The sequence below is a fragment of the Streptomyces roseochromogenus subsp. oscitans DS 12.976 genome, from assembly GCF_000497445.1.
Taxonomy (GTDB): domain Bacteria; phylum Actinomycetota; class Actinomycetes; order Streptomycetales; family Streptomycetaceae; genus Streptomyces; species Streptomyces oscitans.
Genome location: NZ_CM002285.1, coordinates 9,268,961 through 9,382,915, shown reverse-complemented (window position 1 = coordinate 9,382,915; position 113,955 = coordinate 9,268,961). Strand labels below are relative to the sequence as shown.

100 protein-coding genes and 11 pseudogenes (1 of these 111 running past the window's edge) are annotated in these 113,955 nt (G+C 69.0%); 56 read left to right on the top strand and 55 right to left on the bottom strand.

Features of this window, described 5'->3' with window-relative positions:
* On the top strand, positions 1 to 378 hold the end of the coding sequence (locus M878_RS90240) for a trypsin-like serine peptidase (RefSeq protein WP_023553627.1). The gene continues 492 nt to the left of window position 1, outside the view; the window shows 378 of its 870 coding nt (coding positions 493–870); its start codon lies beyond the left edge, outside the window; the stop codon is at positions 376 to 378.
* Between the two features lie 146 nt (positions 379 to 524).
* Here the strand turns inward: M878_RS90240 and M878_RS000000100820 are convergent, their stop codons facing one another.
* From M878_RS000000100820 to M878_RS90225, 4 genes are all read right to left on the bottom strand, one after another.
* On the bottom strand, positions 525 to 689 hold the full coding sequence (locus tag M878_RS000000100820) for a hypothetical protein (RefSeq protein WP_023553626.1): 165 nt from the start codon (positions 687 to 689) through the stop codon (positions 525 to 527).
* A gap of 7 nt (positions 690 to 696) precedes the next feature.
* Entirely contained in the window at positions 697 to 1,086 is a 390-nt protein-coding gene (locus tag M878_RS98665; RefSeq protein ID WP_023553625.1) for a hypothetical protein, read from the bottom strand.
* 53 nt (positions 1,087 to 1,139) lie between these two features.
* Positions 1,140 to 1,532, bottom strand: a complete 393-nt coding sequence (locus M878_RS90230; RefSeq protein WP_023553624.1) for a hypothetical protein — start codon at positions 1,530 to 1,532, stop codon at positions 1,140 to 1,142.
* Positions 1,533 to 1,772: 240 nt separating this feature from the next.
* A complete protein-coding gene (locus M878_RS90225; RefSeq protein WP_023553623.1) occupies positions 1,773 to 2,495 on the bottom strand; it encodes a dienelactone hydrolase family protein in 723 nt (240 codons plus the stop codon).
* Positions 2,496 to 2,680: 185 nt separating this feature from the next.
* On the opposite strand from M878_RS90225, the gene M878_RS90220 reads away from it, so the two are divergent.
* Complete coding sequence (locus M878_RS90220; RefSeq protein ID WP_023553622.1) at positions 2,681 to 2,998, top strand: serine integrase family protein; 318 nt, start codon at positions 2,681 to 2,683, stop codon at positions 2,996 to 2,998.
* A pseudogene (locus tag M878_RS000000102055) lies at positions 2,973 to 3,110 on the top strand (DNA adenine methylase); the annotation flags it as partial. The gene M878_RS90220 and the pseudogene M878_RS000000102055, both read left to right, overlap by 26 nt.
* Before the next feature lie 326 nt (positions 3,111 to 3,436).
* On the opposite strand, the gene M878_RS90215 reads toward M878_RS000000102055, so the two are convergent.
* Positions 3,437 to 4,129, bottom strand: coding sequence for a TetR/AcrR family transcriptional regulator (locus M878_RS90215; RefSeq protein WP_037731298.1), 693 nt, complete (start codon positions 4,127 to 4,129; stop codon positions 3,437 to 3,439).
* Positions 4,130 to 4,182: 53 nt separating this feature from the next.
* Here M878_RS90215 and M878_RS90210 point away from each other — a divergent pair, with 53 nt between their 5' ends.
* Both M878_RS90210 and M878_RS99130 read left to right on the top strand, forming a co-directional pair.
* Positions 4,183 to 5,307: an FAD-dependent oxidoreductase gene (locus M878_RS90210; protein WP_031227296.1), complete on the top strand. Its 1,125-nt coding sequence runs from the start codon at positions 4,183 to 4,185 to the stop codon at positions 5,305 to 5,307.
* 186 nt (positions 5,308 to 5,493) lie between these two features.
* Positions 5,494 to 5,763 (top strand): hypothetical protein, encoded by a 270-nt coding sequence (locus M878_RS99130; RefSeq protein WP_078630529.1) that lies wholly within the window; start codon positions 5,494 to 5,496, stop codon positions 5,761 to 5,763.
* 123 nt (positions 5,764 to 5,886) lie between these two features.
* Here the strand turns inward: M878_RS99130 and M878_RS90200 are convergent, their stop codons facing one another.
* On the bottom strand, positions 5,887 to 6,906 hold the full coding sequence (locus M878_RS90200) for an alpha/beta hydrolase (protein WP_106962909.1): 1,020 nt from the start codon (positions 6,904 to 6,906) through the stop codon (positions 5,887 to 5,889).
* 469 nt (positions 6,907 to 7,375) lie between these two features.
* Between M878_RS90200 and M878_RS000000100815 the strand changes: the two are divergent.
* Positions 7,376 to 7,528: pseudogene (locus M878_RS000000100815) on the top strand (IS701 family transposase); the annotation flags it as partial.
* 145 nt (positions 7,529 to 7,673) lie between these two features.
* Here M878_RS000000100815 and M878_RS98010 read toward each other — a convergent pair.
* On the bottom strand, positions 7,674 to 7,826 hold the full coding sequence (locus M878_RS98010; RefSeq protein WP_023553616.1) for a hypothetical protein: 153 nt from the start codon (positions 7,824 to 7,826) through the stop codon (positions 7,674 to 7,676).
* A gap of 248 nt (positions 7,827 to 8,074) precedes the next feature.
* Here M878_RS98010 and M878_RS000000101230 point away from each other — a divergent pair, with 248 nt between their 5' ends.
* Genes M878_RS000000101230 through M878_RS98005 form a run of 3 tightly spaced genes read left to right on the top strand, consistent with a single transcriptional unit; the run spans position 8,075 to position 8,957 of the window.
* Positions 8,075 to 8,206, top strand: a complete 132-nt coding sequence (locus M878_RS000000101230; RefSeq protein ID WP_023553615.1) for a hypothetical protein — start codon at positions 8,075 to 8,077, stop codon at positions 8,204 to 8,206.
* A 23-nt stretch (positions 8,207 to 8,229) separates the two neighbouring features.
* Positions 8,230 to 8,574, top strand: a complete 345-nt coding sequence (locus M878_RS90195) for a WbqC family protein (protein WP_245238332.1) — start codon at positions 8,230 to 8,232, stop codon at positions 8,572 to 8,574.
* Positions 8,571 to 8,957: a hypothetical protein gene (locus M878_RS98005; protein WP_167345789.1), complete on the top strand. Its 387-nt coding sequence runs from the start codon at positions 8,571 to 8,573 to the stop codon at positions 8,955 to 8,957. Before M878_RS90195 ends, M878_RS98005 begins: the two co-directional genes overlap by 4 nt.
* 15 nt (positions 8,958 to 8,972) lie before the next feature.
* Here M878_RS98005 and M878_RS98000 read toward each other — a convergent pair whose 3' ends face one another.
* The 3 genes from M878_RS98000 to M878_RS90180 form a co-directional block, all read right to left on the bottom strand.
* Positions 8,973 to 9,311, bottom strand: a complete 339-nt coding sequence (locus M878_RS98000) for a hypothetical protein (protein ID WP_158692865.1) — start codon at positions 9,309 to 9,311, stop codon at positions 8,973 to 8,975.
* Between the two features lie 50 nt (positions 9,312 to 9,361).
* On the bottom strand, positions 9,362 to 9,628 hold the full coding sequence (locus M878_RS90185) for a hypothetical protein (RefSeq protein ID WP_158692864.1): 267 nt from the start codon (positions 9,626 to 9,628) through the stop codon (positions 9,362 to 9,364).
* 484 nt (positions 9,629 to 10,112) lie between these two features.
* Positions 10,113 to 10,721 (bottom strand): snapalysin family zinc-dependent metalloprotease, encoded by a 609-nt coding sequence (locus M878_RS90180; RefSeq protein WP_023553611.1) that lies wholly within the window; start codon positions 10,719 to 10,721, stop codon positions 10,113 to 10,115.
* Positions 10,722 to 11,646: 925 nt separating this feature from the next.
* Between M878_RS90180 and M878_RS90175 the strand changes: the two genes are divergently transcribed.
* Positions 11,647 to 12,240: a hypothetical protein gene (locus M878_RS90175; protein WP_023553610.1), complete on the top strand. Its 594-nt coding sequence runs from the start codon at positions 11,647 to 11,649 to the stop codon at positions 12,238 to 12,240.
* A gap of 1,095 nt (positions 12,241 to 13,335) precedes the next feature.
* Here M878_RS90175 and M878_RS90170 read toward each other — a convergent pair.
* From M878_RS90170 to M878_RS90150, 4 genes are all read right to left on the bottom strand, one after another.
* On the bottom strand, positions 13,336 to 14,325 hold the full coding sequence (locus M878_RS90170) for a L,D-transpeptidase (protein ID WP_031227293.1): 990 nt from the start codon (positions 14,323 to 14,325) through the stop codon (positions 13,336 to 13,338).
* A 351-nt stretch (positions 14,326 to 14,676) separates the two neighbouring features.
* Positions 14,677 to 15,273 (bottom strand): hypothetical protein, encoded by a 597-nt coding sequence (locus M878_RS90165; RefSeq protein ID WP_023553608.1) that lies wholly within the window; start codon positions 15,271 to 15,273, stop codon positions 14,677 to 14,679.
* Between the two features lie 758 nt (positions 15,274 to 16,031).
* Positions 16,032 to 16,736 (bottom strand): AAA family ATPase, encoded by a 705-nt coding sequence (locus M878_RS90155; RefSeq protein ID WP_023553606.1) that lies wholly within the window; start codon positions 16,734 to 16,736, stop codon positions 16,032 to 16,034.
* 316 nt (positions 16,737 to 17,052) lie between these two features.
* Positions 17,053 to 18,510: an MFS transporter gene (locus M878_RS90150; RefSeq protein WP_023553605.1), complete on the bottom strand. Its 1,458-nt coding sequence runs from the start codon at positions 18,508 to 18,510 to the stop codon at positions 17,053 to 17,055.
* 253 nt (positions 18,511 to 18,763) lie between these two features.
* Between M878_RS90150 and M878_RS90145 the strand changes: the two genes are divergently transcribed.
* The gene (locus tag M878_RS90145) at positions 18,764 to 19,702 is read left to right on the top strand and encodes a helix-turn-helix domain-containing protein (protein ID WP_031227291.1); all 939 of its coding nucleotides are present in this window, start codon (positions 18,764 to 18,766) and stop codon (positions 19,700 to 19,702) included.
* A gap of 92 nt (positions 19,703 to 19,794) precedes the next feature.
* Here M878_RS90145 and M878_RS90140 read toward each other — a convergent pair whose 3' ends face one another.
* Both M878_RS90140 and M878_RS90135 read right to left on the bottom strand, forming a co-directional pair.
* Entirely contained in the window at positions 19,795 to 20,271 is a 477-nt protein-coding gene (locus tag M878_RS90140; RefSeq protein WP_023553603.1) for a (2Fe-2S)-binding protein, read from the bottom strand.
* Positions 20,272 to 20,279: 8 nt separating this feature from the next.
* Complete coding sequence (locus tag M878_RS90135) at positions 20,280 to 22,619, bottom strand: molybdopterin cofactor-binding domain-containing protein (RefSeq protein WP_031227290.1); 2,340 nt, start codon at positions 22,617 to 22,619, stop codon at positions 20,280 to 20,282.
* Positions 22,620 to 22,890: 271 nt separating this feature from the next.
* Between M878_RS90135 and M878_RS000000102155 the strand changes: the two genes are divergently transcribed.
* On the top strand, positions 22,891 to 23,637 hold the full coding sequence (locus M878_RS000000102155; protein WP_483414724.1) for an RsbRD N-terminal domain-containing protein: 747 nt from the start codon (positions 22,891 to 22,893) through the stop codon (positions 23,635 to 23,637).
* On the opposite strand, the gene M878_RS90130 is transcribed toward M878_RS000000102155, so the two are convergent.
* Positions 23,534 to 24,220 carry a BRCT domain-containing protein gene (locus M878_RS90130; protein ID WP_158692863.1) on the bottom strand — a complete coding sequence of 229 codons (687 nt, stop codon included), beginning with the start codon at positions 24,218 to 24,220 and terminating at the stop codon, positions 23,534 to 23,536. The two genes, M878_RS000000102155 and M878_RS90130, sit on opposite strands and share 104 nt — an antisense overlap.
* Positions 24,221 to 24,351: 131 nt before the next feature.
* On the opposite strand from M878_RS90130, the gene M878_RS90125 reads away from it, so the two are divergent.
* The gene (locus M878_RS90125) at positions 24,352 to 25,041 is read left to right on the top strand and encodes a hypothetical protein (RefSeq protein ID WP_245238331.1); all 690 of its coding nucleotides are present in this window, start codon (positions 24,352 to 24,354) and stop codon (positions 25,039 to 25,041) included.
* 29 nt (positions 25,042 to 25,070) lie between these two features.
* Here the strand turns inward: M878_RS90125 and M878_RS98660 are convergent, their stop codons facing one another.
* Both M878_RS98660 and M878_RS90120 read right to left on the bottom strand, forming a co-directional pair.
* Positions 25,071 to 25,277, bottom strand: coding sequence for a hypothetical protein (locus M878_RS98660; RefSeq protein WP_023553598.1), 207 nt, complete (start codon positions 25,275 to 25,277; stop codon positions 25,071 to 25,073).
* A 48-nt stretch (positions 25,278 to 25,325) separates the two neighbouring features.
* Positions 25,326 to 26,208, bottom strand: a pseudogene (locus tag M878_RS90120) (transposase); the annotation flags it as partial.
* Positions 26,209 to 26,382: 174 nt separating this feature from the next.
* Here M878_RS90120 and M878_RS000000101225 point away from each other — a divergent pair.
* On the top strand, positions 26,383 to 28,200 hold the full coding sequence (locus M878_RS000000101225) for a hydroxysqualene dehydroxylase (RefSeq protein ID WP_023553596.1): 1,818 nt from the start codon (positions 26,383 to 26,385) through the stop codon (positions 28,198 to 28,200).
* Between the two features lie 273 nt (positions 28,201 to 28,473).
* Here the strand turns inward: M878_RS000000101225 and M878_RS90110 are convergent, their stop codons facing one another.
* Positions 28,474 to 29,670, bottom strand: coding sequence for an RICIN domain-containing protein (locus tag M878_RS90110; protein WP_209445603.1), 1,197 nt, complete (start codon positions 29,668 to 29,670; stop codon positions 28,474 to 28,476).
* Between the two features lie 613 nt (positions 29,671 to 30,283).
* Between M878_RS90110 and M878_RS90105 the strand changes: the two genes are divergently transcribed.
* On the top strand, positions 30,284 to 30,946 hold the full coding sequence (locus M878_RS90105; protein WP_023553594.1) for a TetR/AcrR family transcriptional regulator: 663 nt from the start codon (positions 30,284 to 30,286) through the stop codon (positions 30,944 to 30,946).
* Between the two features lie 294 nt (positions 30,947 to 31,240).
* Positions 31,241 to 31,903, top strand: coding sequence for a ScbR family autoregulator-binding transcription factor (locus M878_RS90100; RefSeq protein ID WP_031227286.1), 663 nt, complete (start codon positions 31,241 to 31,243; stop codon positions 31,901 to 31,903).
* A 278-nt stretch (positions 31,904 to 32,181) separates the two neighbouring features.
* Here M878_RS90100 and M878_RS90095 read toward each other — a convergent pair whose 3' ends face one another.
* Entirely contained in the window at positions 32,182 to 32,619 is a 438-nt protein-coding gene (locus M878_RS90095) for a PPOX class F420-dependent oxidoreductase (protein ID WP_023553592.1), read from the bottom strand.
* A gap of 330 nt (positions 32,620 to 32,949) precedes the next feature.
* On the opposite strand from M878_RS90095, the gene M878_RS90090 reads away from it, so the two are divergent.
* Positions 32,950 to 33,729: an SDR family NAD(P)-dependent oxidoreductase gene (locus tag M878_RS90090; protein ID WP_023553591.1), complete on the top strand. Its 780-nt coding sequence runs from the start codon at positions 32,950 to 32,952 to the stop codon at positions 33,727 to 33,729.
* Between the two features lie 592 nt (positions 33,730 to 34,321).
* Here the strand turns inward: M878_RS90090 and M878_RS90085 are convergent.
* Entirely contained in the window at positions 34,322 to 35,383 is a 1,062-nt protein-coding gene (locus M878_RS90085) for a LacI family DNA-binding transcriptional regulator (RefSeq protein WP_023553590.1), read from the bottom strand.
* Positions 35,384 to 35,712: 329 nt separating this feature from the next.
* On the opposite strand from M878_RS90085, the gene M878_RS90080 reads away from it, so the two are divergent.
* The 5 genes and pseudogenes from M878_RS90080 to M878_RS000000100795 form a co-directional block, all read left to right on the top strand.
* Positions 35,713 to 37,011 carry an ABC transporter substrate-binding protein gene (locus tag M878_RS90080; RefSeq protein ID WP_023553589.1) on the top strand — a complete coding sequence of 433 codons (1,299 nt, stop codon included), beginning with the start codon at positions 35,713 to 35,715 and terminating at the stop codon, positions 37,009 to 37,011.
* 10 nt (positions 37,012 to 37,021) lie between these two features.
* Complete coding sequence (locus M878_RS90075) at positions 37,022 to 38,083, top strand: carbohydrate ABC transporter permease (protein ID WP_023553588.1); 1,062 nt, start codon at positions 37,022 to 37,024, stop codon at positions 38,081 to 38,083.
* Positions 38,080 to 38,913, top strand: a complete 834-nt coding sequence (locus tag M878_RS90070) for a carbohydrate ABC transporter permease (RefSeq protein WP_023553587.1) — start codon at positions 38,080 to 38,082, stop codon at positions 38,911 to 38,913. The genes M878_RS90075 and M878_RS90070 overlap by 4 nt, the downstream gene beginning before the upstream one ends.
* Positions 38,914 to 38,955: 42 nt before the next feature.
* The gene (locus M878_RS90065) at positions 38,956 to 40,629 is read left to right on the top strand and encodes a glycoside hydrolase family 13 protein (RefSeq protein WP_023553586.1); all 1,674 of its coding nucleotides are present in this window, start codon (positions 38,956 to 38,958) and stop codon (positions 40,627 to 40,629) included.
* Positions 40,630 to 40,731: 102 nt separating this feature from the next.
* Positions 40,732 to 40,833 (top strand): annotated as a pseudogene (locus tag M878_RS000000100795) (IS5/IS1182 family transposase); the annotation flags it as partial.
* Between the two features lie 176 nt (positions 40,834 to 41,009).
* On the opposite strand, the gene M878_RS90060 reads toward M878_RS000000100795, so the two are convergent.
* Both M878_RS90060 and M878_RS50315 read right to left on the bottom strand, forming a co-directional pair.
* A complete protein-coding gene (locus tag M878_RS90060) occupies positions 41,010 to 41,564 on the bottom strand; it encodes a L,D-transpeptidase family protein (protein ID WP_023553585.1) in 555 nt (184 codons plus the stop codon).
* Positions 41,565 to 42,067: 503 nt separating this feature from the next.
* Positions 42,068 to 42,523 (bottom strand): annotated as a pseudogene (locus tag M878_RS50315) (TetR/AcrR family transcriptional regulator); the annotation flags it as partial.
* A gap of 412 nt (positions 42,524 to 42,935) precedes the next feature.
* Between M878_RS50315 and M878_RS92680 the strand changes: the two are divergent.
* A complete protein-coding gene (locus tag M878_RS92680) occupies positions 42,936 to 43,268 on the top strand; it encodes a helix-turn-helix domain-containing protein (protein ID WP_023553583.1) in 333 nt (110 codons plus the stop codon).
* A gap of 58 nt (positions 43,269 to 43,326) precedes the next feature.
* Here the strand turns inward: M878_RS92680 and M878_RS90050 are convergent, their stop codons facing one another.
* Both M878_RS90050 and M878_RS92675 read right to left on the bottom strand, forming a co-directional pair.
* Positions 43,327 to 44,091, bottom strand: coding sequence for a hypothetical protein (locus M878_RS90050; RefSeq protein WP_158692862.1), 765 nt, complete (start codon positions 44,089 to 44,091; stop codon positions 43,327 to 43,329).
* Between the two features lie 754 nt (positions 44,092 to 44,845).
* Positions 44,846 to 45,268 carry a thioesterase domain-containing protein gene (locus M878_RS92675; protein WP_078630525.1) on the bottom strand — a complete coding sequence of 141 codons (423 nt, stop codon included), beginning with the start codon at positions 45,266 to 45,268 and terminating at the stop codon, positions 44,846 to 44,848.
* Positions 45,269 to 45,779: 511 nt separating this feature from the next.
* Here M878_RS92675 and M878_RS90040 point away from each other — a divergent pair.
* On the top strand, positions 45,780 to 46,136 hold the full coding sequence (locus M878_RS90040) for a hypothetical protein (protein ID WP_037730280.1): 357 nt from the start codon (positions 45,780 to 45,782) through the stop codon (positions 46,134 to 46,136).
* Positions 46,137 to 46,372: 236 nt separating this feature from the next.
* Here M878_RS90040 and M878_RS97995 read toward each other — a convergent pair whose 3' ends face one another.
* Positions 46,373 to 46,597, bottom strand: coding sequence for a hypothetical protein (locus tag M878_RS97995; RefSeq protein ID WP_158692861.1), 225 nt, complete (start codon positions 46,595 to 46,597; stop codon positions 46,373 to 46,375).
* Positions 46,598 to 47,529: 932 nt separating this feature from the next.
* Here M878_RS97995 and M878_RS000000101580 point away from each other — a divergent pair.
* The 5 genes and pseudogenes from M878_RS000000101580 to M878_RS90010 all read left to right on the top strand — a co-directional run.
* Positions 47,530 to 48,240 (top strand): annotated as a pseudogene (locus M878_RS000000101580) (IS5 family transposase); the annotation flags it as partial.
* A 40-nt stretch (positions 48,241 to 48,280) separates the two neighbouring features.
* Positions 48,281 to 48,703: a hypothetical protein gene (locus M878_RS90025; protein WP_023553577.1), complete on the top strand. Its 423-nt coding sequence runs from the start codon at positions 48,281 to 48,283 to the stop codon at positions 48,701 to 48,703.
* 207 nt (positions 48,704 to 48,910) lie between these two features.
* Complete coding sequence (locus M878_RS90020) at positions 48,911 to 49,411, top strand: peptidylprolyl isomerase (RefSeq protein ID WP_031227280.1); 501 nt, start codon at positions 48,911 to 48,913, stop codon at positions 49,409 to 49,411.
* Between the two features lie 1,179 nt (positions 49,412 to 50,590).
* Positions 50,591 to 51,124 carry an inclusion body family protein gene (locus tag M878_RS90015; RefSeq protein ID WP_023553575.1) on the top strand — a complete coding sequence of 178 codons (534 nt, stop codon included), beginning with the start codon at positions 50,591 to 50,593 and terminating at the stop codon, positions 51,122 to 51,124.
* Between the two features lie 183 nt (positions 51,125 to 51,307).
* Positions 51,308 to 51,850: an inclusion body family protein gene (locus M878_RS90010; protein WP_245238328.1), complete on the top strand. Its 543-nt coding sequence runs from the start codon at positions 51,308 to 51,310 to the stop codon at positions 51,848 to 51,850.
* 232 nt (positions 51,851 to 52,082) lie between these two features.
* Here M878_RS90010 and M878_RS90005 read toward each other — a convergent pair whose 3' ends face one another.
* Positions 52,083 to 52,721 carry a TetR/AcrR family transcriptional regulator gene (locus tag M878_RS90005; RefSeq protein WP_023553573.1) on the bottom strand — a complete coding sequence of 213 codons (639 nt, stop codon included), beginning with the start codon at positions 52,719 to 52,721 and terminating at the stop codon, positions 52,083 to 52,085.
* A 68-nt stretch (positions 52,722 to 52,789) separates the two neighbouring features.
* On the opposite strand from M878_RS90005, the gene M878_RS90000 reads away from it, so the two are divergent.
* On the top strand, positions 52,790 to 53,725 hold the full coding sequence (locus tag M878_RS90000) for a zinc-binding dehydrogenase (RefSeq protein WP_023553572.1): 936 nt from the start codon (positions 52,790 to 52,792) through the stop codon (positions 53,723 to 53,725).
* 491 nt (positions 53,726 to 54,216) lie between these two features.
* Positions 54,217 to 54,603 carry a nuclear transport factor 2 family protein gene (locus M878_RS89995; RefSeq protein ID WP_023553571.1) on the top strand — a complete coding sequence of 129 codons (387 nt, stop codon included), beginning with the start codon at positions 54,217 to 54,219 and terminating at the stop codon, positions 54,601 to 54,603.
* 307 nt (positions 54,604 to 54,910) lie between these two features.
* Here the strand turns inward: M878_RS89995 and M878_RS97005 are convergent, their stop codons facing one another.
* The 3 genes from M878_RS97005 to M878_RS89980 form a co-directional block, all read right to left on the bottom strand.
* Positions 54,911 to 55,246 (bottom strand): ATP-binding protein, encoded by a 336-nt coding sequence (locus tag M878_RS97005; RefSeq protein WP_023553570.1) that lies wholly within the window; start codon positions 55,244 to 55,246, stop codon positions 54,911 to 54,913.
* Positions 55,247 to 55,510: 264 nt separating this feature from the next.
* Positions 55,511 to 56,305, bottom strand: a complete 795-nt coding sequence (locus M878_RS89985; RefSeq protein WP_031227276.1) for an anti-sigma factor family protein — start codon at positions 56,303 to 56,305, stop codon at positions 55,511 to 55,513.
* A 25-nt stretch (positions 56,306 to 56,330) separates the two neighbouring features.
* Positions 56,331 to 56,933 (bottom strand): sigma-70 family RNA polymerase sigma factor, encoded by a 603-nt coding sequence (locus tag M878_RS89980; RefSeq protein ID WP_023553568.1) that lies wholly within the window; start codon positions 56,931 to 56,933, stop codon positions 56,331 to 56,333.
* Between the two features lie 577 nt (positions 56,934 to 57,510).
* Between M878_RS89980 and M878_RS89975 the strand changes: the two genes are divergently transcribed.
* Together M878_RS89975 and M878_RS89970 are read left to right on the top strand one after the other, a co-directional pair.
* Positions 57,511 to 57,822: a plastocyanin/azurin family copper-binding protein gene (locus M878_RS89975; RefSeq protein WP_031227274.1), complete on the top strand. Its 312-nt coding sequence runs from the start codon at positions 57,511 to 57,513 to the stop codon at positions 57,820 to 57,822.
* Positions 57,823 to 57,890: 68 nt separating this feature from the next.
* Positions 57,891 to 58,808, top strand: a complete 918-nt coding sequence (locus tag M878_RS89970) for a metallophosphoesterase family protein (RefSeq protein WP_031227273.1) — start codon at positions 57,891 to 57,893, stop codon at positions 58,806 to 58,808.
* A gap of 17 nt (positions 58,809 to 58,825) precedes the next feature.
* On the opposite strand, the pseudogene M878_RS000000100785 reads toward M878_RS89970, so the two are convergent.
* Together M878_RS000000100785 and M878_RS89965 are read right to left on the bottom strand one after the other, a co-directional pair.
* Positions 58,826 to 59,437: pseudogene (locus M878_RS000000100785) on the bottom strand (IS5 family transposase); the annotation flags it as partial.
* A 74-nt stretch (positions 59,438 to 59,511) separates the two neighbouring features.
* Positions 59,512 to 60,648 carry an FAD-dependent oxidoreductase gene (locus M878_RS89965; protein WP_023553563.1) on the bottom strand — a complete coding sequence of 379 codons (1,137 nt, stop codon included), beginning with the start codon at positions 60,646 to 60,648 and terminating at the stop codon, positions 59,512 to 59,514.
* 1,254 nt (positions 60,649 to 61,902) lie between these two features.
* Between M878_RS89965 and M878_RS89960 the strand changes: the two genes are divergently transcribed.
* The 3 genes from M878_RS89960 to M878_RS89950 all read left to right on the top strand — a co-directional run bounded on the left by M878_RS89960 (position 61,903) and on the right by M878_RS89950 (position 65,052).
* On the top strand, positions 61,903 to 62,667 hold the full coding sequence (locus M878_RS89960) for an SDR family oxidoreductase (RefSeq protein WP_023553562.1): 765 nt from the start codon (positions 61,903 to 61,905) through the stop codon (positions 62,665 to 62,667).
* A 354-nt stretch (positions 62,668 to 63,021) separates the two neighbouring features.
* Complete coding sequence (locus M878_RS89955) at positions 63,022 to 63,780, top strand: IclR family transcriptional regulator (RefSeq protein ID WP_023553560.1); 759 nt, start codon at positions 63,022 to 63,024, stop codon at positions 63,778 to 63,780.
* A 99-nt stretch (positions 63,781 to 63,879) separates the two neighbouring features.
* The gene (locus tag M878_RS89950; protein ID WP_078630523.1) at positions 63,880 to 65,052 is read left to right on the top strand and encodes a PP2C family protein-serine/threonine phosphatase; all 1,173 of its coding nucleotides are present in this window, start codon (positions 63,880 to 63,882) and stop codon (positions 65,050 to 65,052) included.
* Here the strand turns inward: M878_RS89950 and M878_RS89945 are convergent.
* Entirely contained in the window at positions 65,049 to 65,474 is a 426-nt protein-coding gene (locus M878_RS89945; RefSeq protein WP_023553558.1) for an ATP-binding protein, read from the bottom strand. The two genes, M878_RS89950 and M878_RS89945, sit on opposite strands and share 4 nt — an antisense overlap.
* Before the next feature lie 208 nt (positions 65,475 to 65,682).
* Here M878_RS89945 and M878_RS89940 point away from each other — a divergent pair, with 208 nt between their 5' ends.
* Together M878_RS89940 and glpK are read left to right on the top strand one after the other, a co-directional pair.
* A complete protein-coding gene (locus tag M878_RS89940; protein ID WP_023553557.1) occupies positions 65,683 to 66,450 on the top strand; it encodes an IclR family transcriptional regulator in 768 nt (255 codons plus the stop codon).
* Between the two features lie 45 nt (positions 66,451 to 66,495).
* Complete coding sequence (glpK, locus tag M878_RS89935) at positions 66,496 to 68,025, top strand: glycerol kinase GlpK (protein ID WP_031227271.1); 1,530 nt, start codon at positions 66,496 to 66,498, stop codon at positions 68,023 to 68,025.
* 234 nt (positions 68,026 to 68,259) lie between these two features.
* On the opposite strand, the gene M878_RS89930 is transcribed toward glpK, so the two are convergent.
* The 4 genes from M878_RS89930 to M878_RS89915 form a co-directional block, all read right to left on the bottom strand.
* Complete coding sequence (locus tag M878_RS89930; RefSeq protein WP_023553555.1) at positions 68,260 to 69,336, bottom strand: ABC transporter ATP-binding protein; 1,077 nt, start codon at positions 69,334 to 69,336, stop codon at positions 68,260 to 68,262.
* A 1-nt stretch (position 69,337) separates the two neighbouring features.
* Complete coding sequence (locus tag M878_RS89925; RefSeq protein ID WP_037730278.1) at positions 69,338 to 70,879, bottom strand: ABC transporter permease; 1,542 nt, start codon at positions 70,877 to 70,879, stop codon at positions 69,338 to 69,340.
* Entirely contained in the window at positions 70,876 to 71,952 is a 1,077-nt protein-coding gene (locus tag M878_RS89920; RefSeq protein WP_023553553.1) for an extracellular solute-binding protein, read from the bottom strand. Before M878_RS89920 ends, M878_RS89925 begins: the two co-directional genes overlap by 4 nt.
* A gap of 328 nt (positions 71,953 to 72,280) precedes the next feature.
* A complete protein-coding gene (locus tag M878_RS89915; RefSeq protein ID WP_031227267.1) occupies positions 72,281 to 73,018 on the bottom strand; it encodes a flavodoxin family protein in 738 nt (245 codons plus the stop codon).
* A gap of 458 nt (positions 73,019 to 73,476) precedes the next feature.
* Here M878_RS89915 and M878_RS95590 point away from each other — a divergent pair.
* Positions 73,477 to 74,068 (top strand): annotated as a pseudogene (locus M878_RS95590) (sodium:solute symporter); the annotation flags it as partial.
* Between the two features lie 31 nt (positions 74,069 to 74,099).
* Here the strand turns inward: M878_RS95590 and M878_RS89905 are convergent.
* Positions 74,100 to 74,699, bottom strand: a complete 600-nt coding sequence (locus tag M878_RS89905; protein ID WP_023553549.1) for a TetR/AcrR family transcriptional regulator — start codon at positions 74,697 to 74,699, stop codon at positions 74,100 to 74,102.
* A gap of 273 nt (positions 74,700 to 74,972) precedes the next feature.
* Here M878_RS89905 and M878_RS89900 point away from each other — a divergent pair, with 273 nt between their 5' ends.
* Positions 74,973 to 75,623, top strand: a complete 651-nt coding sequence (locus M878_RS89900; protein WP_023553548.1) for a peroxiredoxin-like family protein — start codon at positions 74,973 to 74,975, stop codon at positions 75,621 to 75,623.
* A gap of 296 nt (positions 75,624 to 75,919) precedes the next feature.
* The gene (locus tag M878_RS000000101220; RefSeq protein ID WP_280923677.1) at positions 75,920 to 76,042 is read left to right on the top strand and encodes a hypothetical protein; all 123 of its coding nucleotides are present in this window, start codon (positions 75,920 to 75,922) and stop codon (positions 76,040 to 76,042) included.
* Between the two features lie 234 nt (positions 76,043 to 76,276).
* Here the strand turns inward: M878_RS000000101220 and M878_RS97990 are convergent, their stop codons facing one another.
* Positions 76,277 to 76,519 (bottom strand): hypothetical protein, encoded by a 243-nt coding sequence (locus tag M878_RS97990; protein ID WP_158692858.1) that lies wholly within the window; start codon positions 76,517 to 76,519, stop codon positions 76,277 to 76,279.
* Positions 76,520 to 76,789: 270 nt separating this feature from the next.
* Here M878_RS97990 and M878_RS98655 point away from each other — a divergent pair.
* Both M878_RS98655 and M878_RS000000102050 read left to right on the top strand, forming a co-directional pair.
* Positions 76,790 to 77,270 (top strand): annotated as a pseudogene (locus M878_RS98655) (transposase family protein); the annotation flags it as partial.
* Positions 77,271 to 77,593: 323 nt separating this feature from the next.
* Positions 77,594 to 77,800 carry a hypothetical protein gene (locus M878_RS000000102050; protein WP_425347943.1) on the top strand — a complete coding sequence of 69 codons (207 nt, stop codon included), beginning with the start codon at positions 77,594 to 77,596 and terminating at the stop codon, positions 77,798 to 77,800.
* On the opposite strand, the gene M878_RS95575 is transcribed toward M878_RS000000102050, so the two are convergent.
* On the bottom strand, positions 77,787 to 77,972 hold the full coding sequence (locus M878_RS95575; RefSeq protein ID WP_483414722.1) for a hypothetical protein: 186 nt from the start codon (positions 77,970 to 77,972) through the stop codon (positions 77,787 to 77,789). The two genes, M878_RS000000102050 and M878_RS95575, sit on opposite strands and share 14 nt — an antisense overlap.
* A gap of 40 nt (positions 77,973 to 78,012) precedes the next feature.
* Between M878_RS95575 and M878_RS89895 the strand changes: the two are divergent.
* Both M878_RS89895 and M878_RS89890 read left to right on the top strand, forming a co-directional pair.
* Positions 78,013 to 78,411: pseudogene (locus tag M878_RS89895) on the top strand (glycosyltransferase); the annotation flags it as partial.
* A gap of 86 nt (positions 78,412 to 78,497) precedes the next feature.
* Positions 78,498 to 79,400, top strand: coding sequence for an NADP-dependent oxidoreductase (locus M878_RS89890; RefSeq protein WP_023553544.1), 903 nt, complete (start codon positions 78,498 to 78,500; stop codon positions 79,398 to 79,400).
* A 107-nt stretch (positions 79,401 to 79,507) separates the two neighbouring features.
* Here the strand turns inward: M878_RS89890 and M878_RS89885 are convergent, their stop codons facing one another.
* The 3 genes from M878_RS89885 to M878_RS89875 form a co-directional block, all read right to left on the bottom strand.
* Entirely contained in the window at positions 79,508 to 80,362 is an 855-nt protein-coding gene (locus tag M878_RS89885) for an alpha/beta fold hydrolase (RefSeq protein WP_023553543.1), read from the bottom strand.
* 154 nt (positions 80,363 to 80,516) lie between these two features.
* Positions 80,517 to 83,627, bottom strand: coding sequence for an alpha-N-acetylglucosaminidase (locus M878_RS89880; protein WP_023553542.1), 3,111 nt, complete (start codon positions 83,625 to 83,627; stop codon positions 80,517 to 80,519).
* A gap of 244 nt (positions 83,628 to 83,871) precedes the next feature.
* The gene (locus tag M878_RS89875) at positions 83,872 to 85,980 is read right to left on the bottom strand and encodes a glycoside hydrolase family 31 protein (RefSeq protein ID WP_051430160.1); all 2,109 of its coding nucleotides are present in this window, start codon (positions 85,978 to 85,980) and stop codon (positions 83,872 to 83,874) included.
* Between the two features lie 643 nt (positions 85,981 to 86,623).
* On the opposite strand from M878_RS89875, the gene M878_RS92660 reads away from it, so the two are divergent.
* Positions 86,624 to 87,091 carry a DUF6294 family protein gene (locus M878_RS92660; protein WP_023553539.1) on the top strand — a complete coding sequence of 156 codons (468 nt, stop codon included), beginning with the start codon at positions 86,624 to 86,626 and terminating at the stop codon, positions 87,089 to 87,091.
* A gap of 180 nt (positions 87,092 to 87,271) precedes the next feature.
* On the opposite strand, the gene M878_RS99125 is transcribed toward M878_RS92660, so the two are convergent.
* From M878_RS99125 to M878_RS92655, 3 genes are read right to left on the bottom strand one after another with little or no spacing between them, the layout of a single operon-like run.
* A complete protein-coding gene (locus M878_RS99125) occupies positions 87,272 to 87,439 on the bottom strand; it encodes a hypothetical protein (RefSeq protein ID WP_209445602.1) in 168 nt (55 codons plus the stop codon).
* Between the two features lie 2 nt (positions 87,440 to 87,441).
* Positions 87,442 to 87,744, bottom strand: a complete 303-nt coding sequence (locus M878_RS99120; RefSeq protein WP_023553537.1) for a TetR/AcrR family transcriptional regulator — start codon at positions 87,742 to 87,744, stop codon at positions 87,442 to 87,444.
* Positions 87,745 to 87,787: 43 nt separating this feature from the next.
* A complete protein-coding gene (locus M878_RS92655) occupies positions 87,788 to 88,165 on the bottom strand; it encodes a hypothetical protein (RefSeq protein ID WP_023553536.1) in 378 nt (125 codons plus the stop codon).
* A 336-nt stretch (positions 88,166 to 88,501) separates the two neighbouring features.
* Between M878_RS92655 and M878_RS97985 the strand changes: the two genes are divergently transcribed.
* A complete protein-coding gene (locus tag M878_RS97985) occupies positions 88,502 to 88,747 on the top strand; it encodes a hypothetical protein (RefSeq protein WP_037730277.1) in 246 nt (81 codons plus the stop codon).
* A 78-nt stretch (positions 88,748 to 88,825) separates the two neighbouring features.
* Here M878_RS97985 and M878_RS89845 read toward each other — a convergent pair whose 3' ends face one another.
* Complete coding sequence (locus tag M878_RS89845; RefSeq protein WP_023553534.1) at positions 88,826 to 90,457, bottom strand: sigma-70 family RNA polymerase sigma factor; 1,632 nt, start codon at positions 90,455 to 90,457, stop codon at positions 88,826 to 88,828.
* Between the two features lie 571 nt (positions 90,458 to 91,028).
* Between M878_RS89845 and M878_RS89840 the strand changes: the two genes are divergently transcribed.
* The 5 genes from M878_RS89840 to M878_RS89820 are packed head-to-tail and all read left to right on the top strand — an operon-like array spanning position 91,029 to position 98,365.
* A complete protein-coding gene (locus M878_RS89840) occupies positions 91,029 to 92,291 on the top strand; it encodes a phenylacetate--CoA ligase family protein (RefSeq protein ID WP_031227262.1) in 1,263 nt (420 codons plus the stop codon).
* Complete coding sequence (locus tag M878_RS89835) at positions 92,288 to 93,559, top strand: MFS transporter (RefSeq protein WP_031227261.1); 1,272 nt, start codon at positions 92,288 to 92,290, stop codon at positions 93,557 to 93,559. Before M878_RS89840 ends, M878_RS89835 begins: the two co-directional genes overlap by 4 nt.
* Entirely contained in the window at positions 93,556 to 94,689 is a 1,134-nt protein-coding gene (locus tag M878_RS89830; RefSeq protein ID WP_023553531.1) for a GNAT family N-acetyltransferase, read from the top strand. Before M878_RS89835 ends, M878_RS89830 begins: the two co-directional genes overlap by 4 nt.
* Positions 94,686 to 95,852: a LuxE/PaaK family acyltransferase gene (locus tag M878_RS89825; RefSeq protein WP_023553530.1), complete on the top strand. Its 1,167-nt coding sequence runs from the start codon at positions 94,686 to 94,688 to the stop codon at positions 95,850 to 95,852. Before M878_RS89830 ends, M878_RS89825 begins: the two co-directional genes overlap by 4 nt.
* Positions 95,849 to 98,365, top strand: a complete 2,517-nt coding sequence (locus tag M878_RS89820; RefSeq protein ID WP_023553529.1) for an acyl-CoA reductase — start codon at positions 95,849 to 95,851, stop codon at positions 98,363 to 98,365. The genes M878_RS89825 and M878_RS89820 overlap by 4 nt, the downstream gene beginning before the upstream one ends.
* A 121-nt stretch (positions 98,366 to 98,486) precedes the next feature.
* Here the strand turns inward: M878_RS89820 and M878_RS97980 are convergent, their stop codons facing one another.
* Complete coding sequence (locus M878_RS97980) at positions 98,487 to 98,660, bottom strand: hypothetical protein (protein ID WP_023553528.1); 174 nt, start codon at positions 98,658 to 98,660, stop codon at positions 98,487 to 98,489.
* A gap of 83 nt (positions 98,661 to 98,743) precedes the next feature.
* Entirely contained in the window at positions 98,744 to 99,220 is a 477-nt protein-coding gene (locus M878_RS89815) for a MerR family transcriptional regulator (protein ID WP_023553527.1), read from the bottom strand.
* A gap of 24 nt (positions 99,221 to 99,244) precedes the next feature.
* Between M878_RS89815 and M878_RS89810 the strand changes: the two are divergent.
* A pseudogene (locus M878_RS89810) lies at positions 99,245 to 99,708 on the top strand (MFS transporter); the annotation flags it as partial.
* A gap of 276 nt (positions 99,709 to 99,984) precedes the next feature.
* Here the strand turns inward: M878_RS89810 and M878_RS89805 are convergent.
* From M878_RS89805 to M878_RS89790, 3 genes are all read right to left on the bottom strand, one after another.
* Positions 99,985 to 101,268, bottom strand: a complete 1,284-nt coding sequence (locus M878_RS89805) for a phosphatase PAP2 family protein (protein WP_023553525.1) — start codon at positions 101,266 to 101,268, stop codon at positions 99,985 to 99,987.
* 501 nt (positions 101,269 to 101,769) lie between these two features.
* The gene (locus tag M878_RS89795) at positions 101,770 to 102,342 is read right to left on the bottom strand and encodes an aldo/keto reductase (protein WP_245238326.1); all 573 of its coding nucleotides are present in this window, start codon (positions 102,340 to 102,342) and stop codon (positions 101,770 to 101,772) included.
* A gap of 713 nt (positions 102,343 to 103,055) precedes the next feature.
* Positions 103,056 to 104,138 carry a S1 family peptidase gene (locus M878_RS89790; protein WP_023553522.1) on the bottom strand — a complete coding sequence of 361 codons (1,083 nt, stop codon included), beginning with the start codon at positions 104,136 to 104,138 and terminating at the stop codon, positions 103,056 to 103,058.
* Between the two features lie 568 nt (positions 104,139 to 104,706).
* Between M878_RS89790 and M878_RS50270 the strand changes: the two genes are divergently transcribed.
* From M878_RS50270 to M878_RS50265, 3 genes are all read left to right on the top strand, one after another.
* Positions 104,707 to 106,449, top strand: coding sequence for a purple acid phosphatase family protein (locus M878_RS50270; protein ID WP_245238325.1), 1,743 nt, complete (start codon positions 104,707 to 104,709; stop codon positions 106,447 to 106,449).
* 99 nt (positions 106,450 to 106,548) lie between these two features.
* Positions 106,549 to 107,976, top strand: a complete 1,428-nt coding sequence (locus tag M878_RS89785; protein ID WP_023553520.1) for an alkaline phosphatase family protein — start codon at positions 106,549 to 106,551, stop codon at positions 107,974 to 107,976.
* Between the two features lie 606 nt (positions 107,977 to 108,582).
* A complete protein-coding gene (locus M878_RS50265) occupies positions 108,583 to 111,693 on the top strand; it encodes a phosphocholine-specific phospholipase C (RefSeq protein WP_158692857.1) in 3,111 nt (1,036 codons plus the stop codon).
* A 57-nt stretch (positions 111,694 to 111,750) separates the two neighbouring features.
* On the opposite strand, the gene M878_RS89780 is transcribed toward M878_RS50265, so the two are convergent.
* Both M878_RS89780 and M878_RS89775 read right to left on the bottom strand, forming a co-directional pair.
* On the bottom strand, positions 111,751 to 112,785 hold the full coding sequence (locus tag M878_RS89780; RefSeq protein ID WP_023553518.1) for a GNAT family N-acetyltransferase: 1,035 nt from the start codon (positions 112,783 to 112,785) through the stop codon (positions 111,751 to 111,753).
* Entirely contained in the window at positions 112,782 to 113,825 is a 1,044-nt protein-coding gene (locus M878_RS89775) for an MFS transporter (protein ID WP_280923697.1), read from the bottom strand. Before M878_RS89775 ends, M878_RS89780 begins: the two co-directional genes overlap by 4 nt.
* Between the last annotated feature and the right edge of the window lie 130 nt (positions 113,826 to 113,955).

Genomic DNA, 113,955 nt, shown 5'->3' with positions numbered 1-113,955 from the left:
GCCTTCCTCGTCCTCGACCAGAAGGACGGCAAGCACATCCAGGACGTCCTGGGCGGCAACACCCTCGGCATAGACCGCGGCTTCGACAACAAGGTCAAGATCACCGGCTATCCCACCAGCCGTGACACCCCGATCTCGTGCCAGAACCGCACCACGAAGTTCAGCGACACCCAGCTGCGCATCCAGTGCACCGACTTCGAGGGCGGGACCAGCGGCAGCCCCTGGCTCGCCGACTACGACCCCAAGAGCCACACCGGGACGGTCATCGGCGTCCTGGGCGGCCACGAGGGCGGCGGCGACCAGGACGATGTCTCCTACGCCGCGTACTTCGACGACGACATCGCCAAGCTCTACCGGCGCGCCCAGGACGAGGACTGACCCCAGTTCATCCGCACCCCGCTCACGGCGAAGGGCCTCCTGACTCAAAGGGACAGCGGGACAGGACCACTGTCGCAGCCCGAGCCCCGCCCAGGGCGCTTTTCACCGGCACCCGCACTTCCCGATGGCCGAGCCCGTGCGCTCGTTCAGCCGTCCTGCTGCTGGCCGAGGAGGATGGCGAGCTGGGCACGCTGCTGCTCTTCCTCGGCCATGACCCCGGCGAGGATCTCCCGGTCGACGTAGCCGCCGACGGCCTCCATCACGAGGCGCTTGAGTTCGGCCGGTTCCAGTGCCTCAACCTCCCGCTGCACGGGACGGTCAAGGTCGAAGCCGTAGCGGCGGGCAAACCCGGGCCAGCGCGGATCGTCCCTCTTCCCTTCCGCCGACGGCAGCTGGTACGCGCGCACCTGCCCATCCACTCCCGTTCGGCACCTTCCGTTCCGAACTCGATGTCCACTGCCGGACGTCGTCGACCAGGCTCTCGATCGTCTCGTCGAGCCGCTGCCGCTGCAGCCCGGGGCGGAGGGCTTCGACCTCGACGGCGGTGTGCGGATCGATGCCTTCGCGCAGGCACTCCTCGCGGTAGCGGGCAAAGTTGACGTCGTGGGTGGTGAGCCGGCCGGAGCGGACGTCGTCGGCGGTGATGGAGATCTGCCGGAACTCCGGGTCGAGTTCGCCGTTGCCGTAGCGCTCCATCCGCTCGACCACGCAACGAGGGACACATCTGCCGGTAGGAACCCAGTCGCCGCAGAAGACCACCGTCACTCCTTTGCCTGGTGCACGTACTGCTGCACCGCCTCGTGGACGAAGGCCTTGGAGGACTGGACGCGGCAGGAGTACAGGCGCACGCCCCAGGCCGAGGTGATCGGCAGGAGCACGCCACCGACCGAGTCGTTCTCGCACCAGACCGCAACGCGGCGGGACTGCGAGGCCCACAGATCGCGCCGATAGGTCTCCGTGTTGCGCTGCATGGCATCGTCGAGCGAGTCGTACCGGGTCTCCTGCCGGACCATGTGAGTTCCGTCGGTGATCCACTCCCAGGGCAGCCGCCCAGTCTCCCGCAGGTGGCCGACCTCGCGGACGTCAACCGAGTAGTTCCTGCGGGAGTGGCCCATGTGCTTGTCCCGCAGAAGCCCGATGCCGAGGCGGTACACATGGCGGACGCTGCACGGCCAGGCGGTGCCACCGTCACGGCCCTCCACTCGGGAAGCTGCGATGAGACCCCAAGTAGCCGCCGCCCCGACCGCCGGGTACCGCCGATGGCCGGTACCACCGCGATCGGGGCGGTTGTGCATCTGCTGGCCACCGCCATCGAGGAGGGCCGGGACCTGTCCTCGACGAGCGGCATCTGGCCGACACCGCCTACCGTCTGCTGCCTGCCTGGCGGACCGGCCTCACTTCAGGTGCCGGCCGAAGAACCGGTCCCCCTCCTCCATCTCGAACCACGGGGTGCCGGTGTGCCCGCCCAGATTGGCGTGCAGCGTCTTCTTTTCGGTGCCGAAGGCGTCGAACAGGTCCAGGGCCCGCTGCCGGGGGTTCCCTTCGTCGTCCCACTGCAGCAGGAACAGCAGCGGAATAGTGACCTGCCGGGCCTCCTCGCGCTGGGCGCGGGGCACGTAGCCCCCGGCGAAGAAACCGGCGGCCGCGATACGCGGCTCGACCGCCGCCAGCCGAATGCCCACGGCGGTCCACCCCGAGTACCCGACCGGGCCGCCGATCTCGGGCAGTGAAAGGAGGGCGTCCAGGGTGGTCCGCCATTCCGGAACCGCCTTTTCGACCAGCGGGCCGATGAAGGACTCGAAGATCTCGTCGACCGGCTCGCCGGTCTGCATCGCCCGGCGGAGGTCGGCGCGGGCCTGCTCGTCGGCGGCGGAACGGGGCCGGTCGCCGCACCCGGCGGCGTCGATGGTGGCCACCGCGTAGCCGTACGCCGCGGTCTGCCGGGCCCTGGCCACCAGCCGGGCTTCCCTCTTGGGCAGGGCGTTGTTGTGAGCCATCAGGATCAGCGGGGCCGGTGCGGCGGATTCAGGCGTCCACAGGGTGCCGGGGATCTCGCCGAGGGTGAATTCGCGTTCGAGGACGCCGCCGTCGAGGCGCTGTTCGGAAGTGAAGTGCATGGTCGTGCCTTTCGGGAGTGCTCTTGAACGGCACTCCCGGACGACCTATCGCCCGACCGTGACCCCGGAGGGGAGCACCCATGTCGATACTGCGTTCACGGGTACCACCTCCTCGTTCTCTCGCACGGCCTCCGGAAAAGTAGCAGCGGTCGCCGTGGTCCGCCAACGGGTTTTTGCGGAGGGCCTTGGCCGACCCGCTGCCCGTCAACCCCGCCGGCGAGGGCATGGCGCGCATCGCCTTCCTCCTCCTGGCCCTGTTCGCCGAGATGGAGCGGATCTTCACCGCCGAGCGCGCCGAGCACGCGCCCAGCGCGGCCAAGGCCAACGGACGACACGTCGGCCGGCCCGTGGCTCACCCCGCTGAGAAGATCGATTACGCGCGGCTGCTTCAGGAGCAGGGCGATTCGCTGGGCCGGATCGCCGCCAAGACCGGCATCCCCAAGGCCGCGCTCCACCACTACCTGTCCGCCGAGCGGCGTGACGGATCCCGACCGGGACGGTGACCATGCTTCCCCGATCATCCTCTACGGCGGCAAAGCCAAGCTCGCCGAGCAGATCGCCGCGATGCTGCCCGAGCACGCCTACTACGTCGAACCGTTCTGCGGGTCGCTCGCGGTGTTGACTGCCGAGCAGCCCTCCACGCTGGGCGGCGACCTGTCCTGTCTGGAGGATCTGGAGGGCGCCCGCCGGGTCTGGGTACGGCCCGCCCAGGGGCGGACCGGGACCTTGCGCCGTACCGGCTGGCGGTTCGACGCGGCCGACACCGCCAGGATCTCCTTGCCGGCGCGGCTGAACGGGGTACCTGGAGCGGATGTACGGCGTGGCCGACCGCCTGGCCCGGGTGTCGCTCGAGTGCCGCGACACGTTGGAGGTCATCGCCGCCCACGGCCGGTCTGGCGGCGTCATGCGGTGCCACGGACGTCACCTGGAAATCCTGAGCGTCACGCCGGCGGTCGGGTGAGTTTGGCGGCCACGGCGTCGAGGACCCAGTCCAGGCCGGTCGCGAAGGATGCCCCGGCGTCCACGTCCGTGGCGTCGTACACGGCCTTGGTCAGCGCCGGGAAGCGGCCCGTGGCCAACATTCTCGTCACATGCGGGCCGGAGGCGCGCTGCCAGTCGCGCTTGGACAGGCCCGTGGCGCGCTCGGCCCGCAGGTTCGCGATCTCGCGCCTGATCGCGCCAGTGAAGTAGGCGCTGACAGTCTCCACAGCACGCATGACGGTGTCCACGTCGGCGAGGCCGTCGAGGGCGGCCAGCGTGGCCTCGGTCACGGCGAGGCCGTTCGGGCCCAGGGTCGGGCGGCCGCCGAGCAGGTCGGCCAGCCATTCGTGACGAAGAGCGGCTTGCCTGGTGCGGTGGGCGAGGATGCGCAGCGCCTCCCGCCAGTCACCGGGCTGTTCCTCGGGGAGAATCTCGGCCTGGACCTCGTCCACCATGAGGTCGAACAGCTCCTCCTTGGTGGAGATGTATCCGTACAGCCGCATCGGGCCGGCGTTCAGCCGCGCGGCGACCTTGCGCAGCGACACTGCCTCCAGCCCGCCCGCGTCGGCCAGCGCGATGGCGGCGGCGACGATCCGCTCCCGGTCGAGCGGCACGGGGCGAGTCGGCGGCTCCGGCCGGTCCCACACAGTCATGGTCACACCGTTCTCTTGCGATGCATCGTATTGGAGAAATACAGTGTATCGACATGAGACATCGTATCGCAGTGGTGGGGAGCGGCCCGGCCGGCCTTACCTTCGCCCGCGTCCTGCACCGCCATGGCTACCCCGTCGCCGTTCTCGAACGCGATCCCGCCCCCGACGCCCGCCCCCCGGGCGGCACACTGGACCTGCACGAAGGGCTCGGCCAGCTCGCACTGGACAAGGCGGGGCTGCTGGCGGAGTTCCAGGCGCTGTCTCGCCCCGAGGGGCAGGCCATGCGCATCCTGGACGCGGACGGGACCGTCCTGCGCGACTGGCAACCCCGCCCCGGTGACCGGGCCAATCCCGAGATCGACCGCGGGCAACTCCGTGACCTGCTGCTCGGCCCTCTCGACGTCCAGTGGGGGCGGGCCGTGACGCAGGTGGTGCCGGGGACCCGGGATGGCGTACTGGTCCAATTCGCGGACGGACGACAGGAGACGTTCGACCTCGTGGTCGGCGCGGACGGCGCCTGGTCCCGGATCCGCCCGGCAGTCTCTTCGGTGACGCCGCACTACACCGGCGTCACCTCGGTCGAGACCTCCCTGGACGACGTCGACACCCGCCACCCTGACCTCGCCCGGTTGATCGGCGACGGTTCCGTGGCTGTGTACGGCGTGAACCGAGCTCTCGTCGCCCAGCGCAACAGCGGCGGCCACGTCAAGGTGCACGCCCAGTTCCGCGCACCGCTCGACTGGCACACCAACCTGGACCTGGCCGACGTCGAGGCCGTGCGATCAAGCCTGCTGGCCCTGTTCGACGGCTGGGCCGCTCCCGTCCTCGACCTCCTCCACCACGGCACCGCTTTCGTCCACCGCCCCCTCTACGTCCTGCCCGTGTCCCACACCTGGACCCACGTCCCCGGGGTGACGCTACTGGGCGACGCCGCCCATCTGATGCCCCCGTTGGGGGCGGGCGCGAACCTCGCGATGCTGGAAGGCGCCGAACTCGCCGAGTCCATCGCCGCCGCCCCCACCCCTGGCGATCTGGACGAGGCCGTCCGCGCCTTCGAGGAACACATGTGGGTACGGGCCAGCAGGTGGGCGAAGATCACGACGGCCGGTCTGGAACGCCTCGTGAGCCCGGACCCCGCCGAAGCCCTCGCCCTCTTCGACCAAGTCCAGCCATCCTGACCGCCAAGCGCGAGAGCACCACCACCAACAGCTCCCCACGGCTTCACAGCACGGCACCGCAGGCTCCGTGGCCGGGTGCCGCGAAGCCACTCGCCTGGGGTCTCATCGAAGCTTCTCGAGTGGAGAGCAGTCACGGCCTCGGGCGCCCGCATGTCTCAGCTGATCACGACTGCTTGATCAATCGGCGTGGCGGTTGAGCTGGGCCATCAGCTCGCGGTTCGCGGCACGGGCGGCGGCAAGGTCGTCGTCAGGCTCCTGGATCGCGAGTTCCAGGTCGATCACCTGCTGTTCGAGGGTGCTGATCCGGGCCTTGAGCTGTTCGGTGTGGCCCAGTTTTCCCGTAACCGGCCGAGGATCACGGTCGCTCAGATCGACACCGGTCACCGCATGGGCCTGCGAGCCCCCGAAGCAGTGGCGACGCTGATCACCAGGTTCGTGCGGGGCCTGCCGGGCTGAGCACGGAGCGGACCGGCCGAAGCCGGCGGTGTACTGCCCGGGCCGCTTCGGGTACGGCCCTGCTGTCGGCGGCAGAGGTTTTGGAACACCGTTGCGGAAACGCCGCAGCGCAGCACCCCGGGCTCAGGAGGATGGTGTGGGGCCCTCCACCTGCTCGCTGATCCACTGCGTGGGCCCCTCCATTTGCTTCAGGTAGGTGGCGCCGTTGTGGGTACCGCCGGGTATCTCCCACAGCCTGGTGTGGACGGGACCCTTGCCGTAGGTGGCCATGAAGTTCTTGACGGCGTTGATGGTCGCGGCGTTCTCCCTCGTGCCGACCTGGAACGCGATGTAGACGTCCGGTCCGTTGGCGGCCGCCAGTCGCTTGGCCAGCACCTTGGGATTGTTCTCCCGCATCTCCTTCTCGTGACCCCGCCACAGCGGGGAGTCGGGGACGATATCGGGGCCGTTGGCGATGGCGGTCTTGAACTTGTCGGGGTGCTTCAGGACGGCTTTCAGGCTCGCGAAGCCGCCGGTGGAGGAACCCATGTAGCTCCAGCCCGCACGGTCCTTGATGGTGCGGAAATTGGCCTTCATCAGGTCCGGGACGTCTTCTGTCAGCCATGTGCCCATCTTGGGCTGGTCGGGGATGTCACTGGCGTCCCAGTAGATGCCGTGTGTGTCCGGTCCCGGATTGAGGATCGGCATGGCCAGCAGGAAGGGCTTGCTCCTGCCCTCCTCGTACCACTTGGAGATGCTCTTCTCCAGAGAGAGCCTGTCCGGGCCGAACTCGCCCACCGACCAGTAGTTGCTGTCGTTGCCGGGACCGCCGGGCAGGGCGATCATCACGGGGAAGCCGCTCGAGGCGAACTTCGCCTCCTGGTACTCCTTGGGCGCCCAGACCCACACCTTGCCCTTGAACCCGGACTTCTGTCCGTCCAGGGTGACGACGCTGACGTGGGTGCCGTCGCTCAGGGTCTTGACGTTCCTGAACTCGGCCCTGGGGCCCGTGGGCATCAGCGTCCTGGAGTCGGCGGCCTTCGCGCTCTTCCCGTGCTGCGCGCTGCCAGCCTGGTCGTAGTTGACGGGGTCGCCCTTGTCTGTGAACGGCGGGATCGCGTAGTAGCTCATCACCTGCCAGGCGACCAGTCCGAGTGTGGCCACGGACACCGCCCCTACGATCCAACGACGGGCACGGGACACACGGCGCCGGCCACGGGACCGGTGGACCCCGGCGGATCGGTTTCTCATCTTGCGGCTCCGGCTGGTACTGCCCCAAAGGGGGCAAGAAGGTCAGTTCCGTTCCGTCTGATGGGCCTCCCAGGCCAGAGGTTGCTCCATCAAGCCGTCCAGCAGGTCATTGATACGAAACCACGACAATCGGACCACCACGGGCCGGCTTGCGGGGCCCGGCATCTCGATCAGGTGTCGGACGCAGGCAGCCGAGTCCGAGCAGCATGCACCTGTCAGACCCGGGCCACAAGCTGGAGGGCGTATCGAAGGACCTCGGTATCAGCAGGGAAACGCTGCGTAACCGGGTACGGGACGAGCGGCCCCGCCACAGCGAGGGTCGGTAGTCCAGCAGCGGCTCGTGACCTGAGGTGGCAGTTGGCGTTGTCCCGGTGTGGAGGGGATGACTGAAGTCGCGGGCCAGACTGCTGACTTGGAGGCGTTGTTCGCTCGGGTGGCGGGCAGGTTCGTCCGGGCGGATCTGCGGCGGCGGGTGCGGGACCCCGTCCGTGGTCTGCCGGGGCGGGCGAGGCGCAAGAACGGCTGGCAGCTCGCGGCGGTTACGGCCAGGTGCAGGTACCCGTGTCCGTCTCGCCACCTTTACCTGGAGTGGTTGCGGAAGCGGCCAAGTCGTCGCTCTCGTTGGCAGGGAAGTTTGTCGAGGCCCTCGTAGTGGCGGTGTCCGTTCTCGGTCTCCTCGATCACTCCGGCGAGGCGGCCGCTGAAGCGGCTGTGGACTGTGGTGAGGGTGGAGAGCGAGGGATCAGGAACCAGACGGTCTGCTCACCGCGGGCGAACCGGGCGGCGATCCTGGCGAAGTAGGCGTCCAGCCGGGCGCGTTCGAAGATTTCCACGGCAGTTCCCTCTCATCCGTCCATCCGGGGCCGTACGAGAAGATCCACGGTTCAGCGGGTGCGTGCGCGTCCGAACAGCAACCGGTCGGCCGCGAGGGCGGCGTCCAGGACGGTATCGATCTGGGCGGCTTGGGCGGCTTGCGACAGAGGGTCCAGGTCAAGCAGGAGGACGGCCTCGCTGTTGCGGGCGAGCAGTGCCGTCCAGCCGGGCGGGTGGGCAGCCGCGGCTGGCGGGAGGCACCGGGGAAGTGCAGCGGCACCCGACCACCGATGATCTGCAGGCACTGGCCGACGTCCCGCACGACGTCCCTGGCCCCGCCCAGTCCGCCGAGGCTGTCGGCGAGGCGCCGCATGCGGGCCTCGATCACCTCGGCGACTGATGGCCGGTGAAGGCGGGGTGTGGGTGATCAGGACGTGGGCGCCTTCCCGGCCGTCCGGCCCGGTGCCCGGCCAGGTCCAGGCCGCGAGCCAGACCAGCAACCGCACCTCGGTACAGTTCACCCACCGCGACGACCAGCACCGAACCCGCCTCGCCGACCTCGATGACCCGGTCCGGCAGCGGTGGCTCACCATCCCCACCCGTCTGCCTCACGGACGGTCCACGCTCATCCGGGACGCACTGATCGACGATGCGGACCTGGCCCGCCGCAGCAGCGCAGGGATGCTGCGGCAGCACCGGCACGCAGGGGTTGACCTGAGATGCTCGGCGGACCTGATCGCTCGACATGTATGGTCCGGATACTGGTGAGCTCGCGTCGTGTCCGTCATGCCCTCGACACCCTCACCCTCACCCTCACACCGGGACGCTACGGCCGCTACCTGCAACTCCTCGACGACCTCCTCCGCCACGGCGGACCACCCGCCGACGGTGGCCGGCAGCGGGCCACGGCCGTGCAGGGCCTGCGTGATCGGCGTCATCATCACCGGGCTGACCGTCAGCTGGATCGCGGCCAGATGGTGTCGGCCGCCTGCGGCTTCGGCGGCAAGGGCGAGCAGCTCCCCCACCGTGAACGCTGCTCTTCCATACCCGCCCATGTGGTGATCCCGTACCCGGCCGCGTGCCCGGCGGCCACGGCCTCCTCCAGGACCACGAACGCGTCCCGGATCGCACGGTGCAGGGCGGTGCGATAGCCGGGATGGGCGTGCTCAGGGTTGTGCAGCAGGAGCAGGTCCAGCTGCTCGCGGTTGCGGCCGATCTGCCGGCGCAGGTAGTCCGAGGCAATGCCGTGCCCGGCCGGCGCCTTGCCCCCAGCCAGGACTGGCGTTCACCGCGTCGGTGCCGGTGGCCGCGGTGAAGCAGCCGGCCTTCGTGTCGACCCGCAGGGCCGGGTGGGCGGCCAGGGCGGGCGTGAGCAGGGTCTCGACGTGGCCTGTGGCGTAGTCGGGGGCGGTGGCGATCCCCTGCTGCGCGGCGGAGGCGGCCGCACGCACGGTCGCCTCCGGGATCACCCGGCACCGGTAGGTACCCAGAGCGAGCTGTGCCATCGCAGGAGGCTCGCCTTGTGTGCCAGCGCTGACAGCGCATGAGTCCCTGATCAGTGGGCCGCCAGCAGCAACGCAGCGATGCCCATGACCAGCACCAGGCCCAGCGTCACGCGCATGGGACCCGCTCCCGCGGAGTCGCCTGATGACCCACGACGCCGGAACGAGGGGATCCAGGCGAAGCCCTGCGAGTCCCCGGTGTGATGGTGATGCTGGGAGTTGCCGTGGTGGCCCAGCCCACCGCTGTGATGGTGCCCGCTGAATCCACCCCCGTGGTGGCCGCCCCCGCTGAACCCTCCGCCGCCGTGTATGGTGTTCACCCCGTTGTTCGTGGTCCGTTTCTTCACCGCCCCTGCCCGGATTCCGGCTGCCTACACCTGAACAGGCGAGGTCACGCCCAAGAACTGGGACGCTGCCCGGGCCGCCGCAGAACCGCTTCGGCTACGGCATCGGACGCAATGGCGGCGGCCTGCACGCGCCCTGGCCGAACATCCGCACAAGATCGCGGTCGCTGACAGGACGGACATAAGCGGCGGAGGCCTCCCGACGGGCAAAAGCCCGATGCCCGGATCCTGGCGAGGGTGGAGGGCGAGGACTGTCTGCAGCAGGAGGAAGTGACACTGCAAGGACCTGCAGCGCGGTCTGGCTTGCGGGCACTCGGAACAGGCGGCCGTCTTCCGGGCAGTGCATCGGGGCTTCAGACCTTGATTCGGCCGCAGTGCCGGTACGTCACCGAGGTGACGTACCGGCACGGGTGGGTCGCCGTACCGCTACGGGGCCGGGCTGTCGCTGAGTTGAGGGGTGTCAGTGTGCGTGGGCCAGGGTGCGGTTCGGCCAGCCGTCGGTGATGACGATGTGGTGGGTGGCACGGGAGGCGGTGCCACCGCTGTTGGCGTAGTTCTGGTCTACCTGGGCGGCTTCGGCGGCGTCCGGTTTGGCGTTGGTGCAGGAGGGGCCCGGACCGTGGCCGGACATCAGTTCGGAGCAGGGGCCGCTGTAGTCGTCGGGGAGTCCGAAGATGTGCCCGGTTTCGTGGGCGGCGATGCGGGTCGCGTCGTAGCCCTCGTTCAGGGCCTCCTGTCCTAGGTCGACCTCTCCCTTGCTGCCGCCAGGGAAGATGGGGCCGAGGGTGGTCTGCGGCCAGCCGTCGGTGGCCACGTAGGTGTAGTCGGCCGAGCTGGATGAATCGGCCTTTTGCAGCTGCACGTTGTGCTCCGCGGCGTTCCAGTTGGCCACGGCCTGGTCGATCGCACTCTCCCAGGAGCCGGCCTGGCTGTCGTCGTAGGTGAGGGTGACGACGGCGGCCGGGCGCGGTTGCGCGGCGGTGTGTGCGGGTTGGGCCGACGCGACACCGGCGGTGGCGGCCAGCACGGCCGGGACCAGCGCCGCCGCGGCGGCTATGCGTGTGCTCATGGGGCTGATGCGCCTCCTTGAACCGCTAGTGGCTACAGGTTCATCTTTCTTACCACGAACATGACAAGCCCTAACAAGAGTGCGGGCGCGAATCGGCCGGGCCGGCAAGGGAGCTGACGCCGGGCCGGCCCGCGCCCGTACCGCCTTCGCCGAGCCTCCCGGCGCGGAACGTCTCCCCCTACGGGCCCCGGCGCGGTCGCGATCGGAGGGACCGCATGCACTCAGACGGCGGCGGCAGTGCTGTTCAGCTCAGACCGGAAGTGGACGGGATCGTGGTTCGGGTACGGAGTTGGGGGGTGACGGTGTCGCCAAGGGCGGGGTCGGGAGGACTGGTGTGGCCGGGAGGACTGGTGTGGTCGATGTCCGTCAGCCCGCACCGCGACCTGGCCGCGGCCGCGTGCCGATCTCAGACCAGGTCGACGCCGGCAGGCTCGAGAACGCGCAGTTTCTCCGTCAGACCCGCACCTCGCAGACGTCAACAGCACGTTGCCACCTCTCGATTGACTGAACAACACCGATCGCGATCCCATGCAGTCAACCGGGAAGAACCCGGCGGCGCGGTGCCGGTGCCCGGCCACCGCGTGCTGCGGTCGGCCAGCGCTCGCCGCCAGTCTGCGATCTCCCGCCGGCCGTCTTCAGCACGGCCGGTCCCGTAACACGGATCAACTCATGGATTTCGCAGCGACACGCGTCGGCATGGGGTGAGCGGACGTCAGTAGATCATCCGGAAGGGTTAATAGTCATTCAATACGCCTTTTTATTTGGTTACTTCACATCCCGACCAGGCGACGGAGAGGTCCACATATACCCCAATCGGCTCCATGTCACGAACTTTCCGATATGACCGATATGACAGCCATGAGTACGTTTGATCGCAGTCGGCTGACGAGCCGACATCTCCGAGATTCGAGACGGGAGAAGCGACATGAAGCTCGCTCGTTCCACCATGGTGACCGCCGCTGCCGGGGCCGCCGCGGCACTCGCCGTGACCGGCATCACCTACGCCTCGGCGGCCTCCGGCCCAGCGCCCCAGGCGGCCCCGGCGGCTGCCGTCCCGGCCGCCGCCGACCCGGCAACCGCCCCAGCGGCAACCCCCAGCGCCGGCTCCGGGCAGGGCAAGGGCAACAACAACAACGAATGGCAGGGCAAGGGCAACGAAGGCCGGCGCGAAGAAGGCCGAGGCCGCGAGGAGGAAGGCCGGATCGAGATCAACGAGCGGTCCTACTCCGCCCACCCGGGTGACTGCATCACTGTGGTCAGCGACCTGGGTGCCAAGACCCTCAACGTCCACAACGAGAGCCGCAAGCGGGTCGAGGTCTTCCGCGGGGCGGTCTGCGACAACGGCGCCCCCATCGCTACCGTCGGCCCCCACAGCTCCAGCTTCGGCGTCGACGATCTGCACACCAAGGGCATCCACGTCAAGAACGGCGTGGTCGCGAGCTTCCGCGTGGACTGCGACCGCGACGACCGCGACGAACACGGTGACCGCGGGGACCGCGGGGACCGCGACGACGACTGACCGGAAACCGACAGCACAATACGGAGCCCCGGCCCGCCGGAATCGGGCCGGGGACCCCATTCCCCACCATTGTCTGACAACCTACGCACCATGCACGCACCGCCAGGCCCGGGCACCAGACGTCACACCCCTGGTGCCCGGGCCGGCGCCCGTCCCCCCGCCCGCCGATCCGCCTTGGGATTTCCGCGCCGAACGCCTCCCGCGGGCACTCCCCCCGTGCCCTCGCCACCCGCCTCCCTCCCGGCGTTTCCCCCACCCCCGAACGGGTGAGAAAAGACGCAGGCCGTACGCCAGGAGACAGCCCTGTCACCCGGCGCTGAAAACGCCGGCGAAGGCGGCGCTCGCGGTGCCGACGAACTGTGCCGGCGACGCCCCGCCGGTGGGTGTTCCGGCGGGGCGGTTGTCGGTGAGGTGTCGTCTCCTTCGGCAAGGTGCCGGTGGTTCAGTGCCCGTTTCTGTCCCTGAGGTCTGAAGCGAGCTGACCACCTCGGCGGGGTCGGACTTCGGGGTCCAGGCGGAGGCACATGCGAACGTAGTTCGCGCTACCTGGACCAGGCCGATGGTGTCCGTCGGGCTTCCATCCGTGCCGGGCGTAGAAGGCTTGAGCTCGGCTGTTGCGCTCCCATGCCACTCGCTGCGATCTGTGGCCCCCCCCCCGCAGCCACGGACGACCTCGCTCACCTACGTGCGGGCGGCGGCCCAGTCGACGAGGTTCTTGCGACGTAGCTGGTCGTCCCGGACGAGGTCATGCCTGGCATCGTGTAACGCAGGGCGGTCCGATGTGCGAGTGCGGCCAGGACGGCGAGCCGCCCACCACCTGAAGATCGCCGGACGCCCGGACCAGTTGCTTCATGGCGCATCCGAGGGTTCGCTGGCCGACCAGCAGGCAGGAGACAGCGTGGAGTTCTGGTCCACACCCTAGTGGGTGAAGTGTTTCGACGGGTTCGGTCCCCTGTCCGCTGACCTGGCCGACGGTGGCACGAGTGGGGGTGTGACCAAGGGGCCGACCGCTTCCGGCCGGCCCCAAGGTCGGGTACGACAGTGGTCTCGCGGTCGGCATCATCGAGTGCTGACCGGCGCCGCCACCTGGGCGTGTCACAGCGCCGCGGTCGTCGCCTTCCCGGACGCGCTGCCCGCGAGCCACTGGTCCCATTCCAGGTTGAAGTCGGCGTAGCCGTTGTCGGCCTCGGCTTTGGCGCGGGACGAGCCGGTGATGGTGACGGGGTCGCCCTGCTTGATCTGGCTGTAGAACCACTTGGCGTCCGGCATGGACAGGTGGACGCAGCCGTGCGAGCCGCGGGCGCTGCCGCTGCCCGGGGTGGGGTCGCCGGTCGAGTAGTGCACATATGTGCCGGACTGCGTCAGGTGGATGTCCCAGGGCAGCGTCAGATCGTAGTAGTTGGGGCTGGACTTGTCGCAGCTGATGCCGACGCTGCAGGAGGTCATGTGGACCTTCTCCTGCTTGTCGATGACGGCCATCGTGCCGTTCCACGTCGGGTACTGAGCGCTGCCCGCGTTGATCGACAGGGTGCGCAGCAGCTTGCCGTTCCGGGTCACCTTCATGGTGTGGCCGGTCACCGACACATCCGCGCGCACATCATCGCCGATCGTGAAGGCGTGCGTGTAGTTGCGCACGCCGTAGCGTCCGTTGCCGTTGCTGACGCCCTGCATGTCAACGTCGACCTTCACCTTCGTACCGGAGGGCCAGTACGTCTGCGGCCGCCAGTCGACACGCGTGCCGTCGCTGAACCAGTGCCAGGCGCCGATGACCGGCTGCGAGGCGCTCACCTTCATGTGCTTCTCCACCGCGGCCCGTGCCTTTGCCGCCACCGGGTTCGTGAAGACCACCGAGATCGGCATGGCTACGCCGACCGTGGTTCCCGTCTGCGGGGTGATCGAATCCAGCAGCATCGGCGGGCCCGCGGGCTTCGTCGGCGCGGGAGAGGCGCTCGCACCCGGCTTGCCCGACACCTTCGCGTCGTCCCCGCTCGCCTTGGCACTGGCGCTCCCGCCGCAGGCACTCACGCCCATCAGCATCACGCCTGTGACGAGTGCGATCCCTATGCCGCCCTTACGCTGTCCCACGACCTGCCCCGCTCTCTCATTCGTCGGCCCTGATGGGCCCGACTCCCTGTCGGACAGCGAAGGCATGGCCTGTAGTTGCGTCCGTTGCGTAAAACGTGTCCCAAAACTCGGTGAGCGCCGCCGGGCCGTACACCGTGACGGGCACGTCGTCGTCGCCTCCAGGGCGCGCCGGGTGCAGGGAGTTGGGCCGCATTGCTGTGGCCCGGGGGTATCGGCTGGCGTGCAAAGCGGCGCCTCGAACGCGGGCCTTCGGCCTGTTGGAATCCGCTCGATCACGGGGGTGGCGTCCGCGCAGGAACCCGTGCGTGCTCCCGTCGCGGCCTGGAGAGCGGGGGGGCGGCGCCGCCCGTTTCAGGACCGGTCCAATCGCCGGGAGTCTCCAAGAGGCTCCGGGCGCATCGGCGCCAGGAGCTTGTGCAGGTCGCGGTAGAGCCGGTCGGCGTCGAGGTCGTACGCCCGGCCGCGGCCGCGCGCGAAGAACACCGTCAGCGCAGCCATCAGTGGGGTCGCCACCAGGCCGATGACCAGCGGCGGGATGGTGACGGTCAGAGCTCCGAGGAGGAAGATGCCGAGCGTCACCAGCGTCACGAACCCGAACAACGGCGCAAGCATGATCCCGTTCATGGTCTCCAGCATCGCTCCGGAGACCACCAGTGCGCCGCCGCCCCCGTCCGGATCCGGCACCACGTCAAGCCGGCCACGGAACTTGGCGCTCTGATTGCGGCCGGGCGCGTTGAGCGCGATCGAGCCGCCCGAGCCGACGCGGCAGGCCGGCCAGGCGCCGACCGACGGGCGCCGCTTGCGCAGCACTACCAACGCCGCCTCGTGTTCCAGGCCGTCAGCGGTGAGCCGCCAGCTGCCGTGCTCGCGGCGACGCCTGAACTTCGGGCCGCCGCCGGCGCGCCCCCGCTGTCGGTGCCGGTGACCGTGGGCCCCCTGCGTGTCCATCCCGAACACCCCATCCGTTCGACGCGCCCCGAAGCTACCAGCCGTCGGCGAACCAGCCCCTGCCGGGGCGGAGGCGTACGACACGGTGGACACCCTGCTGCCGTTCGGTAAGCCGACTGACCTACCGGCGAAATAGCTTGACCCGCGGCTTTGCGAAGCTTCCTGGGTGGTGATCCCGTGATGTCATGGGAAGAATCCCGGGCGCACGGCGCCCAGCAGAAAGCCCACAGGCTGAAGGCCGAGCAGGTACGGCAGCCTGATGGGCACCGGGCTCCCGCGACAGCACGCGCTTGCCAACTGATGGGCGCTGCAGAGGAGGTGGAGCGGCTGGGCAGGATCGCAAGGAGCCTGCCCCGCTTTCCGATCGCGCATGGGCTGTGCCACCGACTCCTGGGGCACAGGGAAGATCGCGTGGTCGACAACCGCACCACCGACCTGGAGAAGGCCAACCTGTCGGATCTGCTGGAGAGCTTCGTACGAGAGATCCGCAAGCTGGCTCGGGGCGAAATCAGCCCGCAACGACGACGGGCGAGGCCCGCCAAGCCCTCGCCGCGGACCCCGACTTCGTACACCGCCCACTGCCGGCGATCCCACGGCAGCGCCCACGCTCCCACACTGGGACCCCCGTGCGCCGCTCATGCCGCCGCACGCGAGGAGGCCACCCCGCAGACTGGTGCCGGGCCTCATTCCGCCACCGCTCGAAGCGCATGTCGTCGGTGAGCCAAAACCGCCTGCGAGGCCAGGACGTCGAAGCGAGCTCAGTCGAGGACGTGCCGCAGATAGGACTGCGGGTCGGTGAGATAGCGGCGCCAGTGATCGACCAGGGCAAGTTCGTCCCAGGCCGCCCGGCGCAGACCGTGCTCGCCGATCTCGATGATGTCCGCCCCGGGCAGCGCGGTCAGGAGCGGAGAGTGGGTGGCACAGATGACCTGGCCCCCTTTCTTGGCCAACTGGTCGAGGTGCCCCAGCAGTTCCAGGCACGAGGCGAACGAGAGCGCCGCCTCCGGCTCGTCCATCACGTATAGCCCCGGCTGGATGAACTGGCCTCGGAAGGCCGCGAGAAAGCCCTCCCCATGGCTGAGTGAATCCGGCTCGAACCCTTCCCGGCTCAACGCGTTCAGGGCCGTCTCGGCGCGCAGGAAGAATCCTTTGCGGGCCGACCAGCTTCTCAGCATGCGTCGTCCGTGCGGCGCCGCGTCAAAGCGGATCCGCTCACCCAACACCGACTTCGGGCGGTCAGGGGCATAGCGCCAGTTGTGCGAGCCTCCCCAGGAGTCCAGACCGAATCCCTCCGCCAGGGCCTCGACCAGGGTTGACTTACCCGAACCGTTCTCTCCGACGAGAAACGTCACCGGCGCGGTGAAGCGCAGTCCGTCCGCCAGGAGCGCGCGTACACAGGGAACGGACCAGGGCCACTCGTCCTGGAATGAAGCCACGGGCACGTACGCGCGTTCGATGATCACGGGGCGAGTGTCGCACAGGGCTGCTGAGGCACGGGGCAGGCAACCCTCGGCTGCCGCAGCCCGCCGATCGAGCCTACTTCGGGGCTACTGACGAAATGCGGTGCGAGCAGTGTAGAGGCCCTGGCCTCGCTGGTCGGTGCTTCCTCGTCGGCGGTGAGGCGTTCCAGGTCGCTGAGGCGGCGCCCGCCACCCGTCACCCGCCTGCTGCAGCGGAAGGGGGGCGCCCCTTTGAACTGCCGAGGCGGGGCGGCGCGACGAGGTCGTTCTCGTGGCCTGGAGCGGCTGTACGAGGCCGGGTGAGCGGGCTGATGGGGACTCAGTCGCGGGGCAGGAGAAGGCGGGAGAGGATGGCGGTGGCGAGGAGGAGGGCGGCGACGGCGAGGAGTCCGAGGCGCATGCCCGGGAGGGAGAAGCCGCCGCCGGGGCCGGAGAGCAAGCTGCCGAAGAGCGCGACGGCGAGCGCACCGCCGGTCTGGCGCAGGGAGTTGAGCAGCCCTGACGCCGTCCCCGCGCGCTCCCCTGGGACTGCGTCGATCAGCAGCGCGGTCAGCGCGGGTACCGCGAGTGCCCCGCCGATGCTCAGTGGCAGCAGCAGGAGTAGCACCAGCCACACCGGGGTGTGTGCGGCCAGCGGCAGCATGGCCAGCATGGCCGCGGTGAAGACCAGCTGACCGGCGACGATCACCGGCCGTCGCCCGATCCGCTCAACCAGGCGCGGCGAGAAAAGGTTGCTCGCCGTCACCACCACCGACATGGGGACGAACATCAGGCCCGCCGCTGTCCCCGACATCCCGCGCAGCTGCTGGTAGTACAGCCCGAGGAGGAAAATCCCGCCGTAGAAGGCGGCGTTGACGGCGAATCCGACCGCAAGCGGGACAGTGATCTGACGGTTCGTCAGCATGGTCAGGGTGACCATGGGTTGGCGGTGTCGGGACTCCACCGCGCGGAAGGCGAACCCGCAGGCGACGGCGAGCACGGCGGCGATCAGCACGGGGAGACTGGTCCAGCCCAGGTGGCCGCCTTCGATCACCGCGAAGGTCAGCCCGGCCAGAGCCAGTACGGCGGTGAGCTGGCCGCCGCCGTCGAGTGCGGCGGGCCGGCGCGGGGAGTGTGGCACGCGGACCAGCAGGCCGAGGATCACCAAGCCCACCGGGAGGTTGAGCAGGAAGACCGCCCGCCAGCCGGCGGACTCCGTGAGCAGCCCGCCCAGCACCGGCCCCGCTGCCATCGCCACCGATCCGCCGACCGTCCACAGCGCAATGGCGCGGGCGCGCTCCCGGGCCTCCTCATAGGCCTGCCGGATCAGAGCCAGCGAGGCCGGCATCACGACCGCGGCGGCGCCGCCCTGCGCCACGCGCGCGGCGACCAGCACGCCGATACCGGGCGCGAGCGCACAGCCGAGGGAGGCGAGGGTGAACAGAGCCACGCCCCAGGCGTAGGCGCGGCGGGCGCCTGCGCGGTCGGCGATGGCGCCGGCGGAGAGCATCAAGGCCGCGAACATCAATGTGTACGCGTCTACCACCCACTGCAGCCCGGTCATCCCGCTGTTGAGGGAGACCCGGATCGCCGGCAGTGCGATGTTCACGGCCGACACGTCGATGGTGATCACGGTGAACCCCAGGAGCGAAGCGACCAGGGCGACGGGGGTGCGGTTGGGTGGCGCGGCTGGTCGGGTTCGGTCCGGCTGTCGTCGCCGGGACCCGGGCGCCGACACCTCGGGGTCGTGCCCGTGGGCGGGGGCGGTGGACGATGACGGGGAAGGGATGCGCGGCATCAGTGACCTCCTGGACAAGGCAAGGCATGGGTGACGGTGTACGTCGGGGGCGATCGGGCGGGCGGCTGCGGTCCGTCGGGGCCGCGGTCCGGTGTCTCGCACCCCCTGGGCCCCGGCGGCCGGGCCGCCCGCTTGGGGATCAACTCTCCGCCCGCTCGTGACCGCCCGGCAGACCGGGCTGTACCCGGGGTGCGGCGTTCCAGGCCCTGACACGGCCCCCCACGGCTTCCGCTTGCCTGCCACAATGGGACGAATGGCAGCAGCAACTGAGGTGCGGGGCACCGAACTCGGCAGATATCTGAAAGCCCGCAGGGCACAGGTGCGCCCGGAGGACGTCGGCCTCCCGGCCGGCGCGGGCCTGCGCCGCACTCCCGGACTGCGCCGGGAGGAGCTGGCCGCGCTGGCCGGGGTGAGTGTCGACTACTACATCCGCCTGGAGCGTGGCAGGGAGACCAACCCCTCGCCCGCCGTCGTGGACGCCCTCGGCCGCGCCCTGCGACTACGCGGCGACGCATACGAACGCCTGCACGAACTCGCTGAGCTGGCCTCCGGCCGGGTCTCCGAACTGCCGTCCTGCGCGGACCACACCGTCCGCGACTCGATACTGCGGATGCTGGAGTCGGTACGCCCGCTGCCTGCCTATGTGGTGAGCCGATACAACCGCGTACTGGCCGCGAACCCACCAGGCCGGCGGCTGCTGCCCGGACTCTGGGACTGGCCGGAGCACCAGCGCAACCTGACCCGCTATCTCTTCCTCCACCCGGTCGGGCGGACGCTCTACGAGCCGTGGGAGGACACGGTCGCCCTTTCGGTGGCGCATCTGCGGGCAGTCGCCGGCGCCGACCCGGACGACCCCGAGCTGACCACGCTCGTCGGCGAACTGGTACTGAAGTCACCACAGTTCGCACGGCTCTGGGAGCGGTACGACGTCTGCGAGCGCGGCGGCGGGCAGAAGTCCTTCCGGCATCCGAAGGTCGGACCGATGACCCTGACCTACGAGGTCATGCGACTGGCAAGGACAGGCGGCCAGCGGATGGTGGTCTACCAGGCATCCCCCGGCACCCCGGACGAGCAAGCCATGCTCCGCCTGGACTCTGCGGACACCCGACCGGAGTCGTCGCCCGCGAGTCACCCGGATCCGGCCCCCGAGCCCCTCCCTGCCCGGTCGCCGTCCTCAGCCGCAGCAAGCTGACCCCCGCGCCACCATCCCCGCACCTTTGGTCATCGGTCTCTCCTGCGATGCGCGCCGCGATCGTGGCGGGCACCGAGGTCCAGCACGGCGCCTCAGTACTTCTGCGCGCCGGCCACGATCGCCTCCCGGATACGGTGGTAGGTGCCGCACCGGCAGACGTTGCGGATGTCGTCGAGGTCGGCCTCTGTGATCTCCCGGCCCTCCTCGCGAGCCTGGCGGACCTTGGCCACGGCGGTCATGATCTGGCCGGGCTGGCAGTAGCCGCACTGCGCCACGTCGTGCTCCAGCCAGGCCTCCTGCATGGGGTGCAGATCCTTGCCGACGGTGGCGGGCAGGCCCTCGATGGTGGTCACCTCGTCGTCCGGTCCGACCGCGCCGACCGGCACCGAACAGGGATTGAACGCCTTGCCGTTGATGTGGCTGGTGCAGGCCTGGCAGACGCCCAGCCCGCAGCCGTACTTCGGTCCGGTGACCCCGAGGACGTCTCTGAGCACCCACAGCAGCCGGACGTCGTCCTCGATGTCGACGGTCACCCGCTTGCCGTTGAGGATGAAGGTGTGTTGGGGCACGGCAACTCCTAGAAGGCGCGATTGAGTCCGTCGGTCGGGGACGCGGGGATCGGCGGGGTGGTGGGCAGCGGATCGAAGCCGAGCGGTCCGGCGTGGTTGATCGGGAAGCTCGTCGGCATGGTGCCGGTGGCACGGCCGTAGGCGCAGGCCACGGCGGCCGCCGCAGCCGCCACGGCCAGTTCCCCGGCGCCGCCGGGCCGCCCGGTGGTCGGCGGCATGACGACGATCTCCAGCTCGGGCGGGGCGTTCCATTGCCGGGTGTAGAAGTAGTTGTCCCAACTGCCTTCCAGGAAGTGCCCGTCGTCGAGATGGAGGCCGGAGCTGAGGGTGATCGCGATGCCGTCCATGATGCCGCCCATCATCTGTGCCTGAAGGCCCTGCGGATTGACCGCCAGGCCCACGTCGACCGCGCACACGACCTTGGTGACACGGGGACCGGTGCAGGCGTCGCGGACCTTGCGGCCGGTGGTCTGCGGACGGCAGTCGATCTCGGCGAGGACGGCGACGCAGGCGTGGTACTCGGGATGCAGCGCGATGCCCTGCGCCGTGCGGGCGGGCATGCTCCGGCCCCAGTTCCCGACGTCGGCCACCTTGTCCAGGACAGCCCGCAGCCGCTCGTCCTTGACGAACTCGCGGCGGAACCGGTACGGGTCCTTCCCCATCCGCCCGGCCAGCTCGTCCACGACCAGTTCCTGCGCACAGCGCACGTTGGGCGAGTAGATGTTGCGCATGGAGCCGGTGTTGAAGTCCTTGTCGGTCTCGCTGAGCAACTGGGTGACGACGCCGAAGTTGTACGGCGTCTGCTGGCTGAGAGCGAAGATCGTCTCGGAGAAGGCCAGATCACCGACCGGCAGCCGCGCGGCCTCGGAGGTGATGATCTCACCGACGCCGTGGCCGAAGTCGGTGGCGACGGAAGTGTGCCGCTGGTCGTAGGACAGCACCTGGCCGAGGGCATAGGTGGCCCGCACCCGCGAGGTGGCCATCGGGTGGGTACGGCCCTGCCGGAAGTCGTCGGTACGGTGCCACATCAACTTGACCGGCTTACCCATCGCCTTCGAGACCTCGGCGGCCTCGGCGGCGGCATCGTGGAACAGCTTGCGCCCGAAGGAGCCGCCGCCCTCGGTGATGTGGACCGTCACCGCCGAGACGGGCAGCCCCAGCTTCAGCGCGATCTGCTCCTGGGCGACGATCGGGGACTTCATGCTCCCCCAGATCTCGGCCGAGTCCTGTCGTACGTCGGCGATGGCGCAGTTGGTCTCCAGCGCGCTGTTGCTCGCAAAGTGGAAGGTGAACCGGGCGTCGACCGACTCGGTCAGCAAGTCCAGTGCGGGAAGCGGAAGTTCCGCCCTTCTCAGCTCGTCGCGGATCGTGGTGTCGGAGGCGCCCTCGGCACTTCCCGGCCCCCAGGAGACCTTCAGCGCGCGCACGGCGTCGATACACTGGCCGAAGGTACGGCCGCGGACGGCGACCCCGGTGGAGACGGTCGCGACGTCGGTGATGCCGGGCATGGCCCGCACCTCGGCGAGGTTGTCCACCGAGCGCACGGTGCCGTTGATCGTCGGCGGTCGGCACACCATCGTCGGCAGGGCGTCAGGGATGTGCAGGTCCATGGCGAACTTCTTGCGCCCGGTCACCGCTTCGACCGCGTCGACACGTCCTTGAGCGGTGCCGATGACCTTGAACTCCGCCGCCTCCTTCAGTGCCACTGAGACCCGACCGGTCGTCACCGCTGCTGCCTTCTCGGCCAGTTCACCATAGGTGAGACTGCGCCCGGTGGCCGAGGAGGTGATGACACCGGCCTTCGCCGTCAGGATGTCGAGGGCCTCGCCGAGTTCCAGGGCGGCGGCCTTCAGCAGCCGGCCCCGGGCCACGGCGGCGGCGACGCGGATCGGCGTGAAGGTCGAGATCGTGGTGTTGGAGCCGCCGGTGAGCTGGTTGAACAGCAGCTCCGGCCGCGCGTCCGCGAGCGTGACCCGGATCCGCTCCAGCGGCAGGTCCAGTTCCTCGGCTATCAGCATGGCGCTGGACGTCGTGATGCCCTGCCCGACCTCCGCCCGGGGAAGCGCGAAGGAGGCCGTGCCGTCGGCGTCGATCCGGATCGTGATCAGGTTGGCCGTCGGCAGCGTCGCATGGGTGAGCATGTCGTTGAGGTCGTAGATCTCCGCCGGACCCGGCACGGACGGGACGACGGCCGCCGCCTCGTCGGGCGCGAGCAGCGCCTCACCGAGTTCGGCGGCCACGGTCAGTGTCGAGGCGGCCAGCACATAGCCGAGGAATCTCCGCCGCCCCAACCCGACCGCCGCGGGTTCTTGCCCCCGTCGCGCAGAGGGGGTTTCCTTGTCCGTCAACTGTCCTCCCAGCGACGCGCATTGTCTGCTTTCGCCACGGCTCCTTGCGGTGCTTCCTGTCCCTGTACCCGCTTGAGGATCTCCCTGCTCGCGATCACCGGCAAGACCCTCGTGGCACTGCGCCCGCCCCGATGACGACGCGGTCGCAGGTCTCACGTGATTTCCTTTGATCCGCCATGTCTTGCGCACACGCCCCATTGGTGCGGCCTCGGTGCGAACACGCCGCCGGTGATTCCAGCGTTCACCACTGGTTTACGGCCACGGGCAGGCGGTGGGGCAAGGCAAGGCGAGACTGTGCCGGTGCACCATCGCGCCGGGCTCCACTGCTCGCGTGACGACGCAGCCGAGGGCGTGCGACCGGGTCGTCGAACTGGCCGGATGCCTGCTGACCGAGGTCGACGGCTCACGCAGGCGCTCTCCGACGAGATCCTCCGGGGAAGCACTCGCGCGCGGAGAGCCCTCCGCTCGGCCGGGACCAGCTGCGGATTGTGGTGCGCTACAACTTGCCACGCTGTTCGCGGCGCCGCAGGGGCGGCCCACGACGCCGGAGGCGCCCCGCGCCACCGGGCGGCTCAAGGCGGAACAGGGCATCCCACTGGCCGGGCTCCTTTATGCCAACCGACTGGCCGACCGGTTCATCTGGGACCGGCTGCTCGCCACCGCCGCGGACGAAGACAGCACCGTCCAGCAGCTGCACATGGCCTCGGACATGCAGGCGGCCATCGCCGACTACTCCGGCGCGGCCGCCGGCGCCTACCGGGCCACCGTCGAGGAGCAATCGCGTCGCGGCGCCGGAACCGGCGACGCCGACGCCCCATCTTCGATGGCGCCCGGAGCGACACCGCTGCTGCGGGTGGCAGCAAGAGCGAGCAAGGCGGGGCTCCGGGTTCCGCCTCATGCCCGAGGACGACCCGTCAGTTCCCGGTTTTGGCCTTCACAGCGCTTGCAAGCTTGCCTGCGTTCTCCTCGGCCATCTGTATTGCCTGAGAGCGGGTACCAGTGGAGCCGGAGAAAATGATGTCGTGACCGATCCGGGAGACAACTGTGATGTGTCCCCCAACACTGTTGACATTAGAGGTCATGTCGACTTCGAGGCTGTCGTCGCCCAGGCCTGGCAATGGTTTCGTCGCTGCCGTGACGGTGATCGGCGGTCCGTCGGTGTCCCTGAAGGTGGAGCAGCTTCGCGCGTAATTCTTCAGCCGGGCCATGGCGGTCCAGGCGTCGGTGCTGCGGTAGGAGTCGATCTCCTCGAGGTACTCCTCCTGCGCTGCGTTGGCGAAGTAGGAGGCGGCGTAGGAGGCGGGCCCGACGTTGGAGGCCTCGGACCACGTTGTGCTCATGAGCCAATCGCAGCGCGCTTGCACAGGCTTGCTGATCGGACCGCCGAAATGCGTACCGCTGTTGATCGGGTACCCTTTCTGTACCTTGTACGCCTTGCCTTTGGGCAGGTCGCCGGCCGATAGCAGCAGGGTTGACAGGTCTTCCCCGGTCCACACGTCGTGGTCTGGGTCTGCGGACTGGGCGGAAGCCCTCGCGGGGCTCTCGGGGGCCGATGAGGATGAGCACGCACTCACGCCGACCGCAACCGGCACCAATGCCACGCCGATGGCAAACCTTCTGGTTCTCCTACGCATCATGGCTCCCCCCGGCCCGCCGATAGGGGCAGATCATAAACACACTCCAAGCTTGAGTGTTAACCCCCACACCCTGCGGATCTCCTCCTGCCGATGTCGTGGGCAAGACTGTCGGCATGACCTGCGAAACGGTGCTCGCAGCACCTGACGAAATGCGTACCTACCTCGTGGACCAGCTCAACAGCGTGCTGCGCAGGCCGGGTATGTACGGGGACATGGAGGCGGCCATGTGGATCATCGTCAACCACCTGCTTTTCCTGGAGCGACGCCCTGAGATCTGGGAGGAGCAGAAGCGCGCCTGGAGCCGGCAGGGGGGATGGAGCCCGACCGGTGCGAAGGGCGCGTTCAGCTCTTTGCTTCCGACCGGCCATGGACACTGCGTGGCTTCTCTTTACGCCGAGTTCGCGCGTCGGCAGGGATGGCTCAAGCCCGACCGGGTCCTGGATGCCGAGGCGTACACGGCCATGCGGAACGCCGTTCGTCAGTGGGGCCGACGCGATCGGGTCTGGGCCGACGTGACGACTGCATTTGGCCCCCCATCGGTGCTGTTCGGTGGCACCAATCCGTTCTACGGAAAGACGCTCGGCTATGTGACTGATGATCCCGCGCAGCCGATGGTCTCCTTCCATCTGTGGAACGGCGCCGATCCTGACACTGAGGCTGACTGGCCACCAGCGCGCACAGAACCGCTGCTCCTGGCTGTCCGCTGTGGTGACGGCAAGTTCGTAGACAGCTTCACATTCACCCCACAGGGCCGGCGCCGCCGACCGAAGTGCGCAGAGCAGTAGCCAGCCCCGAAAGCGATCAAGCTTAAGACTCAAGCGAGCGAGCAGGCCGCAGCCGAGGCCGCTTGGTCAGAGATGCGAGTAATTGTTATCGCCTCCAGGTTGGCGTGGAAGGCTGTCCGTTGCTGGAGACTGCCGACGGTGCCGCGGCCTGAGACGTGTTCCGAGATCTCGTCCCCGATCGCCGCGAGAGCGGACTCCACCGCGTCCAGAGCGCCCTGCGTAGGGGGCATCTTCATGGCACCAGAATGTCCCGGCGGTTCACGCGGGCAGGGCCGCAGGCCGTTCGACTCGACGAGCTTGAAGACCATGGCGAGGGCGGTGGCGCGGGAACCGGCGCCCCTGGTGACCTTGTGTTGACGAACTCCAGCAGCATGTCCTGGTCGCCGGTGATCTTCGCGGCATGCCTTGGGGACTTCGTGCCGTAGAGCTTCGCGAACGTCGTGATCGCTCGCTCGGCGTGTTCACGGTCCTCGGCGTTGCAGATGCGCTGGATCGCCTTCTTCGCCGCCGACTGGGCCGCTTCGGCCGGGCGTCCAGGACGTTGGCCGTCTTGTGAACCCAGCACCTCTGCTCGCGGGTGTCGGGGAAGACCTCACGCAGGGCCTTCCAGAACCCGAGTGCCCCGTCGCCGATCGCGAGGACCGGCACCTGCATGCCCCGTCTCGCGCAGTCCCGCAGCAGCCCGGCCCAGGACTCGGACGACTCGTGGTAGCCGTCGGCCACCGCGGCCAGCTCCTTGGTGCCGTCCGCCCGGACCCCGATGACCACCAGGACGGCGGCCTTGGCCTCGTCCGGGCGGATACGCAGATGGCTGCCGTCGGCCTGCCACTGGGCCGTCAGCCTGGTGACCGTGGCCGGGGACAGTCCGGCCGCGGAGCCGAGGAACTGCTCCTCAGCGGGTGCGAAGTCGCCTGAGGACAGGCCCTGCAGGTGGAGCAGCGGCAGCACCTCGGCGATCTTCGGGGACTTGCGGCACCAGGGCGGAAGGATCGCCGAAGACAACCACTGGCACTCGTCGGTGGCCCCGTCGATGTGCTTGTCGTTCACCCGAGGGGCCTTGACCTCGATCACCCCGGCCGCGGTGGTGACCTTCCGCGGTTGGTGGTAGCCGTTGCGCACCACCAGGCGTCGCCCCGTCTCGTCCCGCCCATGGGCCAACTCGTCGATGACCGTCACGGGATCATCCGGGAAGGTACGCACTCCGTGTTCCTCCCGGAACCGATGCACAGGTCTTGAGCATTGCTCGTGGCACGTCTGTTTCTCCCTGTGATGGTGAGGATGCTGTAGAGGACGGGAAACAGGCTTCCGAGCTCCCGGAACCCCTCCTACCCTCCCGGAAGCATGACAACAGAACACGCGCAACAGCCCCAGCCGGCCGTCGGACATTCCCGCAGACGTTTCCTCACGGCCGCCGGCGGCGCGGTCGGCGCGACCGCGTTACGGCCCGGAGCCCGGTCAGCCGCGGCCACGCCCTCCCGTCGGCGCGTCGCCGTCCTCGGCGGCGGCGTCTCCGGGCTCAGCGCCGCCCACGAACTCGCCGAACGCGGCTACGCCGTCACCGTCTACGAGTACTACGACACCCTCGGCGGCAAGGCCCGCTCGATGGACGTCCCCGGCACGGCCGCCGGCGGCCGGGGGCCCCTGCCCGGCGAGCACGGCTTCCGCTTCTTCCCCGGCTTCTACCGGAACCTGCCGGACACGATGCGCCGCATCCCCTTCCCCGGCAACACCGCCGGCGTCCACGGCAACCTCCGCAACGCCACCGAGGAGTTGTTCGCCCGCGGCTCGGGCCGCCCCGACCTGCACTTCCCGCTGCGCCGGACCACGACCCCACCGGCACCCGGCGACATCACCGCGTCCTGGATCCGCGACCAGATCCTGTCCGTGCTGGATGTGGGCACCCGCCTGCCCGCCGACGAGGTCGCCTACTTCGCCGACCGTCTCCTTGTCCACCTCACCAGTTGCGACGCACGCCGCGAGGGCCAGTGGGAGAAGGTCGCCTGGTGGGACTTCATCCGCGCGGGGGAGATGAGCAGGGAGTACCAGACGCTCCTCGGCATCGGGCAGACCCGTAACCTCGTCGCCACCCGCGCCGAGGTGGCGTCGACCAGGACCGTCGGCCGCGTCATCATCGAGGCCTTGATCCTGTGGGGCCTGCTCGGCCGCGGGATGGACGGCGACGCCGACATCGACCGCGTCCTGAACGCTCCCACCAGCGAGGCCTGGATCGACCCCTGGCAGGCGCATCTGCGGTCGCTCGGCGTCGACTTCGTGACCGGAACGCAGGTACTGGAGGTCGGGTACGAGGGCGGGCGGGTGACCGGCGTCCGCGTCGCGGCCCGCGACGGCGGCCACGAGCGCACGGTCACCGCCGACCACTACGTCTCCGCGATGCCCGTCGAACACGCCCGCGCCACCTGGGGCAGGGCGCTGCGCGCCGCCGACCCGCAGCTCGGCCGGTGCGACGCGCTGAAGACGGACTGGATGACCGGCGTGATGTTCTACCTGCGCACTCCCACACCCGTCGTGCACGGCCACATCAACTGCCTCGACTCACCCTGGTCGGTGACGGCCATCGGCCAGGCGCAGTTCTGGGACGTACGGGACTTCTCCCGCGACTACGGCGACGGGCGGGCCCACGACTGCCTCTCCGCGATCATCTCGGAGTGGGACAAGCCCGGCATCCTGTACGGCAAGACAGCCAAGGAGTGCACCAGGGACGAGATCGTCGCCGAGCTGTGGGCGCAGCTGAAGGACGGGCTGAACGACGCGGGCAAGACCACGCTCAGGGACGAGGACCGCCTCGGCTGGTTCATGGACCCGGCGGTGACGGGCCTCGGCGGCCCTGACCCGCACAACCGCGAACAGCTCCTCATCCACCCGACGGGCACGCTCTACCATCGTCCCTCGGCGCGGACGGCGATCCCGAACTTCTTCCTCGCGGGCGACTACGTCCGCACCGACGTCGACCTCGCGACGATGGAAGGCGCCAACGAGTCCGCACGGCGAGCCGTCAACGCCCTGCTCGACGCGGACCGTTCGGACGCCGAGCGGTGCCGTGTGTGGGAGCTGTACCGGCCGCCGGAGATGGAGCCCCTGAAGCGGATCGACGAGGTGCGCTACAGGCTGGGTCTTCCCAACACCTTCGACCTGGGGTGAGCCGAAGGGCCACCGCTCCGACGAGAGCGGCGGGATCGAATCGACCATGTGGGCCCCGCGCTTCGGTGGGTTCTCTCCCCCGCACTCTCGCCGCTCCCCCTCGGCCCAGGGGCGTGCACGTCGGCTGGAGTCCTTTCGGGCCCGAGCGGCGGGCTGGACCATGATGTGCGGCGTGAGCGCGCCCCGTGACCACCGCGCTGGGTGGTCACGGGGCGCCGGCCTGCGTGGACGGCCTTCACGCTCATGCCCGTGCCCCGCCACGCCGGGATGGCGTTACCGCTGTGTCCAGACCTGGTTGGGCTGTGTACCTCCGCCGTAGCAGTCCCATATCTGCAGGAGTGCGCCGTTGCCGGAGCCGCCGGCGTCCAGGCACTTTCCGGACCGGGGGTTGGTGATGGTGCCGTCGGTGTTGAACTGCCACTGCTGGGCACCGGTGCCGTTGCACGACCACAGCTGCACCTTGGCGCCGTTGGCCACGGAACCGCCGGCCACGTCGAGGCACTTGCCCGACTGCGGATTGACGACGGTACCGCCGGTCCGCGTCCACTGCTGGTTCCAGTCGGTTCCGCAGTCCCACAACTGGACGGGAGTGCCGTCGGCCGTGCCCCAGTCCTTCAGGTCCAGGCAGCGGCCGCTCTGGTGCCCGGCGATCGTGCCGGACGTACCGCCACCGCCGCCGGAGCCGCCCGAGTCGTAGGAGAAGGAGTTCACGGCCAGACCGGGGCCGCCGACCCAGGGTTCAAAGCCGAACTGCACGCTGGTCATGTACCACGCCGACGACAGGTAGGCACGGCTGATCGAGTCGCTGGTGAAGTCCTTGATGTTCACCGTGATCGAGTCGGTGGGCTGCTGGCGGACGTAGGAGACGGTGTTCCAGGCGATGCCGTTGCCCTGACGGCCGTACCACACATCCCAGTTGGCGCCCTCGATCCAGACCGTGGCGACCTTGGAGCCGAACGGTCTGGGTGACCCGGAGTGGTTCGCCCAGATCATCATCTCCTCACCGTTGTTCTGGCCCGAAGGGTTGGGGCTGGTGTCGAACCAGATGTCGTACGCCGCGTCCCACTGCCCGTCAGCGGTGGAGAAATCGACGCTGGACTGCGGGTTGCCGAACGCCGACACCTGAAGTGGCAGGCCGTTGCCGCTGGAGCAGTTGCCGTAGTGACAGCCGGCGTAGATCGACGGATACGCCGCCGGCGCGCCGCTGGTGCCCACGTCGTGCCAGCCGGTGGCGACCCTGAAGCCGTCATCCGACACATCGATGCACTGGCGGATCGTGTCGCCCCATTCATTGTTCTGGACGACGTACTTGCCGCCCGAGACCTTCACGCTGTCGGTCCTGCCGCAGAGGGTGGTGCTCGCGGCCGCCGGCGAAGCGCCGGTCAGCGAAAGGGTGACCATTAACAGGGCGGCCACGACTGTCGCTACGGCCGCGGCCCTACGGCGCGGCTTCATAGGTGAGCTGGTCATCGGATTCCTTTCGATCGTCCGGTGGTCGGGTGTGTCTGCGGCACTCACACGGGGCTTCGCCGAGGCATGGGAGCGCTCCCATGATCGGCAAAGTCGACGTCGGCACCTTCCGGAAATGAAATGAGGGGTTCTCGGCCCAAGACGGCCTGTCGGTGCCGCTCCCCAGGGGGAGCGCCGCCCCCGAAGGGGGTACCAGAACGCGGCGTGCGAACTCGCCCAGCTCGCTCACGCCGCGACACATGAAGCCAGTGCGGCTGACCAACTGTCAAGCGGTCTGCGCTCGTTCACTTCATGAAGGCGGTGCGCGGCACCCTCGGGGCTGCGATACGAACGGCTCTCTTGCCGAAGCGCCCGGGCAGGACTAAGGTCCCCTCCCGGATAAGTCACTAGCTAGTAGCTACTAACTAGTTCGCCCTGGTAGCCGCTGGCAGAGTTTCCGACGACCACCCATGAGCCGACGGTGGATGTGATGACGCGTCCTCAAGTAACAGATGATGGTTGCCCGCCGACGACGGCTGGGGTGATGCGATACTGACCCCTGCTCGTGCAACGTACTGTCGCTGTATCGCTGTCCGGGGGCGGCAATGACGCCCGAGGAAGGGTCTGGGCGAAGATGGCCGAGGGGGTGCCCTCATATCGGCGAGACCGACCGCGCCTGCCGGCCGCCGAGCGACGGCGCCAGATCATCGAGATTTCCTCGGCGCTGATCGCAGACCGAGGTTTCTGGGGACTGTCGATGCAGGACGTGGCGGACCGTTGCGGGCTCACGGTTCCCGGTGTGCTGCGCCACGTCGGCTCCAAGACCGGCTTGCTCGTCGCGGTGCTGGAACACCGGGATGTCGAGGACGCCCGATCGCTTCGCACGAAACTCGGCGTAGGCGAGAACGAGATCCCGGACGAATGGTCCGCCGGCGGCCCTGAGGGAGTCGATCTGCGGCAGTTGTGTTCGGCGACGATGCGGCGTAATGCGGAGCAGCCCGAGATCGTGCGGCTCTTCACCGTGCTGGAGGCCGAGTCACTGACACCGAGCCATCCCGCACACGCCTACTTCGCGAAGCGACAAAAACAGGCGGTGGCTGCCTTCGCGTCCCTGGCCAGGGACTTCAGCGACCGTCCGGAACCGCTCGCACGGCACATCGTGGCGATGATGGACGGCCTGCAGATCCAGTGGTTGCGCGCGCCGCACACTTTCGACCTGGTCCGGGAATGGGAAGTCGCCGCCGAGGTGCTGTTCGGCACGACGGCGGACCTGCCACGACGCGACGCCGTCGAGTAGTCGCGTAACGGGCTCACCGACGCCGGGCGCCTTCGGCCCCCATCAACGGTACAGGTTGCAAGGTGCTGCACCGGCTCTCCCGGATGGATTGCGACTTGCCCGAACCGGCGGAGGCCGACCTCAACCCGGTCCCGACGACGTCGTCACCGTTCGCTACGGCAGGCCTCCAAAATCTGATTTTGACAAGGAGTCATATAGAAAAGGATCAGTAAAATACGAACCGAGCGGTATGATCTGGCGAGGGCGTCGCTTCGGTGCGGCCACGGCGAGACATGAATGACCGAGGAGGACGGCGTGGCCAAGCAGGACAGAGCGATCCGCACACGCCGGACGATCGTGGAAGCTGCGGCCGTGGTCTTCCAGGAACAGGGCTACGAGGCCGCCACCATCCTGGAGATCCTGAACCGGGCTCAGGTCACCAAGGGGGCCCTGTACTTCCATTTCGGCTCCAAGGAGGAGCTGGCCCAGGCGGTGCTGGCCGAGCAGGAGGGTCGGGTCGAGATCCCCGCCCGCGCCTGCAAACTGCAGGAGATGGTCGACCTCAGCGCCCTGCACGCCTACCGGCTGCAGACCGACCCGCTGGCCCGTGCGGCCGTGCGACTGGCCATGGACCAGCGCGCCCACGGACTCGACCGCAGTGGCTCCTTCCGCCAGTGGGTCGATGCGCTCGACGACGTGCTCAGCGCCGCGGAGACGCAGGGCGAACTACTCCCTCACGTGCGCATCAAAGAGGTCTGCGAACTCATCGTCGGCGCCTTCGCCGGGGTGCAGGCCATGTCCCAGGTCCTCACCGGATACGAGGACGTCACCCAGCGCGTGGCACAGCTGCACCGGTACCTGCTTCCGAGCATCGCCGTGCCCGCGGTCCTCGCGGCGCTGGACCTGTCCCCCGGGCGTGGAGCGATGACCGCGGCCGAACTCGACTCGCCGGACGCACCGACCGCGGTACTCGTCTGAAGCCGGACGGCGGCCGGGCGGCGGGCCCAGGGGGTTCATCGCGGTTCCCCGAACCATAACCGCAGGGCGTCGGCCAGGTCCGCGTCGCCCGCCTCCCAGGCGACCGTACCCGTCCGGCCTCACCAGCAGCGCGGGGCACGGCAGTCCTCGCACACGTCCGTCACGGCCCCGACGTGCGCCCATCCCGCCGCTTCTGGCCGGCAGCGGCCGCCGTCCGTGCCGAGGACGATCATCGCCCACCCCTGGGCCAGGAGCGTGAAGCAGACCCCGCGCCGGGCTCAGGAGGGGATGACTCCCGGCCTGAACGGCTCGACGCCGACGATACGGCGCACCCGCTCCGGCTCGACCAGGACGTGCACCCGCTGCTCCCCCTCGACCAGCCACGGATACCCGCTCAGGCCCAGGTACTTGCGGGCGAGGCGGTCCATGCCCCGCTCGGCCTCCGCCCCCTCCACCAGGCGCACCGCACGGCCAAAGATCTGCACTCGGTCGTAGGGGTCGTCGGCATCCGCGTGCGAGAGGTGGACCCGGGCGTCGTTGCGCAGGTTCTCTTCCTTGATGCGGCCGACAGAGGTGTTGAAGACGATCAGACCGTCCTCCAGCCCCACCCACATCGGCGTGACATGCGGCGCCCCGTCGGGTGTCACCGTGGCCACGTACCAGAAGTTCGGCTCCTGAAGCCGCTTGCGCACCTGCTCGCTCAGCTCTGCCGGCACCGCCCGCTCCCCTGCTCGATCGTCCCTCTCGTGCGGAACCACTGTGCCACAGCGGATTGTTGACGAACGATCAGGGCTTCTTCTTCCTCGCTCTGCCAGAAAGGAGGACTCCCCAGGGGAGGCGGAAACATGATGGCCGCCGAGGCGCCGTGGTGTCGCCTGTGACCGGTGCTCGTAGTGCTCACGCTGGACGTGCGCGGTGCGCAGGAGGCGGGCGGCGCAGGTCAGGTCTCCCGTTTCTGGCGCCGCCCACAACTTGGCTCTTGCAGTGGCTAGTTAGGCTGAATCGTTCCCGGATTCGGCCGGGACATCGTAAGGGAAGAGGCGATCGTGGGCGAACTGGACGGCAGGACTGCACTGGTGACAGGCGGCTCGCGCGGGATCGGGCGGGCGGTCGCCCTGCGGCTCGCCGCCGAGGGGGCGCTGGTCGCGGTCCACTACGGCGGCAATGACGCGGCCGCCACGGAGACCGTAGCGAAGATCGCCGAGAGCGGCGGCCGGGCGTTCGCGGTGCGGGCCCTCTTCGGCGAGAGCGGTGCGGTGGACCGGCTGTTCGAGGGGCTCACGGCCGGACTGGCGGACCACGACGCGGACGGCCTGGACATCCTGGTCAACAATGCGGGCATCCACTCGGTTACTTCGATCGGGAAGCTCACCGAGGAGGAGTTCGAGCGGCTGCTGGCGGTCAACGTGAGCACGCCGGTCTTCGTGGTCCAGCGGGCGCTGCCGCTGCTGCGGGACGGCGGACGGATCGTCAACATGGGCTCCGCGGCCACCCGGATCGCGAACCCCCTCCAGATCGGTTACACCGTTACCAAGGCGGCGCTGGCGGCGCTCGGCCCGTCACTCGCCAACGAGCTGGGTCGGCGTGGGATCACCGTGAACACGGTCGAACCCGGGGTCGTGCTGACCGACATGATCGCCCCCTACGCCGCGGTTCCCGAGGCGGTCGCCGGGCTCGAGTCGATCACCGCGCTGGGACGGATCGGCGAACCGGAGGACGTCGCGGACGTAGTGGCCTTCCTTGCGGGGTCGCAGGGGCGCTGGGTGACCGGCCAGACCATCGACGTCTCCGGCGGTACCTACCTCGGACCGATCGCAGCCGAGTGATCCGCCCCGGGGCGCGGACCGGAGCGCATTGACATCGGCCTGGCCCAGCACCGCATCCGGGAGCCGAACCTCTGACCGCCCCCTCGGCTCCGGGCTCCCGGATGCGGAACGCCGAGCCCGCGGCAACGTGAAGTCGCAGGGCCAAAGGGCTGATGTGACCGGCGCTCGTAGTCCTCACGCTGGACGTGGGAACAGTTGGCGGAGTAGAGCGTCCGTCGGTGCGGCCTGCCCGAAGAGAAACACGATGCAGCACCGCCGCAGGTGTGCCAGCCTTCCTCTCCCCGATGCCGACCGAGAAGACTCCGACCCGGGCCGTCAGGCGGGCGCAGGAACCGGTCCGCCTCAGCGTGAACCGAGCCCTCGGGCCAGACGATCGTCCACGACCGCCGCCCGCCCTTCCCCTCGATCCGCAGGGCCAGGAACCGCACCCCGAGCATCGTCTGCATGGGCGCCTCGATGAGGTCCTGCTGCGTATCGGCCCCGACATCAGCACGACGCAGGTGACCTCGGTCGTGTCACTGCCGTCGCCTGGAACAGCTTCAGACCCGACACCTTCGCCTCCTCGGCTTTCCGGAGTCGGCTCGGCATGCACTCACGAGGGCGTCTGCGGGGTCTCGTCGTCCTCCTGGGGCGATGCCCGCCGGGCGGTAGTGGCCCGGGGGATCAGCTGGGTGGGCAGCACGATGTGCCGTGTGTGGTCCGCCTCGGAGTCGTCGATGAGCTGCAAGGCCAGTTCTCCTGCCTGTCGGCCCATGTCCGACGGTGACTGGGCCACCGTGGACAGATCGAACCACTCGGCCACCTGGTGGTCGTCGAAGCCGATGACGGACATCTGTTCCGGCACCTCGATCCTGGCCTGGCGCAGGGTGTGGATGACGGCGACGGCCAGTTCGTCCTGCTCGGCGAAGAGAGCGGTGGGTGGCTCCCGCAGACTCAGCAGGTGCCCCACCCCGGCGATGAGGCCTCGCTTGTCCTCGAACGCCATCGTGACCACCAGTTCGTCGTCGAGCGGGATGCCGGCCTCGGTGAGTGCCTGCTGGTAGCCCAGCAGTCGTTCGCGTGAGCTGAAGCTGAAGCCGGTGGCCCCCGTGGTCGGCGCGAACGCGATCCGGCGGTGCCCAAGGTTGAGAAGATGTCGGGTGGCCTTCAGGGCCCCGGCCACGTCGTCGACGTACACGCTCGGCCGGCCCTCGGCGTGCTGGCTGACGTAGATGACCGGCATTCCGAGGTCGTCCAGCCGTGCCGTCTCATCGTCGGTGAGGTCGAATCCGAAGACGAGCAGTGCGTCGGCGTTCCGGCGGGCCGGAAGGCGCTCGAAGAACGAGGTGCGCTCGGTCATGTCGGGTATGACGTAGACGTTCAGCTCCCGGCCGGCGGCGCGCAACAGGGGGCCCAGGCTGGACAGCGCCGATCCCATGAACCACGAGTTGAGTGTCGGTACGAGTACTGCCACGACCCCGGTTTTGCCCGTCACCAGGCTCGCGGCCTGGCGCGAGACCGCGAAGTTCAGCTCGCGGGCGGCTTGTTGGACCCGGGCACGGACCTCCGGCGAGACGGTCGGCAGGCCGCGCAGGGTGCGGGAGACGGTGGACGCGGAGACGCCGGCTCGGTCGGCGACGTCGGCCATCGTGGGATGCCGTTGAGCGGGTGACATGTGCGGAAGCTAGCACAGACGCGGGTCTCGTTCCCCGCTTACTCATGACAGCGCTGTCACGGCGCTATCCACATGCTTGCCATGGCTGCATTTGCCCAATAATTAGCTGCGCACTCCACCCAAATCCGTCCGAGCTACCGGCTAGTTACGGATTGACTTCCACCAGGTGCACTCCTAGCGTGCAAGCGTTGTCTCGGCAGGGTTGACATCGTCGTTGTGAGTCCCTCACTCAAGACCTTGACCTGTGCTTTTAAGCAGTTTAGTGCCGTGACAGCACAGTCTCGCGGGTGATCAGCCGCGCCTTCGGTTCCGCACGACCAGGAGAGACAATGAAGACCAGGACCACCAGAGCCCTCCAGTGCTCGGCGCCGCTCGTCGCCGCCGGGCTGCTCCTCACCGCCTGCGGCTCGTCGGGAGGCAGCGGGTCGGGGGAACAGGCCGGGAGCACGTCGTTCGAGGGCCGTGGCCCCATCACGTACGTGGCCGGAAAGGACGCCTCCGGCGTCGTGCAGAAGGTCATCGACGGTTGGAACAAGCTGCACCCGACGGAGAAAGTCACCTTCGTGCAGCTGCCGACGGACGCGGACTCGCAGCGGCAGCAGATGATCCAGAACGCGGAGACGAAGTCCGACGCCTACACGGTGCTCTCCCTCGACGTCGTGTGGACGTCGGAGTTCGCCGCCCACCAGTGGATCGAGCGCCTGCCCGAGCAGCAGTTCCCGCTGCGGAACATGCTCAAGCCCGTGGTGGACACGGCGAAGTACCGCGGCGGCCTGTACGCGGTCCCCGCCAGTTCGGACGGCGGACTGCTGTACTACCGCACCGACCTGCTCAAGAAGGCCGGAATCACCAAGCCCCCCACCACCTGGTCGGAGATGACGGCCGACTGCGCCAAGGTGAAGCGGTTGCCCGAGGCCAAAGGCATGTCGTGCTACGCCGGTCAGTTCCAGAAGTACGAGGGCCTGACGGTCAACTTCGCCGAGGCCGTGGACTCCGCGGGCGGTGTCGTCACCGACGCCAACGGCAAGCCGGACGTCGACACTCCCCAGGCGCGACAGGGCCTGGAATTCCTCGCCGGTGCCGTCAAGGACGGGACGATCCCCAGGGAGGCCGTCACCTACCAGGAGGAGGACAGCCGTCAGGCCTTCCAGTCCGGCAAGGTGATCTTCCTGCGCAACTGGCCGTACGTGTACGCACTGGCCGAGAAGAGCAAAATGGCGGGGAAGTTCACGGTCGCGCCGCTGCCCGGCCTGAACGGCCCCGGATCTTCCAGCCTGGGCGGTCACAACCTCGCCCTGTCGTCCTTCGCGAAGAACAGGGCCACCGCGCTGGACTTCATGAGGTTCTTCAGCAGCGAGGACAGCGCGAGCACGTTCCTGAAGGATGCTTCCCTCGCCCCGCCGTACGCGAAGTTGTACGACGACGCCTCGCTCGTCAAGCAGTATCCGTACCTGCCGGACCTCAAGCAGTCCATCCTGCACGCCGTGCCACGTCCGCGGGTCGTGCAGTACGGCGATGCGACCTCGGCGATTCAACAGGAGGCGTACGCCGCACTGACCGGCAGCAAGAGCAGCACGCAGGCGCTCAAGGACCTGCAGAACGACTTGCAGAAGTACACGGCACAGTGAGGAGCGGGTCATGGCCGACACGACAATCACGCCCGACACCACTGCGCCCGATCGCGGCAACGCTTACGGGCAGTCCTCGGCACCGTTGAGCCCGCGCCGCCGCACGCGGGCCCGGGCGACTGCCGGTTCGGGCCGGATGGCGGCCCTGCTGGTCTCCCCGACGCTCCTGGTCCTGACGATCGTGGTGTTCTACCCGACGCTCATGGCGCTGCGGGAATCGCTGTACGGGCCGAAGGGCTTGGACCCGAAGACCGGGTTCATCCGCACCACTGAGCCGTTCGTCGGACTACGCAACTACGCCGACGTCTTCGGCGCCGCCGGAGACCGCTTCTGGAACGCCTTTGGGAACACGACGTTCTTCACAGTCGTCACAGTGGCGCTGGAGACCGTGATCGGGGTCGCGATGGCGCTGATCATGCACAGGGCGTTCCGGGGCCGCGCCCTGGTACGAGCCGGCATCCTGGTGCCCTGGGCAGTGCCCACGGCCATCTCCGCCCTGCTGTGGCGGTGGATCTTCAACAGCGACGGCGTTGCCAACGCCATCCTCGGCCACCAGATCCTTTGGACCACCGAAGGCTTCCACGCCAAGGTCGCGGTCATCGTTGCCGAGGTGTGGAAGACCGCCCCCTTCATCGGGCTGCTGGTCCTGGCCGGCCTGCAGGTGATCCCCAAGGAGGTCTACGAGGCCGCCCGCATCGACGGAGCCAGCGCCCTGCGGCAGTTCTGGCACATCACCCTTCCCCTGGTGAAGCCCGCGCTGCTGGTGGCGGTGCTGTTCCGCTGCCTGGACGCACTGCGGATGTTCGATCTGCCCTACATTCTCATCGGCGCGCAGAAGAACTCGGTGGAAACCCTGTCCATGCTCGCCCAGAACGAAGCCTCTAACGTCCGCTTCGGACCAGCCTCCGCCTATGCGGTGCTCCTCTTCCTCTACGTCCTCCTCATGGCGCTCGCCTTCGTCCGGCTCCTGGGCACGGACCTCGTCAGCGACCGTGACGGCAGGAAGGCGAGCCGGAGCAGGCACCGACGGAATCCGGCGGCACGCCGTGCGAAAGAAGGTAGGGCCGCATGAGCCTCACGGCGAAATGGCGCAACGGCATGCTGTACGTGGGCGTCGTGGCGGTGGTGGCCTACTGTCTGGCCCCGTTCTACTGGATGCTCGTCTCCAGCCTGCGCCGCACCTCCGACATCTTCGACACCTCGCTGCTGCCCTCCCCCGTGTCGTTCGAGAACTACCAGGCGGTGTTCGACCCCTCCCAGGGCTTCACGCGTGCGCTGCTCAACAGCCTGATCGTGGCGGGCGTCACCACCGCGCTCGCACTGCTGCTGGCCACGTTCACCGCCTATGCGATGGCTCGGCTGGAGTTCCGGTTCAAGCGGCTGATCCTCACGCTGATCATCGCAACCTCGATGTTCCCGGTGGTGTCGATCGTGGTTCCGCTGCTGAAGCTGTTCACCGACGTCGGCTGGATCAACACCTACCAGGCCATGATCGTGCCGAGCATGTCGTTCACGCTGCCGCTCGCGGTGTGGAACCTCACCACGTTCTTCCGGCAGATGCCCGACGAGCTGGAACACGCAGCCATGATCGACGGCTGCACCCGCGGCCAGGCGTTCCGCAGGGTCATCATCCCCCTGGCCGCGCCGGGCATCTTCACCACCGCGATCATCACCTTCATCGCCGCCTGGAACGAGTTCCTCATCGCCCTGTCGATGACGAACAAGTCCGCCATGCAGACGGCGCCGGTCGCCATATCCAAGTTCTCCGGCGCCACCCAGTTCGAGACGCCGTTCGGCAGCCAGATGGCCGCAGGAGTCCTGGTCACCGTCCCTCTGGTGGTGCTGGTGCTTGTCTTCCAGCGCCGTATCGTCGCCGGACTCACCGCCGGCGCGGCCAAATAGACCCCGTCCTGTCCCAAACTCCCGAAGGACTCACTCCACACCATGTCCAGCACCGCACCGTGGTGGCGCAGCGCCGTCATCTACCAGGTCTACATCCGCAGTTTCGCCGACGCCAACGGTGACGGCGTCGGCGACATCGCCGGCATCCGCTCCCGCCTGCCGTATCTCAAGTCGCTCGGTGTCGATGCCGTCTGGATCAACCCGTGGTACAAGTCGCCGATGGCGGACCACGGATACGACGTGGCCGACTACCGCGCGATCGACCCCGTCTTCGGCACCGTGGCCGAGGCCGAGCAGCTCATCGCCGAAGCGCACCGGCACGGGATCCGTGTCATCCCCGACATCGTGCCCAACCACACCTCCGACCAGCACGCCTGGTTCCAGGCCGCGCTGGCGGCCGGACCCGGCAGCGCGGAACGCGAACGCTATGTCTTCCGGCCCGGTCGTGGACCGGACGGCGCCGAACCGCCCAACGACTGGGTCTCCTGCTTCGGCGGCCCCGCCTGGACCCGGCTGCCCGACGGGGAGTGGTATCTGCACCTGTTCGCACCTCAGCAGCCCGACCTCAACTGGCAACACCCCGACGTACGCGCGGAGTTCGAGTCGATCCTGCGCTTCTGGTTCAGCCGGGGTGTGGACGGGTTCCGCATCGACGTCGCCCACGGACTCGTCAAGCACCCCGAACTGCCCGACCTGTCGCCCGGCCCGGAGCCTGCGGTGCTGGGTCCCCTCGTCTCCCGGGATTCCGCAGACACGGGGCCTCGGCAGCACGTCGACCACCCTCACTGGGACCGTGACGAGGTCCACGACATCTACCGTGCCTGGCGCAGGGTGGCCGACGAGTTCCCGGGCAACCGGTCGTTCGTCGCAGAGGCGTGGGCGGACACCCCCGAACGGCTCGCCGCGTACGTCCGCGAGGACGGGCTGCACACCGCGTTCAACTTCGACTTCCTGATGTCCAGTTGGAACCCGAAGGATCTGCGCGCGGTCATCGACGACTCGCTCGCCATGCTCGGCGCGGTGGGCGCGCCGGCTACCTGGGTGCTGTCCAACCACGACGTCATGCGCCACCCGAGTCGCTACGGTCGCAGGACCGTCAAGCGCTGGACCGCGAACGAGCCGTACCGTCCGGAAGGCCCCGCGGACCCGGCGCTGGGGACCCGGCGCGCACGCGCGGCCGCCCTGCTCATGCTCGCCCTGCCCGGCGGAGCCTACATCTACCAGGGCGAGGAGCTCGGCCTGCCGGAGGTCGAGGACCTGCCCGAGGACGTGCTCCAGGACCCCGTCTGGGAGCGCTCCGGACACACCGACCGAGGCCGCGACGGCTGCCGCGTGCCCATCCCCTGGTCCGGAACGACCGCACCGTACGGCTTCAGTCCCGAGGCCCCCTCCGCCGCGCCCTGGCTGCCACAGCCCGCCACATGGGGCCGGCTGAGCGTGCAGGCGCAGACCGGGGACGAGACGTCGATGCTGGAGCTCTACCGCAGCGCCCTGCGCCGTCGCCGTGCGCACCCCGCGCTCGGCGACGGCACCCTCACCTGGCTGGGCGCCCCCGAGGGAGTCCTGGCCTTCCGCCGCGACCCCGGTTTCGTCTGCGTGGTCAACCTCTCGGCCGAGGCGTACCAGCTGCCCACCCACACCTCGCTCCTGCTGTCGAGCGGCCCCGTCGAGGACGGCCTGCTCGCGCCTGACCACGCGGCCTGGCTCACCGTGTAAAGCCGTGTCTTACACGGTCAGTTGGCCGTTCGACGGGTCATGGGGAGTGGGCGGCTGTCGTGTGTGGTCCTCGACTCCGCCCATCTCCGCCGCCAGCACCCGTCCTGGCTGACCGGCTGCCGGCGCCTCAACCACCGCGAACGCAAACCCGGCAACTACGTGGCATTCCCCGGAATCGTCGCAACCCTCTGCTGCTGCAAACGCCGCCCTCGTCCCCCAGAAGACCCTCCTGCCCGGACAGAAAACCCTCCCGCCCGTCTCCTTCGGGACAAAGCGCACTCACCTCCGCCCTGACCACCAAAAGCGGCGGCGCCGACAGGCGGCGAGAACCGCCGATACGCGAGCCCCCGCAGCAGGTACCTGCACGGCCGGCCCGGCTTTCACGACTCAAGGTGCTGCCGGTCCCCCATCACCACGACCGGACGCCGCGCCGGGTCCAGCACACGCAGAAGCGTCTTCATACCCGACTCCGGCACCGTGACACAGGCCGACGTCCCGTCACCGTGATCCATGTGCAGCCAGATCCCGCCACCACGCTCTACTCCGTCGGGGCGACTCCAGTCGAACGGCGGAACACCGCTCACCCGGTTGTAGTCGATAGCGATCACATAGTCGAAATCGTGATCATGAACTTCCCCAGGAGCCAGCATCGACGCGAAAGCATTGTCGTCCTGCCAGTACCTCAGCCGGCTCCCCGGATCCTCCAGCGAGCCTCCCGCATCCGTAAGGGTGAACACACCCACCGGACTGTGCTCGTCGTCCATGTGATGGTCCGTCGTCCAGCCCAACCGGCCGTTGTGCCCCGGCCAGCTCGCCGTCCGCTCCCACAGCGAACCCCGCTTCTGATACAGCACCACCACACTCTCGGCCGAATCCGGCCCCTCCCCATACACCACCACAACCTGCCCGCTGTCAGCCGGAACCTGCTCCCACATCCGCTCCCCCACACCCGGAACACGCGCCTGAACCACAGGCCGGCCAGGAGAAGCCGTCGCCGCACCCGGCGCACCACCCGGAATCCTGTGCGCCACCCTGTTCCCGGCCCCGCGATCGCACCCCGACACACCACCCAGCAACACACCACAGGCAACAACCGCACTTATGACACGACACACATCACCGCGCCACACTCGCCGACGACACGACAGGGCCACCAAGAAAGTCCACATGGCCACGATCCTGAGACCACACTCAAGCCGCCCGCACCTCCACACGGCAACCGGCCCAACCCCACCGCCCTGCACCCGCCGACCCACCTGAGCCGACACCGTCCGGCCCCACCCACCACCCACGCTGCCGCCGCCAGGCCACCAAACCGCGGCCAGGCCGACCTGGCCGCACACCCGACCAAGCCCCGGGACCGCTGTCATCACATCCCGTCCCGCCCCGGACCCACAGCCCGATGGCCGGTCCCGAGGACCCTCCCGCCCGAGCCACCTCAACCCCCGACAGGCACCGCAAGCCGGCAGAGGCCAAGGATGGCCGGGGCAGCAACTCGGCCGTCCTCTGCGAGCAGCGGCCGGAGGGCGCCGAGAACCGCGCCGATGCAGACGTCGCGCACATGGGTGCGGGTACAGGTCTCGCGGGTGAGCCAGTCGACGCAAAGGACCTGGTCGAAGACCAGCCCGCTCTTCAGGACGCCCGACACAGCCTCGCGGGTACTTTCGTCCGCGAGTGGGAGTACGGCCAGCAGCCGCGCCCGGAGCGCGTCCAGCTCGTTCGTCATGATCTTCTGGATCACCGGGCCACCCGCGAGGACCCGGTTCGCGGCAAGGACGGCGTTGCGGTTCGCCACGGAGTGCTCGAGATGGACGTCCATACCCTGGCTGAGCTGTTCCACCAGGGAGTCTGCGGGGTCGAACCGAGTCCCGGCGAGCAGCTGATCCGCCGGCTGGCCCTCCCCCGGCGGCTGGCTAGTCGTCGAAGAGCCCTACGACCTGCCGGCCGCCACCTCCCCCTATCCCCTGGTCGACCAACTGCTGAAGGACCCGGCGTTCATCGACATCCCTCAAATGACCATCTCGGCATGGGGCCGCCGCCCGTCGGACACCCCGGGCCCGGCGGGGCACCAAGACACCCTCGCGTACAGCGCATGAATCTGTCCGCCGAGTGTCCTTAGCAGCTCCTATCACGGGCCCAACAGGGTGACTTTGCGTCAGTTTCGCGACGGACTGCTGCAGACCAGGGCCCTGGATGGGGAGTGTCGGGTGTAGATTTTTCACCAACCGAGTTTTTAGTCATAGCTAAAGGTGGCATGCTGATGGAGTGGCAACGAGTGTTGTCTCTCCATGAGTTGGGGGTGAATCATGGGCATTTTTGCCCGTGACGAGAGCCGGACCACCCTAGCGGCTTCCCGGATAGCGAGACAGGCGACTGCTTCCCTGGCCGGCCTGCTGGCCGGGCAGGGCAAGACCCGCTCCGATCTGGCAGCGGCGATGGGCGTCAGCCCGGGCCGCGTCAGCCAGATCATGTCCGGCGATGCGAACCTGACAGTGCGGACACTCGCCGCCGTGGCGGAGGCGCTGGATGCCGATGTCCAGATCACCTTCTGTACCCGAGGGCAGTCGACGGGCACCAAAGCTTGCGACGGCACGGACTCGTCGCCCATCAGGAGCAGCGGGCTCTCGGCCCACCGCTGAGCATTGGAACGGCACTTGCGTCCCAAAGTCATCTCGTTGGCGGGTGATCCGCCTCCTTTCAGCGGGTCAGCCAGCGGTCGAACCAGCGACGCTGCGGTGGCAGAACCGGACTGTGGAACGCGTCGTCGGACATCGCCTTCGCACGCAGGGTCTTAAGTTCTTCGTTCTCGCTGCGGCGGCCGTGAACGTACGCGAAGCGCAGCAGGTGTCCACATTGCGCGAGGGCGGTGCCGAACGCCTGGCGCCGGGCGATGAGTTCGTCACCCGTCGGTTCGCGCTCGGCCTGACGGCATGCCTCATCGATCCCTGTCTGCACGTCCAGCGCCACGTCGATCGCCCTCTCCACATCCGTATAGATGGCGGTGATCACCTTGGTCTCGGCAGCGAGCGGATGCCGCTCCAGCAGGTACAGCTTGAGATCGTGGACGAACACCCTGAGCTGGGCAGACGTTTCGATACCGCGAAGAAAGCGGTCCGACCAGGTACAGGCGTCAAGGTGCACGCGCTGCACCAGCCGCTCCCTGGCCAGGGCGATGCCCAGTGTCATGAACTTGACGTACGGCTGCGTTGTCTCATCCTGTTTCCGCCGCGGCAGCGCGGTGGCTCCCGTCGCAGCACCCGCAACCACCGGAGGAATGGACGCCGCGTGCGGCAGCAGCACCACCGCGCCGGCCGCCACCACACCCATCAATGCCAGCACAAGCAACACCAGACCGGACGACGCCCAGCTGCCCAGCAGCCGGCCCTTGCCGGAGAACTCACGCGCCAGCCCGACCCACGCGATCACCGCGCTCACCGCAGCCGGTAGCACATAATCAGCCAACCAGGCATGTTGCCAACTCATCGACGGTGCCCCCAAAACATCGCGCGGACAGGCCGGACCGTCATCAACGTGCGCAAGCCAAGCAGAGCTCCCTCCCAGCACGTCACACCAGCGCACAGTCCTCTCGCCGCAGACCAAACGTCGAAAACTGCCGCGAGTAGAGCCGATGATGTCAGCCAGCACGAGACCACGCCGTTACTTTCAGCAACAATGGGCCAGCGTGTCCGGTCTCTCCCAGAACTCACGCAACGCCGTCAGCCCAGGCCCGCGGAAACCCGTCGCACCATCACACCGCAGTCGTATCGGGGGCGCGCCGTAACACAGTGCAGGAGACTTCCCCAACACGCGGACTGAGCCCCAGAACGGAACGCGCGAGGTTCTGGCCCCGCGCGGGGGGCCGACCACTGGGCGACGGGAGCTTTTACCCCGCCCCATGGCCGCAGGCCGTTTCCGAAGGGGCCCACTTCCTTGCCCGTCCGCCCCGCCCGCCCTCCGGACACACCCGTGCCCGGATAGGGGTCACGGCGGGCCTTGCCTACACGTTGGTGAATACTCTGAGTGAGCATTCGCCCGAGCTGTGGCAAGGGTGGGGACCGCTACTGAGGGCGGTCCCTGGAAGGTGGCGGATCAAGCCGGCGCCCCGGGCTCAGACGAGGAGCTGGTCGCGGCTGACCACGTGGTCGTCCTCGCCGCCGAACAGCGAGCAGGGTAATGGGTGTGCGGGCGCGGTCCGCGGCGCGCGGGCGCCAGTTCTTCACCCGGCGGAAGTCCGCGCGCAGGCGCGGCCCACACACCGCACAGATGTCGTCGTCCTCAAAGATCGCCCCTGGCAGGCCGCCATGGCGGCGAGGGCGGAGTCCAGGCCGTCAGAGGGCAGTGTGTGCAGGGCCGTGCTGCCGAAGCGGGGCTGCTCGGCGGAAGGCGCCTCGCAGGCGGGGATACCGAGCGACACCGGACGCTCCAGGCCCTGTTCGACGAGCTGGAGTGTCATCTCGTACGCGGCGAGGGCGCCCATGCTGTGGCCTAACAGGGCGAATGGCGTGTCCAACAGGGGCGCAGGTCCGTGAGGAGCAGGCGGCGAGGCCGGTGGCGCTCTCGGGACGGGCATCGCGCTTAGTGGGCCCCGGCTGGGCGCCTCGACACGGCAGACGTCCCAGTCGTCGGGGAGGTGCGGCACCCATCAGCGCCGGCGAGGCGGGAGCCGCCCGCGTGTGCAGGACGAAGAGACTGAGGGCCGCGTCGTCGACGGGGTGCACTCGCCGAGGCTGTAGCCGAGAGGCGCACTGAGTGAACTCGATGTGCGAGGCGTCCTTCGGAATCGGCCCTGGGCTCCTCTCTCTGACCCCAGCCGCAGCGTAGCGGTCGGGGCTTCGTGACCGCGGTCTTCTTCGGCTGGCGCGGGACTGTCTCGGTCTTGTCGAGGTGTCCGCACACCGTCGAGCGGGGCACGCCGAACATGTCGGCGATCTGCTGGACGACTTTCTCCCGCTCGTCGTAGGGGCATGACCCAGATACGCCAGAAACCCGCCGCGGGATGATCTTGGAGTCCCGACGGCCAGTTACTGGGTGTCGGTAAGAAGCTGTTGTCTTTCCGGACTTGAGGGCTGCGTTTCCGCTGGTCGGGCGTAGGGTCGGCGGTCCCGTGGGAGTGGTGGCCTGGCGTACTGTCGCTCCTGGGGAGGTCGCGGATGCCGTCGGTGGCTGGGCTGTTGGAACAGCGTGAGCTGGGTGCTCGCCGTCGCGTGGACGAGCTGCGTGAGCAGGCCCACCGCATCCACGCCGAACTGGCCCCGGCCGAGCAGGAATGGCAGGAGTGGGCGATCGATCGCAGACGGGTCGGTACGGTACTGGATCCGGACGGCGGCAGCAGCGCCGAGACGGAGACCACCCCGGATGTGCGGGATGCGGACGCACCATCGGCGCCCCGGGAGGCGGCGAAGCCGAAATACGCCTCCGACTGCCCTCCCCGGCCGCGCATCCAGCCAGGCATAGGCAGCAACGGCCGGATGGCTGCTCACTCCGCGTCCGTCATGTCCGTCGGATGACGCGGCCGCCGGGAGCCGGTGTCGGCGGCGTTTCCGAACCGGTGAGCCAGACAGTCACACTCCAACGTGACGGAACTGGACCGCCCGGCCCTCGACACGGAACACTGCGGCCACCCAATCGGGACTCCCGTTCGATCGACAAACCCCAAGATCGGTACGACAACAGGCTACTTACGCCGCTCGGGCCTTCCCTGACGCCGCAATGTCAGGCGCGCATCGGGATAGGAGACAACGATCTAGCGTTGGGCTTTTTGGAGCTTGCTCACGGACGCTTTCGCCACCTCTTGCAGCATGTGGGGGTAATACCCGTCATGTGCGAACACCGTGATGGTGAGCGATACCGTGCCAACTCGCACCAGGCCAATGGTCACGCATTCGCTCAGCCTGCCGGATATCAGACCGACACGGGTAACGGTGGAATCGTCACCCATTACCGGCAGCGGCAGGGGGGCCAGGTTCATGCGCTGCTTCCCACCCTCGTCCGTAAGATGGGAGCATCCCTTTGCAGAGCTACGAGTGTCGTTGATGACCTGCTGTGCATCGGCCGACGAGGCATGGCCCACCAAGGAGACCCTGATCTTCATCGTTCCGGCGGCCGTGTTGGCGGTGAAGGCCCTACCCAGCTCGGAAGAGGGATGGTAGGAGTCTACGGACGCGTTGGAAGCGTTCAGGAATTCCGTGCAGACCGGCCCTCCGGAGCTCGCTGTGAGCCTTCGGGTCATGATCCCGGTACTGTCATGTGCTGGGTCGGCTCGCAGGCCCGGAACGTCTGCGGCGGCTATCGCGGCAGCCTTTAGCTGACTCTCCGTCATTGGGGTCCCACTCGCCGCCGAAGGCGAAGTGGAGCCGGCTGGTGAATGGGTGGGGTTGGAACTCGACTGTGTCGACTGCCTTGCGGCAGTTGGCAAAGGCTTGTGGGGTGCCTGGGCCGTCCCGCTGGCACTGCTGCACGCCGACACCGGAATAATGCCCAGCGAGAGAGCCGCTGCGCACGCAACGCGTCTGGCCTTTAGATTCACAGCCCCAACCTTTGGATCATCAGTTCGACCGGCGCAGGCAGTGTAGCGGTCGAGCCCCTCGGTCGATGGACGCAGGGTGAGAGGCGGCGCCGTGGGCTGGATCGCCGCCCGCTCCCCGTCCGTCATGTCCGGTACCGGCGCTGCCGCTCGGGCCGGTCGGCCGCGTTTGCGCACACGTGCGCGAGGCAGTCACATGGCAGAGCAGCCAAGTCGGGCTGCCCTGTCATCGACATGGAAGACTGCGGCACTGGGACCTCCTGTTGCCGCATGGTTCGACACCCACGAGCTGTTCAGGAAGCCCCTTCCCCATGCCCTCGCCACGGATGGATCACCCGACCGGGACCCGCATTCGACCGCCACCGCTCGAGATCGAGTACGCGATGCGGGAGATCGTCAACGCGATCCTCTATCAGGCCCGCACCGGCTGCCAGTGGCGCTACCTTCCCCACGACCTGCCGCCGAAGAGCGCCGTGTACTACTACTTCGGCAGATGGCGCGACGACGGCACTGCCGAGACCATCCATGACCTGCTGCGCTGGCAGGTCCGCGAAAGCCGCAGACGGAGCGAGGACCCCACCGCGGTCGTGATGGACTCCCAGACCGTGCGCGGGTCGGTGAACGCACCGAAGCAGACGACCGGGCTGGATCCGGGGAAGAAGAGCCCGGGCCGCAAGAGAGGCATCGCCACCGACGTTCTCGGCCTGGTCATCGCGGCCGTCGTAGTCGCGGCCAGTGTCCACGACAACGCGATCGGCATCACGCTGCTGGACAAGGCCGCCGCCTCCGCGCCGACCGTGACGAAGGCATGAGTGGACGCCGGATTCAAAAACCAGGTGGTCGAACACGGCGCCCGCCTCGGAATCGACGTCGAGATCGTCCAACGCGAGCCCGGTGCACGAGGGTTCGTGCCGGAGCCCAAGCGGTGGGTGGTCGAGCAGACTCTGGGCACCCTTATGCTCCACCGGCGTCTGGCACGCGACTACGAAGCACGGCCAGCCAGCTCGGTGGCAATGATCCACTGGTCCATGACCGACGTCATGCTCCGGCGCCTCACCCGCACCTCCACCCCGACCTGGCGCGATCCGCCGGCCCGGCACGCAGCATCCCCGACCAGCGGGAGCGTCGATGAGGGAACTCCTGGAGAAGATCGAGACCCGGCAGCAGCTCATCCGCGAGACGGCCGAACGATTGCGTGACCAGATTGCCTGGCTCACTGAACAACTCGCCGCGGCCGAAGAGACGTTGAACCGTCTGGAGACCACCCGGGAGACCATCCTGGAACTGGCCCCCGAGGAGGGCACCCCGCCACCTGAGCCGCTGCCTGACGGATACCGCGAGATCCTGGCGCTCTTCGAGCAGGCGGGAGAAGGGCTCCGCGCCAGGGAGGTCTCCCGGGCGCTCGGCCTCGGCACCGAGCCGCGGCACACCGAAAACACCCGTGCCAAGCTGAAACGCCTGGTGACCCGCGACATCCTCACCGAACCTGAGCCCGGCCTGTTCACCCTCGCCAAGGCAGCACCAGCTGCCCCAGAGGCCAGCTCAAGCTGAGATCCGGCGAACGCTCGCAGAACGCCTCACACCGAATGGACGCACCAGACACGGCTCGGTAACCCAATTGGCGTTGCGGGTCGCCAGCCTGCTCTGCCCAGCGGTGGCTGGTTGAACTAGACGCCGGGCTGGTAGCCCTTCACCCGTGCGGGTGCCGATTGCGGTGCGAACACCGTCTTCAGCCTGGAATGAGTGAAGGTATGCTGTATGTCAGCGTCTAATCCCCAGGTCTACTTCGACGTCAGTGCTAACGGTCAACCTCTCGGGCGGATCACGTTCATGCTCTTCGCGGACACGGTGCCCAAAACAGCGGAGAATTTCCGGGCGCTGTGCACTGGCGAGCAGGGCTTCGGTTATGCGGGCTCGACCTTCCACCGGGTCATTCCCCAGTTCATGCTCCAAGGCGGCGACTTCACCAACCACAACGGAACCGGCGGCAAGAGCATCTACGGCGCCAAGTTCGCGGACGAGAACTTCAAGCTCAAGCACGACCGGCCCGGCCTCCTCAGCATGGCCAACGCTGGCCCGAACACCAACGGATCGCAGTTCTTCATCACCACCGCGGTGACCTCATGGCTGGATGGGAAGCACGTCGTATTCGGCGAGGTCACCAGCGGCATGGACGTGGTGAAGAAGATCGAGGCCTTCGGCAGTCAGTCAGGGAAGACCTCGCAGAAGATCGTCATCGACGAATCCGGTCAGCTCTGACTGGGTGTTCTGCGAGGTTCAACGGTCCGCATGGTGGCCCGGTACTCCCGAAGCTGCCGCGAAGTGAAAAGTAACTCTCCGTAATCACCTTTGGCCTGCGGTGAAGCGTCGCCACCTGTTGCCCGATGTGCCGGGACACGACAGTTGCCACCTGGACAGGGTTTCTGTCACCGCGAGCGGCGATAACGCACGGCCGAGTCGTCGACGCTGGTCGGCGTCGTGAAACCGGTGACATACGCGCTGTCCTCAGCGCCGTGGTGACAAGAACCGCGTCCCGCTGGTGACAACCACCGTGTCCCGCCGCCGTCGACCACCAGGTCGTGGACGTTGTTCGGTGACAACTACCGTGTCCCGGCACACCCGACTCCCTGGCGAGGGAAGCGTCTTGACGCCTGTCCAGCACGTTGACCTGCGGATTTCTTGGGATTCAGGATTCGTGAACTCGCTCCTTGGCCCGGTACTCCCGAAGGTGCCGCCGTCGCAACGGGTGACGGGTCATGGCCATGGCTTCTCGGCTCCGGATAACCTCACCCGGTTTCGCGGCCAGCAAAGGCGAAGTGCATGAGCCCGATGGTGCGGTCGGCGTGTCGTGTCAACCGGCGCCACGGACAATCACCGCGCCGCTGATCGAGCGGCGCAAGTCCTGGGCTGCGGTGCACAGAACGCTCTGCTGTTGTCATATGCGCATGACCTCGCCGGTTCTGACCGATCCTAATTTCGTTGTTGTCAGCGCAACTTGTACGCACCCCGTCGCCACACAGTACTTCCCTCATCCCGCCCGGAACACGCCCCGCTCACAGAAGAGAAGAGAGCGCCTGGCGTGACACAAGCGAGAGCCGGTCCTCTGCACGGCCTTGGCTGATGGCATATTTCAGGCTTCATCACCGTGACTTCATAGGGGGTTTTCACGTCCAATTCTCACGCATGTCCGGATACCGTGCTTGTTAGCGTATCTAGTAGCTGTAATTCTTCTTCGTGTTCCACCAACGGCAGGTTGCGAGCTTCTGTGTAGCTGAATATTCGCCGCAACGAAAAGTGACCCAGGGTTCGTGATCCGCGCACCAGCCGTGGAAGATATTCGCGCGAAAGGAGTTCCAGAGTTCCCCGGTCCCCAGATCTACATGCTCGTCGCGCGACCCGGCAAGCGTCGCCAGAGCGGCAGAGAAAAGGAGAGGAACCATGACGGCAGAAGCCAACGAAGAAGCCCTTCCCGCACAAGCCTCGAAGATCATCAACGTGTTGATCTCCTACGACGCCTTCACCATCAAGGAGCGGTACCCGAACCCCTCCCAGGACCCCAACAATCCGACACACGTCGGCCACGATCTGATTTACATGACGACCCGCCAGGACAGCATCATCGGCATGCCGGGAGCCGAGCTCAACATCGCTGCCAGTCCTGGAGACCTGATCAGGTGGCGCGAGACAACCCTGTCGCTCAACTTCGACTACAGCGCTCTGCTGTACAGGTATGTGAGCGCAGACCAGCACCTCATCAGTCCCCCGCAGGTCCGGAGGATCGACGCCAGGCTGCCGCTGCCGATCCCCAACAGCCACGAATTCGAAACGCAGGACATCGAGCAGCACTACTGGAGCACGGAAGTTCTGAAGTTGGGAACGGTCACGTACAGGTTCTTCTTCCAGCTTCTCGACGGCAAGAACCGGCTGGGGTTCTTCCAATGGGACCCGTTCATCACCATCAAGCCGCGCTGAGTGACGGAGCACGGAGCCGTCACGGCAACAGACCCTTCCGCACGTGGCTAGCCGGGCGGCCCGGCGGGCGCATCCTGCCCGCTGGGCCGCCCGGCTCTGGACTTCCCGCGGCTTCCAGGTTCTTACGCCCATTGTGCGGCATTACCGGAATCATCCGATCGGACAGCCGAAGGAGGGCGAACCGTGATCACAGCAATCCCCGCAGGTTGCACTGCGCAGGAATGCCTGCGTGTCGTCAATGTGTTGATCGCATTCGATGCCTTCACTATCGTCGAGCGATACCCGAACCCCTCGCAGGACCCCGCCCGACCGACGCCGGTCGACCCGGCACTGATCCACCTGACGACCCAGCAGGACGGCGTGATCGGCCAGTCGGCACACCGGCTTTGCGTCAGAGCCGATCCTGGAGACGTGATCAGGTGGCGCGAGACAACCCTGTCACTCGGCTTCGACTACAGCGTCCTGCTGTACAAGTACGTGGTCCGCACTGACAGGAAGCTCATCAGCGACCTTCAACCTGTGATCGTTGACGCTCTTCTTCCGCTCCCGGTATCCGAAACAGACCACGAATTCGAAACGCAGGCCGTCCTGGGGCACTACTGGGCCGCACACGTCCAGAGGTCAGGGAGCGACCGGTACAAATTCTTCTTCCAGCTCCTCAGCGGTAAGAATCGACTGGGCTTCTTCCGCTGGGACCCACAGATCACGATTCGGCGCCGGAGTTGATGGCACGGATCCGGCCCAGCCGACGCCGTTCTCGCCAGGGCCCGAGTCGGGCTGAGCACCGGCACAACCCCGTGACCGCTCAGAACGAACCGTCACAGAACACCCACTGAAGAAGCGTGTCACCAGCCGTAAAGTGGGCCGGGGACCGGAAAGACGTCAGCGCTGAGGCGTGCCCGGCGGTGGGTGGGCGTCCTGTCGTCACAGGTTCAGCAGCGGGCTTCGTACCGTCCGCTCAGCTGTCCTGTGCTGCCAGTGCCGCGACCGCGGGGATGGCCGCGAAGGCCTTGTGTATGTGCCGTATGAGTGCCGCGCGGTCTTGCTGTGCGGGGTCCGATGAGGTCCATGTCTCCAGTGCGCAGCGCCAGGCGGCCAGCATGAGGTCGAGCAGTAGGCGCAGCTCGGTGCGGCCGGGGGACTGTCCGGCCAGCCGGTCTGCCACGATCCGAACGATGGTCGCGGAGACCTCTGAGCAGTGGCGCAGGCTGTGTGCGGTCAGCGCGGGGGTGCGGTCGGCCAGGCTGCGGCTGGCCAGGAAGCGCTGCTCCCATCCGTCCGTCATCTGCTCCAGTGCCGCGAACAGCGCGTCCTTGTAGGTGCCGAGCAGGTGTTCGCCGGTCAGGGGCCGGCTCTCGATGTCTGTGAGGTAGGCGGCCCACAGTTCCTTCTCGGGGGCCAGGGCCACGTCTTCCTTCGAGGTGAACGTGCGGAAGAAGGTGCGCTTGGAGACTTCTACAGCATCGACGATCTCGTCCAGTGTGACCGCGGCGAAGTCGCGCGCGGTGAACAGCTCGAGGGCCGTATCGACCAGAGCTTGACGGGTCCGCAGCTTCTTGCGCTCACGCAGCGGCAATTCCTTCGGGTCCTTCTGCACGAGACAAAGCCTACCAGCAGCATTTGCCCCTTGTAGGCTTACGCCACTGAGTGGCACTATCTCTCGTCGTGAAGGCACTGACGATTGATCACTCAGCCCCAGGTCACCTTGCGCTCACCCCGGTCCCCGACCCCGAACCCGCCGCCCACCAGGCTCTGATCCAGGTCCGCGCGTTCTCGCTCAACGCCGGCGAGGTCCACCACGTCATCCCCGAGGGCGAAGCCGGCACGGTGCCCGGCTGGGACGCCGCAGGCGTGGTGGTCCGGGCAGCCGCTGACGGCTCCGGTCCCGCGGTCGGCACCCCCGTCGTCACCGTGGGGGCTGACGGCGCCTGGGCCGAACTGCGCGCCGTGGACACCGATTTGATTGGCACTGTGCCCGAGGGAGCCGACCTCGGCCCGATCAGCACGTTGCCGGTCGCAGCGGGCACGGCCCTGCGCGCCCTGCGCCGCATCGGTCCGATCCTGGGACGGCGCGTCCTGGTGACCGGCGCGGGCGGCGGCGTGGGCCGCTTCACCCTGCAGCTCGCGGCCCGGGGCGGCGCCCATGTCACCGCGGTGACCAGCGATCCGGCGAAGGCGGACGCGCTGCGCGCACTCGGCGCCCACGAAACCGTCACCGACCTGGCCGCGCTCCAGCACCTCGAACCGGTGCACGGCGTGGTCGAACTGGTCGGCGGCGCCCACATGGTCGCCGCACATGGCGCCCTGGCCGAGAACGGCGTGCTGGTTGCCGCAGGACACATATCCGGCGACGGCGAGCAGTTCCCCTACGGAGCCCTCTTCGGCAACGGCCACCGTCACAACCGCCAGATCGCCACCTACTTCCTGCTGGACGACGCCGTAGGACTGGGCGCCGACCTCACCTGGCTCGCCGCACTCACTGCGCGCGGCGAGTTGGATCCGCAAGTCGCCCTGCGCACCGACTGGACGCAGGCAGCGCGGGCAGCTGCCGAACTGGCAGGCCGCCGCGTGCCGGGCAAAGTCGTTATCGACGTCCACTGAGCGGACGGTACGAAGTCCGCTGCCGAACCTGTGACGACCCCGTGGACTGCGAAGCCAGCAGGGCGAATTGTCGCAGTTGACTTCGTAACATCCGCTCAGGAGTGCCGGATCGGCGACACCGCAACTTTCGCCGAGGCGCGGAGGAACAGTGCGTCTCACAGGCACCGAAGCGGCCGCTGAGTTCGACGGCCCGGGGCCTCCTCGTCTGGGCCCCGAGAGGCTCGTCGGGTCGTCACCGCACCATGTCGTCAAGGTAGCCGGCGGTAGGCCAGCGCCAGAAGGTGGGACGCATAGACTCACGAATGTCTCGGGAATCTCCGACAGACCCTCGGCACGGCGGCCGTGCCTGAGAAGACGATGCCGGACACCGACGACCGCGCAGGTCCGCACACAGCTTGCGCCACTCGGCCGGGCGCGTACTGGCCGTGCTCACGGACAACCGAGGAAACTGAAAGACGCCCCGGCCTGGGGCACCAATGGGAGGAGCAGCCGTGCCGGACTCATCGCAGATCGACGTCGTCCGCCGCTACTACAGCGCCAAGGGCGATCCGCAGGTCATCCGGTCGGTCGTCGCCCCCGGCGCCGAGTGGGATGTGGTCGAAGGCTTCCCCAACGGCGGGGTGTACCGCGGCCTGGACAGCATCCTGGGCGACTTCTTCGGCTTCCTCACCCACTTCACGGAGTTCCAGGTCGTCAGCGAGGATTTCTTCGAGGACGGCGACCACGTCATCGTCCTGGGACGATACGCAGGCATCACCACCGCCGGCATCGCGGTGACCTCACGGTTCGCGCACGTCTTCACTCTGCGGGACAGCAGGATCGTCCGCCTGCAGCAGACCTGCGACACCCTGCCCATCGCCCGCGCCCTGGAACACTGAACAGTCGCACGGCCGCATAAACGGGCCTGTTCGTCCGGCACACAAAACGCGCCCTGCAGAGGGCTGTGTCGGCGATCGGCCGTGGCGTCGAGCGTCACGACCTTGCCGGGCGGCAGCGGCTTGCCGGCCAGTTCCCCGCACATGTGTCGCTCCGTCGGGGAAACGCCCTACGTGTGCCGTACCGTGCTGGTCGCCCAGGCCGGCCACCACCTGGCCGGGTATCTGACCTGCCGCGGGCTGGGCGAGTTCGGCGCGGTGTTGGCGCTGCAGTGGGGCGCCTGGTTGGACGACGGTCTCCCGGGACCGGTCATGCCGAGCACCGGAGGCAGGCGCGGACTTCCCGGCCGCCGCGCGTCTGGCGGATCTCGGTCGACTGCGCGAGGTACTTGACGATACCGGTACCGCGGCCGTGTTCGTCCGGGGCGACGTCGTACGAACCGTGCTCCACCGCGGTTCCCGAGTCACTGACCACGATGTACAGGGCACCGTGGTCGAGGACGAGGACCAACGTCATGCACTCGCGGCCGTACTGGGCGGCGTTGGCGGTGAGTTCGTCGACGATGAGCACGGCGGAGTCACGCTCGCGCTCGGGAACACTCCAGCACTCCAGCAGATCCGCCGTGAAGTGACGCGCGGCGGACACATGCACCTCCCGAGCGGGCAGGGTCAGCGTCGCCCGATGGGAGCAGGGCCGTGAGCTGGTGCGCTCGGAATTGGTCACAAACATGGTCTTCTGGCTCTTCTATGTGGGAGCGGAAGCTGGATCAAGGTGGGGACCGCCAAGGACGTGGAGGCGGTCGGTACGCCGGAACCTGCATGTGAGCGCTCATCCGGTAATACGCACGGCGAGTGGCATACGGTTCGACCGATTCATACCTTTTCCCGACTTGGTGACTTCCGGCCGACCTCACGCCTGGATCGTGACGAGCTTCTGGCCGTTCCCCGCGTTGATGATCTCGAAGCGCTGGATGGTTCCCGGAGTCATGGGGACCGCCCCTGGGATCTTCGTTCCGGTCGGGTACGTGCCGGCTCGCCAGCTGGCGGCGTCCGCCCTGGTCCCGCCGGGCCCGATTGCCTGCAATCGGCAGATGATGCCGGTCGGCGCACCATGGGCCGAGACCTCCAGGACACTGCCCCAGGTCGAGGGGAAGACCTTCACCGTGGCGGTGACGCCGGTGGTGGAGTCGTTTCCGGAGAAGGTGCGCGACGGAGTCGGCGCGGTAGGTCCGGGCTGCTTGCCTTGACTCGTCACGGATGTGCTGGCTGCCAGCCAGGTGCCGCCGACTGCCGCTGCGGCGACCAGCATCAGGGAGGCGGCCGCGCCGGCCAGTTGCAATCGCCAGGTCCTGCGGCGCCTGGCCGCGGCCTGCTGGAGCATCCTGTCGATCAACCCCGCTTCGGAAGCCTGAGGCGCCGCGGACACGCCGGACGGTGCCTGCGGAGCGCCCTGCGCGCTCTCGGCAGCCCGCCGTACCAAGCGGTCGGCCAGGTCCTTGTCGCCGGCGGGCACCGTCTGGCCTGCGGCTTCGGCTGCTGTGACCATCGCGAGCAGCGCCGGCAGTCCGGCCAGCTGCTCGTGCTCCGTCCGGCATGCGTCGCATGTCGCGAGGTGGGCGCGCACCTGTTCCATCTCGGCCGGGGACAGCGCGCCCAGGACGTACCCTCCCAGCGCCATCCGCACGGCGTCGTGGTCCGTGTTCATGGCCGGCACCTCCTCCACGCCTCGGTCATGGCTCGATGCCTCGTTCCTGCAGCGCAAGCCGAAGGGCGTGCAGTGCGTAGTACGTCCGCGACTTGACTGTGCCCAGCGGGATGCCCAGCACGCCCGCGGCCTCCGCCATGGTCCGGCCCCGGTAGTACGTCTCGACCAGTACGGCGCGGTGTTCCGGGGACAGCGTCCGGATGGCGTCGGCCACCGCCCAGCTCTGCAGTGCCTGCTCGATCTGGTCCTCGCCCACGGTCTGCTCGGCGGCCCGCTCCAGGGCCTCGCCGCCGGTCTCCGCCGGCCTGGCCCTCCGGGCCCGGTGGGCGTCGATGACCAGGTGCCGGGCGACGGTGAACAGCCAGGCCCGGGCAGGACCGCGTCGGGGGTCGAACGCGGTGGGGTGCTGCCACGCCCGCAGTAGCGTCTCCTGTACGACATCCTCGGCCCACTGCCGGTCTCCTGACGTCAGGCGTAGCGCGTAGTGGAACAGGGGACCCGCGTGCTCGGCGTACAGAGCGCGGATCAGTTCCTCGTCCGTGGCCGAAATGGTCCCTTCACCAGGGACACGGCGCGCGGAACGATCCGTATCAGTACTTTGGCCACGTTTGCGAGCATTCCATGGCATAAATCGATCATCACGTATATGCGCTCTTTTGTCGTGTTTGTCGTGCCGCGTGCCGTGTGACGCCGATAGAGACCGGCTCAGCCTGGGGAGATCACGAAGAAAGCGGAAGAAAAGGTGTGTATCGGATGAACCGAGCGGCACTGCCGCCCGTGAAGTCAGACAAGAGCCGAGATACACGGCAGATCGCCGACAAGCGTCAATGCACCGCCGCCGCAACATGACCCCCGCTCGCCGGGCCCGTTGCGGGACGCACGGCCGTCGCACCGCGGATCCCGCGGGCCTCAGACCGTCGCGCGTACTCGGCCACCGCCTTCCCTCTCTTCCTGATCGGCGAGGAACAAACACCATGTACCCGAACTTTGGTCATGTCGGCCGGCGATCACGCGTCGCGGCCGGGCTCGCAACCGTGACGGCAGCCGCCCTGGGGCTCCTCAGCGCGTGCGGCCAGCCCCCACACTCCACCGCAGCCGGTGCCATCACGCCGGGTCCTGGTCAGCGGCAGGTGGCCGGGATGCCTGGTGCCTCCGCACCGGGACATGCCGCGAGCACCGCGCCCAGCACCTCACCGATGCCCAGCATGAGCATGCCCACGGGCTCGCCGAAGACAGGCACAGCTGCTGATGCGCCGGTGACCGGTGACGTCGTGGCGATCAAGAACTTCGCGTTCTCCCCGGCCACACTGAAGGTCACCACGGGCACGACGGTGACCTGGACCAACCAGGACACCGACGCCCACACCGTCACCAGCGCCGGATCAGACGGACCGCTGCACTCACCCGCTCTGGCCACCCACGCCACCTACAGCTACCGGTTCACCAAGCCGGGCACCTACGCCTATCTCTGCTCCATCCATCCCTTCATGACAGCCAAGGTGGAGGTGACCCGATGACCGGGTACCGTGACACTCAGGACCCAGTTCCGGGCGGCGCCGACGACCAGCCCGCCGGGGAACATGGCATGACACGGCGTCAACTGATCCGGCACGCGGGATGGTTCGGCGGGGCCGTCGTGCTGACCGTGGCCGGCGGAGAGGTGTTCAGCCACATCGCCGGCTCCCGGGGCAGCAGCGCCGAGGCCGCCACAGGAACCGGCGGCGCCCTGCGGTTCGTGCAGGTCTCCGACAGCCACATCGGCTTCCACGGGCCGGCGAACATGGACGTGGTCGGCTCGTTCACCGAAGCGATCGACCAGGTCAACACCCTCGGCTTCCGGCCCGACTTCGTCATGCACAGCGGCGACCTGACACACCTCTCTACGACGGACCAGTTCGACCAGGTCAGGCAGATGATGACCGGACTGCGCACGGACCGCGTCTTCACCGTGCCCGGTGAGCACGACTCCATCGGCGATGCGGGCCGCGCATACCGGCAGGTCTTCGGCGAGGGGACGCTCGGCGACGGCTGGTACAGCTTCGACACCCACGGAGTGCACTTCATCGCCCTGGTCAACACTCTGCGCCTGGAGAAGCTGGGCCACCTCGGCACCGAGCAGATCGACTTCGTACGCAAGGACCTGGCGGGGCTGTCATCGGACACCCCGATCGTGGTCTTCAGTCACATCCCGTTGTTCGCCATGTACCCCCGGTGGGGCTGGAGCACGGACGACGCGTTGAAGGTGATCGCGCTCCTGCGCCGTTTCTCTTCGGTGACCTGTCTCAACGGACACGTCCACCAACTGTTCACCAAGACAGATGGCAACATCACCTTCCACTCTGCCACCACCACCGCCTACCCACTGCCGAAGCCGGGACGGGCCCCCGCCCCCACTCCCCAGGTCGTGCCCGCCCGACAGCTCAAGGCTGCGCTAGGCATTCGCACCGTGGGCTACCGGCAGGGCGACCGGGAGCTGGCGATCAAGGACGAGAGGCTGGCGTGAGCAGGGGAAGACTCCTTGCCGCGTCCGTGTGTCCAGCGATCGCACTTGTCGTGGTCGTAGCCGCGGTCGGCGAGCAGCGTATCGGCCGGTGTCTGGGCCGACCGACGACGCCGGCCACGGCCGGGACCTTCTCCAGCAGGGGCGGCCACTGGGTGACGTCGTGGCGGTTGCCGCCGGTCGGCGACACCGCTAGCCAGATCCCCTGGCCGTCGGTGAGGACGTGGTGCTTGCTGCCCGGCCGTGCGCGGTCGGCCGGGCTGGGACCGTTTTGGGGCCCCGCCGGGCCGCCCGCACGCGGGAGGAGTCGATCACCGCCCGCGACCAGTCGAGCTTCTGCGCCGAACGCAGCTCCCTCAACAACACCGCATGCAACTGGTCCCACACGCCTGCCTCGTTGCAGGCGGCCAGGCGCCGCCAGCAGGTCATGCCCGAACCGATGCCGAGCTCCTGGGGCGGGTACTCCCACTGGATCCGGTGTGCAGCACGGACAAGATCCCGCACAGAGCCTGCCGGTCCAGCACCCGCGGCCGCCCCGTGACCAGCGTGGGCCCAGGCTCCGGCAACAACGGCTCCACCAGCGACCACAGTTCATCCGACACGATCCACGGCCGCGACTGACACTCCCCCACGACCACACCAACGAGCAGGCAAGCCGCCAGTCACATGATCAACGACTTCTGTTGGGGCCAGTGAGGCGAACGCCTTACCGGGCCTGTTCATATCGGGTGAACGCTGCGACCAGGCCGTGGGCTGTGTTGTTGTCGGAGTCGGTCCCGTGGGCCTCGGCACCTTCGAAAGCGGTGGCCTCGGTGCTGCGGGGGAACATGGCCTGCTCGTAGTCGGTGAGCGCGGCCTCGATGTCGTCGGGGTGCGCGGCGAGAGCCTTGCCGAGTTCGGCGCCGTCGAGCATGGCCAGGTTGGCGCCTTCGCCGTTCGGGGCCGCAAGGTGGGCGGCGTCGCCGAGCAGGGTCACCCCCGGCACCCGGTCCCACCGGTGTTCGGTCGGCAGGGCGTACAGGGGACGCAGAACAGGCGTGGTGTCGCTGTCGGTGATCAGGGCGGTGAGCTCCGCCGCCCAGCCGTCGAACTCTGCCGCGATCCGCGCGGTGGCCGCGGCGGCATCGGTGAAATCGATGGCGGCGAACCAGTCCTGCGGCTCGGACAACCCCACGTAGGCGTGCAGGGTGTCGCCCCTTTCCCGGTGAGCGAAGATCTCCCTGCCCGGCGCGGGCGCGATCAGCGACCCGCCGCCGACCGCCTTCGCGGCGGCTGGGTGCCGGGTGTCGGCGTCGAACAGGTAGGTCTCGACGACCGACTTGCCGATGTACTCGGGTGTGGCAGTGGAGAGCAGTGGCCGGATGCGTGACCAGGCGCCGTCCGCGCCGACCAGCAGACTCGTGGCCAAGGTGGTGCCGTCGGCGAAGGTCACCTCGTGGCGGCCCCCGCCGAGGGCACGGGCGCTGCCGGCCTTGCGCCCCCACCGGACGGTGCCGGCCGGGAGCGAGTCGAGCAGAATCTGTCGCAGCTCACCGCGTTGCACCTCGGGGCGTCCGCCTGTGCCGTCGTCGGCTTTGTCGAACAGGACGGTCCCGTCCGGGTCGAGGATCCGCATCGCCTGGCGGCCCTCCAGGATGAGGCCACGGAACTGGTCCATCAAGTCGGCTGTTTCGAGGGCGGGTTGACCGTTGTAGTCGTGGATGTCGAGCATCCCGCCCTGCGAACGCGCAGCCGGGGAGGTCTCCGCCTCGTAGACCGTGGCCGGTATTCCGTGGACGTGCAGGACGCGGGCGAGCGTGAGGCCGCCGAGCCCGGCGCCGATGATCGTGACGTCAGTGGTCATGGTGCTTCTTTCCTGACTGTGGACCGCTGGGCGGACACCCGGCAGGTCACGCCTGGAGCGCCGTTCCCGTGAGTCGGGACGATGCGATGCTGGTGGCCGGCGCCGTGGATGGCCGGCGCCGACCAGCTCCAATGTCCCGGCCGCCACCGACATGTCAGCGACAGGCCACCGACGACCGCCGACAACCCGCCGACACCGGCCCAAGCCCCTGCCCCGGTCTACTGGCGGGTTCTCGTAACTCAGCTGTCGCCTGTTCCCCGAGGAACCCAGCCCGCTGGTGACCTTGCGTGATCGCCCGGGGCGTATCGGCTCTATGTCCCACCGGTCTTGTCGCGGGGCCGGGCGGTGGCCTTGTCATGGCAGCCGAGAGCGTCCTCGACGAGAGGGCAGGAATTTCGAGGAGTTGCCGGCGGATGGCGGCGCCGCGGGCAGCGTTGGCAGGGACCCCCACTTCGTCGAAGAACGCGGACAGGTGGTCGGGCCGGAACGGCTGACCGGCCCGGCGGCCGGGGAAGAGCCAGCGAGATGCCGGGAGGTGGCCGGTGTTCATGTCGTCCCGGTTCGCGATGCACTCCAGCGGCAAGGCGGCGACCGGTGCGGGAACGGGCGGGGCCGGTTCCCCGAGCCGGGGCGCGTTCCGCAGCAGCGCATCACCGGCTGATCGCTACCGTCAAAATCCGGTCCGATCCTCCCCACGGGCCGTGCCGGGCCGCAGCGGAAGGGTGCTGGCTGCACCCCGCTGAGTGAGACACCGGCCGGCTGGGACGGGCCCGCAGATCACATAACGCCGTCGAGCGCAGTGCCCTGGCGCAGATGCCCCGGCCGCGCCGAGGACTTCGGCGCAGGCCACCGTGAGGTTTCCGCTGCTGCACGAGCGGATGAGCACGCGGGCACCCGCCCGACAGCCGGCTGGCACTCGGTAGCCATACCGTTCCGGAATGCGAGTTGCCTCATGCGACACCCGGCTCGTCTCGGCGGGCTTCGTCGCGCCGCCAGCAGACCCCTCCGCCCCTCCGCCCCTCCGCCCCTCCGCGAGGCCATGTCACCCTGCCCGCCGCGTGGGCAAAGTCGTGGCCTGCGAAGTGACCCGCACCGCGTCCCGGCCATCAGGACCGACGCCGGAGCCGATCGGACCGCCCGAGATGCCCAGATGCCCGGACGGTGATTCCTTGGTACGGGCGCATCCCGACCGCCCGCCCTCGGCCGGCGGTCCGGTTCACGTGCTCCTTCCCACGCATGATCAAGGAGACTGTCATGGTCAACGCTCCGGACAAGACGCTCAGCGGGAAGGCGGTCTTCGTCGGCGGTGCGTCCCGCAACCTCGGCGGACTGATCAGCACCACCCTTGGAGCCGAGGGCGCGAAGGTGGCAGTCCACTACAACAGCGACTCCTCCCGCGCCAAGGCCGAGGGCGTGGTCGCACAGATCAACGCCGGCCCGGGCGAGGCGTTCGCCGTCCAGGCCGATCTGACGAAACCGACCGAGGTCCAGCGGGTCCTCGACGAGGTCGTCGACCGGTTCGGCAAACTCGACTGCAGCATCAACACCGCCGGCGTGGTGCTGAAGAAACCCCTCACGGAGATCACCGAGGACGAGTACGACCGGATGTTCGCGGTCAACTGCAAGGCCGCTTTCTTCGTCATGCGCGAGGCAGCGCGCAGAATCGAGGACGGCGGAAAGATCATCACCATCGTCACCTCGCTGCTGGCCGCCTACACCGGCCTGTACTCCTGCTACGCCGGCAGCAAGGCCCCGGTCGAGCATTTCACCCGGGCCCTGTCCAAGGAGCTGTTCGGCCGGAACATCTCGGTCAACAACATCGCTCCCGGGCCCATGGACACCTCGTTCTTCTACCCCGCCGAGGACGACGACTCCATCGCCTACCACAAGTCCTCGGCCATGAACGGCGACCTCACCAAGATCGACGACATCGTCCCATGGGTATGCCACCTCCTCACCGACGGCTGGTGGGCCAATGGCCAGACGCTCTTCATCAACGGCGGCTACACCACCCGCTGACCCACCCTCACCAGCCGAAATACGGTGCAGCAGCATCCTCCGGACCAACACCTGGGCCCCAAAGCCACCCGAAGGCCAGACCGTCGACGCCAACCGGCCATGCGGACCGAGGACCGTGTCCAGGGCTCTCGTCCAACCGCGGCAGAGCGTGCTCGAACACATCCGGAAAGCCCAGGAGCCGCTGCCGAAGGATCAGCACCCGCCCTTCATCAGGGGACCCCACCCGCCGGCCGCCGAGGTCTGCCCCACCAGCAACACCAGCACCCCGCCGAGGCGGCGCCAAGCCAGCGGTACCACCACCGCACGGTGATCCCCGCCTTGCCCGTGCAAGGTGCCCGGGCGCAGTCTGGTCCTATGGGCGCTCAGGACGGCCCCACGCTCATCACGTCCGTGCAGCGGGCCTTCCGGTTGCTGGAGGCGGTGAGCGCGCACGAGAACGGCGCGCCGGCGAAACAGCTGGCACGCGAGACCGAGCTGCCCCTGGCCACCGCCTATCACCTGCTGCGCACTCTGGTGCACGACGGATACGTGCGGAAACTGGACGACGGCGGCTTCGTCCTGGGCGACAAACTGATGTCCCTGCACTCGGCGGGCCACGCTCAGACGCTGCTCAGCCGTGTCCGCCCGGCGCTCGCGGCCCTCCGGGACAAGCTGTCCGCCGCGACCTACCTCACCTTCTACGAGGACGGCGAGATCCGAGTCGCCGAGATCGTCGACGGCCCCCGTACACCCCGGGTGGATCTGTGGGTGGGGTTCGAGGACGCCGGACACGCCACTGCCCTGGGCAAGTCCGTACTGCGCGAGCTGGACCAGGATGCCCGCCGGGACTATCTGTCCAGGCACCACCTGGCCGATCTCACGCCACGGACGATCACCAGTGTTCCGGAACTGCTGCGCAGGATCGAGTCGTCCCCCTTGGCACCGGCCGTCACGGACCTGGAGGAGTACGCGCTCGGCACCGTGTGCGTTGCCGTACCGGTCTACAGCGGGGACACGCTCGGCTCGCTCGGGGTCTCTTTGCCGGTGGAGCGGCAGGCCCAGTTGCAGGAGATCCGGGCGCGCATGCTTCTCGTGGCGAGCCGCGTGACCAGAAGTCTCTCGCTCACTATCTGAAATTCCGCTCCTTGTGGCTGCCCACGCCCAGCCCGTTTGCTTGATGAAACGGACATTCCGGGTGGTGTGTCCCACGCAGGCGAGGACTACGGACGAAGCATGATTCAGGCTCGGCATCACGGCGGCGACCACGCGTGGATGCGGCTGTTCAGGGACTGTTTGGCGGGTGCCCGGGAATCGGCCCGCCGGTGTGCCGCCGGGCACCTGGTCCCCGGAATGTGCGTACTGCCCGTTGTGGTCATCGCCGTCGTGGCGTTCCTCGACGTCGCCGGTGGGGTCTGGCTGCCGCTGCTGGCGGCCGGGCCCGCGCTGGCCGCCGCCACCAACGGGCCGCGCGGTGTACTGGGCGTCGGACTCCTCGCCGCCGCGATGGGCGCGACGCTGGGCAATGAGCACGGGGTTCCCGCCGGCGAGATGGCAGCCGTACTGTCCGCCCTGCTGGCCGTCACCGCGGCGAGCGGGCTGGCCAGCGTGCTGCGTGGCCGTCGTGAACGGGTCCTCGCGGCCGTCCGCTCGGTCGCCGAGGCCGCCCAGCACGCGCTGCTGCAGCCCATCCCGGAGACCGTCGGCCCGTTCCAGGTGGCCGTCCGCTACAGCGCCGCGGCGGCCGAGGCCCGGATCGGCGGGGACCTCTACGCCCTGGTGCCCACTCCGTACGGAGTCAGGCTGATCGTCGGCGATGTGCGCGGCAAGGGGCTGCCCGCCGTGGGGACTGTCGCACTCGTGCTCGGGGTGTTCCGCGAGGCCGCCTATGACGAGCCCGACCTGCTGGCCGTCGTCGACAGGATCGAGCGGAGCCTGTCCCGCAACCTCGGCCCGGACGACTTCGTCACCGCCGTGATCGCCGGATGTCCCCCGTCGGGACACTTGGAGATCGTCAACTGCGGGCACGCGCCTCCGCTACTGATATCCGCGGCCGGCGACGTCAGGCCGGTGGAACCCGCTCATCCCGCGCCGCCCCTCGGGCTGCGCGCCCTCTCGGGACAGGCTCCCCGTCTCCAGCATCTGTCGTTCACCGCGGGAGACCAGCTCCTGCTCTACACCGACGGGGTCACCGAGGCTCGCGATCACGCCCGGGCGTTCTATCCGCTGGTCGAAGGCCTGCCCCGCCATGTGTCCGACGACCCGGTGCGCACGCTCACAGCCCTCCATGACGAGCTGCTGGCGCATGTGGGCGGTCGACTGCACGACGACGCCGCCCTGCTCCTTCTCCGCAGGCAGACCGCGGACGGGACGGCACCCGTGCCGTCTCAGGCGGAAGCCGCGCTCTAGACCGCGACGAGGTCGGCCCACCGGGTGACGCCGCTCGGATGGACACGTATGCCGTGGCGATTCGCCAGGGCGTGGACGATCGTCTCGCCCCGGCCGTGCTCGTCCGGGTCGATCCCGGTGAGGGACTGCCCCATCGCCAGCGCAGGTCCCGCGTCGGTGACTTCGACGCGCAGAGTGCGTACGCCGTCGCCGGGCACCCAGGACAGCCGCAGTACGGCAGGGGGGCGGGCGTGCACGATCGCGTTGGTGACCAGTTCCGAGACCACGAGCAGCGTGTCCTCGGCGGTCTCCGGGGACACGTTCCAGTCGGCGAGTGCCGCCGCCACGGTTCGGCGTACGGCCGAGACAGCGCCGGCGGCGGGCGGCACCAGACACACATGTTCCTCTGTCGCCCGGAGCAGCGTGTTGAGCTGTGCCGCCATGGTCTCTCCCGGTGGTGTGTACTACCTGTCCGGCGCCCTGTCTCAGCGCATCCCGGCTTCGCAGCAAGTTAGGGAGGCAAATCAGACAGGTCAATGAACGGCGGTCGGCATTACCGAACGAGGATCTTCACCGCGGCTGCGCAGCGGCTGTGCGCCCGTGGCGTCCGCCCGTGAAGCGAAGCGTCCGAGGCGGTAATAGGCTCGCCTCATGGCCGGCCCAGTCCAGTCGATCGAGCGGGCGGCGGCGATTCTGCGCCTCCTCGCCGGTGGGCCCCGCCGACTGGGGCTCGGCGAGGTGGCGGCCTCGCTCGGGCTGGCCAAGGGCACCGCACACGGCATTCTGCGCACTCTCCAGCACGTGGACTTCGTGGAGCAGGACGCGGCGACCGGGAAATACCAGCTCGGGGCCGCCCTGCTGCACCTCGGCACCAGCTACCTGGACGTGAATGAGCTGCGCTCGCGCTCCCTCAACTGGGCCGATGCTCTCGCCGCCCGGAGCGGGGAAGCGGTTCGCCTGGGGACGCCCCTGGAGGGCAGCGTGCTCATCGTCCACCATGTGTTCCGGCCGGACGACACCTTCCAGACCCTGGATGTGGGCTCGCTGCTGCCCTTGCACGCCTCGTCGCTCGGCAAGGTGCTGCTGGCCTTCGGGACCGCGGCGATCGAGCCCGGCCAGTATCCGGGGCTGGAGGCGTACACCCGGCACACCCTGATCGATCGCGAGCAGCTCGCCCGGGCTCTCGCCGAGGTCCGAGAACTCGGCTGGGCCGCCGAGATCCAGGAGATGAGCATGGGCGAGGCCGGGCTTGCCGCGCCGATCCGCGGGCACGGCGGGCTCGTCGTCGGCGCCATCGGGCTGTCCGGGCCGGTCGAGCGGATCTGTGACAGCCAGGGTCACCCCCGGCCGAGCCTGATCACCCTGATCCGTGAGGCCGCAAGGGCGATCTCCAGAGACCTGGGAGCCGCCCGGTGGTAGGCCGGGCCGGCCGCCGCCTCGACCCGTGGGAAGGCAGACCCGATCATGGCTGAACGGTATGTAATGTCCATCGATCAGGGCACCAACTCGACCCGATGCATTCTCTTCGACCACCGTGGGCGGCTGGTCTCGGTCGCGCAGAAGGAGCATCAGCAGCACTTCCCCAGGCCCGGCTGGGTCGAGCATGACGCCGTCGAGATATGGCAGAACCTGCGGCGCGTTGTGCCCGAGGCCCTGTCCGAGGCCGGTGTCGACGCGGGCCAGGTCGCCGCCATCGGCGTGGCCAACCAGCGCGAGACCACGGTGCTCTGGGACCGGCGGACCGGCGCCCCACTGGGCCGGGCGATCGTCTGGCAGGACACCCGCACGGCACCGCTGGTGGAGGAACTCCGACGGCACCCAGGCGAGGATTTCTTCCTGGAACGGTGCAGTCTGCCGCCCTCGACCTATTTCTCTGCGCTGCGCCTCCGCTGGCTGTTCGACCACGTCAAGGGTCTACGGCAGCGCGCCATGGACGGCGAGGTGCTGTTCGGGACGATGGAGAGCTGGCTGATCTGGAACCTCACCGGAGGCACCGACGGCGGCCTGCACATCACCGACGTCACCAACGCCAGCCGCACCATGCTGATGAACATCCGCACGCTCACCTGGGACGAAGAGTTGCTGGCCTTCTTCGGGGTGCCCCGCTCGATGCTGCCCGAGATCAGGTCTTCCGCCGAGTCCTACGGCGACGCCCGCTCGCTGCTCCCGGGTGTCGCCATCACGGCCGCGCTCGGCGACCAGCAGGCCGCGCTCTTCGGCCAGACCTGCTTCTCCCCGGGCGAGGCGAAGTGCACGTACGGAACCGGCAGCTTCCTGCTGCTCAACACCGGCAACGACATCGTGCGGTCCCGGCACGGACTCCTCACCACCGTCGCCTACAAGATCGGGGGCCAGCAGCCGGTCTACGCGCTGGAAGGGTCGATCGCCGTCACCGGAGCACTCGTCCAGTGGTTCCGTGACCGCCTGGGCCTGATCAGCAGCGCCCCGGAGATCGAGACCCTCGCGCGGACGGTCGAGGACAACGGCGGCTGCTACATCGTCCCGGCCTTCTCTGGTCTGTTCGCGCCTCGCTGGCGCAGCGACGCACGCGGGGTCATCGTCGGCCTCACCTCGTACATCACCAAGGGACACCTGGCGCGTGCCGTCCTGGAGGCCACGGGATGGCAGACACGAGAGGTCGTCGACGCCATGAACGCCGACTCCTCGGTCCCCCTCCGGCAGCTCAAAGTGGACGGGGGCATGACCGCGGACAACCTGCTCATGCAGTTCGTGGCCGACGTGCTCGACGTGCCCGTGGTACGGCCCATGGTCGCCGAGACGGTCTCCCTCGGCGCCGCCTACGCGGCCGGGCTCGCCGTCGGCTACTGGGCGGACCTCGAAGTTCTGCGCCGCAACTGGCACCGGGCCGCGCAGTGGCTCCCCGACATGGACCCCGCACTGCGGGAGGCGGAGTACGAGAACTGGCAGCGGGCCGTCGAACGGTCCCTGGGGTGGGCCAGACCGCCTCGGTCCGCCGACCAGGGCCCGCCATGAGGTGACGGCTGCGTGAGGTGACGGCTGCCGGGGAGGAAAGCCACAGCCGCCCGCCCTCCGCTACCGCCGTCACCTACGCCAACTGCCGCGCCCGGAGCTGCCGGCCCACGCCGGGTTCATCGCCGCGGCGGCTTCATCGGGCCGCAGCGTGATCGTGCAACAACTCCCGTCGCTGTACGACTGCTTCGACCACTCAACCGCTCATCATCGCTGAAGGCGTTGCCGAGGTCGAAGCTACGACGCGACGGTCTCTGCCTCCGCCGAGCGGCCCGCGGCAGGCAGGGGGTGAGCGGGGCCCTGGGTCCGGAGGTGGACCTCACTGCCGACCGCCGGCGGCGGGGCATCCGTATAGGCGACCAGGCGCTCGGGCAGGTCCCGGCCTGGGTCCGGGGCGAACTCGACGCGGTGGTCGTGGCCCCGGAAGAGGCAGGCGGTCACCCGGGCCGGGACGGAGTGCGGACCGGGTTCACAGGTCATCCGAAGCTGGTGGGGACGGAGCATGACGACACCGTCTTGCCCGGTGTCGCTGGTGAGGGGCAGGGGGCCGAACGCGGTGACCGCGTACCCGTCGGCTTGCTTGGCGGGCAGCAGGTTGGCCTCGCCCAGGGCCCTGGCGACACTCGCGTCGGCCGGCCGGTGATAGAGAGCGTGCGGGGTGTCGGCCTGCACGATACGGCCGTCCCGCATTACGGCGATGGCGTCGGCGAAGGCGAGTGCCTCGTCCACATCGTGGGTGACCAGGATCGCGGTGGCGCCCGCGCGGCGCAGGGTGGCGGCGACCTCCGTGCGCAGTTCGGTGCGCAGCGCGGCGTCCAGAGCGGCGAACGGCTCGTCCAGCAGTAGCAGTTGGGGCCTCGGCGCGAGGGCGCGGGCGAGGGCCACGCGTTGCTGCTGGCCGCCGGAGAGCTGGTGCGGGTGGCGGTCGGCGAGGCCGTCGAGCCCGACGAGGCCGAGCATCTCCCCCACCCGCTCGCGGCGGCCGTCGCGGGGAAGGCCGAAGCCGATGTTGGCGGCGACGGTCAGGTGCGGGAAGAGCGCCCCGTCCTGCGGTACGTACCCGATGCGCCGGCGTTCGGCGGGGACCCTGGTGCGGCCGTCGTCGAGGAGGCGGCCGCGCAGGGTGACCCTGCCCCGCGCCGCGGGATGGAAGCCCGCGACGATGCGGAGCAGGGTGCTCTTGCCGCAGCCGGAGGGGCCCAGGACGCAGGCGAGCGCCCCGTCCTCGACGGTGAGGTCGAGTCCGGTGAGCACCGGGCTGCGGCCGTGTGCCGCCTCCAATTGCTCGATCAACAGGCCCGGCTGGCCGGTCATCTCAGTTCTCCCTTGGGGCGGTTGCGCGAGTGCCGAGGGTGCGGCGGGTGAGCATCAGGACGGCGGGCACGGACAGGGCGACCATCACGGCGGCGTACGGCGCCGCCGCCCCGTAGGAGAGGCCGGTGGTGTAGACCCAGAACTGGGTGGCGAGGGTCTCGGTGCCGGTCGGGCGCAGCAGCAGCGTGGCGGTGAGTTCGGTGCTCGCGGTGAGCGTGACCATCGCGAAGGCGGCGCCGAGTCCGGGCAGGATCAGCGGCAGGGTGACCCGGCCCAGGACCATGATCCTGCGGACGCCCAGCGAGCGCGCCACATCCTCGACGCCGTGCGGCACGTGTGCGAGGGAGGCCCGCACCGAGGTCAGGGCGAGCGGGAAGAACAGCACCACATACCCGGCCACCAGCAACGACGGCTGCTGGTAGAGGGGCTGGGCGTAGCGGATCGCGAAGAACACCACCGACAGGGCGACGGCGATTCCGGGCAGCGCCCTGGTCAGGTAGGCGGCGCGTTCCACGGTGCGGGCCAGGCGGGTGGGGCGGCGCCAGGAGTAGAGCGCCACCGGCACCGCTGCGGCGGTGGCGACGGCAGCCGACGACAGCGCGTACCCCAGGGTCGTCGCCGTCTCGGTGACGATGGAGGCGGACGGCAGGGTGGTGGAACTCCCACGCACCAGCCAGTGGACGAGTGCGAAGACCGGCACCCCCAGCGTCACCCCCACCACCACCGCCAACGCGCCTGCGGCGACCGGCTTCCAGCGGCCCAGGGCCGCCGGGGCGCAGCCCCGCCCGGTGGTGCCCTCACGCACCACCCGGCCGCGGCGCGCGGCGCGCGCGTCGAGAGCGACGAGGAGCAGGGCCAGGCCGACCAGGGCGAGGGTGAGCAGGCTGGCGGAGGCCATGTCGAAGCTGGTCTGGTACTCGTTGTAGATCGCGGTGGCGAACGTGGTGTAGCGCAGCATCGCGAACGCCCCGTACTCGCCCAGGAGATAGAGCGACACGAGCAGCGCGCCGCCCGCCAGGGCGGGGCGGGTGAGTGGCAGCGTGACCCGCCACAGGGTCGCGAGCCGGCCGCGGCCCAGGCTGCGCGCGACCTCCTCGGCCGAGGCGTCCGCGTGCCGCAGCGTGGCGGCCACCGGCAGGAACACCAGCGGATACAGCGAGGACGTCATCACCAGCACCGCACCCCAGTACCCCTGCACCTGGGGGAACAGCGAGACCCAGGAGTAGCCGTGGACGAACTCCGGCACCGCGAGCGGCATCGCCAGGGCCACGGTCCACGCCCGGCGACCGGGCAGGTCGGTGCGCTCCACCAGGTAGGCGGCGGCGAAGCCGAGCACGAGCGTGCCGGCGGTGACGACCGTGGTGAGGGCGACGGTGTGCCACAGCAGGGTGCCGACCACGGGCCGGGCCAGCAGGCGGTGTGCGGTGTCCCCGCCCGCCTGTGCGGCCTGCAGCCCGACGAACACCAACGGCGAGGCGACGAGCAGCGCGACCAGACCCGCCACCAGCGGCAGCGGGCCCGGTGCCGTACGGAGTGTCCTCACAGCAGACCGACGGACTGCAGGAGCTGCAGCGCGTTCTTGCCGTCACCGAGGTCGCCGGCCTGCGCGACCGGTCCGGAAGCCGTCAGCGCCCGGCTCACCTTGGTGTTCTTCACCCCGGCGGCAAGCGGATACTCGTAGCTCTCGGAGGTGGCGATGATCTGCTGGGCGGGCTTGCTGGTCAGGTAGGCGAGGAACGCCTGGGCGGCCGCCCGGTGCTGGCCGTGGGAGAGGACGGCAGCGCCGGAGACGTCCACCAGCGCGCCGGGGTCGCCCTGCTTGAAGTAGCCGAGTGCGCTGTGCATGTGGGCGGCGCCTTGCTCGTCGCGCAGACGGTACCAGTAGTAGTGGTCGATTGCGCCGCCCTCGACCTCGCCCCGGTTCACCGCGGCGACCAGGTCCTCGTTGCTGCCGTAGACCTTGCTGTTGGCCTTCAGCCCCTCCAGCCAGCTCTTCGCTCCGGCCTCGCCATCCGTCTGGATCATCCTGGTGACGATCGGGGTGAAGTCCGTCTCACCCGGCGCGATGCCCAGCTTCCCCTTCCACGCCGTGCCGGCCAAGTCCTTCACATTGGGCGGTACTTGGCCCGCCTGGAGCTTGCCGGTGTTGTAGACGAACGCCGCCTCGCGGGCGGAGACACCCACCCAGTCGCCCTTGGCGGAGCTGTCGCCCGACGGAACCGCCGCCAGGGTGGCGGCGTTCACCTTTGCCAGCAGGCCCTTGTTCTCCAGGGTGGTGAGCGCGGGCGGATTCTCCGCGAAGAACACATCCGCCGGGGAGGCCGGTCCCTCGGTGAGGATCTGGTTGGCCAGCTCGGCCTCGTCGCCCGAGCGGACGTTGGCCTTGATGCCGGTCCGCGCCTGGAAGTCCTTCACCAGCGCGCTGACCGTCTGCTCGTGCTGACCGCTGTAGACGGTGATCGTCTGCCCCCTCAGCGAACCAGCCGGCTCCTTGTCCGACGACGCGCCCCCGGAGTCGTTCGAACCGCTGCACCCGGCCAGCGCCAGGGCGGACAGCGACACCGCCGTCGCCAGCGCGGCGGACCGTCGAGCGGACCGCAGGACGACACGAGACATGGGACCTCCGAAGTGACACGCACGGGCCGTCGACGCCGCCCCCACGGCACGCACCCGCCATCAACAAAGCAAGGCTCACCGTACTTAGGTAAGCCTTGCCTGAAAACAGCCCCCGGAGCGCCGACGAGTCGCTATTCAGCCACTCCCAGGCCCCGAAAACAGAGATTTATGTCGTTTCGACCGCACCTTTTTGACCATCTCATAGCTGGTCCATAGCTTCCTCATGACTGCCTCATCACCACTGACCGCACCAACAGTTACCCAAGCGTGACAGCCAGTGCTCCACACTCCGTCACGTACACCAGGGCGTCCGCGGCCGCTGGTGTCCCTACCGGTGTTCGGGGTTCTCGTAGTCGCGGCGGCAGCCGGCGTCCCAGGCGGTGCGCTGGTTCCCGTAGGCGGGGATGCCACCGAGGTCCTTCAGCGCGCGGGCCAGGTGCAGCAGGTTCCAGGTCATGAAGGTGGTGTTGCGGTTGGTGAAGTCATTCTCCGGGCCGCCCGAGCCGGGATCGAGGTACGAGGGGCCGGGACCCGCCTCGCCGATCCAGCCGGCGTCCGCCTGGGGCGGGATGGTGTAGCCCAGGTGCTGCAGGCTGTAGAGCACGTTCATGGCGCAGTGCTTGACGCCGTCCTCATTGCCGGTGATCAGGCACCCTCCGACGCGGCCGTAGTAGGCGTACTGGCCTGCTTCATTGAGCAGGCTGGAGCAGGCGTAGAGGCGTTCGATCACCTGCTTCATCACGGAGCTGTTGTCGCCGAGCCAGATGGGTCCTGCCAGGACGAGGATGTCGGCCTCCAGGACCTGTTGGTAGAGGTCCGGCCAGGCGTCCGTCTTCCAGCCGTGCTCTCTCATGTCGGGCCACACCCCGGTGGCGATGTCGTGGTCCACGGCCCGGACGACATCGACGTGCACCCCCTGCGCGTCCAGGATCGCGGTGCTCCGGTCGATCAGCCCCTGCGTGTTGCTCGTCTCCGGCGAACGCTTCAGCGTGCAGTTGATCACGAGGGCGCGCAGGTCGTCGTACCGGGCCGGCGGTGCATCGGTGGCGGGCGACGGAGCAGTCACACGGTCCTCCCAGAGCGTGGCCGCCGAGGGGTCCTCGGCGGCTCGTTCACGTCCCGATCCAGCCTGCGGCGCGACCGGGGCGAGCGCCACTCGCCCTAGCCCTTCAGGTGGCTCGCCTGTCGGCGTCCATGGGGAAGTCCTCCTGCTCCCACCCGGTGTGCCACCGTCTGCCTTCGGGCTCGTCGAGCCAACCCGTGCGTCCTTCGGACTTGAGGCACCGACGGTGGATCGGGCCGGCCGCTCGCCACGCGGCCGGCCGGCTCGCTGCCGGTCCTACTCCCCACGGCCTTGGCAGGCAACGCCGTCGCCGTCCGCGGGAGCAACCCGCAGCCCACTTCTCAGCCGATCACGGGCGCCACCCCACCGGACGCCGAACTCGACGACGTCGTGCGCAGCGAAACTGTCGCCATCCAGACCACGCCGACGACGCGCGTTCCCGGCGAGGGAGGCACGAGGTCATGACCGGGGGCGTCAACGGCGTCGCTCTCGCAGTCTTCGCCTTCTTCTTCCTGGCCCTCACCGTGATGGGCTTTCGCGCCGCCCGCCGGAGCAAGCCCGACAACGAGCACTCGCTGGACGAATCGGGCCTGGGCGGACGGTCGTTCGGCGCCTCGATCACCTGGTTCGTGCTCGGCGGTGACGCGTACACGGCCACGGCCGACTTCGTGCGCGGCCGCTTCGGCTCCAGGGGCCTGTCACTGGCGGTCGCCTTCACCGGCATCCTCGCGACGATGCCGTGCATCGCCTCCAACTCGTGGGCATCCAAGCCGTGCTGGAGGACGCCATGGGCGTCTGCGGTGACGAGAACACGAACTGGTTGGTCAAGGACCTGCCGTTGCTGATCGCCTTCGGTGTACTGGCCGCCTCCGCCTACTCCTCCGGCATGCGCGCCCCCGCTGTGAGCGCCTTCGTCAAGGACGACCCGATCCATGTCGTGATCACGGTGGCGATCATCTGCATCCCGATGAAGCTGGGCAGCTTCTCGATGACATCTTCGCCAAGGCCGCCCTCGCCTACGCACGAACCAACCCGACGACCGGCAATCCGCGCTGAGCGCCGGCCAGCGATCCAGACATCTGCCTCAGGCGGCGGCCGGCCGGCCGATTGATTCCAGCGCCACGGTCACCGTCCTGAGCAGCGCCTTGGCCTCGGCGCCGGCGCGCGAGCGCAGGTTCACGCCATAGGCGAGCAAGGCCAGCAGATCGGCCGCCGCTCCCGGGGCGGCCCCAGCGGCCAGCTGCCCCGCGGCCTCGGCCGTGACGAGCGCCGCGTACATCGCGTCCCGCAGCTCTTGGTGGTGCCGGTCGAGAATGGCGCGGACGTCGGGATCGCCGTTCTCCGCTCCGGCGTGCGCGTTGGAGACCATGCAGCCCCAGCGGGCGTACTCGCCCGAACACCTTGCCTCGATCAGGCCGTCGAAGAACTCTGCGATGGCGGGCAAGCCGCGCTCATCCTGCGCAAGCCGGCGGAACATCGGCTGGGAGCGCTGTTCGAGATAGCGGCGCAGTGCGGTGAGGTAGAGCTCCTGCTTGCCGCCGAAGGTGGCGTACAGACTGGAGCGGTTGAGGCCGGTCGCGGTCACGATGTCCTGGATGCCGGTGGTGGCCACACCCTGTTGCCAGAACAACCGCACCACGGTGTCCAGGGTCGCGTCCGGGTCGAAGTGCTTGATATCCGGCATGTTCCACCCCGCCATCTTGAAATAAGGGTTCCAAGATACTCCGCCCGGGCGCCATCCCGCGGCCATGAATCCCGTACCAGCACTATGGACAGCCGCATACGGCCCACAAGCACCACCGGCCCTTCGATTCCTCGCCCGCCACCACCCTCTGAAAGCCGATACCGCACCTCGCCTGGCGCGAGCCCTCGCTCTGCCGCTATCTTGGAACGATCGTTTCAAGAATTGGCCGGGACATGGGCCCCGCGCCAGGCGTAATCCAGGAGGAACGGCACCGTGACCAGCCTCAACGCTGAACTTCGCGCCTTCTACGAAGCCCGCCAACAGCAGATCCCCGCCGAAGTGCGGCAGGTCATGCATCGGGCCGGCCAGGAACTCGCCGACTCCGGACAGGTCGACCGCGCCCTCACCGTCGGCGATCGAGCTCCCCGGTTCCGGCTGCCTTCAGCCACCGGCCAGACGGTCGCGCTGGACGACCTGATCGCCGAATGCCCGGTAGTGCTGACCTTCTACCGAGGCGCCTGGTGTCCGTACTGCAACATCGCCCTGCGCGCCCTCCAGCAGCACCACACCGATATCACCGCACGCGACGCCCGCCTGGTCGCCGTATCCCCGCAGATCCCGGACGAATCTCTCAGCCTCGCCGAGAAGCACAGCCTGACCTTCGACGTCCTCAGCGACGTCGGCTCCGACACCGCCAAGCAGTACGGCCTCGCCTTCGACCTCCCCGACGACCTCGCCGCGGTCTACGACAAGCTCGGCTTCGACCTTCAGCGCGTCAACGACGGCCACCCCCGCACCATCCCGCTGCCCGCCACCTACGTCATCGACCGCGATGGCGTCATCCGGTGGGCCTTCGTCAACACCGACTACACCACCCGCGCCGAACCGTCCGACATCATCACCGCCCTCGACGCACTGAGCTGAGGCGTAGCAAAGCCGCGGCTTGCGGTCCGGTCTCGAGTCGGACATAGGCGGGTCGTCGTCCACCGTCGGGCAGTAGGCGACGACTCGCATCGCGCACTCTGAGAGATGTTGCGGTCATCAGTGAGACACCAGGCCGGCCTGGCCTCCGCGGTCAAGGCCTTCCTGGCGGGAGGATTTCGCCGCTGACAGGCCGCAAGAAGCCGAACCCATTCGGGAGAAGATCACAGCGGCTTTTGAGCCGGGTGGAGGAAGAGGCGCGCCCCGCTGCTGGGCCTGACGCTGCGCACAGCCGCCGAATGCGTGATCAGCGAGCCGTCACGCGGTACACCGCTCAGCCGCACCACAAGCCGAACGTGATGCGAGGGCGCGCGGTGCGCGCGGTGCTCCAGGACTCGTCCTGCGCGAACGCCGTCGCCTGATGCACGGAGACTGTGGTGTGGGGAAGGGACTGCCGTTGCAGTCGCCGCCCCACACGGAAAGATCGCCGTCCGGCCGGAGCAGTGGGCGGCGCAGGCCTTCGATTGTGGTCGGCAGGGCGGTCAGGGACAGGGATCGTGCCCCTGCTCCTGACCGCCCCGGGGGTGGGTGGACTTCTTCCCTGTGCGGTTGTGCGGTTGTGCGGTCGGCGGGCAGGAACTACCGCCGGTTGTCGGTCAGTTGCAGAAGTTGAGGAGGTCGAGGAGCCCGTTGCCACACTTGTTTTCGTCCCCGCCGCCGTGGCCGCCGTGGCTCCAGGCCGGGGCGGCCTTTGTGGCGACGTGCGTGACGGGCGTCGCGGCCACGGCGGATGTGGCAGTCGCCACCCCCGCCGCACAAGCGATGCCCAGGGCGGCACTCACCGCGAAAACTCGCGGCATCCGGGAAACGGTCTTCTTGGGGTGAGGTGTAGTGATCATGAACTCACCATGCACACCCTCGCGACCGCTGTCGCGCCGAGCGCATCCGAGCGGGTGAGCCACCCCCCAGGGCCGGATCAGAATGCGTTTCCAGGGGATACGCCGGCCTCGGCTGACCGCGATACGCGGCACATCGCTCAGTGAGCATTTTCAGCGTGGCCACTGATGGGGTGACGGCGTTGGTGTCTGCAACGGACAAGGCTTCCGTGCTGCTGAGGGAGGTGTTCGAAGTTTCAATCCACCGGCGCAGACGTTTCCTGTCCTGCCGCACTGGACCTGCCGCATGCTCCGGTCGAGTGGGTCACCTTGCTCATTGTCACCCGTGAGGGTGACTGCCCATGCAAGCTCCTGCCGCACCAGCGTGCCCTGGTCGGCCTGCTGGACCTGCGTCGGCATGACACCCTCGCGGGGAGTGCGACCGGGTCGGCGGCAGCCGGGCCGACTACTCCCACAAGCGCCGTCGGCACAGAGTGAACGTGCAGGTCGTGACCGACCCGGAAGGGCGGCTGTTGTGAAGTTCGCCCGCGTTGCCCGGTGTGCCCACGACCTGAGCGCGGCTTGCGCCCACCGGATCATCCGGATCTGTGAGCACCAGGGCGTTCCAGTGCTCGCCGACCGTGCCCGCACGGGAGCCAGCCCGTGGGTGACGACACCCCTCAGACACCCGCCGGGTCGCCACCTCACACCAGCCCAGCAAGCCGTCAGCCGTGCGCTGAAAAGACTCACCGGGCCCGTGCGCGGTGCCGCCCAGCACCGTCCTGATCTGAGCCGGGTCCTCACCTCCTGGCCGATGCCCACGGATCGGCAAACCGACGCCGACTTGTACCCCACGTCCGCTTCCAGGGCGCGCCCGTGGGGGCGGTGCCGACCAGCACCGCTTGGCGAGGACCTGTTCGTCGTTCCGGTCTTCGGAAGGCTCTACCGCTCGGGGCAACCGCGGCCAGGTCTTCGCGTTCGTACTCCTCGACGACCAGGGTGTAGTGCGAGGCCGCCTGGAGGGACTGGACCGGTACCACGCCCGTCGGTGATCTCCTCCTCGCCCACCGCAAGCAGCACGTCCTGCTCCGCGTGCCAGTGCCAGACAACCTGGAGAACCTGGCGGCCACGATGGAAGCGGCCTTGAAGAGCTATGGGACCGGCCAGGACGTGCCAGCTCGCGGTGCCGGTCTGGCCGACGTCGACGGGCCTGGCGCCGAAAGCGAGCAGCCGCTCCAGCTCGGCGTCCTGGTCGCGGTCGGTGACGACGCGCCGCGCGACTGCGTTTTGCTCAAGGTGACCTGAAAGAAGCGCCCTGGCCCCCGGTCTTGATGAGCGGCGCGTCTCGTGTGAACTCCCGGAACCCGACGCTGTAGTACAGCCCGCGCGCCTTGGGATGCCCTGGCGCACCCAGACAGACGACCGTCATGTGATGGGCCCCGGCCTCCCGCGCCAGGTGCATCCCGTGCAGCAGCATCGCCCGGCCCAACCCGAGCCGCCGGTAGTCGGGATGCGTTGCCGGCCTGGCCCTGATCGACGACCGGGACGACTGCTTCGTAGTCGGTGAGGTGAACCATCAGGCGCTGTTCACCCGGGTGGCCGCCGTCGTGCACCACGGCGGCGCGGGCACCACGACGACGGCCGCCCGGGCGGGCGCGCCTCAGGTGGTGGTGCCCCAGATCGTGGACCAGCCGCGCTGGGCCGCCCGGGTGTCCGAGCTGGGCATCGGGGCGGCACACGACGGTCCGACCCCGACCTTCAACTCCCTGTCAGCCGCGCTCACTACGGCCCTGACCCCCGAGATCCGAGCACGGGCGAAGGCCGTGGCCGGCACGATCCGCACCGACGGTGCGACACTGGCCGCGAAGCTGTTGCTCGACGTGGCCGACCGGGAAACGACGCCCGGGTCCGCGTGAACCACCCGGAAGGTGTTCGCAGCGAAGAGCGTGCACTGTCGAACGCGCAGCAAGCGCGACGTCCTGAGTCGAGATCGGAGCGAACGGTGAAGGCGGTCCGTTTCAACCAGTTCGGGGGCCCGGAGGTCCTCGGGATCGTGGATCTCCCCGATCCGCATCCGGGGCCCGGCCAGGTTCGGATTGCGGTGCGCGCGGCCGGTGTCAACCCCAGCGACTGGAAGAAGCGCAAGGGCCTGATGGATCGGGAGCTCCCGCAGATGCTGGGCCACGAGGCGGCGGGCGTCGTCGACGAGCTCGGCGAGGGGGTTGCGGACGTGGCCGTCGGCGATCGCGTGTTCGGCTTCTCCGGTGAGGGGGCGGCCCAGGCCGAGCTGGCGGTGCTGGACCACTATGCGCCGATCCCGGCGTCGCTTGACTTCCCCGGCGCCGCCGCGCTGCCGGCCGCCATCGAGACGGCCACGCGCGCGCTTGACCAGCTCGGCGTCGGGAGCGGCAGCACGCTGCTCATCAACGGCGCCTCCGGAAGCGTCGGCAGCGCCGCGGTTCAGCTCGCCGTGGTGCGCGGCACGCGCGTGATCGGCACCGCCAGTCCGGCCAACCACGAGTACCTTCGCTCCCTGGGGGCCGAGCCTGTCGCCTACGGTTCGGGCCTCGTCGGGCGGGTTCGCGTGCTTGCTCCCGACGGCGTCGACGAGGCGCTCGACGTCGCCGGGAGCGGCGTGCTGCCCGAGCTCATCGAGCTCACGGGTGGCACGGAGCACGTCGTGACGGTCGCCGACTTCGCCGGCGCGCAGAGGTACGGGGTGACGTTCAGCCGTGGGGACGCCGGCCGCGCGGTCCATGTACTCGCCGAGATCGGCGAGCTGATCGAGGCCGGGCGTTTCTCGCTTCCTGTCGCGCAGACCTTCCCGCTCGCCGAGATCGCGGAGGCGCACCGCGTCAGCGAGGACGGTCACGTTCGCGGGAAGCTCGTGCTGCTGGTCGGCTGACGCGGCCGCGATGTCCCTCGGGCTGTCGGGTGCCACGGCGCACCGGCGGTTCAGCGAGTGGAGCAAGGCCGGGGCGACCACGAGGTTCGTAAACTGTGCCGGATTCTTTAGTCGGGCAGCCCTCGAACGAACCCGGCGACCAGCGTCGCCACCGCTTCCGGAGTCTCCATGATCATGGGGTGCGTGGCGTCAATCCGGTTGACGCTGATCGTCGGCCGGGTACGGGAGAGCGCGGCCAGCTCGTCGGAGACTCCATGTGCGAACCGGGCGCTGAAATCGTCGAACCACTCCATGCCAGGAGCAGGCGGTAGCCTTCGGCCGGCCTGTACCAGCAGCAGCGGGCAGTCGACCCCGTCCAGCCACGTGGGCACACCGAGCGCGCCGAGCCTGTGAAGTTCGTCCAGGATCCCCACCGCCTCCGCCCGTTCCGGCCTCGTCTGCCACGTGCCGTCGGGCAAGGGGCGTACGGCCGCGCGGGCAGCGGCTTCCGCGCGGTCGGCGGGGATGCCGAATCGGGCGGCGTTGATGACCTGATGTTCGATGTACTCGGGCGGCGCGATGGTCCCGGCCGACGCCAGCAGCCCCTCACTCACCCGTTCAGCGCCGGGGTAGTCGCGTCCCCACCAGAAACCGTCGAGATTCACGGCGGCACGGGCCCGATCCGGGTTCGCCCGGGCGTACTCGACCCCGACCAGTCCGCCGAGGGAATGGCCCACCACAACGGCCTCTGGCACGCCATGCGCGTCGAGCGTGTCCGTGATGTGCCGCACCACGGTCGGGATGGTCCAGGGGGAGATACCGGGAGAGTTGCCGTGGCCGGGAAGGTCGACGGCGAGGACACGGTGCCCGGCGGTGAGCAGGGGGGCCGAGGCGTCCCAGTCGGTGAGGGACCGTCCGTAACCGTGCAGGAGAACCAGTTGCGGGCCATCGCCCCCATAGTCATGAGCGTGTAGAAGTGTCATATGGGCTTCAGCGTAGGGGGTATACGGCATTGCTCACACCGAATTACGGATCTCCGTCGAAGTCGCACGGCCCGGGGCCGGTCAAGGCGTCCCTCGTGGGGAAGTGCGGACCTGGACCTACGAGTTCAAGGTCCGCACGACCCCGGACGCCGTGTCAGGGCGCGATCGTGAAGTTCGTGAACGTCGCGATGCCCCTCCCTCCCGTCGCCCCACTCGCCGCGGTCATGAACACTCCCGCGTCCTGGGTCCCGGCCGTCTTCGCCGGCGTCGCCGTGCCCACCTCGGTCCATGTCGTGCCGTCCGTGCTGTACTCCCCCACGAAGGCCGTGCCGTCGCGGCGTAGCCGCAGGTGGACGGGGACTTCCGCGGAATCGTCCGTCGCGATCGAGTCGAAGCCGCCGTCGCCGTCCGCGTCCCAGCTCAGGACGCAGCCGTTGGACGGGGTCACCGCAAGGTTGACGTATCCTCCCGAGCCGACGGCGGTCAGGTCGTTGGCGAGCATCAGTCCCGCCCGCGCCCAGGGGCCGGTCGCGTCCTGCGAGGTGACCCGCACCGAGGCGATGGATCCCGCGCCGTACGCGCCGGCGCGGTAGAGGGCCCCGAAGTCGTTCGTGCCACCCCACAGGTCCGCGCCGGCGCCTTCGACGGCGATCTCTTCGCCGAGCATGCCGAACTCCGCGTCGTTGGACGTGACCGCGCGATACGGCTCGCCGGCTCCGGTGACCGCCAGCAGGCGTACCGGAGCGACCGTCCTGCCGCCGCCCCGCTGGGTCGCCACCGCGACCAGCTGGCTGACCAGGGCGTCCGGGGCTCCGGAGAGACGGATCTCGAAGCGGGCGGTGAGTGTTCCGCCGGGGGCCAGCGTTGCCGCTTCCACCGGGCCGAGGGGGCGCGCTGTCAGGCCGGCGGGGAGCTTCAGGGAGAGGGTCACCTCGCGTGCCGGCGCGAATCCGTTTCGGTTCGTGAGGGTGAGCTTCACGATGGCCGGGCGGTTGGGCGCCACCGCGCCCGGGTCGGCCACCGCCGTCAGTGTGGACTGGTACGGGGTGCCCGCGAGGACGTCCCGCACCCGGCAGGCCAGGGTGTACGGGGACCCCTGGGGCTCGGCCGGATGCGCCTCGTGGGCGTGTGCCCAGGCGTCATCGAGGGCGAACCAGTCGATCGTGTCCGGGTCGTTTCCGGACGACAGGGCGTCGAAGTACGTCTGCCAACGCGTTCGGTACAGACCGCCGACCAGGCCTGCCCACTCGCGGTTGGCGTAGTCGTGCAGGCCCGCTTCACTGCTCTCCCGGCCGCCCCAGGTGGTGAGGAGCGACCGGGCGTCGTACTCCAGGCGGTCCTGCTCGGTGGGGTCCGCGCCCCAGGATCGCGCCTCAGCCAGCCAGCGGCCCAGCAGGTGCGGGCGGGATGTCGACAGCAGCTGGTCCAGCAGGTCCATCCAGGACAGCCAGGTGTGGGTCAGCGTGCCGAACAGGTCCTGGTCGCCCGTATCGTGGGCCGCCTTGAGCTGCGGGAGCAGGAGACGGCTGCGGTTGGACAGGACCTGGCGGGCGACGTCCACGACGTCGTACAGGTATGCGGGGCTCTGCCTCAACTCCTCGCGGATATCGAGGAGTTCGCTCAGCGCCGGGTCGAAGGCCGTGGTGTCGTAGCGGTCGGTCTCCGGGCTCCAGGTGGCGGCCTTGGTCGCGGTCAGGCTCGGGCGGGCACCGAAGAGGCCGTCCGGGGCCTCGCTCCAGGAGTCCGTGCGGCGCATGCCGTAGGCGGTGGCACGGAGCGTGTGCCAGGCGGCGGCCGCGTGCCGGTCCGCGCCGCCGTACCGGTAGACGGAGTGGGCGGCGAACCAGTCGTCCAGATCGATCGTGCCGGGCGTCCATGCCAGGTCGGTGAGCAGGGCGAGGGCGGGCGCGTTGTTGTCGGAGGCTTCGGGCATCACCGCGATCCCGGCCAAGGAACTCCCGCTCTTGTCACGCCACTTGGGGTACCACTCCACCCAGTCGGGGGTGTTGGCGCCGATCGCGGTGTGTCCGCCGAAGTTCCAGATGCTGCCGTAGGCGTAGGGGGTGCGGCCCCAGTCGCTCTCTCGGTCGGTGACCGTCGGGTAGCGGTCGGAGAGCCCGTCCACGATCAGCATGCGGGACTTGTCCACGGCGTCCAGCAGGGCCCGGGGCGGGTTGCTCTCCCAGCCGAGGATGGCCCAGAGCGCGCCCGGGTGTGCCCGCCGCAGGGCCGCCTCGACAGCCCTGGCGGCTTCGCCCACCGGCACGTCGCCGGGGTTGCCGCCCTCGTGCAGCAGGTCCATCTTGTACATCGTGCTGTCGCCGAGGCGGTCCGACTGGGCGCGGTAGAAGGCGGCCGCCACGTCCCCGAAGGCCGTGGTGCGCGGGTCGAGCCAGTCGGGCCGGTTGAACCCGACCCAGGTCCCTTGTGGCACCACCCTCGCGTCCCCTCCGTACCGGGCGGGGAAGTCGTCGGGGACCGTGCCGAAATAGCCGGGCAGAACCGGCGTCATGCCCAGTTCCCGTACCCGGTCCACGATCCGCCGCGCCAGCTGCGCCCGCCGCTCGATGAGCTGCCGCGAGACGGGGCCGCCGAAGCCCGACATGTTCTGCAGCAGCCACCACGGCTGGTGGGCCGGGGCCGGGATCCACGACCGCATCTCGGCGTCGGTGTAGAGGAACTTCCGGAACGTGTCGTAATAGACCGCGTCCGCGCCCGCATAGACCAGGATGCGGTTGACACCGTGAGCGGCGAGGACATCCAGCTCGCGCTGCCATGTGTCCCAGTCGCGGTAGGGGCCGGTGTAGCCCTCGTCGGTGTCGTTGAGGACGAATCGGTGGGGTACGTTCGCCCTCCCGGTGAGCTCTTCGGCGGGAGCAGGAAGCAGGCCGGGCAGAGCGAGCTGGTCGCCGGTCCAGGAGACCGAGGCGTGGACGGTGCGCCGCAGGTAGGTGTGGACGCCGGTGAGGAGGACTGCGGGGCTGGTGCCCTCGACGGTGATCCGGCCGGTCCTACCGGTGACCCGGAAACGGTCCGTGCCGTCCGCGGCGAGCGGCAGCAGCGTGAACTGGTCGTGGTGCTCGGGCAGCAGCCGCCGCAGCGCGGCCGCGGCGGGTGCCGGGTCGTCGGCCGCGTGCGCCTCCCGTGGGCGGGCCGGCAGGGCGACACCGCCGAGGACAAGGGCGCCCGCGAGCACACCTCGGCGGGTGACGCCGACGGCGCCGCAGTTGTCGCTGTCCTTGAACGTCCCTGCGGAACGGGGCACCTGGTCGTCATCGCCGACGTGCGCGGGGCCGGGCGATCTGCGGCTGGCGGACACGTTGGGGCCTCTCGGTCGTGGGGCGGACGGGGAGCGAGACAGAGCGCGATGTGGACGGGCACCCGGCCGTTCCGGCTGCGGGGGCGAGGGCGGCACCGCAGCCTGCGTCGGGGACAGCCGGTTCGAGGGGTGGGCGGGGCGGCGACACCTCGGTGGCGGTGAGGGACGGCCCGGGGCCCGCGCTGCCCCGTCACGGGGAGGGAGTCTTCAGGGCGAGCGGCACGGGGTCGTCGGCACCCCGCAACGCCCGCAGGGCCTTGGCGGCGCCCTGGGCCCTGAGGTTCACGAAGGCGGGGGTGACGCCAAGCGGGGCGGGGTAGGCGGGGAGGGTCCTGGGTCCGTGGATCACCGTGCCGTGGTTGACGTCGTACCAGATGCCGGGCGGGAGATGGACGGTGCGGGTGGCGCGGTCGGTGAGCTGCAGGGCGGCGAGGACGGCCGGGCCGAGCATCCACTCGTCGGTGATCGTGTAGGCCGCCGTGTCCCGCGGGAAGTCGAAGAACAGGGGACGCATGATCGGGTCGCCGGTCTTCACGGTCTGCCGGACCTGGTCCCAGATGTAGGGAGCGAGCCGTTCGTGCCGTGCGATCGCCTTGCGGTAGAGGTCGATGGTCTGCCGGTCGTAGGTGACCTTCTTGCCGGTCGTCACGTCGATGGTGTCCACGGGTGAGGTGGAGGAGTACATCAGCGGCTGCAGGGCGGCGGACTGGGCCCAGCGCACCAGGACCTGCTTGCTCGGTGGGGGCTCGCTGCTGGAGCCGCCGATCATGTCGGTGGTGACGAAGGGGTAGCCGATCGTGGAGATCGCGAGGTTCTGGGTGACGGAGGCGCGCAGGGAGTTCCAGCCGGTGCCCTTGTCCACCTGCCGGGTGACGAATCCGGCGCGGTGGGCGGTGCTGTCCCAGTGCACCCGGATGCCGACGCCCTGGAGGTCGAAACGGTCGGCGAGTTCGGCGCCGAGCCGTTGGTAGTCGGTGGGCTGGTAGCCCTCGTGCGGGGCACACTTGTCGTCGAAGAAGCGGGTGTCGAACTTCAGGCCGTCGATGTCGTAGGAGCTCATCAGCTTCCCGAGCCGTCCGACGTACCAGGCCTTGGCTTCGGGGTTGCCGAGGTCGACGATGCCCGCGGTGCCGTTCCACCAGGTGACCGTGCACGGCTTCGTCGTGTCACCCGCGTCCTTGAGCAGATAGCCGTGGTCGGCGGCGTACCGGTACTGGTCGGAGTCCAGGTTGATCCAGAGGGTGACCCAGAGGCCGAAGTCGAAGCCGAGCTGGTGGATCTTGTCTGACATGGCCCTGGGGTCCGGATAGGCCTTCGCGTCGAAGGTCATGTTCCCGTAGTCGGACTCCCACTTGTCGTCGAGTTGGAGCGTGTGGCCGCTGAGGCCGTTGTCGTGCAGGTCCTGTGCGTAGTCCAGGAGCCGGGCCTGGTCGACGTGGGTGTAGAACTGCGCCCAGGAGTTCCACACCGGCTTGGCGTACTGCTCGTACGTCGCGTCGCTCCTGGCGGGCTTGCCGACGATGCCGACGTAGTCGCGGTAGACCTCCAGCGGGGTGGACTCCACGAAGACGGTCGCCTTGTAGGGATCGGCGGATTCGATGTCGAAGCGCCCGATCCCGTCCATGCCGCCGTTGATCGACACATCCATGACGTGCCCGGTGTCCACCCGCAGTCCGGTCGCGCTGGAGGTGTACCAGAACGGATCGATCATGTCGTACGAGGACGGGCTGAAGGAGGGGTGGACGACCTCACCACTGTCGAGCGGCCACGGCTGGTCGGTGCCGGGCCCGCCCTGCGGGGTCTCGGCCTCGCCATGGCCGTACCAGTGACCGGCGGACTTCAGGTCGTAGGCGAGGCCCAGCCGGTCGGGGACGGCGCCCTTGACGTTCCAGTCGAGTGAGTAGCGGTCGGCGGACGGTGTGAGACGGGCCTCCACGGTGGCGCCGTCGGCGGTCGTGTCCGCGGTGAGGGTCAGGGTGCCGCCGCGCCAGGTCCAACCGGTGACCCTGGTGGCGTGCTGCCAGCTGCCGCCGAGGCGGAAGCGCAGCGCGCCGGTGTCGCCGGCCGCGGTGGCCAGTACGGATGTGCCGGAGCGTCTGGTGGACAGTTCCAGTTGAGCGGTCGTCACGTCGACAACGTAACCGGGGGCGTTGCCGCTCGGTGGGACCGTGAGCGCGAGTCCGCCGGCGGTGCGGCTCACCCTCGGCGGGGCTGGCGCCGGCCTCTCTCCGGCTGCCTGGGCCCGGGTGGGCAGAGCCCCGGGGAGAGCGAGAGCCAGGGAGGAGACGGCGAGGAGCATTCTGAGTCTGCGGAGTCGTCCGAGCACGGCGCATCTCCTTCGACGAAGGGGGCCTGAGAGCTGCGATACAAGGTCCGTTCCAGATCAGTGCAAGAATGTGCTTGATTTAGCAGATAATTGAGCAGGAAACGTCACTTGTCAATGACGGCTTCCGCTTCAGGGACGCACTCCCGCCACCCCGGCCCCGCCCGTGGGCGCCCATCCGACGGAGGTACCCCGGTTCATGGTCGTCGCGCTCCAGGGCAGCACCTCGCGCGCTCTACCGGGGTCTGATCGTCGTTCACGACAATCGGAGCGCTGACTCTCCGACAGCGGTCTTGCCCTTTCTGGGACATCTACGGCGACCTGGCCTGACGGACCGGTGTGCTCGCAGCCGTGGTTCTCGGAACACCCATGTGGCAGCTGCTGACAGGGGAAAAGAGAGGGGAATCGTGAGAATGTCCTTGGTACTCCGCCGCGTGCGGACGCCTGCCCTGGCAGCCGGCTTCGCGCTCGCGCTGCCGGCGGCAGTGCCCGCCGACGCTCGAGCGGCCGGCGGAAGCTACACGTACGGGGTCGGCGCCACCTGGGACGCGCCGACCGGCGTCCAGGCATTCGGCGTCCGTCTCGGCTCGACCCTCCAAGCCACGAGGGGAGCCCGGTCATGACCGCTCTTCGACGCCTCGCCCGGCTCACGGCCACGATGGCCGCCATCCTCGCCGCGGTGCTGGTCTTCCCCACGCCGGCGTCGGCCGCCACCGGCAGCAACGCTGTTCGTTCGGGCATGTCGACCGGATCCCGGACCGGGCTCGCGGACGATACGTACAAGTGGTTCAGCTGGGGGGACCTCAAGGTCGGTGACTGCCATCAGACCGGCGGGTACCTGCGGCTGTACGCGGATGGCCGTCTCACGTTCAGCGCGCGGACCTGGACGGACTTCACCCTCAGCGGCGACGTGTGGCATGCACGCTTCGAACTGAAGAACCCAGCAGGTCAGAGCCTGTTCACCACATCCACCTACGACAGCCCGACCATGTGGGCGAGCAAGAGGCACGACTGGACAGCCAATGGCACCTACGAGCCGAGCGTCTACGGCGCCACGGCCAGGGTGACCCAGTGGGCCTCCTGCTGAACCAACCGCACACGGTGGTGGCCTTCGCGTCCGGTACGCGAAGACCACCATCGACCCCCCGCCCGACTCCAACACCAGCTGATCCGGCGGGATTTCACCGGTCGAGCAGGAACTCCAGCAGGGCCTCCGTGCCGACCTCGGGCTGCTCCTGCCGGGTGAAACGTTGCTCAGTCTTCACGTTTAGCCTTCTCGTTTGCCGATGGAGTTCAGCAGCTTCTGGCGCTTGGCCGTCATCGCGGCCACTGCCGCGTCGGCGGTGGCCTGGACGTCGTCGGGGCCGGGCGTCTCCGGCCCGAGCAGCGAGGTCACCGCTGCGGCGATCACTCTGGCCGGTTCGTCCACGGACACCGCTACCAGCACACGCTGCCGAGCCGCGCGGACGAACGGCTCCGGCTGGGACGGCTGTCGTCGGGACTGGCGGTGATCATTTCGATGAAGTCGTCGGGCACGGCGAGGAAGTTCCTGGCGAACAGGCCCACCAGCAGGTCCTCGCGGGTGCTCCAGTGCGGGTGCACGGTGCCCTTGGCGACGTGCGCACTCTCCGCGATCTCCGCGATGGTCAGCCCCTTGCCTTCGCGCTTGAGCACCAGTTGCCGCGCCGCGGCCAGAATGCGCGCCGCGCTGCCGGAATCCTGTTCGGCCAGTACCGCCATGGTCGTCCTCCCGTCGTGTCGGCGCGCCCGCGCCGGCCTGCGATCATGCCCGCGCGATGTCGATTTCCTTCCTTCGGGCAGACTTGTTGCGGGTGCGTAGGAACCGCAGCAGCAGGTCCGCGCCGGCCAGCCCAGCCGACACCCCCATGCCGGCGTACAGGGTCACGCGCCAGGCCGAGTCGCCGATGAGCACGACCCGTCCCTTGCGGCAACGGTCCCTCTGCACTTGCTCCACCGAGTCGAACAACAGCTCGTCGGTGGCTTCCAGCACTTCCAGCGCGGCGCCGAGCGTGTAGCCGTTGGGTCCGCGTCCGAACGCCTTGCGTACGCGGACGGCCGGAGGCTCGGTGAACTCGGCGTCCACGTCGTCGGTTCGATATCCCATCAGGATCGTCGGCGATTGGTCGGCGAACGCGAACACCCGCGACGACCGGCCCGGCGGCACCGACGACCAGGTCGAACCGCTCGGTGACGGTGCCGTCGGCGGCGGTGTTCGTGAGCGTGAAGTCCACGCCCTCGGCGTCCTGCTCGATCTTCGTCGGCACCGTCGAGCAGCGGATCTCCACGTCGTCGGGCAGCGCCTGGAACGCGGCCCGCTCCACGTCACCGCGCAGCATCAGCCACGGCTCGCCGGGGAGGTCCCGGAATCCTCGGCCGCGCCTCCACGCACCGAAACGGTCCACGCCGGCTGCGCCTCGGCCGCCCGTGTGACGGCCACGTCGGGCGAAGGCAGCTCCACCACCGCCGGCAGAGGGCCATGGACGACACCGTCGAGGACCAGCGGAACTTCCTGCGGACCGGCCGGTCGGTCGCCCAGGCCGACGACGACCGCGTCCCCGTCTTCCGGATCCTCGCCGATCCGACCACCAGCCCGGTGCTCCGCGCGGCGGAGCAGGGCCCTCGACAACGGCACCCCGGACGCACTGTGGTACTTCCTGAAGCACGGCCGGTACGGGGTGAACGCCTGACGCGGGGTGCAGAACACCGCGGTCAGGCAGCCTGAGCCGGTCTCCGGCCGTGGCTGGTGGTGCGGCGAGAGCGAGGTGTGCGTACGCGCCACACAGGTTGCACGGCGGCTGCCTCACATCTTGGCGCCGAAGTCCTGCGTCCACCAGGGACCGCCGTCTCCCTTGTGCACGCCGACGCCGATGTCCTTGAAGGAGCAGTTGAGGATGTTCGCCCGGTGGCCGGGGCTGTTCATCCAGGACTCCATGACGGCTGCGGCGGTCTGCTGGCCCTGGGCAATGTTCTCGCCATATGTGGACCACTGGTATCCGGCGGCGGTGATGCGCTGCCCGGGATCCGCGCCGTCCGGGTTGGTGTGGTCGAAGAAGTGGCGTGCGGCCATGTCGTCGGAGTGGCCCTGGGCCGCCTTCTGCAGTTGCGGGTTCTCGGTGAGCGGGCCGCAGCCGGCGGCTGACCGTTCCTTGTTCACCAGCGCAACTACCTGGTCCGCGACGTTGGTCGGATCGGGTTGAGTCTGCGGTGGGTTTGAGGCGGCGGGAGTCCGGTGGGTGGATCGGGGGGCTGCAGGTGTGCGCTTTTCGGCAGGGCTCGCCGACTTGGTGGCGCTCGCCTTCTTCCGCTTCGTTGCGGACGGGGACGGAGTAAGCGAGGGCGACGGCGATCCGCCCTCGGCGCTGGGCGTGGAGAGGTCCACGACGGGTACGGCTGAACCTCGCCCGGCGTTCGCGCCGTCGGCGCCGGAGTCGGTACCGAAGTACCACAGACCGCCTCCCGCCACACAGGCCGCAACGACGGCGCCACCGACGGCCCGTCGGCGCATGCGCCGACGCCGACGGGACTGACTGCGCGAGCCGGTCCGGTCCCGTACGCCACGCCGTCCTGTGCCCGGGCCCGATCCCGCGCCACCCCCCGGTATGTAGAGTCGTGCCGCAGCGCCAGCCGGGGCAAGCTTTCCCGGACCAGAGGAAACCACGGCAAGCAGTGCGGGTGACGCCGCTATCAGTGCCAGACCGGCCAGCAGCCCCTCTGCGGGCATCAGTCCGCTCCACAACCCACTGCAGCGCGTGCAGCCGCGCGCGTGCCGGGCTATTCGCTTGCGCCACAGAGCCGAAGGCCTGCCGTCCCAGGAGGCCAGCACGATCCGGAGTTCCTCACACCGCGGGCGTGCGTCGAGCGCTCGTACCACCACGCGGGCCGCTTCCAACTGTGCCTTCATCCGCTGGACCCGGACCGCTGCGTGCTGAGGCGAGAGTTCCAGAGCCGCGGCGACCTCGGCCCGCGTGAGCTCGCCGGCGCACTCCAGCCACCACAGGGACAGCAGTTCCTGGTCGTCAGGCTCCAGCCAGCGTGTCGCCCGCGCCGTCTCCAGGCGCTGCCCCGTGAGCTGGAGCTGGACGACGGTCAGATCGACGAAGTCGGCACCCGGATCGGCCAGGTCCTCGGCCTCCTCCACTCCGCCCGGGGCGGAGAGACGATTCTGCCGGTACTCCCGGACCTGGTTCATCGCGATGGCCACCAGCCAGGAGCGGAAACGCTCGGGGGTGCGCAGTCCGCCCAGCCCGTCCAGGGCCCGCAGCATGGTCTCCTGCACCACGTCGTCGACATCCACCGAGCCGTTCAGCGCTCGGCCCACGATGTTGTAGACCAGGGTGAGGTACGCGTTGACCAAGGCGTCCTGTGCCTGTGTGTCGCCCTCTCGGGCGGCCGTGACCAGTGCCGCCGTCTCCATCGCGTCCTGCGTGCTCATACCCATGCTTCCTGTCCTCGAGACCGCACGATTGTGTCCGACACCTGGGAGACCTCGTGACGCGCCCCGGATAACACTTCTTCGGCAGGCAATCCCGGTCGGCCCGGGGGACCACTGCTCGGATGACGCACGACGCCGTCGCGGCCCAGCAGCCGAGCGCGGCGACAGGTCCCTGATTTTTCCCGTTCTTGGGATCAGACCGATGGAGCGGACGGAGTCAAGTTCAAGCCATGAAACGAAATCGCCGGGAACCGGCTTTCCATAAGTCTTCCTTGAGCCATCCTCAAAGAGCCATTATAGGGGACAAGTTGGATGTGATCACCGTCTCCGGACGTCCCGGGAACCGAGGTACCCCATAACCCGTCCGCGAGGTGTCAACCTTCCCTCCGTGGATGGCAAGTTGGCGCAAGAACGTTCCGAATGGTGAGATAAACTCGCCTCCGGGCGCCCGCTCGTCACGAGCGTCCGCCCTTTCACACATTCAGCGAACGAAGCCCACGTCAGTGGGCCCTTCCCGTCGCACTCTGCCGGCTTTCCCGTGTCGGCGGTCCACGCCTTCGAGCAGGAATTGATGCCCGTTCAACCAATTGCGGAACTCATACGTTTCGCCCGGCACAACTCGCCTTTCTACCGCGACCTTTACGCCGACCTCGGCCCTCGCGTGACGCGTCTCACGGATCTCCCGGTGGTGCCCCAGGCCGATTTCTGGCGGGCCAACGCGCCTCGCGACAACCGGCTGCTGACCGCCCCCCTGAACGAAGCGGTCGTATTCCGCAGCGGCGGAACCACGGGCTCGCCGAAGTTCTCCTACTACACCCGCACCGAATGGCGCGAATTCACCGCCGCGTTCGGCGCCGGACTCGTCCGCGCCGGGCTGCAGCCCGGTCACCGGGTGGCGGATCTCTTCTACGCGGGCGACCTGTACGCGAGCTTCAGCTTCGTGCTCGACGCCTTGCACCGCTCCCCGGTGGCCAACGTCCGCCTGCCCATCGGCGGCGCGACGCCCTGGGAATCCACCGCGGCGACTCTGGAGGAGTTCCAGGTCCAGGTCGTCGCGGGCACCCCGACCACACTGTGCTCGCTCGCCGAACGCCTGGCCGGCGCGAACCGGCCCCTGCCGGACGTGGAGCTGCTCTTCTTCGGCGGGGAATGCCTCTTCGGAGACCAACTCCCGTTGCTTCGGGACGCGTTCCCGAATGCCGAGCCGCGCTCCCTGGGCTATGCGAGCGTCGACGCGGGGCTCCTCGGCGAGGCCGTGCCCGGTGGTGATCCGCGCGTGCACCGCGTGTTCACACCGCACACGGTGGTCGAGATCCTCCGTGACGAGACCGACGAACCCGTCGATGGCAACGGCGTGCCGGGGCGGCTGGTCGTCACCGATCTCCGCAGACGGCTCATGCCGGTGCTTCGCTATCCGGCGGGCGACCGGGCCGAGTGGGTGGACCGGGACGCGGGTGTCTTCCGTATCCTCGGGCGCGCCGAGGAGGGCGTGCGGGTCGGCCCCGTCTCCCTCTACACCGAGGACGTCCATGACATCGTCACCGCCGCTGACACCCGGGGCGAGGTGACCGGTGTGCAGCTCGTGGTGCGGCGCCGGGACGGCCGGGACGGCCTGGTGCTGCGGCTCGCGGTCGCCGAACCGCGGAAGGTGCCTGCCGGGTTGGAGGAGTCCGTCGTGGCGGCGGTCCTCGCCGAGCGGCCCTTCTACGCAAGCGCGACCGTCGCCGGGCACGTGAACCCGCTCCGCGTCGAATGGGTGCGCCATCAGGATCTCGCGGTCAACTCCCGCTCGGGCAAGCTCATCCGGGTCGTCGACGAACGGCCGCACACGTGAGCGCGGCGCCTGCGCGCGCTCGGCGCCTGCCGCTTGTCCTGCGCAATCCGTCGTTCGGCAGGGTCTGGGCCGGTCAGCTCCTCACCCAGGCGGCGAGCCGTATGTTCCAGGTCGGCGCGGTCTGGTGGCTCGTCGGGTTCGCGGGCGGCGAGCACCGCGGGCTCGACTCGGGCCTGTTCCTCATGGTGAGCACCGTGCCCGCGGTGGCACTCGCCCCGGTGATCGCCCGCGTCGTCGCACGGCACGCGCACCGCACGGTGCTGGCGAGCGCGGCGGCTGTCGCGGGTGCGGTGGCCGTGACGGCCGCCGCCCTGGCCTGCGCCGGGGCTCTTCCCATGGCCGCCGCCTACGCGGTGGGGCTGGTGCTGGCCGGCTGTCAGGCGGTCTTCGATCCCTGTCTGACCACCTCGGTGCCGGAACTCGTCGAGGACGCCGATATCGAGTCGGCCACCGGCTTCGAACTGTCCACCCAGTCCGTCGCCGGACTGTCCGGGGGCCTGCTCGGTCCCCTCGTGGTAGACGCGGGCGCACTGGCCGGCGTGACCGCCGTCTGCGGCGCCGCGTACCTGCTCGCTGCCCTGCTGATCGGCTCCACGCGCTTTCCGCACCGTGAGGCCGGAGACGGCCCGGCCCCGGAGCGGCGCTCGCTGCGCCGGGTACTGGCCGGTCTGCCGTTCATCCGTCGCGTGCTGGTCTGCTTCGCCGCCGCCAACGTCTTCACCACCGCCGTCTACGTCGTCATGCCGCTGTACACCCGGGAGGTGCTGCACGCGACCGGGTCGACCGTCGCCTCACTGGAGACGGCCCTCGGTGCGGGCACCCTGGTAGGCACGTTCATCGGCGGGCGTCTGCCCGGCCGTCCGGTCACCGTCAGCAGTGTGTGCCTGATGGTGATGGCCGCGGCCTTCGGACTGCCAGGGCTGTTCCCCGGCCACGCGGTGGCGCTCGTCTCGATGGCCGTCATCGGCTGGAGCCTCGGTGTCATCGGCGTGCGTTTCGTAGCGCTGTGCCAGCGGATGGTGCCCGCTGACGACAAACCGGCCTTTTTCGCGGTCATGCAGGCACTGCTGGGTGCCACGTTCCCGGTGTCCTCGCTCGTCTTCGGCGCGCTGGGCGACCAGCTGACCGCCCGGACGCTGTGCCTGGCGCAGGGCGCGGGGCTCGTGCCGGTCGCGCTGACGCTGTGGTGGCTCGGCAGCCGCGCGCACGTCGCTGAGCAGCGCGGGCCGGACGCACCGGCGCCAGTACCCGCGGGAGAGGCCTCATGAACGCCGTCCTCTCCCCCGCTTCCGTCCAGGACATCGCCGAGCTGCGGCAGTTGTACTTCGAGGTGTACGGGCACGGCTACCCGGTGCCGCTCGGCAGCGACCCGGTGGTCATGCGCAAGCTGATCACCGACGGCACCGCCTACTGGCTCACCGCCCGCGCCCACGCGGGCGACCTGGTCGGTTCCGCGGTCGTCCTGACCGAACCGGGCAGCCGCATCGGCAAACTGGTCGGCCTCGCGGTGCACCCCGGCCATCGCGGCGGCGGTCTGGCCTCCCGGCTGACCGGGGCGGTCTGCGACGAGGCCTTCGCCACGGGCCTGCTGGACTCGGTGTATGCCACCGTCCGCCTGGTCACCGAAGGTCCGCAGCAGGTCGTCGTACGCAACGGATTCCGGCCGCTCGGCCTGCTCCCGAACGCCGTAGAGGTCGAAGGCTGCGAGACTCTCGCCCTGTTCGCCCGCTACGCCGACGGTGTGCTGGAGCGCCGCGCACCCGTGGCGAGCGTGCCCGAGCGGCTGTCGGCGCTGCTGTCCGCCGCTTCCCGCGGCGTCGGCATCGACTACACCCGCACTCGGCCTGCCCCCTGCCGCGGTGCGGCGGCCGCCACCGAGGCCGAACCGGTCGAGCTGATCGCGGCCCCGGCCTTCGTGCGGCGCCGCTTCCTGGAGTTGTTCCCCGCACCAGACGACCGCTTCTTCCCGCTGCACACGCCCAACGCGGTCCTGGTGGCCGCCGACGGCCGCTTCGAGGCGTACGCCGATCTCGACCCGGTGGCAGGCAGTTGCGCGCTGGTCGCGGTCCATCCACGTCCGTCCGCGGTGGCGGGAACCCTGGAGGCGATGATCGCGTCGGTCACGCGGGCCGGCGCCGACTATGTCGAAGCGCTGCTGCCGCTGGCCGACACCGAGGCGCTGGCGGTGTTCCTCGCCTCGGGATTCGTACCGAGCGCGGTCTACCCCGCGATGCGCCGCGTCCACGACCGGCTCCACGACTATGTCGTGCTCTCGCGCACCAGCCGTCAGATCGACTTCCGCACCACCGCGGTCAGCCCGCTGCTCCAGCCGTACCTCGCTGCCTACCTGAGTGCCTGGACCACCACCTACCTGCCCCTTCACGAGGTGTCCCGATGAAACCCCATCTCGCCCCCGTCGAGGTCCCCGACCCGGCGGCGCTCGGCCATGTGCAACGCCTGTGCGACCTGGCGGAGCCGTACGCCGACGGCCCCGACGCCGACGCGCTGTTCGCCTCCGCCATGGCGGAGGCCAACGCCTGGCACGCCCGCCGCTCCCCCTTCTTCGCGGCCCTGCTCGGGGAGCAGGCCGAAACACCCGCTCCCACGGTCGGCGACGGCGTGCGCACCCCGCTCGTGCCCGCCGCCTTCTTCAAGCGTCATGAGGTGCTCTCGATCCCGCGCGACGAGGTGTTCCTCCACCTGACCTCCTCGGGCACAACGGGCCAGAAGTCACAGATGTTCTTCGACGAGTGGACCATCCGCTCGGCGCAGCGCATGGTGGCCCGGATCTTCGACCACTACGGCTGGATCACTCCCGAGCAGCCGGTCAACTACCTGCTCTACAGCTACGAGCCTGCTCCGGCGCTGAGACTGGGCACGTCGTTCACCGACAACTATCTGTGCGACTTCGCCCCGGCCCGGCACACCACGCATGCCCTGCGGCACACCGGCACCGGCCACGAGTTCGACGTGAACGGCTGCATCGCGGCGATCCAGCGTTACGCCGAGGACGACGTACCGGTCCGCATCCTGGGATTCCCCGCGTTCTTGTACTTCACCCTGGAGCGGATGCGGGCGATGGGGCTGCCGCCGCTGCGGCTGCCCGAGGGATCGCTGGTGGTGCTCGGCGGCGGCTGGAAGGGTCACGCCGACCGGCAGATCGGCAAGGACGCCTTCTACGCCGAGGTCACCGACCGCCTCGGGATTCCCGCGGAGCGTGTCCGCGACACGTTCGGCTCCGTCGAGCACTGTGTGCCGTACGTGGAGTGCGCCCATCACCGGCTGCACGTGCCGGTGTGGTCGCGAGCGGCCGTCCGTGACACCGGGACGCTGCGTCCACTGCCGTACGGCGATCGTGGCTTCCTGCACCTGGTCAGCCCCTACATCACCTCGGTGCCCGCGCAGAGCGTGGTGATGGGCGACCTCGCGTCGCTGCACCCCGGCGAGGAGTGTCCCTGTGCGCTGTCGACGGACTGGTTCACCGTGCACGGCCGTGCCGGAGTGAGCCGCAACCGCAGCTGCGCGGTCGCCGCCGCCGAACTGATGAAGGGAATGTCGTGACCACCTCCGTAGACCACCCCGTACTCCACCTCTGGCAGGGCGAGTTCGTCGACGACGCCGAGGCCGGCCGGCGGCTCGCCGGTCTGCCCGAGCTGGCCGGGCAGGTCCTGGGCCGTCCCCTGCCCACCGACGTGGTACTCGGCGCCTGTGCCGCGGTCAGCCGTTCCCTGGCCGATCCCGCCTCCGCCCTGTACGGCCGGCTGGCCGGGCAGCTGCCCGCGGCCGAGGCCCCGGCCGTGCTGGCCGAGCTGGCGAGCGCACTGACCCGGGAGGCGCTGGAGCGTAAACTGCGGCGGGAGCTGGGCGGCCTGCGCCCGGAACGGCTGACCCGGCCGGACGCCCGCGAGACGGTGTACGAGGCCTGGGCGCCCGTCGGCCTGCTGGTGCACATCGCGCCGGGCAACGCCGCGGCCGTGGCACCGCTGAGCGTCGTGGAGGGACTGCTGGCGGGCAACCTCAACGTGCTGAAGACCAGCAGCTCCGACTCGGCCCTCGCCCTCGACGTGCTCGCCGCGCTCGGTGCGGCCGACCCGTCCGGGCTGATCGCCGAGCGCGTCGTCGCCCTGCGTTTCTCCTCCGCGCGCCGTGCGTGGCTGGAAGCGGTCTGCGGGCCGGCGGACGCGATCGCGGTGTGGGGCGGCGAGGACGCGGTGCGCGCGGCGGGCGAACTGGCCCAGCCCGGTTGTCGGTTGGTCGAGTGGGGTCACCGGATCTCCTTCGCCTACCTGACCCGGCGGGCCTCGTCCGAGGACGGGGTGCTCGACGCGCTCGCCGAAGATGTCTGCCGCTACGAACAGCAGGCGTGTTCCAGCCCACAGGTGGTGTATCTCGACACCGACGACACCGGGGAACTCTTCGCGTTCGCCGGCCGGTTCGCCGAACGGCTGGCGAAGGTGTCCGACGGACATCAGGCGCCCGCGCCGGATCCCGCCGAGCAGGCGGAGATCACCACCGTGCAGCAACTCGCCCGGCTCGAACAACACCTGGGCCTCACCCGTGTGTTCGCCGCCGAGGACGGCTCCTGGCGGGTACTGGCCGACACACGTGCCGCACTCGACGCCTCCCCGCTGCACCGCAGCGTCTGGGTCAAACCGCTCCCCCGGCACGCGGTCACCGCGACACTGCGGCCCATGCGCCGCTATCTGCAGACCGCTGCGATCGGCGGCACCCGCGCGGAAGTGGCCGAGCTCTCGCGCGCGGTGTTCGCCGCGGGCGTCACCCGCGTCACCCCGGTCGGCTCCATGCTGGACAGCTACGAGGGCGAACCGCACGACGGCGTCTACGCGTTGCAGCGCTACAGCCGCAGGGTGAGCGTGCGCGCCGGGGACGCGGACTTCCGTACGGTGCCCTGTCTGGACGACCTGGTGGCGCCACCGGTGCTGCCCCCCGCACCGGACGCGCCACTCCTGGGCAAGGAGGGCGTGCAGCGCGCGCTCGCCGCCTTGGAACCGCGCCACGCACACCTGCACTTCCGCAGCGGAGGCTCCACGGGCGCACCCGCGCTGTCGGTGTTCACCTGCGACGACTACGACAACCAGATGCGCGCCGCGGCGGACGGGCTGCTCGCGGCCGGCTTCGACCCGGCACGGGACCGGGCGGCCAACCTCTTCTACAGCGGCGGCATGTACGGGAGCTTCATCAGCTTCTTCTCCATCCTGGAACGCCTGAACGCCACCCAGTTCCCGATCGCCGCAGGCCCAGACCACGCCATGGTCGCCGAGGCGCTGATCGCCCACCGGGCCGACACCGTCTTCGGCATGCCGTCCTACCTGTGGCAGCTGCTGCACGCCGAGTCCGACCGGCTGCGCGCCTACGGCGGCATCCGCCAGGTGTTCTACGGCGGCGAGCACTTCACCACCGAACAACGCCGGGTGCTCACCGAGGTCTTCGGGGTGAAGGTGATCCGTTCCGCGGCCTACGGCAGCACCGACCTCGGCCCCCTCGGCTACCAGTGCGCGTCCTCCGACGGCTCGGTCCACCATGTGCTGACCGACCTGCACACACTGGAGATCCTGGATCCGCGGGAGGACCGGCCGGTGGCTTCGGGCCAACCGGGGCGGCTGGTGTTCACCTCCCGAGCCCGGGCCGGTCAGCGCCTGGAGCGCTACGAGATCGGTGATCTGGGACGTGCGGTGGAATGTACGTGTGCCTGCGGCAGCACCGTGCCGCGCCTGGAACTGCTCGGGCGCTACGGCGATGTGGTGCGCGTGGGCACGTACTTCATCAACTACCGGCGGATCGTACGGGCGTTGGAGGAGCGGCTCGCGTATCACGGTGAGGTGCAGCTGTCGGTGGCGCCCGGCACCGACCGGGAGCAGCTGACGGTCCGGCTCGACGAGCAGTACGCCCCCGACCCCGACCTCACACGCACCGCGGTCACCACCGACGTTCCGGAGGTGGCCTCAGCGGTGGAGGAGGGACTGCTGTCCCTTGCCGTGCAGAACGTACGGAGGGAGACCTTCGAGCGCACCCCCGTCAGCGGCAAGCTTCGCACGGTCGTCGACCTGCGCTGAGACGGCAGAACCTCGCCATCGAAGGTGCGGGCGAACGGAGTCGCTGTCGCAGCCGGCGCCTGCACCGGGGCCTTGGCCCTTTGGCCTGCGTCGCGATGTGCTCAGAGAGCGTCGTCGGGCCTCAGACGCGCAGGAAGGCCCGGATCTGCTGCGAGACGGACTCCTCGGTGAGCAGGGCGTTGCGAGCCAGGCGGCCCGCCGCGTGATTGTCGGCCCCGTTCAGGAGCACGCTGCTGTTCGGGTTGATGACCTCGTCGCAGTTCGACCACCGGGTACCACGACGTTGCCTGATCACCCGGCGAGCATTTCTGGTCACAGCGATCGGTGACGCGGGTCCAGCCCCGATCGAGGTCCGCGGCCTGCCGTCCTGCGCGCCGCTCAACGGGGGCTGACGGGTGCCCAGAGTTGGTCGGCCTCGCCCGCGGCCAGGCTTCCCCGGTAGACCTCGATCTTGTAGTCGATCATTGTCAGGTTCTCTTGGATCTCCGCGAGCCTGTTCAGGATGTCGGCACGGTGGGCTTCCAGGAGGGCGAGCCGTTCCGCCTCGTTGCCCGATCCTGCGGCGACCAGTTCGGCGTACTGGCGGATACCTCTGATGGGCATACCGGTGGCGCGCAGCTTGGTGCAGATGATGATCCACTTGAGGTCGAGTTCCCGGTACCGGCGACGGCCGCCGCTCGTACGGACGACCGGACTGATGACCAGGCCCGCGCGCTCGTAGTACCGAAGCGTGTGCACGCTCACCCCGGTACGGCGGGCCGCCTCCGCGATGGTCAGACCTTCTGCGGGCACAGCGCCGTGGCCCGCCTTCGGCTCGCCGGTGTCGGATGCCGGCTGCGATTTGATTTCGAGCACGCTCTAAATCCTAGCGTCGTGGCCATGAGTTCATCAGTGCTCTCTCCACTCGCGGCTGCCGAACTGAGCCCGCGTCGCAAGTCCCTGGTGCTCGCGATCTGTTGCATCAGCATCGTCGTGGTCGTCATGGACATTTCCATCGTCAACGTCGCGCTTCCCACCATGGGCCGTGACCTGCGCGCCTCGGAATCCAGCCTGCAGTGGACGGTCGACGCCTACACTCTGGTGCTGGCCGGTTCCTCGTGCTGGCCGGTTCCGCCGCCGACCGGATCGGCCGGCGGCGCGTCTTCCAGGCGGGGCTCGCGGCCTTCGGTCTCGGGTCGCTGCCGTGCGGCCTGACCCCAGGCATCGGCTGGCTGATCGCGGCGCGCGTCTTGCAAGCCGTCGGCGGGACCATGCTCAACCCAGTGGCCATGGCGATCGTCGCGAACACGTTCACGGGTGCCGCCGAACGGGCCCGGGCCATCGGGGTCTTCGCCTCGATGTCCGTGGTCTGCTGCTCGACCTGCTCGCCACCGACGATCGCGCCGGCGTCGAGGCGGCGATGGAGGAGTTCCTCCGGCTGTACTGCGGCTCGGACTGACGCAGTTTCCTACCAGCCAAGCCACCGAGGCCGGACGACGTACCACGAGTTCGGACCATGGTCGCTGTGGCAGACGCATGCCGCTCGGCGGGCGTCCTTGGACACTGTCGTCAACTGCGCCTCGTCCGAGGCACCTGTATTCCGTATCGCTTCGAACCCACCACAGGGATCCGACCATGACTCAAACGGGTTCGGGTTGCGGTTCCGGTTGCAGCACTGCCGCGGTCTGCGGTTCCCATCGCCTGGTGGTCCGTATGTAGCCGTGGATCACTGAGGTCATCGCCAGGATGAGAAGCGGTCCGAACACCCACGGATGTTCGGCCATCTCCGTCGGCAGATAACGGTACGACACCAAGAGCGCGAAAAAGACCGCTGTGCCGTGGGCGACCAATCGGGTTCCTGAGCGATCCCAGCCACGTGCGAGCGAACGCAGGGCAGCCTCGACCGTGAGCGCGAACACCATGCCGGCAACGAGATCGGCGCCGTAGTGGTAGCCGAATCCCAGCGTTGCGCCGAGTGTGGCTATCAGCCAGAAGGTGCCTGCGTAGCGCAGAATCCGCGGGCCCTTGCGGGAATGAATGAAAATCGCGGTGGCCCATGCCGTGTGGAGGCTGGGCATGCAGTTACGTGGGGTGATCTCGTCGAACGGCATCTGGTGCGGGGTATTGATCGGCGGCGGAGTGTCCGGCCACAGGTTCGCCGCCGCCCAGTGCCCGCCCTCGGCGCTGTAGGCGAAGACCGGTCCGACCACCGGGAAGACCATATAGACGGCCGGCCCGAGGAGGCCGATCACCAGAAAGGTGCGCACCAGATGGTGGCGCGGGAAACGCCGCTCGACCGCCACGTTCCGCAGCTGGTACGTCGCGACGACGACCGCGGCCACCGCAAGCTGAATGTAGACATAGTCGAGAATATGGGAGCCGATCGGACCGGTGGCCCTGACAATTCGTCCTGCCAGCCACGAAGGGTCGCCCAACACATGATCGACGGTTGCCACGTACTGGTCGAACACCGCCGGGCGGGTCTTCGACGTGATGAGCAGCCAGGTATCGCCGGTCTTGCGACCGGCCACCAGCAGCAGGGCCAGCCCGACGCCCTTCAGGAGCAGGACACGCTCCCGGCCCTTGCGGCGCGTGACAGCGATGACCGCATATCCCAGAACCACCCACAACGCGCCGTTGCCGAAGGGGTGGCCGTCGGTCACCTTGACGTCGGCCGCCCACCGCACCAGCAAGAAGACGACGTCGATGCCGATCGCGACGCCGGCCGCGATGAATCGTTGCCGCCAGGTGAGCACCACCATCAGCAACGCCATACCGGCGTACAACAGGAAACCCGACTTGGGAGGGAATACCACCTCTCGCGCCTGATTGGTGAGCGGCCCAGGCAGGCCGTACCCACGCGCAGCAATCTCCAGCACGATGAGGAACCCGAGGGCCACCACACCCGCCGTCACCCACAGCATCACCCGTGGTCGACGCCACGCGGCGAAGTCAATTCTGCACTTTATTCGCGAAAAAAACCGTGATGCTATAGGTATCAATTTGTTTGGCCGATTTTCTAGATGTATTAAACAGATCGCTGTACGTGTCGGACAGCTTCGTTTCCCGGTGCAGGACGGGCGATCAGGGCGCTCGCCGTGGGTGTTGGATCATGCTATCGGAACGGTCCTGGTGGATTTCGCCGATCGCGGGTGTGCGAAGGTCCGTCGGGCCTGGACCGATGTTTCAGCGTCCACGGCCGGACCCGGAACCGCCGTGGCCTCCTTCCTCAACCCCGCGATGCGTGTTCCGGCTGTAGAGAGGCCCTCCCGGGGGGATGCGTTCCATATGAACGCCTTGTTTTACCTGACAGTGCGGCTCTCGATCCTGTGCGGGGGACAGCGGCTCCGGGAGCCGACGAAGGCCGGGTGGAGACGGCGGACTCACGCCGACAGGGAGTTGTAGCCGGGGGCGATCAGGCTGCTCTACAGCAGCTCCAAGATCTCCCCCAGCTCTTCGGCGGCGGGAACCCACTCCCCAGCCGCCGCGTTGGCCCTCACCTGCTCCGGCTTCGTGGCCCCCGCGATCACCGAACTGCAGCCTGGAAGCGCGGCGAGGACACCGACCGCGATCTCCAGGAGGCTGCGACCGTTCTTCATGCCCCAGGCGACCAGTGCCTCTACGGTGTCAAGCCGCGCCTCCGTCACCTGGTACGCGCTCTCCGCGATGCGGGTCCCTGCCGGGATGACCTTGCCACGTCGCACCTTCCCGGTCAGCAAACCGTTCTCCAGCGGGAAATACGGCAGTACTCCGAGTCCGAAATGACGTGCAGCCGGGACGACTTCGTTCTCGCTGGCGCGGTCAAGTAGCGACCAGTGGTTCTGCGCGGATATGAACCGTTCGAACCCTGCGGAACGGGCGACGCACGCGGCTTCAGCGATCTGCCAGCCAGCGAAATTAGAATTCCCGGTATAGCGGACCTTGCCTTCCCGCACCAGCTCGGTCAGAGCGGCGAGCGTCTCCTCAATAGGAGTGTGCGGGTCGGGTGTATCCGGCATCCAGTGCGGCGCTTACCACCGTACGCGCCTGGTCGAGCCCGACAGATCGCCCCAGTTCATTGCATCCCAAGCCGACTGCGGAGACCTGTAACCCGGAAGTGCCCATTGAGAGATAGCGCATGGTTTTCCAGTTTACGGATACTTGAAGCGCATTCAAGAGGAGACCGGCTCGGAACCTCAACGCCGTTACGTCACTGACATCCCCATCAGACCGCCTCCGGCCGTGTCATCGCTGATCCCGGCTGGTGGGGCGTGCCGAGCGGAGGCCCCACGTCCGTTGCGATGGTGTGAACTGCCCCTCCGGCGCGCCCACGCCCTGACTACCTCCCGCAGCCGTAAGGAAGAGCGGGCGGAGACCGCTCCGGCCAGGCTGCCACATGGTGTCCGCCACAATGGATAAAAGAGGCGTGAGTGACGCGAGAGACGAGGGGGGTGCCGCCGCCGTCGGGCTCACCGACTCGTCGGCCGGGCTCGCCGTGTGGATCGTCGAGAAGCTCGGGCGTGGCCGTCGAGACCGAGCGCAGGGTGTCTTTGGTGTCTTTGGTGCTGGCTGGGATCGGGGCCGCGGTCGCCACCGGGTCGCCTCCCATGTCTTCGGGGACATCCTGAGCGCTGGCCTGTCGATCCCGCTCAAGGAGAATGCCTCAACCTGCCCCCGCGAAGGCTGGTTGAGGCATTCCGCAGTCAGTCACGGAAGGTACGAAGCGCCCCGGTTACGGAAGAGTCGCACCCTCCGCGCTCAGCGCCGCAGGCACCGGCTGGAAGAAGGTCTCGCCGCCCGAGCTGCAGTCGCCGCTGCCGCCCGAGGTGAGGCCGATGGCCGCGTCGCCGTCGAAGAGCGCGCCGCCGCTGTCGCCGGGCTCGGCGCACACGTTGGTGTCGATGAGCCCAGAGACCGAGCCCTCCTCATAGTTCACGGTCGCGTCGAGGCCGGTGACCGACCCGCCGTGGACACCGGAGGTGCTACCGCTGCGCTGGACCGATTCGCCCACGTAGGCGTCGGCGGCGTGGGTGATCTGCTGACTGCCGCCGTCGTAGAGGTCTACGACGCTGGCGTGGTCGCTGTTCGCGTCGTCGTACTGGACCAGGGCGTAGTCGGTGCCGGGGAAATGGGAGTCGACGGTCTGGCCGACCTCGCCGCCGCCCTGCGAGTCGGACCACGCCGAGGAGGCGTTGCCGCAGTGCCCGGCGGTCAGGAAGTACGGCGCGCCGTTCACCGTCACGTTGAACCCGAGGGAGCAGCGCACACCGCTGCCCCAGATGGCGTCGCCGCCCGCGATGAGCGGCTTGAACGCGGAAGCGGCCCGACGCACGACGACCTTGTCGCCGAGCGAGTGGACCACGGTGTTCAGTTGGGCGCGCTTGGCTCCGGTGACCGTCGGGTCGACGGTCACGACCACCTTGTCCTGGCGGGGGTCGATCGCCCAGGCAGTGCCCGCGATCCGGGCCCGCTGGGTCAACGTGCCGAGTGCGCCACGGAGTTGGGTGGTGGAGTAGCGCACGGTTCTGGGGACGGCACCGGTGTTGCGGACCTGGCCGGCCGCGGACGGGTCAGTGATGTTGACGATGATCTGGCGGGCCACGGCGTCGTAGTAGGAACCGGCGGCGCGGTCGCCCAGGCGGGCGACGAGGGACGCGGCGGACGCGGCACGGGCCGCGGCCGGGGTGGCTGCGGCGGAACCGGTGGCGGCCGTGGCCGAGCCCGCGCCGGGGAGCAGTGCGGCGCCGGCGGTGAGGACCACGACGCTCGCTCCGGTGAGCGCGCGGGTGGTGAGAGCTGTTCGGCGTTGCGCCATAGGAGGCCTCCTGTGGGGGTTGCCCCGCTCACTCGACGAGCCGGGCCGGAGGGATGAGGGGATGAAAGGCATGGGGCGGGGGGCCACAAAGGTCCGACGTGACCATGCCAAGCGCGACGAGTATGGCGACGCTCGCCCGCCACAACAAGGAAGCAATCCGGCCGAGCGTGCGGCACGACGGGCGGCGCCGGGTCGTAGCCATCTGAGCACGCCGGGCCCGTGTACCGGCGCCGGGTGTCACGTACGGTGCGCGCCATCGGGTCCGATGTCCACGCTCGGTTCACTCACGGCTGGCCGGTACGCAACCATTCCGTCCGGAATCTGAAAAAGCCGTCCCTTATTTGGACCAGACTTGGCTCGCCGATGACCTGATACGTCCTCACCGTCAATTCCCCTCGGATGTACGCAAGTTCCGCCGCCCTGAGCTTCACCGCCGATGTCGCGCTTGACGTTTCGTTCACCGGGATCTCACCGTGCCGTTCACGGCTCCCGACAAGAATCGGCGGTCATGAACACTCCTGACTCTGTTGTCCGTTCAGGTCCCAGCAGACGAGCTCTGCTGGCGGGTGTGCCGGGGGCAGGGCTGGCCGGTGCGGTGGGACTGGCCGGTGCGACGCCCGCCGCGGCGAGCCCGGTGCTGTGGGAGAAGCCGGGTGCGCTGGGGGCACCGCGGGTCGCGGGGCTGCATCTTCAGTTCGGATCCGACGCCTCCCGTGAGGTCGTGGTCTCCTGGCACACCATCGCGTCCGTGTCCCGGCCGCGCGTGCTGCTCGGCACCCCGGCCGGCGGCCTCGGCCGTACCGTCGCCGCGCAGACCACGACGTACCGAGACGCCAAGTCGGGCACCGAGGTACAGGTGCACCACGCCCGGGTGCGCGGCCTCAGGCCGGACACCGACTACGTCTACGCCGCCGTGCACGAGGGCGCGCAGGCCGAGTTCGGCACCATACGCACCGCCCCGCGCGGCCGGTCGGCGTTCACCTTCACCAGCTTCGGCGACCAGGGCACACCGACCCTCGGCAAGAAGAACGACAGCGGTATCTACGTCAACGACAATCTCGGCTCCCCTGCCGCCGGTGACACCACCGCCGGCGTCGAGCGGATCGCTCCGCTGTTCCACCTGGTCAACGGGGACCTCTGCTATGCCAACCTGTCCACGGACCGGGTGCGCACCTGGTCCGACTGGTTCGAGAACAACTCCCGTTCGGCCCGCCACCGCCCCTGGATGCCGGCCGCCGGCAACCACGAGAACGAACTCGGCAACGGCCCCATCGGCTACGGCGCCTACCAGACCTACTTCAGCCTGCCCGACGCAGGAGCCGATACCGAACTGCACGGCCTGTGGTACGCGTTCACCGCGGGTTCAGTACGCGTGATCAGCCTCAACAACGACGACGTCGCCTTCCAGGACGGCGGCAACTCCTACGTCCACGGTTACTCCGGCGGCGCCCAGAAGCGGTGGCTGGAAGCCGAGCTCGCCGCCTCGCGCGCGAACCCCGGCATCGACTGGGTCGTCGCGTGCATGCACCAGGTGGTGATCTCGACCGCCGACAAGTTCAACGGCGCCGACCTCGGCATCCGCGAGGAGTGGGTGCCGCTGTTCGACCGCTACGGCGTCGACCTGGTCGTCTGCGGCCACGAGCACCATTACGAGCGCTCGCACCCCATCCGAGGCCAGCAGTCCAACGACACCCGCACGCCGATCCCGGCCGCCACCGACACGCAGACCGTCGACACCACCAAGGGCACCGTGCACATGGTGATCGGCGGGGGCGGCACCTCGGCCCCCTCCAACCAGCTCCTCTTCCCCACCCCGCAGTGCCGGGTGATCACCAAGGTGGGCCCGGCGGACCCCGCGACCGGCAAACGCCCGCCCGTCTACGTCCTCGAGGACGCCCCCTGGTCGGCGGTACGCGACGCCGAGCACTCCTACGGCTTCGCGGCGTTCGAGGTCGACCCTGGCCGTCCTGGCGGCACGACCTCGATCCACATCACCTTTTACACGGTGACCGGGCCCTACGGCGACCTCGTCCCCGTCGACCGCTTCACCCTCACCCGCCCACGCGGCAACCACTGGCGGCAGCTCGCCTCAGTACAGGGGTACGGCGCGAGTTCGCGGCCCTGCGCGAAGGCTCCTCCGCTCGCTTGCGAGCAGGGGCACGGTTGTGCCCCGTACGTCGTCGGCCGAATCCATGTAGCAGCCACCGTTTCTCAACGCACGGCAACATCGGTGCAACGCATGGGCGTTGAATATCACAGCTTGGCCAAGCCCTTCCCGCGCGTTGGTGACATGTTCACACTGCTTGCCTGATGCGCCCCGTCGGCACGAGCGAAGGATTGCTGGTGGCCCACGTTTCCACCGGGCCGGCCGTCACTCCGGAGCGCTTGTCCCGCTCGAGAAAGGGCCATCATGGCTGAGTTGACACGCCGTAGACTGCTGGGTTCGGCCGCGGGCGCGCTGGGCGCCACCGCGGCGCTCTCCCTCCTCCCGCCGAGCATCCAGAAGGCCGTCGCCGCCGGGCCGCCCCCGCGCGGAACGCTGAGCGACATCGAGCACGTGGTCATGCTGATGCAGGAGAACCGGTCGTTCGACCACTACTTCGGCACCCTGTCGGGTGTCCGGGGCTTCAGCGACCCGGACGCCCTCAGGCTCGGCAACGGGCGTTCGGTCTTCTACCAGCCCGATGCCAAGAACCCGAAGGGCTATCTGCTGCCCTTCCACCTCGACACGCACAAGTCGAGCGCACAGGCCATCCCGTCCACCAGCCACGCCTGGTCCGTGCAGCACCAGGCCTGGAACGGCGGCAAGATGGACCAGTGGCTGCCCGCCCACCGCAAGGCCGACGGCGTCAACGGCCCCTATGTGATGGGCTACTACACGCGCGAGGACATCCCGTTCCAGTTCGCGCTCGCCGAGGCCTTCACCATCTGCGACAACTACTACTGCTCGGTGTTCGGACCGACGTGGCCCAATCGCCTGATGTGGATGACCGGCACGATCGACCCCACCGGCACCCACGGCGGGCCGATCATCAGCAACGTCGCGCCCACGCCGTACCGCTGGACGACATACGCGGAACGACTCCAGGCGGCGGGCATCAGCTGGAAGGTGTACCAGCAGGACGACGACTACGGCTGCAACCTGCTGGAGCAGTTCGCCACCTTCAGGAATGCGCGGCCCGGCTCGGAGCTGTACGAGCGAGGCGTGCGCCCGCAACCCGAGGGCACCTTCGAGGACGACGCCCGCAACGACCGTCTCCCGGCCGTGAGCTGGATCATTCCGACGGGCTATCAGTCGGAGCACCCCGACTATCTCCCCGCGGCCGGTGCAGACTTCGTCGCCTCGAAGATCGAGGCGATCGCGTCCAACCCCACGGTGTGGCAGAAGACCGCCTTCATCCTCAACTACGACGAGAACGACGGCCTGTTCGACCATGTGGCTCCGCCCACCCCGCCCGCGGGCACGCCGGACGAGTACGTCCAGGGTCTGCCGATCGGTGGCGGCTTCCGTGTCCCGGCCATCATCATCTCGCCCTGGACCGTGGGAGGCTGGGTCGCCTCGGAAGCCTTCGACCACACCTCGGCCCTGCAGTTCCTGGAGCGGTTCACGGGGGTGGCGGAGCCGAACATCAGCGACTGGCGACGCGCCACCTTCGGTGACCTCACGACCGCCTTCCGCTTCAGCGACGCCCGTCCGAGCTCGCCCCGGCTTCCCGACGACACCGCGGAGCAGCTGGAGAAGGCGGAGGAGGAGGTGGCGACTCTGCCGAAGCCGACGCTGCCGGGCGCGGACCAGACCTTCCCGCAGCAGGAAAGCGGCCGCCGCCCGCACGTGTGACACGCCGGGCCCGCGCGCCCTGCCCCTGGGCTCTCGCCGGCGACGCGGGGTTCCAGGGGCGGGGTGAGCCAGCGCACCACGTCCAGGTCGCGCGCGGTGAAGTAGGCGGACGCCTCGGGGTGGAACTCGAACATGTTCGCGGCGTGCTCTCCGGCGATGCTCACGGTGCGGCCGCCTCCGCCTTGGCGTCGAAGTGCGGCACCGCGTAAGCGCGGTGCACGGCGGCTCCGTCGCCCGGGATCCGTCTTTCGGATCAGCGGGCGGACCAGATGAACAGGGCGCCGCTCCCGGATCCGGCTCGGCGGAGCGCCTCCGCCTGCTCGGCACGATCAGTTCGTCCTTCCGCGCGCAGCCGGCGGCCTCCACCAACTGCCCCCACCTGCCGACTCCGTGCCGTCCCGCCCCGGGCCGGCTTCAGCTCATCGCGCCCGTGCCACCATCACGTCGGCTTCCGGTCATCCCCGCTTCGCCCGGCACGCCTTTTCGGATCGCCCACGTCACGCGAATATTACGGGTCTAGCCCAAATGAGCCCCCGGGAGCGGAGCCGTAAGTCGCCGCGGGAGCCGTCGGCACCTTCCTCGACGCGAGAAGTGGGACATCGACCTATGAATGCGAGACCGGAAGTCTCCCGCCGTACCCTGCTCGGCAGCGCCATGGCCGCCGGTGTGCTGGCCTCTCTGCCGCTGAGCCTGCGCACCGCCCTGACCGCGCCGGTTCGGCCCGGCACACTCGACGACATCGAACACGTCGTGATCTTCATGCAGGAGAACCGGGCCTTCGACCACTACTTCGGCACCATGCAGGGCGTCCGCGGCTTCGGCGACCGCACCGCGGTGCGCGGTGTCAACGGCAAGCCGGTCTTCTACCAGCCCGACCCCACCCGCCCCGAGGGCTGGCTCGCGCCGTTCCCGATGAACGCCGCGCACACCAACGCCTACCAGCAGGGCGCCCCCGCCTTCGGCTTCGGCGACTCCCTCAACGCCCGCGACGAGGGCCGGGCCGACGGCTATGTCACCCGGCGCGGCAGCGGCTGGCTGGGCCAGGGCTACTACGAGCCCGCCGACATGCCGTTCTACAACGCGCTCGCCTCGGTCTTCACCATCTGCGACAGCTACTACTGCTCCATGGAGACCTCCACCAACCCGAACCGCGAGCACTTCATGTCGGGTACCAGCGGCGGTACGGTGCGCGAGCAGGTGGTCGTCGACAACTCCGAGCCGGGCTTCGAGTGGACGACGTACGCCGAGCGGCTGCAGACGGCGGGGATCAGCTGGAAGACGTACCAGGCACAGGAGAACTTCGACGACAACGCGCTCGCCTGGTTCACCACCTTCCGCAACGCCAGGCCGGGCGAGCCGCTGTACGAGCGTGGCATGAAGCGCGTCGGCAACGTAGTGGACGCGAACAACCCGTGGAAGATGGGCGACGCGCTCGTCGAGGCCTTCGCGGCCGACGTCGCCGCGGACGCGCTGCCCCGGGTGTCCTGGATCGTGGCGCCCGCGGCCCTGTCCGAGCACGCCGACTACGCCCCGCCGGACGGCGAGAACCTCACTGCACGGCTGCTGTCGGCGCTGGCCGACAACCCGGAGGTGTTCGCGAAGACCGCGTTCCTCCTCAACTACGACGAGCACGGCGGCTTCTTCGACCACCTGGTCTCCCCCCAGCCTCCGGTCTCCCCGCAGCGCGGCCGGTCCACGGTCTCCACCGACGGCGAGGTCGTGGTCCGCGTCGCCAAGGGCTCCACCACGTACTACCGACCCGTCAACCAGCAGGGCCAGTACCTGACCAAGGGCGCAGACGGCTCCCTGACCTGGTCGGACACCCTGCCCGCGGGCGAGACGCAGACCGCGGGGCCGTTCCCGTTGGGGCTGGGCATGCGGGTACCGATGATCGTGGTCTCGCCGTGGACCCGGGGTGGCGCGGTCTGCTCGACGGTGTACGACCACACCTCCGTACTGCAGTTCCTGGAGAAGCGGTTCGGTGTCCACGAGCCCAACATCAGCGCCTGGCGCCGGGAGATCACCGGTGACTTGACGGAGGTCTTCGACTTCAGCGGCCGCAACCCCGACTGGCCTGCGCTGCCCGACACCTCGGGCAACCGGCAGAAGGTCATGGACTCCGGCCGCCGCCCCGCGCCGACCGTGCCCGAACCGCAGGTGTTCCCTGCGCAGCAGCGCGGCACCCGTACCTCACGGCCGGTGCCGTACCACCTGGCCCTCCTCCCCCGGCTGCAGCGCGGTGCACTCACCGTGGACTTCGCCAACCATGGCCGGCAGGGCGCCGTCTTCCAGGTGTACGCCGAGCCCGGCACCGCGCCGAAGCACTACACCCTGTCCGCCGGGACGACGCTGTCCGACACCTGGAGCATCGGCGACTGCGGCTACGACCTTCGCGTGCACGGGCCCGACGGGCAGCTGTGGCATCTGCGCGGGGACGCGGGGGGCGATGCCGAGGCCGTCGTGGACCTGTCGGCCGACGCCCAGCAGGCCGAGTTGCGGCTGACCAACCGGTCCCGGCAGGCACGTACGTTCCTGGTCGGCGACCTGGCCTATGGCGGCGGCACCCGCGAGGTGCGGGTGGGCGGCGGCGCGGAGCAGAGTGTGCAGGTTCCGCTGGCCCGCGAGGGCTGGTACGACCTCGCGGTCGGGATCGCGGGCGAGCCGTTCTTCCGGCGCCGCTGGGCCGGACGTGTCCCGTCCCCGCTGCAGGGCGTGACCGATCCGGCGATGGGTCTGCCCGACGCCCTCGACATCACCGTCACCCTCGCCGCCGCCTCCGCCACGATCGACGAGGCGGTCCTCATCCCCGGGCGCACCGGCAGGATCAGCGTCAAGCTGAGCGCGCGCGAGAAGGTCACCGCCCTGGAGGTGGCCCCCGTCGTCCCGCCGGGCTGGCAGGTGCGCACCGTGACCGCGCCGCCCTCGTCACTGCCCGCCGGCGCCGCGGCGACGGCCGTCTACGACATCGACGTCCCCGGCGATGTCACCGGTGCCGGGCACCGGGTGCTCGTCACCGCGCGGGGCCGGGCCGGAGAGCGGTATGTGCTGGCCGACGGCGAGATCAGTGCCCGTACCGCCGTGTCCGTCGCGGGTCATCTGCTCGGCGAGGACTTCGAATCGGTCGCCGGCACCCTGCAGACGTCGGGCGGTGTCCTCGGCTGGACGGCGACCGCCCCGTCCGGCTGGAAGGTCGTCAACGCCGCCGCCATGCCGCAGGGCACCCCGCGTCTGCAGGGCTGGACCTTCCACACCAAGCGGCTGTGGCAGACCGGCGGGCAGGACCGCGCCGACTTCAGCCGCGCGCTGGGCGTCATCGCCGTCGCAGACCCGGACGACTGGGACGACACCGGCTCTCCGTCCAGCAAGGGCCGCTTCGACTCCTCGCTCGTCTCCCCGGCGGTCAAGCTGCCCGACGGCGCCACCAGGCTGTATGTGACCTTCGACTCCCACTACCGCCAGGAGGCACCACAGGAGGCGGAACTGACCGCCGCCTTCGACGACGGAACCACCGTACGACTGCTCCACTACTCGTCGGCCACCACGGGCAACGACAACCTCGGCAAGGACGCGGAGAACACTTACGTCGCCCGCGACACGGCCGTCCCCGCCGGCGCCCGCTCGGTCACCCTGACCTGGCGTGTCTTCAACGCCGGCAACAACTGGTACTGGGCCGTCGACCACATCCGCACCGACGTGGCCCCGCTGCCGCGGTACTGACACGCGCGCGCCGCCACGGCGGGAGGCGCGCGGGCGCCTCACCGCCGCAACTCCCCTTCAGAGGCGCCCTGGGCGAACCGTCCTCCCGGCCCCTCCGATCGCCCAGAGCGGTGAAGTGACGGCTCCCCGGAGGGTCTTGGCGCGGAGGGACTCCATGCCGAGGTGGAGGGCGGTGGCGCCGTGAGCGTAGGCGTCCTCGATGGGGAGGTAGTAGACGAGGTTGAAGTACTCGTGCGCGCCCCGCAGTCGGGCGTAGTCGTAACCGGTGGCGCGGAGCCAGACGGTGTCGGCGTGGCGGTAGAAGAGGCTGAAGGCGACCATACGGCCTTCGGCGTACGCGGCGAGGACGACCCCGCTGTCGGCCATGCCCTCGGCCTGGTCGCGCAGTAGGCGGGCCATGAAGGCGGGGTCGGCCGGGTGGCCGTGGCGTTCCTGGAGCTGGGCGAGCAGCGCGCCGGCGGGGTCGGCGCACTCGGAGAGTCGCAGGGTGCGCAGCTCGTATCCGGCTTCGGCGAAGGCTCGGCGCTCGCGGCGGATGGCCACGCGCCGCTTGGAGGGCAGGTCGGCGAGATAGTCGCCGAACGTGCTGCCGGGCAGCGGGATACGGGCGTCCTCGCCCAGCTGCACGGATTTGGTGCCACAGGCGTCGGCGAGTTCGGCGGCCGCCGTGTCGGCGACGTACAACCACCATGGCTGCGCCTCGTGGACGGCAGCGAGCGAACTGGCGGCCTTCACAAGCTGGTTCAGGGCTTCGCGTCGTCGGTCGGGGGTGAGGCGGGGGTGCAGGAGAGGGGCGTTGAGGTAGCCGCGGCGGGCTCCCGCGAGCAGGGTCCTGACCGGTGTGCGGTCGGGGATCAGGTCGTGTACGCGGTAGAGGGCGTTGGGTTCGCTGTCGACCACGTACAGCGGTGCGGCGGCGATGAGTCGGCTGTCGGCGTGGACCAGGGCGTAGCGGACCTGGGCGGTGGGGTCGTGCTGCTGGGCGGCGAGCCACTGGTGGGAGAGGTAGAGGCCCGCCGGGGCGGCGAGGGCGTCCCACTCGGCGGCGGGGACGTTCCCGATGTCCTGGACAAGGGTGAGGGTGAGGATCACGGCAGGGCTTCCTCCTGGTCGCGTGGGGCGAGGGCGTGGGCTGCGGGCACGGCGAGCACGCTGAGGGAGGCGAGGAGCAGCCAGGGCAGGACGGGTTGCCGGCTCAGGAGCGTGGTGAGGACGACGGGAGCGGCGGCGCCACCGATGGACCAGGACAGCTGGAAGGCGGCTTGGTGGCGGCCGTTGGCCTCGGCGGGGGCCAGGGCGACCGAGAGTTCGTTGAGCGCGGGAGAGCTGAGGATCTCGGACAGGGTGAACAGGACCGTCGCCGCCACCAGGACGGCGGTCACGGCCCAGCCGGGGGCGCCCTGCCAGGCGAGGGGCGCGGCGAAGAGGGCGAAGGAACCGGCGCCCACGAGGAATCCGCCGGCGATCGCGCGGTGCGGGCGGTGTCGTGCCGAGCGGCGGGTGATGGCCGGCGTGAGGACGGCGACGGCGCCGGTGTTGATGACCAGGAGCGTGCCGGGGATCCACTCGCCCGCGTGCAGGGTGCCGGTGATGTACACGGCCAGCAGGACCGGCGGGACCATCTGCGCGAGGACGAAGGCCAGGTTGGCCGCGACGAGCAGAAGGTAACGGCCGTCCCGGAGGACCGCCTGCCGGCTGCCCCGCGAGGCCGGCCCGGCGCTGTTCTCCACTGGTCCGGTGGCGTCCGGCGCGGCCGGGCTTCTTGCGGGCTTCCACGTGAGGAACAGGAGCGCCGCGCACAGGAACGTGCCCGCGTTCGCGGCGATGAGGACGTACAGGCTGTCCGGGCCGAACAGCGCCAGCGTGACGGCGGAGACCGCCGCTCCGGCACCGATGCCGAGGTTGCGCAGCGAGGAGATGAACCCGAACCAGAGGCGCTCCTCGCCGGGCACACAGGCGAACGGCACCAGGTTGCGGGCGGCCGTCCAGTACAGGTTGATGCCGGCCTGTACGACGAGGTAGGCGAGGCTGATCTGCCACGCGGAGCGGACGACGAGGAACGCCGCGAACCCGGCGGCGGAGACGAGGTTGGCGAGCGCTACGACTGCTTTCGGGCCGAAGCGGTCCAGCAGGTGTCCGCCGAGTGCGGGGCGGGCAGCGCGAGGAGGTTCCCCAGGGTGAGCGCCGCGCCGATCTCCGCGAGGGAGAGGTGAGTGGCGTGGGCGAGGTAGACGACCGTGAAGGCGAAGACGAGCCCGGTGC

What these genes read in the sequence shown, in the direction of transcription:
- M878_RS90225 (WP_023553623.1), bottom strand. Translation starts at nt 2,495, where the DNA reads ATGCACTTCACTTCCGAACAGCGCCTCGACGGCGGCGTCCTCGAACGC.
- M878_RS90215 (WP_037731298.1), bottom strand. Translation starts at nt 4,129, where the DNA reads ATGACTGTGTGGGACCGGCCGGAGCCGCCGACTCGCCCCGTGCCGCTC.
- M878_RS90210 (WP_031227296.1), top strand. Translation starts at nt 4,183, where the DNA reads ATGAGACATCGTATCGCAGTGGTGGGGAGCGGCCCGGCCGGCCTTACC.
- M878_RS98000 (WP_158692865.1), bottom strand. Translation starts at nt 9,311, where the DNA reads ATGGCACAGCTCGCTCTGGGTACCTACCGGTGCCGGGTGATCCCGGAG.
- M878_RS90180 (WP_023553611.1), bottom strand. Translation starts at nt 10,721, where the DNA reads ATGAGCACACGCATAGCCGCCGCGGCGGCGCTGGTCCCGGCCGTGCTG.
- M878_RS90175 (WP_023553610.1), top strand. Translation starts at nt 11,647, where the DNA reads ATGAAGCTCGCTCGTTCCACCATGGTGACCGCCGCTGCCGGGGCCGCC.
- M878_RS90165 (WP_023553608.1), bottom strand. Translation starts at nt 15,273, where the DNA reads ATGGACACGCAGGGGGCCCACGGTCACCGGCACCGACAGCGGGGGCGC.
- M878_RS90150 (WP_023553605.1), bottom strand. Translation starts at nt 18,510, where the DNA reads ATGCCGCGCATCCCTTCCCCGTCATCGTCCACCGCCCCCGCCCACGGG.
- M878_RS90145 (WP_031227291.1), top strand. Translation starts at nt 18,764, where the DNA reads ATGGCAGCAGCAACTGAGGTGCGGGGCACCGAACTCGGCAGATATCTG.
- M878_RS98660 (WP_023553598.1), bottom strand. Translation starts at nt 25,277, where the DNA reads ATGAAGATGCCCCCTACGCAGGGCGCTCTGGACGCGGTGGAGTCCGCT.
- M878_RS000000101225 (WP_023553596.1), top strand. Translation starts at nt 26,383, where the DNA reads ATGACAACAGAACACGCGCAACAGCCCCAGCCGGCCGTCGGACATTCC.
- M878_RS90110 (WP_209445603.1), bottom strand. Translation starts at nt 29,670, where the DNA reads ATGACCAGCTCACCTATGAAGCCGCGCCGTAGGGCCGCGGCCGTAGCG.
- M878_RS90105 (WP_023553594.1), top strand. Translation starts at nt 30,284, where the DNA reads ATGGCCGAGGGGGTGCCCTCATATCGGCGAGACCGACCGCGCCTGCCG.
- M878_RS90085 (WP_023553590.1), bottom strand. Translation starts at nt 35,383, where the DNA reads ATGTCACCCGCTCAACGGCATCCCACGATGGCCGACGTCGCCGACCGA.
- M878_RS90080 (WP_023553589.1), top strand. Translation starts at nt 35,713, where the DNA reads ATGAAGACCAGGACCACCAGAGCCCTCCAGTGCTCGGCGCCGCTCGTC.
- M878_RS90075 (WP_023553588.1), top strand. Translation starts at nt 37,022, where the DNA reads ATGGCCGACACGACAATCACGCCCGACACCACTGCGCCCGATCGCGGC.
- M878_RS90070 (WP_023553587.1), top strand. Translation starts at nt 38,080, where the DNA reads ATGAGCCTCACGGCGAAATGGCGCAACGGCATGCTGTACGTGGGCGTC.
- M878_RS90065 (WP_023553586.1), top strand. Translation starts at nt 38,956, where the DNA reads ATGTCCAGCACCGCACCGTGGTGGCGCAGCGCCGTCATCTACCAGGTC.
- M878_RS90060 (WP_023553585.1), bottom strand. Translation starts at nt 41,564, where the DNA reads ATGTGGGAGCAGGTTCCGGCTGACAGCGGGCAGGTTGTGGTGGTGTAT.
- M878_RS92680 (WP_023553583.1), top strand. Translation starts at nt 42,936, where the DNA reads ATGGGCATTTTTGCCCGTGACGAGAGCCGGACCACCCTAGCGGCTTCC.
- M878_RS90040 (WP_037730280.1), top strand. Translation starts at nt 45,780, where the DNA reads ATGCCGTCGGTGGCTGGGCTGTTGGAACAGCGTGAGCTGGGTGCTCGC.
- M878_RS97995 (WP_158692861.1), bottom strand. Translation starts at nt 46,597, where the DNA reads ATGAACCTGGCCCCCCTGCCGCTGCCGGTAATGGGTGACGATTCCACC.
- M878_RS90025 (WP_023553577.1), top strand. Translation starts at nt 48,281, where the DNA reads ATGAGGGAACTCCTGGAGAAGATCGAGACCCGGCAGCAGCTCATCCGC.
- M878_RS90020 (WP_031227280.1), top strand. Translation starts at nt 48,911, where the DNA reads ATGTCAGCGTCTAATCCCCAGGTCTACTTCGACGTCAGTGCTAACGGT.
- M878_RS90015 (WP_023553575.1), top strand. Translation starts at nt 50,591, where the DNA reads ATGACGGCAGAAGCCAACGAAGAAGCCCTTCCCGCACAAGCCTCGAAG.
- M878_RS89985 (WP_031227276.1), bottom strand. Translation starts at nt 56,305, where the DNA reads ATGAACACGGACCACGACGCCGTGCGGATGGCGCTGGGAGGGTACGTC.
- M878_RS89980 (WP_023553568.1), bottom strand. Translation starts at nt 56,933, where the DNA reads ATGCCATGGAATGCTCGCAAACGTGGCCAAAGTACTGATACGGATCGT.
- M878_RS89975 (WP_031227274.1), top strand. Translation starts at nt 57,511, where the DNA reads ATGAGCATGCCCACGGGCTCGCCGAAGACAGGCACAGCTGCTGATGCG.
- M878_RS89970 (WP_031227273.1), top strand. Translation starts at nt 57,891, where the DNA reads ATGACACGGCGTCAACTGATCCGGCACGCGGGATGGTTCGGCGGGGCC.
- M878_RS89965 (WP_023553563.1), bottom strand. Translation starts at nt 60,648, where the DNA reads ATGACCACTGACGTCACGATCATCGGCGCCGGGCTCGGCGGCCTCACG.
- M878_RS89960 (WP_023553562.1), top strand. Translation starts at nt 61,903, where the DNA reads ATGGTCAACGCTCCGGACAAGACGCTCAGCGGGAAGGCGGTCTTCGTC.
- M878_RS89955 (WP_023553560.1), top strand. Translation starts at nt 63,022, where the DNA reads ATGGGCGCTCAGGACGGCCCCACGCTCATCACGTCCGTGCAGCGGGCC.
- M878_RS89950 (WP_078630523.1), top strand. Translation starts at nt 63,880, where the DNA reads ATGATTCAGGCTCGGCATCACGGCGGCGACCACGCGTGGATGCGGCTG.
- M878_RS89945 (WP_023553558.1), bottom strand. Translation starts at nt 65,474, where the DNA reads ATGGCGGCACAGCTCAACACGCTGCTCCGGGCGACAGAGGAACATGTG.
- M878_RS89940 (WP_023553557.1), top strand. Translation starts at nt 65,683, where the DNA reads ATGGCCGGCCCAGTCCAGTCGATCGAGCGGGCGGCGGCGATTCTGCGC.
- glpK (WP_031227271.1), top strand. Translation starts at nt 66,496, where the DNA reads ATGGCTGAACGGTATGTAATGTCCATCGATCAGGGCACCAACTCGACC.
- M878_RS89930 (WP_023553555.1), bottom strand. Translation starts at nt 69,336, where the DNA reads ATGACCGGCCAGCCGGGCCTGTTGATCGAGCAATTGGAGGCGGCACAC.
- M878_RS89920 (WP_023553553.1), bottom strand. Translation starts at nt 71,952, where the DNA reads ATGTCTCGTGTCGTCCTGCGGTCCGCTCGACGGTCCGCCGCGCTGGCG.
- M878_RS89905 (WP_023553549.1), bottom strand. Translation starts at nt 74,699, where the DNA reads ATGCCGGATATCAAGCACTTCGACCCGGACGCGACCCTGGACACCGTG.
- M878_RS000000101220 (WP_280923677.1), top strand. Translation starts at nt 75,920, where the DNA reads ATGCGTGATCAGCGAGCCGTCACGCGGTACACCGCTCAGCCGCACCAC.
- M878_RS97990 (WP_158692858.1), bottom strand. Translation starts at nt 76,519, where the DNA reads ATGATCACTACACCTCACCCCAAGAAGACCGTTTCCCGGATGCCGCGA.
- M878_RS95575 (WP_483414722.1), bottom strand. Translation starts at nt 77,972, where the DNA reads ATGCTGCTGCACGGGATGCACCTGGCGCGGGAGGCCGGGGCCCATCAC.
- M878_RS89885 (WP_023553543.1), bottom strand. Translation starts at nt 80,362, where the DNA reads ATGACACTTCTACACGCTCATGACTATGGGGGCGATGGCCCGCAACTG.
- M878_RS89875 (WP_051430160.1), bottom strand. Translation starts at nt 85,980, where the DNA reads ATGCTCCTCGCCGTCTCCTCCCTGGCTCTCGCTCTCCCCGGGGCTCTG.
- M878_RS92660 (WP_023553539.1), top strand. Translation starts at nt 86,624, where the DNA reads ATGACCGCTCTTCGACGCCTCGCCCGGCTCACGGCCACGATGGCCGCC.
- M878_RS99120 (WP_023553537.1), bottom strand. Translation starts at nt 87,744, where the DNA reads ATGGCGGTACTGGCCGAACAGGATTCCGGCAGCGCGGCGCGCATTCTG.
- M878_RS97985 (WP_037730277.1), top strand. Translation starts at nt 88,502, where the DNA reads ATGGACGACACCGTCGAGGACCAGCGGAACTTCCTGCGGACCGGCCGG.
- M878_RS89845 (WP_023553534.1), bottom strand. Translation starts at nt 90,457, where the DNA reads ATGAGCACGCAGGACGCGATGGAGACGGCGGCACTGGTCACGGCCGCC.
- M878_RS89840 (WP_031227262.1), top strand. Translation starts at nt 91,029, where the DNA reads ATGCCCGTTCAACCAATTGCGGAACTCATACGTTTCGCCCGGCACAAC.
- M878_RS89830 (WP_023553531.1), top strand. Translation starts at nt 93,556, where the DNA reads ATGAACGCCGTCCTCTCCCCCGCTTCCGTCCAGGACATCGCCGAGCTG.
- M878_RS89825 (WP_023553530.1), top strand. Translation starts at nt 94,686, where the DNA reads ATGAAACCCCATCTCGCCCCCGTCGAGGTCCCCGACCCGGCGGCGCTC.
- M878_RS89805 (WP_023553525.1), bottom strand. Translation starts at nt 101,268, where the DNA reads ATGCTGTGGGTGACGGCGGGTGTGGTGGCCCTCGGGTTCCTCATCGTG.
- M878_RS89795 (WP_245238326.1), bottom strand. Translation starts at nt 102,342, where the DNA reads ATGCCGGATACACCCGACCCGCACACTCCTATTGAGGAGACGCTCGCC.
- M878_RS89790 (WP_023553522.1), bottom strand. Translation starts at nt 104,138, where the DNA reads ATGGCGCAACGCCGAACAGCTCTCACCACCCGCGCGCTCACCGGAGCG.
- M878_RS89785 (WP_023553520.1), top strand. Translation starts at nt 106,549, where the DNA reads ATGGCTGAGTTGACACGCCGTAGACTGCTGGGTTCGGCCGCGGGCGCG.
- M878_RS50265 (WP_158692857.1), top strand. Translation starts at nt 108,583, where the DNA reads ATGAATGCGAGACCGGAAGTCTCCCGCCGTACCCTGCTCGGCAGCGCC.